80 protein-coding genes (2 of these 80 only partly in view) are annotated in these 115343 nt (G+C 68.9%); 26 read left to right on the top strand and 54 right to left on the bottom strand.

The genetic code is table 11. The features are described 5' to 3' along the window. The 3 genes from RAB70_RS14560 to RAB70_RS14550 all read right to left on the bottom strand — a co-directional run. Nucleotides 1–438, bottom strand: the 5' portion of a protein-coding gene (locus RAB70_RS14560) for a methylthioribulose 1-phosphate dehydratase (RefSeq protein ID WP_017912143.1). The gene continues 204 nt to the left of window position 1, outside the view; only the first 438 of its 642 coding nucleotides appear in the window; its start codon is at nucleotides 436–438; the stop codon falls past the left edge of the window. Between the two features lie 281 nt (nucleotides 439–719). Continuing rightward, the gene (locus RAB70_RS14555; RefSeq protein ID WP_148829665.1) at nucleotides 720–2153 is read right to left on the bottom strand and encodes an amino acid permease; all 1434 of its coding nucleotides are present in this window, start codon (nucleotides 2151–2153) and stop codon (nucleotides 720–722) included. Nucleotides 2154–2237: 84 nt separating this feature from the next. Continuing rightward, a complete protein-coding gene (locus RAB70_RS14550) occupies nucleotides 2238–3710 on the bottom strand; it encodes an amino acid permease (RefSeq protein ID WP_170268217.1) in 1473 nt (490 codons plus the stop codon). Nucleotides 3711–3879: 169 nt separating this feature from the next. Here RAB70_RS14550 and RAB70_RS14545 point away from each other — a divergent pair, with 169 nt between their 5' ends. Then, nucleotides 3880–4446: an NUDIX hydrolase gene (locus RAB70_RS14545; RefSeq protein WP_148830618.1), complete on the top strand. Its 567-nt coding sequence runs from the start codon at nucleotides 3880–3882 to the stop codon at nucleotides 4444–4446. Nucleotides 4447–4667: 221 nt separating this feature from the next. On the opposite strand, the gene serA is transcribed toward RAB70_RS14545, so the two are convergent. After that, nucleotides 4668–5909 (bottom strand): phosphoglycerate dehydrogenase, encoded by a 1242-nt coding sequence (gene serA, locus RAB70_RS14540; protein ID WP_043091919.1) that lies wholly within the window; start codon nucleotides 5907–5909, stop codon nucleotides 4668–4670. Nucleotides 5910–6170: 261 nt separating this feature from the next. Between serA and RAB70_RS14535 the strand changes: the two genes are divergently transcribed. The 3 genes from RAB70_RS14535 (at nucleotide 6171) to RAB70_RS14525 (ending at nucleotide 9914) form a co-directional block, all read left to right on the top strand. Next, entirely contained in the window at nucleotides 6171–7559 is a 1389-nt protein-coding gene (locus RAB70_RS14535; RefSeq protein ID WP_148829662.1) for an FAD-binding oxidoreductase, read from the top strand. A gap of 118 nt (nucleotides 7560–7677) precedes the next feature. Then, nucleotides 7678–7995: a DUF2388 domain-containing protein gene (locus tag RAB70_RS14530; protein ID WP_010341821.1), complete on the top strand. Its 318-nt coding sequence runs from the start codon at nucleotides 7678–7680 to the stop codon at nucleotides 7993–7995. A gap of 2 nt (nucleotides 7996–7997) precedes the next feature. Next, nucleotides 7998–9914, top strand: coding sequence for a DUF4105 domain-containing protein (locus RAB70_RS14525; protein ID WP_225851697.1), 1917 nt, complete (start codon nucleotides 7998–8000; stop codon nucleotides 9912–9914). 283 nt (nucleotides 9915–10197) lie between these two features. On the opposite strand, the gene RAB70_RS14520 is transcribed toward RAB70_RS14525, so the two are convergent. The 7 genes from RAB70_RS14520 to RAB70_RS14490 form a co-directional block, all read right to left on the bottom strand. Further along, the gene (locus RAB70_RS14520; RefSeq protein WP_148829423.1) at nucleotides 10198–11220 is read right to left on the bottom strand and encodes an IS5 family transposase; all 1023 of its coding nucleotides are present in this window, start codon (nucleotides 11218–11220) and stop codon (nucleotides 10198–10200) included. A gap of 224 nt (nucleotides 11221–11444) precedes the next feature. Continuing rightward, a complete protein-coding gene (locus tag RAB70_RS14515; protein ID WP_148828386.1) occupies nucleotides 11445–11876 on the bottom strand; it encodes a hypothetical protein in 432 nt (143 codons plus the stop codon). Nucleotides 11877–11880: 4 nt separating this feature from the next. Then, entirely contained in the window at nucleotides 11881–12447 is a 567-nt protein-coding gene (gene yeiP / locus RAB70_RS14510) for an elongation factor P-like protein YeiP (protein ID WP_017912214.1), read from the bottom strand. 116 nt (nucleotides 12448–12563) lie between these two features. Continuing rightward, nucleotides 12564–13334, bottom strand: coding sequence for an SDR family oxidoreductase (locus RAB70_RS14505; protein ID WP_148828385.1), 771 nt, complete (start codon nucleotides 13332–13334; stop codon nucleotides 12564–12566). Between the two features lie 112 nt (nucleotides 13335–13446). After that, entirely contained in the window at nucleotides 13447–14343 is an 897-nt protein-coding gene (locus tag RAB70_RS14500; protein WP_148828384.1) for a hydroxymethylglutaryl-CoA lyase, read from the bottom strand. A gap of 145 nt (nucleotides 14344–14488) precedes the next feature. After that, nucleotides 14489–14884 (bottom strand): VOC family protein, encoded by a 396-nt coding sequence (locus tag RAB70_RS14495; RefSeq protein WP_148828383.1) that lies wholly within the window; start codon nucleotides 14882–14884, stop codon nucleotides 14489–14491. Further along, nucleotides 14881–15669: an enoyl-CoA hydratase-related protein gene (locus tag RAB70_RS14490; protein WP_148828382.1), complete on the bottom strand. Its 789-nt coding sequence runs from the start codon at nucleotides 15667–15669 to the stop codon at nucleotides 14881–14883. The genes RAB70_RS14495 and RAB70_RS14490 overlap by 4 nt, the downstream gene beginning before the upstream one ends. A gap of 124 nt (nucleotides 15670–15793) precedes the next feature. Between RAB70_RS14490 and RAB70_RS14485 the strand changes: the two genes are divergently transcribed. The 18 genes from RAB70_RS14485 to RAB70_RS14400 all read left to right on the top strand — a co-directional run bounded on the left by RAB70_RS14485 (nucleotide 15794) and on the right by RAB70_RS14400 (nucleotide 40073). Beyond that, on the top strand, nucleotides 15794–16045 hold the full coding sequence (locus RAB70_RS14485; RefSeq protein WP_026144392.1) for a FeoA family protein: 252 nt from the start codon (nucleotides 15794–15796) through the stop codon (nucleotides 16043–16045). Further along, entirely contained in the window at nucleotides 16042–17901 is a 1860-nt protein-coding gene (gene feoB / locus RAB70_RS14480) for a ferrous iron transport protein B (RefSeq protein WP_148828381.1), read from the top strand. The genes RAB70_RS14485 and feoB overlap by 4 nt, the downstream gene beginning before the upstream one ends. Before the next feature lies 1 nt (nucleotide 17902). Beyond that, entirely contained in the window at nucleotides 17903–18157 is a 255-nt protein-coding gene (locus RAB70_RS14475) for a DUF6587 family protein (RefSeq protein ID WP_148828380.1), read from the top strand. Nucleotides 18158–18231: 74 nt separating this feature from the next. Further along, nucleotides 18232–19440: a PLP-dependent aminotransferase family protein gene (locus tag RAB70_RS14470; RefSeq protein ID WP_148828379.1), complete on the top strand. Its 1209-nt coding sequence runs from the start codon at nucleotides 18232–18234 to the stop codon at nucleotides 19438–19440. A 20-nt stretch (nucleotides 19441–19460) separates the two neighbouring features. Beyond that, a complete protein-coding gene (locus RAB70_RS14465) occupies nucleotides 19461–20177 on the top strand; it encodes an MOSC domain-containing protein (RefSeq protein WP_148828378.1) in 717 nt (238 codons plus the stop codon). A gap of 327 nt (nucleotides 20178–20504) precedes the next feature. Further along, the gene (gene dapB, locus RAB70_RS14460; protein ID WP_148828377.1) at nucleotides 20505–21221 is read left to right on the top strand and encodes a 4-hydroxy-tetrahydrodipicolinate reductase; all 717 of its coding nucleotides are present in this window, start codon (nucleotides 20505–20507) and stop codon (nucleotides 21219–21221) included. 162 nt (nucleotides 21222–21383) lie between these two features. Continuing rightward, entirely contained in the window at nucleotides 21384–22508 is a 1125-nt protein-coding gene (gene carA / locus RAB70_RS14455) for a glutamine-hydrolyzing carbamoyl-phosphate synthase small subunit (RefSeq protein WP_148828376.1), read from the top strand. Further along, entirely contained in the window at nucleotides 22508–22951 is a 444-nt protein-coding gene (locus RAB70_RS14450) for a DUF6973 domain-containing protein (RefSeq protein WP_043091930.1), read from the top strand. Before carA ends, RAB70_RS14450 begins: the two co-directional genes overlap by 1 nt. 9 nt (nucleotides 22952–22960) lie before the next feature. After that, entirely contained in the window at nucleotides 22961–26203 is a 3243-nt protein-coding gene (gene carB, locus RAB70_RS14445; RefSeq protein WP_148828375.1) for a carbamoyl-phosphate synthase large subunit, read from the top strand. 8 nt (nucleotides 26204–26211) lie between these two features. Further along, the gene (greA, locus tag RAB70_RS14440; RefSeq protein ID WP_026143501.1) at nucleotides 26212–26676 is read left to right on the top strand and encodes a transcription elongation factor GreA; all 465 of its coding nucleotides are present in this window, start codon (nucleotides 26212–26214) and stop codon (nucleotides 26674–26676) included. A gap of 4 nt (nucleotides 26677–26680) precedes the next feature. Beyond that, the gene (locus RAB70_RS14435) at nucleotides 26681–27601 is read left to right on the top strand and encodes a phosphoglycerate mutase (RefSeq protein ID WP_148828374.1); all 921 of its coding nucleotides are present in this window, start codon (nucleotides 26681–26683) and stop codon (nucleotides 27599–27601) included. Continuing rightward, nucleotides 27598–29331, top strand: a complete 1734-nt coding sequence (gene recJ / locus RAB70_RS14430; RefSeq protein WP_148828373.1) for a single-stranded-DNA-specific exonuclease RecJ — start codon at nucleotides 27598–27600, stop codon at nucleotides 29329–29331. Before RAB70_RS14435 ends, recJ begins: the two co-directional genes overlap by 4 nt. A 604-nt stretch (nucleotides 29332–29935) precedes the next feature. Beyond that, a complete protein-coding gene (locus RAB70_RS14425) occupies nucleotides 29936–32857 on the top strand; it encodes a VIT domain-containing protein (RefSeq protein ID WP_225851587.1) in 2922 nt (973 codons plus the stop codon). 50 nt (nucleotides 32858–32907) lie between these two features. Then, nucleotides 32908–33804, top strand: coding sequence for a LytTR family DNA-binding domain-containing protein (locus tag RAB70_RS14420; RefSeq protein ID WP_170268148.1), 897 nt, complete (start codon nucleotides 32908–32910; stop codon nucleotides 33802–33804). A 68-nt stretch (nucleotides 33805–33872) separates the two neighbouring features. After that, nucleotides 33873–34998, top strand: a protein-coding gene (gene prfB, locus RAB70_RS14415) for a peptide chain release factor 2 (RefSeq protein ID WP_100224025.1) whose coding sequence is annotated in 2 segments (ribosomal slippage) — nucleotides 33873–33947 and nucleotides 33949–34998 — 1125 coding nt in all. Because the reading frame shifts where the segments join, the coding sequence is not laid out codon by codon here. 94 nt (nucleotides 34999–35092) lie between these two features. After that, on the top strand, nucleotides 35093–36610 hold the full coding sequence (lysS, locus tag RAB70_RS14410; RefSeq protein ID WP_148828371.1) for a lysine--tRNA ligase: 1518 nt from the start codon (nucleotides 35093–35095) through the stop codon (nucleotides 36608–36610). Between the two features lie 147 nt (nucleotides 36611–36757). Continuing rightward, nucleotides 36758–37894, top strand: a complete 1137-nt coding sequence (locus RAB70_RS14405) for a two-component system response regulator (protein ID WP_043086876.1) — start codon at nucleotides 36758–36760, stop codon at nucleotides 37892–37894. Between the two features lies 1 nt (nucleotide 37895). Continuing rightward, a complete protein-coding gene (locus RAB70_RS14400; RefSeq protein ID WP_148828370.1) occupies nucleotides 37896–40073 on the top strand; it encodes an ATP-binding protein in 2178 nt (725 codons plus the stop codon). A 66-nt stretch (nucleotides 40074–40139) separates the two neighbouring features. On the opposite strand, the gene RAB70_RS14395 is transcribed toward RAB70_RS14400, so the two are convergent. From RAB70_RS14395 to betI, 5 genes are all read right to left on the bottom strand, one after another. Beyond that, complete coding sequence (locus RAB70_RS14395) at nucleotides 40140–41009, bottom strand: crotonase/enoyl-CoA hydratase family protein (protein ID WP_148828369.1); 870 nt, start codon at nucleotides 41007–41009, stop codon at nucleotides 40140–40142. Between the two features lie 149 nt (nucleotides 41010–41158). Continuing rightward, nucleotides 41159–42844, bottom strand: a complete 1686-nt coding sequence (locus tag RAB70_RS14390; protein WP_017908734.1) for a long-chain fatty acid--CoA ligase — start codon at nucleotides 42842–42844, stop codon at nucleotides 41159–41161. A gap of 230 nt (nucleotides 42845–43074) precedes the next feature. Beyond that, on the bottom strand, nucleotides 43075–44757 hold the full coding sequence (gene betA / locus RAB70_RS14385) for a choline dehydrogenase (protein WP_017908733.1): 1683 nt from the start codon (nucleotides 44755–44757) through the stop codon (nucleotides 43075–43077). A 90-nt stretch (nucleotides 44758–44847) separates the two neighbouring features. Then, on the bottom strand, nucleotides 44848–46320 hold the full coding sequence (gene betB / locus RAB70_RS14380; RefSeq protein ID WP_017913892.1) for a betaine-aldehyde dehydrogenase: 1473 nt from the start codon (nucleotides 46318–46320) through the stop codon (nucleotides 44848–44850). 39 nt (nucleotides 46321–46359) lie between these two features. Continuing rightward, the gene (gene betI / locus RAB70_RS14375) at nucleotides 46360–46950 is read right to left on the bottom strand and encodes a transcriptional regulator BetI (RefSeq protein ID WP_017913893.1); all 591 of its coding nucleotides are present in this window, start codon (nucleotides 46948–46950) and stop codon (nucleotides 46360–46362) included. A gap of 168 nt (nucleotides 46951–47118) precedes the next feature. Between betI and RAB70_RS14370 the strand changes: the two genes are divergently transcribed. After that, complete coding sequence (locus tag RAB70_RS14370) at nucleotides 47119–48663, top strand: BCCT family transporter (RefSeq protein ID WP_017908730.1); 1545 nt, start codon at nucleotides 47119–47121, stop codon at nucleotides 48661–48663. 523 nt (nucleotides 48664–49186) lie between these two features. Here the strand turns inward: RAB70_RS14370 and acnA are convergent. Next, nucleotides 49187–51946, bottom strand: coding sequence for an aconitate hydratase AcnA (acnA, locus tag RAB70_RS14365; RefSeq protein ID WP_148828368.1), 2760 nt, complete (start codon nucleotides 51944–51946; stop codon nucleotides 49187–49189). 149 nt (nucleotides 51947–52095) lie between these two features. On the opposite strand from acnA, the gene RAB70_RS14360 reads away from it, so the two are divergent. The 3 genes from RAB70_RS14360 to acnB are packed head-to-tail and all read left to right on the top strand — an operon-like array spanning nucleotide 52096 to nucleotide 55407. Then, nucleotides 52096–52359 carry an AbrB/MazE/SpoVT family DNA-binding domain-containing protein gene (locus RAB70_RS14360; protein WP_010343322.1) on the top strand — a complete coding sequence of 88 codons (264 nt, stop codon included), beginning with the start codon at nucleotides 52096–52098 and terminating at the stop codon, nucleotides 52357–52359. Further along, a complete protein-coding gene (locus tag RAB70_RS14355; RefSeq protein WP_017908728.1) occupies nucleotides 52356–52763 on the top strand; it encodes a type II toxin-antitoxin system VapC family toxin in 408 nt (135 codons plus the stop codon). Before RAB70_RS14360 ends, RAB70_RS14355 begins: the two co-directional genes overlap by 4 nt. Nucleotides 52764–52815: 52 nt before the next feature. Continuing rightward, nucleotides 52816–55407 carry a bifunctional aconitate hydratase 2/2-methylisocitrate dehydratase gene (acnB, locus tag RAB70_RS14350; RefSeq protein ID WP_148828367.1) on the top strand — a complete coding sequence of 864 codons (2592 nt, stop codon included), beginning with the start codon at nucleotides 52816–52818 and terminating at the stop codon, nucleotides 55405–55407. A 132-nt stretch (nucleotides 55408–55539) separates the two neighbouring features. Here acnB and RAB70_RS14345 read toward each other — a convergent pair whose 3' ends face one another. The 37 genes from RAB70_RS14345 to flhB all read right to left on the bottom strand — a co-directional run. Then, nucleotides 55540–58137 carry an EAL domain-containing protein gene (locus RAB70_RS14345; protein ID WP_148828366.1) on the bottom strand — a complete coding sequence of 866 codons (2598 nt, stop codon included), beginning with the start codon at nucleotides 58135–58137 and terminating at the stop codon, nucleotides 55540–55542. A 4-nt stretch (nucleotides 58138–58141) separates the two neighbouring features. After that, entirely contained in the window at nucleotides 58142–59215 is a 1074-nt protein-coding gene (locus RAB70_RS14340) for a chemotaxis response regulator protein-glutamate methylesterase (protein WP_026143996.1), read from the bottom strand. Beyond that, entirely contained in the window at nucleotides 59212–59814 is a 603-nt protein-coding gene (gene cheD, locus RAB70_RS14335) for a chemoreceptor glutamine deamidase CheD (protein ID WP_017908723.1), read from the bottom strand. The genes RAB70_RS14340 and cheD overlap by 4 nt, the downstream gene beginning before the upstream one ends. Further along, nucleotides 59811–60677 carry a CheR family methyltransferase gene (locus RAB70_RS14330; protein ID WP_017908722.1) on the bottom strand — a complete coding sequence of 289 codons (867 nt, stop codon included), beginning with the start codon at nucleotides 60675–60677 and terminating at the stop codon, nucleotides 59811–59813. The genes cheD and RAB70_RS14330 overlap by 4 nt, the downstream gene beginning before the upstream one ends. A gap of 97 nt (nucleotides 60678–60774) precedes the next feature. Then, nucleotides 60775–62991 (bottom strand): methyl-accepting chemotaxis protein, encoded by a 2217-nt coding sequence (locus tag RAB70_RS14325; RefSeq protein WP_148828365.1) that lies wholly within the window; start codon nucleotides 62989–62991, stop codon nucleotides 60775–60777. Between the two features lie 362 nt (nucleotides 62992–63353). Then, complete coding sequence (locus RAB70_RS14320) at nucleotides 63354–65579, bottom strand: methyl-accepting chemotaxis protein (RefSeq protein ID WP_148828364.1); 2226 nt, start codon at nucleotides 65577–65579, stop codon at nucleotides 63354–63356. Nucleotides 65580–65751: 172 nt separating this feature from the next. Then, a complete protein-coding gene (locus RAB70_RS14315) occupies nucleotides 65752–68136 on the bottom strand; it encodes a methyl-accepting chemotaxis protein (protein ID WP_152245890.1) in 2385 nt (794 codons plus the stop codon). A 101-nt stretch (nucleotides 68137–68237) separates the two neighbouring features. Further along, nucleotides 68238–68618 (bottom strand): hypothetical protein, encoded by a 381-nt coding sequence (locus tag RAB70_RS14310; protein WP_026143867.1) that lies wholly within the window; start codon nucleotides 68616–68618, stop codon nucleotides 68238–68240. A 182-nt stretch (nucleotides 68619–68800) separates the two neighbouring features. After that, nucleotides 68801–69295 (bottom strand): chemotaxis protein CheW, encoded by a 495-nt coding sequence (locus tag RAB70_RS14305; protein WP_017910573.1) that lies wholly within the window; start codon nucleotides 69293–69295, stop codon nucleotides 68801–68803. A 122-nt stretch (nucleotides 69296–69417) separates the two neighbouring features. After that, nucleotides 69418–70200: a flagellar brake protein gene (locus RAB70_RS14300; protein WP_026144691.1), complete on the bottom strand. Its 783-nt coding sequence runs from the start codon at nucleotides 70198–70200 to the stop codon at nucleotides 69418–69420. A 60-nt stretch (nucleotides 70201–70260) separates the two neighbouring features. Then, on the bottom strand, nucleotides 70261–72468 hold the full coding sequence (locus RAB70_RS14295; RefSeq protein WP_148827918.1) for a methyl-accepting chemotaxis protein: 2208 nt from the start codon (nucleotides 72466–72468) through the stop codon (nucleotides 70261–70263). Further along, nucleotides 72465–72899 (bottom strand): hypothetical protein, encoded by a 435-nt coding sequence (locus RAB70_RS14290; protein WP_223875754.1) that lies wholly within the window; start codon nucleotides 72897–72899, stop codon nucleotides 72465–72467. The genes RAB70_RS14295 and RAB70_RS14290 overlap by 4 nt, the downstream gene beginning before the upstream one ends. Nucleotides 72900–73247: 348 nt before the next feature. Further along, nucleotides 73248–75746: a methyl-accepting chemotaxis protein gene (locus RAB70_RS14285; protein ID WP_265529147.1), complete on the bottom strand. Its 2499-nt coding sequence runs from the start codon at nucleotides 75744–75746 to the stop codon at nucleotides 73248–73250. 687 nt (nucleotides 75747–76433) lie between these two features. Next, nucleotides 76434–78677, bottom strand: coding sequence for a methyl-accepting chemotaxis protein (locus RAB70_RS14280; protein WP_265529144.1), 2244 nt, complete (start codon nucleotides 78675–78677; stop codon nucleotides 76434–76436). Nucleotides 78678–79023: 346 nt separating this feature from the next. Beyond that, nucleotides 79024–81252, bottom strand: a complete 2229-nt coding sequence (locus RAB70_RS14275; protein ID WP_148827707.1) for a methyl-accepting chemotaxis protein — start codon at nucleotides 81250–81252, stop codon at nucleotides 79024–79026. A gap of 248 nt (nucleotides 81253–81500) precedes the next feature. After that, the gene (locus tag RAB70_RS14270; RefSeq protein ID WP_192578900.1) at nucleotides 81501–83870 is read right to left on the bottom strand and encodes a methyl-accepting chemotaxis protein; all 2370 of its coding nucleotides are present in this window, start codon (nucleotides 83868–83870) and stop codon (nucleotides 81501–81503) included. A 13-nt stretch (nucleotides 83871–83883) separates the two neighbouring features. After that, on the bottom strand, nucleotides 83884–84654 hold the full coding sequence (locus RAB70_RS14265; RefSeq protein ID WP_017913687.1) for a transporter: 771 nt from the start codon (nucleotides 84652–84654) through the stop codon (nucleotides 83884–83886). Nucleotides 84655–84891: 237 nt separating this feature from the next. Beyond that, complete coding sequence (locus RAB70_RS14260) at nucleotides 84892–87540, bottom strand: methyl-accepting chemotaxis protein (protein WP_148827706.1); 2649 nt, start codon at nucleotides 87538–87540, stop codon at nucleotides 84892–84894. A gap of 382 nt (nucleotides 87541–87922) precedes the next feature. Continuing rightward, nucleotides 87923–90166, bottom strand: a complete 2244-nt coding sequence (locus RAB70_RS14255) for a methyl-accepting chemotaxis protein (RefSeq protein ID WP_148827705.1) — start codon at nucleotides 90164–90166, stop codon at nucleotides 87923–87925. A gap of 293 nt (nucleotides 90167–90459) precedes the next feature. Then, complete coding sequence (locus RAB70_RS14250) at nucleotides 90460–93252, bottom strand: methyl-accepting chemotaxis protein (protein ID WP_225851527.1); 2793 nt, start codon at nucleotides 93250–93252, stop codon at nucleotides 90460–90462. Nucleotides 93253–93931: 679 nt separating this feature from the next. Beyond that, nucleotides 93932–96193, bottom strand: a complete 2262-nt coding sequence (locus RAB70_RS14245) for a methyl-accepting chemotaxis protein (protein ID WP_148827703.1) — start codon at nucleotides 96191–96193, stop codon at nucleotides 93932–93934. Between the two features lie 743 nt (nucleotides 96194–96936). Next, nucleotides 96937–99177: a methyl-accepting chemotaxis protein gene (locus RAB70_RS14240; protein ID WP_148827702.1), complete on the bottom strand. Its 2241-nt coding sequence runs from the start codon at nucleotides 99175–99177 to the stop codon at nucleotides 96937–96939. Between the two features lie 491 nt (nucleotides 99178–99668). Further along, complete coding sequence (locus tag RAB70_RS14235) at nucleotides 99669–101672, bottom strand: chemotaxis protein CheA (protein WP_148827701.1); 2004 nt, start codon at nucleotides 101670–101672, stop codon at nucleotides 99669–99671. 31 nt (nucleotides 101673–101703) lie between these two features. Then, entirely contained in the window at nucleotides 101704–102069 is a 366-nt protein-coding gene (locus RAB70_RS14230) for a response regulator (RefSeq protein ID WP_010341778.1), read from the bottom strand. After that, on the bottom strand, nucleotides 102066–102374 hold the full coding sequence (locus RAB70_RS14225; RefSeq protein WP_010341777.1) for a lipid asymmetry maintenance protein MlaB: 309 nt from the start codon (nucleotides 102372–102374) through the stop codon (nucleotides 102066–102068). Before RAB70_RS14225 ends, RAB70_RS14230 begins: the two co-directional genes overlap by 4 nt. A gap of 109 nt (nucleotides 102375–102483) precedes the next feature. Continuing rightward, entirely contained in the window at nucleotides 102484–103962 is a 1479-nt protein-coding gene (locus tag RAB70_RS14220) for a chemotaxis protein CheW (protein WP_148827700.1), read from the bottom strand. Continuing rightward, the gene (locus RAB70_RS14215; RefSeq protein WP_017910758.1) at nucleotides 103959–104741 is read right to left on the bottom strand and encodes a ParA family protein; all 783 of its coding nucleotides are present in this window, start codon (nucleotides 104739–104741) and stop codon (nucleotides 103959–103961) included. The genes RAB70_RS14220 and RAB70_RS14215 overlap by 4 nt, the downstream gene beginning before the upstream one ends. Next, nucleotides 104741–105688, bottom strand: coding sequence for a flagellar motor protein MotD (gene motD, locus RAB70_RS14210; protein ID WP_017917636.1), 948 nt, complete (start codon nucleotides 105686–105688; stop codon nucleotides 104741–104743). The genes RAB70_RS14215 and motD overlap by 1 nt, the downstream gene beginning before the upstream one ends. 7 nt (nucleotides 105689–105695) lie before the next feature. Further along, a complete protein-coding gene (locus RAB70_RS14205; RefSeq protein ID WP_010341770.1) occupies nucleotides 105696–106436 on the bottom strand; it encodes a flagellar motor protein in 741 nt (246 codons plus the stop codon). 336 nt (nucleotides 106437–106772) lie between these two features. Continuing rightward, nucleotides 106773–108524 (bottom strand): chemotaxis protein CheA, encoded by a 1752-nt coding sequence (locus RAB70_RS14200; protein WP_043091957.1) that lies wholly within the window; start codon nucleotides 108522–108524, stop codon nucleotides 106773–106775. A gap of 4 nt (nucleotides 108525–108528) precedes the next feature. Next, complete coding sequence (locus RAB70_RS14195; protein WP_010341543.1) at nucleotides 108529–109140, bottom strand: protein phosphatase CheZ; 612 nt, start codon at nucleotides 109138–109140, stop codon at nucleotides 108529–108531. Beyond that, nucleotides 109141–109533, bottom strand: coding sequence for a chemotaxis response regulator CheY (cheY, locus tag RAB70_RS14190; protein WP_010341542.1), 393 nt, complete (start codon nucleotides 109531–109533; stop codon nucleotides 109141–109143). Nucleotides 109534–109552: 19 nt separating this feature from the next. Continuing rightward, nucleotides 109553–110302: an RNA polymerase sigma factor FliA gene (locus RAB70_RS14185; protein ID WP_010341541.1), complete on the bottom strand. Its 750-nt coding sequence runs from the start codon at nucleotides 110300–110302 to the stop codon at nucleotides 109553–109555. Continuing rightward, entirely contained in the window at nucleotides 110299–111183 is an 885-nt protein-coding gene (locus RAB70_RS14180; protein ID WP_010341540.1) for a P-loop NTPase, read from the bottom strand. The genes RAB70_RS14185 and RAB70_RS14180 overlap by 4 nt, the downstream gene beginning before the upstream one ends. After that, the gene (gene flhF / locus RAB70_RS14175; RefSeq protein WP_265529098.1) at nucleotides 111170–112795 is read right to left on the bottom strand and encodes a flagellar biosynthesis protein FlhF; all 1626 of its coding nucleotides are present in this window, start codon (nucleotides 112793–112795) and stop codon (nucleotides 111170–111172) included. The genes RAB70_RS14180 and flhF overlap by 14 nt, the downstream gene beginning before the upstream one ends. Before the next feature lie 170 nt (nucleotides 112796–112965). Then, the gene (gene flhA, locus RAB70_RS14170) at nucleotides 112966–115026 is read right to left on the bottom strand and encodes a flagellar biosynthesis protein FlhA (RefSeq protein ID WP_026143395.1); all 2061 of its coding nucleotides are present in this window, start codon (nucleotides 115024–115026) and stop codon (nucleotides 112966–112968) included. Between the two features lie 17 nt (nucleotides 115027–115043). Next, nucleotides 115044–115343 carry the 3' portion of a flagellar biosynthesis protein FlhB gene (gene flhB / locus RAB70_RS14165; RefSeq protein WP_017909010.1) on the bottom strand. 831 nt of this gene lie beyond the right edge of the window, so the window shows 300 of its 1131 coding nt (coding positions 832–1131); its start codon lies off the right edge, out of view; it ends in the stop codon at nucleotides 115044–115046.

Here is a 115343-nt window from a genome sequence, read left to right as displayed (position 1 = left end):
CACCGGCAGGTCCACCGCGGTCTCGTGGGTCTGGTTGCCGTGCAGCGCCTTTAGCAGCTCGTAGCCTTCCAGGCGGATATGGCCCTGCGGGGCGTACAGGCGCGAGGCGATGGTCTGCACCGGCGAGTGCGTGTGCAGAATGCAGCCGACCTCGGGGAAGCGCCGGTACAGCTGGGTGTGCAGCAGGGTCTCGGCGGACGGACGCAGCGGACGGCCGACGGCCTGGCCGTCGAAGTCCACCACCATGATGTCGTCCTCCACCAGCCGGCCCTTGTCGCGACCGGAGACGGTGATCGCGGCATGGCGATCGTCCAGGCGGTGCGAGAAGTTGCTGCTGGTGGCGGGCGTCCAGCCGGCCTGCGAGAGCTCGCGGATGTTGTCGATCAGCAGGTGCGCCAGCGTGCGCAGGCGCTCGGAATCGTAGGGCAGTGCGTTCATGCGCGTAGTGTAGGGCTTGATCGCTCGATTGGGATGACAGGTGGTGGTGCACCGAGTAGCACCTCCTCACGCCGTACCCTCACCCCAACCCCTCTCCCGGAGGGAGAGGGGCTTTGGCTTCTCCCTTCTCCCGTCGGGACCATGGCCCCCTTTTGCGGGGGAAGGTGCCCCGCAGGGGCGGATGAGGGTACGGGCAAAGCCACGTGTCGCCAGCTGGGTGCAGCGCTTCGCGTCCGTACCTTCACCCCAACCCCTCTCCCGATGGGAAAGGGGCTCTGCGCTCAGCCTTGGCTGCCGCGCAGGCGGCTGTGGCGGTAGCCGTAGCCGAAGTAGATCGCCAGGCCGATCACCGTCCAGCCGGCCATCAGCATCCAATTGTGCGCGGTCATCGCCGACAGCAGTGCCAGGCAGCTGAGCACGCCGGCGATGCAGATCGGCCAGGCGAACGGGATGCGGAACGGGCGCGGCAGGTCCGGCTGGGTGCGGCGCAGGATCAGCACGCCGGCGCAGACCGCGGCGAAGGCGATCAGGGTGCCCATCGAGGTCAGTTCGCCCAGCACGTCCAGCGGGAACAGCGCCGCCAGCAGGGCGATGCCGATGCCGGTGATCACCGTGTTGACGTGCGGGGTGCGGTAGGTCGGGTGGATCTTGGTGAACACCGGCGGCAGCAGGCCGTCGCGGGCGATGATCATGAAGATGCGCGGCTGGCCGATGATCATCACCAGCACCACCGAGGACAGGCCGATCAGCGCGCCGACCTCCACCACCACGCGCAGCCAGCCCAGTTGCGGATGCGCGGCGACCGCGGTCACCACCGGCTCGTCGGTGCCCAGTTGCGCGAACGGCACCAGCCCGGTCATCACCGCGGCCATGGCGATGTACAGCACGGTGCAGATCACCAGCGACAGGATCATGCCGATCGGCAGGTCGCGCTGCGGCCGGTGCGATTCCTGCGCCGCCACCGACACCGCCTCGAAGCCGATGTAGGCGAAGAACACCATCGCCGCGCCGCGCAGCACGCCGTCCAGGCCGTACTTGCCCGGGCCTTCGTTGGCGGGGATGAACGGGTGCCAGTTGGCCGGGTCCACGTACTTCCAGCCGGCGGCGATGACCAGCACGATCAGGCCGCTCTTCAGCACCACCATCGCCATGTTCATCGCCGAGGACTTGCGGATGCCGACGTAGCACAGCCAGGTCAGCAGCAGCACGATGCCGGCGGCAGGCAGGTTGGCGATCGCGCCGGTGGGCTGCAGCTTGCCGTCCAGCGGCGCGTTGACCAGTGCCGCGGGCAGATGGATGTCGAAATGGTCGAGCAGGCTCAGGAAATAGCCGGTCCAGCTGACCGCCACCGCCGAGGCCGACACGCCGTACTCCAGCACCAGCATCCAGCCGATGAACCAGGCCGCCAGTTCGCCGAAGGTGGCGTAGGTGTAGGTGTAGGCGCTGCCGGAGACCGGCACCATCGCCGCGAACTCGGCGTAGGCCAGCGCGCAGAACGCGCAGCACACCGCGGCCAGCACGAACGAGAGCATGATCGCCGGCCCGGCATGGTTGGCCGCGGCCTGCCCGGTGATGACGAAGATGCCGCCGCCGATCACCGCGCCGATGCCCAGCGCGGTCAGGCCCCAGGGGCCGAGTGCGCGTTGCAGGCCCAGCCCGCCGGCGTCCTCGTGGCTGGCATGGGGGTGTTTGGTGGCCAAGAGTTGTTTGAGCATCGAGCGGTTCCAGCCGGGCGCGGCGTGCGAGGAAGGGGTGCGAACGCGAAGACCGGCGCGGACGCCGGTCTTCGGAGGAGCGGATCAGGCCTTGGTGGCCAGGCGGCTGTTGCGGATGCCGTAGAAGAAGTAGATGCACAGGCCGATCAGGGTCCAGCCGACGAACACCTTCCAGTGTTCCTGGAATGCCTGGAAGAACAGGCCCACGCAGAACAGCGCGCCCAGCGGGCACACCGCCCAGAACAGCGGCACCCGGAACGGACGCGGCAGATCCGGACGGGTGAAGCGCAGCACCATCACGCCGACGCAGACCGTGGCGAAGGCCAGCAGGGTGCCCATCGACACCAGTTCGCCCAGCACGTCCAGCGGAATCAGTCCGGCCAGCAGCGCAGCGAGCACGCCGACCACCACGGTGCCGACGTAGGGGGTGTGGAAACGGCGGTGCACCTTGCCGAACAGCTTCGGCAGCAGGCCGTCGCGCGCCATGGTGTAGAAGATGCGCGGCTGCGCCATCAGCATCACCAGCACCACCGAGGACAGGCCGGCGATGGCGCCGATCTCGACGAAGGTCTTCAGCCAGGCCAGCTGCGGATAGTGCTCCAGCGCAGTGGCCACCGGCTTGGCGGTGCCGAGCTGGGTGTAGGGCAGCAGGCCGGTCAGCACCGCGCAGACGATGATGTAGATGACGGTGCAGATGGCCAGCGACACCAGGATGCCGATCGGCATGTTCTTCTGCGGGTCCTTGGTTTCGCCGGCGGAGGTGGAGACCGCATCGAAGCCGATATAGGAGAAGAACACGATGGAGGCGGCGCGGAAGATGCCGCTCCAGCCGAACTCGCCCGGGCCGGTGTTTTCCGGGATGAACGGATGCCAGTTGTCCGGGTTGATGTAGAAGATGCCGACGCCGACGAACAGGCAGATCACCAGCACCTTGATCGCCACCACGATGGCGTTGACGAAGGCCGATTGAGTAACGCCGATGTAGCACAGCGTGCTGACCGCGGCCACGATCAGCACCGCCGGCAGGTTGACGATGTTGCCCGAGGCGACGAAGGCGTGGCCGGTCCAGGTCAGCGGCGCGCTGGCCAGTTCCGCGGGGAAGGGCAGGCCGAGGGTGCCGGTGACGAAGCTGATCAGATAGGCCGACCAGCCGACCGCGACGCTGGAGCCGGCGAACAGGTATTCCAGCACCAGGCACCAGCCGATGAACCAGGCCACGCCTTCGCCGAGCGTGGCGTAGGAATACGAGTAGGCGCTGCCCGAGACCGGCAGCATCGCCGCGAACTCGGCGTAGCACAGGCCGGCGAAGGCGCAGGCCAGGCCGGCGAACACGAACGAAAGCATCACCGCCGGGCCGGCATGATTGGCCGCAGCCTGGCCGGTGAGCACGAAGATGCCGGCGCCGATCACCGCGCCGATGCCGAGCAGGATCAGGTGTCTGGCGGTGAGGGTGCGTTTGAGGGTGGCTTCGCCCTCCAGACTGCCTTCGAACGGTTCGCCGGCATCGACGTGACCGGCCGGTTCGATCGGCTTGACCCTCAGCAAAGACTTGAGCATTCGGTGCATCCCCAGGTGGCGGTACGGGGCAAGCGGCCCCGGCAATGGCGAAGCGCCGGGCCCGGAGCGGGCGACGCAAGCGTCGTACCATGCCAAAGCCGGCCGGCCGCCACAAGCCGCGCTGCACCGTGGACGGCGATAATGGCCGCCCCCGAACGCGAGAACGCCGATGCCGGAGTCGTCCCTACGCCAGCAGTTGCAGGCCCATGCCGGGCAGTGCCCGGACCAGGCCGAGGTCGCCGCGCAGTTCCTGGCCTTGCTCGACGATGCCGCCGATCCGTTCGTGCGCGCCCGCCTGGACGGCCATTTCACCGGCTCGGCCTGGCTGGTCAGCGCCGACGGCACGCGCACCCTGTTGACCCATCACCGCAAGCTGCAGCGCTGGCTGCAACTGGGCGGCCACGCCGACGGCGACCGCGATCTGGCGCGGGTGGCCTTGAAGGAGGCCGAGGAAGAATCCGGGCTGCCAGGCCTGGCACTAGAGGATGGCGCGATCTTCGACCTGGACCGGCACTGGATTCCCGCCCGCGGCGAGGTGCCGGGGCACTGGCATTACGACGCACGCTACGTGGTCCGCGCCGGTGCGGACGAAGCCTTCGCGGTCAGCGAAGAATCGCTGGCGTTGGCCTGGCGCCCGATTGCCGAATTGCTGGATGAAGCGGACCTGGATCCGTCGCTGCGGCGCATGGCGCAGAAGTGGTTGCAGCGCAGCGCATCAGCCCCTCTCCCCCCGTGAGAGGGGTTGGGGTGAGGGTCGGGCGCGAAGCGCATGCGGTGTTTCAGCTGCACGAGGCTGCGCCCGTACCCTCATCCGCCCCTTCGGGGCACCTTCTCCCGAGGGGAGAAGGGAGAAGCCGGCTCCGGTCGGATGGCTGAGCCCCTCTCCCTCCGGGAGAGGGGTTGGGGTGAGGGTCCGGGCGCGCAGCGCACCCACGAATCCCCAATCCCCAATCCCCGCTAGTAAAGAATGCGCGTCCGCAACGTCCCCGCCACTTGCGCCAGCTCCTCCTTCAGCACCGCCGCTTGCTCCTCGCTGGCGCCGACGTCGATCACCACGTAGCCGACCTTGGGGTCGGTGCGCAGAAACTGGCCGTCGATGTTGACGTTGTGGCGCGAGAACAGTTCGTTGATCTGCGACAGCACGCCCGGCACGTTGCGGTGGATGTGCAGCAGGCGCAGGCTCTCGGCGTGCTCGGGCAGGGTCACCTCGGGGAAGTTCACCGCCGACAGGGTGCTGCCGTTGTCGCTGTAGCGCACCAGCTTGGCCGCCACTTCCACGCCGATGTTGTCCTGCGCTTCCAGCGTGCTGCCGCCGACGTGCGGGGTCAGGATCACGTTGTCGTGCGCGGCCAGCGGCGATTCGAACAGGTCGCCGTTGCCCTTGGGTTCGATCGGGAACACGTCCACCGCAGCGCCGCCGATGTGGCCGCTGCGCAGCGCCGCGTCCAGGGCATCGATGTCGATCACCGTGCCGCGCGAGGCGTTGATCAGGTGCGCACCCGGCTTCATCTGCGCCAGCTGCGTGGCGCCGATCATGTCGCGGGTGGCCGCGGTTTCCGGCACGTGCAGGGTGACCACATCCGAGCGGGCCAGCAGGTCGTCCAGGTCGGTGGCGGTGCGGGCGTTGCCCAGCGACAGCTTGGTCTCGATGTCGTGGAAGATCACCTGCATGCCCAGCGCCTCGGCCAGCACGCCGACCTGGGTGCCGATATGCCCGTAGCCGACGATGCCCAGCACCTTGCCGCGCGTCTCGTGGCTGCCGGCGGCCGACTTCGACCAGCCGCCGCGGTGGCATTCGGCGTTCTTCTGCGGAATGCCGCGCAACAGCAGGATGGCCTCGGCGATCACCAGCTCGGCGACGCTGCGGGTGTTGGAGTAGGGCGCATTGAACACCGGGATGCCGGCCAGTTCCGCGGCGTCCAGGTCGACCTGGTTGGTGCCGATGCAGAAGCAGCCGACCGCGATCAGGCGCTTGGCGTGGGCCAGCACCTCGGCGCTGAGCTGAGTGCGCGAGCGGATGCCGACGATGTGCGCCTCGGCGATGCGCTGCTTGAGCTCGTCTTCCGGCAGCGACTTGGCGTGCAGTTCGATCTGCGAGTAGCCGGCCGCGCGGAACACGTCGACGGCGGTCTGGCTGATGCCTTCGAGCAGCAGCACGCGGATATCCTGCTTCGGAAACGAGGTCTTCTTGGGCGACATTGCGGCGAGGGAGCGATGGCCAACGGGCCGGTCACTATGCCAGATGGCTTCGCGCTTTGGTGCGCCGCAATAGGATGCCGGGAGACCGTGGATGCAACGCCGGTGGACGGTTTCAGGTGCATCGATTGGCGGTGGCCGGCGGGGAATTCGGGAGTGGGGAGTGGGGATTCGCAAACGCCGCGACCTGCTGGCAGCGAACTGGACGCCGTTGCGCAAGGCTGGCACGCTTGAACGATTGTCTACGCTTCGACCTCTCCACTTATGACCGACCCGCGCCTGGATGCCCTGGCCCTTGCCGTTCCCGGCCTGCGCCTGAAGACCGATCCCGCCGACCTCGAGCACTACGGCCGCGACTGGACCCGGCGCTGGACCCCGGCGCCGCTGGCGATCGCGTTGCCGGCCACGGTGGAGGAGGTGCAGGCGGTGCTGCGCTGGGCCAACGACCACGCGGTGGCGGTGGTGCCCTCCGGCGGCCGCACCGGCTTGTCCGGCGGCGCGGTGGCCGCGCACGGCGAACTGGTGCTGAGCCTGGAGCGGATGAACAAGGCGCTGGCCTTCGATCCGGTCGATCGCACCCTCACCGTGCAGGCCGGCATGCCGCTGGAAGCGGTGCACAACGCCGCGCGGGAGCACGGGCTGCAATATCCGGTGGACTTCGCGGCGCGCGGGTCGTGCTCGATCGGCGGCAACATCGCCACCAATGCCGGCGGTATCCGCGTGATCCGCTACGGCAACACCCGCGAGTGGATCGCCGGGTTGAAGGTGGTCACCGGCAGCGGCGAATTGCTCGAGCTCAACCGCGGGCTGATCAAGAATTCCAGCGGCTACGATTTCCGCCAGCTGCTGATCGGCTCCGAAGGCACCCTCGGCATCGTGGTCGAAGCCACCCTGCGCCTCACCGACCCGCCGCCGCCGAGCAACGTGATGCTGCTGGCGCTGCCCTCGTTCGAGGTGCTGATGCAGGTGTTCGCCGCATTCCGCAGCCGGCTGCAGTTGGAGGCGTTCGAGTTCTTCACCGACCGTGCGCTGCAGCACGTGCTGGCGCATGGCGCGCAGGCGCCGTTCGACACCGTCTATCCGTACTACGTGGTCACCGAGTACGCCAGCGGCAACGAGGCGCAGGAGGCCGCGGCGCTGGCCGCGTTCGAGGCCTGCATGGAGCAGGGCTGGGTGCTGGACGGGGTGATCAGCCAGAGCGAGGCGCAGGCCGCGCAGCTGTGGCGCCTGCGCGAAGGCATTACCGAGGCGGTGGCGCGCTACACCCCCTACAAGAACGACGTGTCGGTGCGGATCTCGGCGATGCCGGCGTTCCTGGCGCGGACCCAGGCGCTGCTCGGCGAGGCCTACCCGCAATTCGAGGTGGTGTGGTTCGGCCACATCGGCGACGGCAACCTGCACATCAACGTGCTCAAGCCCGAGGCCACTGCGCCGGCGGAGTTCATCGCCGCCTGCGAGCACGTCACCAAGCTGCTGGCGCAGGTGCTGGCCGAGCACGGCGGCAGCATCTCCGCCGAGCACGGCATCGGCCTGGTCAAGAAACCCTACCTGGACAGCACGCGCAGCGCCGAGGAGATCGCGTTGATGCGCGCGGTCAAGCGCGTGTTCGATCCGTCCGGGCTGCTCAATCCGGGCAAGCTGTTCGACCCTTGAGTCCGGCCTAGCACCGCTGCCGCGCGGCCCGTTCAGGCGCTGCGCGGGGCGGACCGCTAGGCTATGCGGCGCGGCGCTGGCCGTCCCCTTTTTCACGATCCCGTTTGGAACGATTGCAATGACCCGAGTGACCGCGCGCTGCGCCCTGCTGTTCGCCCTGATCCTGCCCGCGTTCGCGCAGGCCTCCAGCTTCGCCGGCAGCTCCGCCGGTTCGGCCTCGGCCGGCTCGGCCGGCAGCTCGGCGTCCTCGGACAGCAGTTCCAACAACGATAAGGTGGTGCTGCAGGCGCGCGACGACGCGGCCGGCTTCGTCGCCAGCGCCGGGCGCATCCGCGGCGTGCAACTGGAAGCGGCGCTGCGCGTGTTGCGCGAGCGCAACCCGCAGGCGCAACAGGCCAGCGACCTGGAACTGGCGCAGGCGATCCTGGCGCTGTGATCCTGCGCCGGCCACGGCGCCTGCGCGCGCGGTGGCTGGCGTTGCTGGCACTGGCCGCTGCGGCGCAGGCCGCGGCCGCGCCGCTGTCTGCCGACGAGAGCGGGCTGAGCCCAGCCGAGCGCACCGCCAGCCAGGCCGTGCTGGCTGCGGCGCAGGCGCGGCTGCCGCCGGCCTGGACCGCGGCGCTGCCGGCAGGGCTGCCGCTGCAGTGGCGCGACGACCTCCCCGCACAGGTGCACGGGCGCGCGCAGGCCAAACGCCTGCTGTTGAACAAGCGCCTGCTGCGCGACTGGATGGCGGCAGAGGATCCCGACACCGATCCTGCCGTCGATCCGGCGCGGCGCCCGGCGCTGACCGCCTTGCTGCACGAACTGTCGCATTTCTACGACCGCGCCGCGGCCGGGCATCTGTCCTCCGATCCGCGCTTGCTGGATCTGGCCGGCTGGCAGGTCAGTCCGATGCGCCTGGGCCTGCGCCGCGGCCAGAACCGGTTCACCGAGCGCAGCCCGGATCGCTACGAATTGCAGTCGCCGGCCGAGTTCGTGGCGGTGAATCTCGAACATTTCCTGCTCGATCCGGACTACGCCTGCCGGCGGCCGGCGCTGGCCCGCTACTTCGCCGCGCGCCTGGCATGGACGCCGCCGGCGAGCGCATGCGCGCCCGGCCAGGTGTTCGTGCAGGACCCGCTGGCCGACGCGGCCGCCTTGCTGCAGGTGGACCCGGCGCGGATCTACGCGGTGGACTACCTGCTGGCCGAAGGCAACGCGCAGCCGATGAGCCACTGGGGCCACAGCATGTTGCGCCTGGTGATCTGCGCGCCGGGGCGGCCGCTGGGCCCGGCATGCCGGCTGGACCTGGCCGAGCACCGGGTGCTGTCGTTCCGCGCCTTCGTCGACGACGTGCAGATTTCCAACCTGCGCGGGCTCACCGGCTCCTACCCGTCGCGGCTGTTCGTGCTGCCGCTGCGCCAGGTGGTGGACGACTACACCCAGGTGCAGTTGCGCGGCCTGCAGTCGCTGCCGTTGCGGCTGTCGCGCGAAGAGATCGCCGCGCTGCTGGAGCGTGCCGCGCAACTGCACTGGAGCTACGACGGCCGCTATTACTTCCTGAGCAACAACTGCGCGGTGGAGACCTACGCCTTGTTGCACGACGGCGTGCCGCGGCTGGCGGCCGCGCACCTGTCCGGGATCAGCCCGACCGGATTGCGCCGGCGCCTGGTACGGGCCGGCATCGCCGATGCGTCGGTACTCGACAATGCCGACGCGGCGGTGCGGGAGGGCTATTACTTCCCGGCGGCGAGCGCGCACTTCGCGGAGATGTTCGCGGTGGCGCGCAGCGGGCTGGCGCTACCGGCGCGCAATGCCGACGCGTGGCTGGACCTGCCGGCCGCGCAGCGCGCGCCGTGGCTTGAGCGCGGCGACCTGCGTGCCAGCGCCGCCTTGTTGCTGCTGGAGAACGCCGCCCGCCGCCGCGCCGAACAGCGTGGGCGCGATGCATTGAAACGGCGCTATCTGGGCAAGCCGCTGCCGACCGCGGTGGCCGGTGCGGGCGGGGGCGATGCGGGTGCCGACACGCGTGACGCTGCCAGCGCGGTGCGTGCTGTGCTGGCCGAGCAGGGGCTACTGAGCCAACCGGCGAGCCTGCTGCAGGGGCAGCCGGGCTATGGCCTGCCGCAGGCGCAGGAACGTGCCTGGCTGCAGGTGCAGGGACAGGCACGGATCGCTGCGCTGCACGACGACGCCGCCGCGCTGCAGACGCGCCTGCGCGGATTGCTGCCGGCGCCGCTGCAGGCGGACCTGGCGCAGATCGATGCCAACCTGGCGACGCTGGGCGCTCGCCTGCGCACGCTCAATCGCGAAGGCGGTGGGTTGCAGTTGGATTCGCCGTCGCTGTTGCGGCAGCGTGGTGGGCAGCCGTAGCGCAGCGTGCGGGCTTGTGATGCGAGACGATCGAAGGGAACTGGATCGCGCGTGCGGTTGACGGCGGCGCGGTCGCGGCGTGAGTCCGCAGCACCTGTGCGTCGCAGGCGCAGCCGTGTTCGCATGAAGGAAGACTGATAGCTCCATGGGTCGGGACTTCAGGGCACCTCGAACAACCTGCCACGACCTGGAGCCAGGGGTAGCATCTGTCGCAACGGCACCAGAGCGGCGCCTGATCGTGGTGGTTGGGAGGCTGAGGTGGCCGCTGGGCTACCTCAGCCGATCACGCTGGCGCCATGGCCCGCTCCTGTAGCCGTGCCAGCCGCATCACGTTATGGCTGGCGACCTTCAGCCCGATCACCACCTTTGCCCGCGCCAAGCCGATGCAGCGTACGAACTTGCCGCCTTGTTGGGCCAAGCGCGCAAACGGGTGCTCGCCGAACACCCGATCCTTGGCAATTCGACGGTTCCGGCGCTTTGCTGCCTCGCTCAAGGGCTTGCGCGCATGCCCTTGATGTTGGATCGCGGGGCGGTAACCACGCCTTTTCAGGTCTGCTTCCCGCGCTGCATCGGCATACCCGCTATCGGCCCATACCGTGCGGCCGGTGTTGTCCGGGTCCAGCACCTGCTCGAAGTGACGGCTGTCGTGCACGTTGGCCGCGCTCACGTCGTAGCGGCGGATGAAGCCCCAGCGACGGTCCGTGCTGGCGTGCAGCTTGTAGCCGTAGAACGCCACCCCATGCTTCCTGGTCCAACGTGCCTGCATATCCTTCTGCGCACGCTTGGCATCGCTCCAGTCCTGGCCGACGTCATCGCCCTGCTTGATCTGCGCGTTCTCTTCGCGCGTGTTGCGCTGGATCGGAGCGCTGACGATGCTGGCGTCGATGATCTGACCGCCGCGGGCAATGAACCCGGCACGTTGCAATTGCTCACCGATCGCCGCGCTGATGTCGCCCATCAGATCCTTGGTCTTGAGCCGTTCGCGCCACACCCAGATCGTCTTGGCGTCGGGCACCTTGCCGCTGTGTTCCAGTCCGAGGAATTGCTGGAAGCTGCGCCGATCCAGCACCTGGTACTCCAGCGCATCGTCGGAGAGGTTGTACAACTGCTGCAACAGCAGCAGCTTGATCATCACCTGCGTCGGCCAAGCCGGACGGCCACCGCGCTTGCCAGTACCCAAGGACAGCTTCGCGTCTACGACGTGAGCAATCCCGGCAAAGTCGATATGCCGTGACAGCAGAGCCAGAGGATCGCCGATCTGCTGCCGCTTGGCTTCGCGTTCGTGGCCGGCAAACAGGCTGATCATCGTGGCGTCCTCGGCGTGTTCTCCAGACCAATGATGCCAAAGGCGGGGTTTTTAGAGGTGCCCTGAAGTCCCTCCTACAGAAACGCGGCGCAGCTTCCAACCCATTTATATAGGGGCGGCTTCAGCCGCGACGAGCGAAGACGCGAAGCAGGCCGATGTCGACGGCCGTCAGGGCCGACGCCGATGCCCGCAATGGCGCCACCTTGCCGGCCGGCAAGCCGTCATCACGGCAGCTCGAGACCCGCATCCTCGCCGTAGCGGCGCAGCCAGGCGTCGCGCGGCGGATCCTGGCGGTACTGCGCGCGCAGCGTCGCCCAAGTCTGTTCGTTGCCGTCGCAGTACTTGGCCATCGCCTGCTCCAGTTCGCGCCGCCGCGCCGCGTCGTAGGGCTCTTCGCCGGCGAAATGGGTGCAGGTGTCCTGGCGCGCGACGAAGGCGCGGATCGGCGCGGGCAGCGTGCAGAAACCGTCGTGGTGCTCGGGATCGACCGCGTCGGGAATCGTGCACGCGGGCTTGGGGGCGGCCGCCGTGGCCGGCGTCGCCGGCGCGGCGAGGGCCAGCACCGGCACGGCCAGCAGCAGGCCGAGGCAGGCGGGCCGCGGCGCATGCGCGGCGCTGCCTGTGCGGGAGACGTGGGTGACACGGCGCCCGCGCATGGGCTCAGTCGGCGCGACCGGCGAACTCGCCGGTGGTGGTGTTGACCAGCACGCGCTCGCCGTTGCCGATGTACTCCGGCACCATGATCTCGATCCCGGTGTTGAGCTTGGCCGGCTTCGGGCGCTTGGTGGCGGTGCCGCCCTTGAGTTCCGGCGGGGTCTCGATCACTTCCAGGGTCACGCTCTGCGGCAGCTGGATCGCCACCGGCTGGTCGTCGATGACCTGCACGTAGATGCCGCTGAGGCCGTCGGTGATGTAGCCGGCGTCGGTGCCGATCGCATCGGCGTCCAGGGTGTAGGGGGTGTAGTCCTCGTCGTCGAGGAACACGAAGGCCTCGCCGTCCTTGTACGAGAAGGTGGACTGGCGGCGCATCAGCTCGACTTCGCGCAGGTCGTCGTCGCCGTCGAAGCTGGCATCGAGCTTGTTGCCGCCCGGCACGCTGTACATCACGAAGCGGAAGCGCACGTTGCCGCCGCGGCCCTGCGGCGAGCTGCGCTCGATGTCGCGGATCTGGTACACGCCGTTGTTGTACTCGACGACGTTGCCTTTCTTGATTTCGTTGGCTTTCATGAGGGCTGGGAATCGGGAATGGGGAATAGGGAATCGAAACAGGGTCAAGCAGGCGGAGAGGATCAGCGGAAGGGAAACGCCGTTGCGATTCCCCATTCCCCATTCTCCATTCCCGGCTACTTAGGCGCCAACCGCACCGCGCCGTCGAGGCGGATGGTTTCGCCGTTGAGGTAGCGGTTGCGCAGCAGGAACATCACCGTGTCGGCGAATTCGTCCGGGCGGCCGAGACGCGAAGGATACGGGATCGAGGCGGCCAGCGACTGCTGCACGGCCTCGGGCATGCCGTCGACCATCGGGGTCCAGAAGATGCCCGGGGCGATGGTGTTGACGCGGATGCCGAAGCGCGCCAGTTCGCGCGCCATCGGCAGGGTCATCGCCACCACGCCGCCCTTGGACGCGGCGTAGGCGGCCTGGCCGATCTGGCCCTCGTAGGCGGCGACGCTGGCGGTGTTGACGATGACGCCGCGCTCGTCGTCCTCGCCCGGGGCGTTGTGCTGCATCAGGTCGGCGGCGGCCTTGGCGACGTTGAAGCTGCCGACCAGGTTGACCATCACCGTGCCCTGGAAGGTGGCCAGCGGCATCGGCGCTTCCTTGCCGAGCACGCGGCCGGCGCCGAGGATGCCGGCGCAGTTGACCGCGGCATTGAGGCCGCCGAGGAAATCGCGTGCCGCCGCCAGCTGCGCCGCCACCTGGGCCTCGTCGCTGACGTCGGTGCGCAGGTAGCAGGCCCGCTCCGCACCCAGCGCGGCGACCGCGGCCGCGCCCTTGTCGTCGTTCAGATCGAACAGCGCGACCTTGCCGCCTTCGGCGACGATGCGCTGCGCCACCGCCAGGCCGAGGCCGGACACGCCGCCGGTGACCACCGCTTTGAGATCGGCAAGCTGCATGGATGTTCCCTCCTAGGAAAACGCCCAGTTTAGAGGCTGCCGCCCCATCGCGGCGAGATCGGCGACGGGCCGCGGCGTGCAGGTCCGTCGCCGGGTAAGGAACTGCTGCGGCTCAGCCCTCGGCGGCCAGCGCCTGGCCGACCTTGCTGCCGGTCGGCCGGCCCAGTTTCTGCGCCAGCCAGCGGCCGGTCGCGGCCAGCGCGGGCAGGTCGATCCCGGTCTCCACGCCATTGCCGTGCAGCAGGTAGACCACGTCCTCGCTGGCCACGTTGCCACTGGCACCCTTGGCGTAGGGGCAGCCGCCGGCGCCGGACACCGCGGCATCGACCACGCGCACGCCTTCTTCCAGGCAGGCGGCGATGTTGGCCAGGGCCTGGCCGTAGGTGTCGTGGAAGTGCACCGCCAATGCGTCCATCGGCACCACGGCGGCGACCGCGCGCAGCATCGCCCGCGCCTTGCCCGGCGTGCCCACGCCGATGGTGTCGCCCAGCGAGATCTCGTAGCAGCCCATCGCATGCAGCCGCTGCGCCACCCGCACCACGTCGGCCAGCGGCACCGCGCCCTGGTACGGACAGCCGAGCACGGTGGACACGTAGCCGCGCACCTTGATCCCGTCCGCCGCCGCGCGCTCCAGCACCGGGGCGAAGCGCGCCAGCGATTCGTCGATGCCGGCATTGGTATTGGTGCGGTTGAAGGTCTCCGAGGCGGCGGTGAACACCGCCACCTCGCGCACCCCGACCGCGGCGGCGCGCTCGTAGCCCTGCAGGTTCGGCACCAGCACCGGATAGTCCACCCCCGGCACCTGCGCGATGCCGGCATAGACCTCGGCCGCATCGGCCAGTTGCGGCACCCATTTGGGGCTGACGAAGCTGGTCGCCTCGATGCTGTGCAGGCCGGTGCGGCCCAGCCGCGCGATCAGCTCGATCTTGTCGGCGGTGGCGACCCAGGCCTTCTCGTTCTGCAGGCCGTCGCGCGGGCCGACTTCGACGATGCGCACGCGGTCGCTCATTCGCGGGATTCCTGCGCCGTTGGCCGGGCGCTGCGCACGAAGCGGGAAGCAAAGAGGGTCATGGGATTCCTGATGAAGAGAGGCGATGAAGCGGCGGCAGGCATGGCTGGCGCCAGGTGCACAGCGCGCACTGAGGTAGCGTGGATCAGGCTGCTGCCGGGCGGTGGCAGACCGCTTCGAGGTTGTGGCCGTCCGGATCCAGCAGGAACGCGCCGTAGTAGTCGGGGTGGTAGTGCGGGCGCAGGCCCGGTGCGCCGTGGTCGCGGCCGCCGGCGGCCAGGCCGGCGCGATGGAACGCGTCCACCTGCGCGCGGCTGGCGGCGACGAAGGCCACGTGCACGCCATTGTCGCGGCCGCCATCCGCGATCCAGAAGCTGGGCTTGCCGTCGCGACCGAAGCCGACATGGCGCTGGCCGCCGCTTTCCTCGGCGCTCACCTGCATCACCACGTCCAGCTCCAGCGCGGCCAGGGCGGCACGGTAGAAGGCCAGGCTGCGGTCGAGGTCGCTGCAGCGCAGGCCGAGATGGTCGATCGGGTTCATCGGCTGGCCCTCCAGGCCGGTTCGCGTTTCTCCAGGAACGCATTCAGTCCTTCCTGGCCTTCGGCCGAGACCCGCAACTGCGCGATCAGGGCGGCGTTGGCCTGGTCTAGCGCATCGCGCTCGCCACCGGCCGCGACCCGCCGCACCAGCGCCTTGGCGCCGGCGGCGGCCAGCGGCCCGGCCTGGCCGAGCAGGGCGACCTGGCGTTGCACCGCCGCGTCCAGCGCCTCCGGCGCCACCGCCTGGTGGACCAGGCCGATCTGCGCCGCGGTGGCGGCGTCGAAGGTTTCCGCGCTGGCGAACCAGCGCCGCGCCTGGCGCGCGCCGATCGCCGCGATCACGTATGGCGAGATCACCGCCGGCAGCAGGCCCAGCCGGCTTTCGCTAAGCGCGAAGCGCGCATCGGTGGCGGCCACGGCGATGTCGCAACAGGCGACCAGGCCCACCGCGCCACCGAACGCCGCGCCTTGCACCCGCGCCACCGTGGGCTTGGGCAGTTCGTCCAGCAGGCGCATCAGCCGCGCCAGGGCCAGCGCATCGTCCAGGTTCTCCTGTTCGCCGGCGCCGGCCATCGAGCGCATCCACTGCAGGTCGGCGCCGGCCGAGAACGCCGCGCCGGCACCGGCCAGGACCAGCACCTGCACCTGCGGATCGGCGCCGATCTGCAGCAGGGCGTCGCTGAGCTGGGCGATCAGCGCGGCGTCGAAGGCGTTGCGGACCTCGGGTCGGTTCAACTGCAGGGTCAGGACCTTGCCGGATCGTTGCAACAACAGGGCATCGCTCATCGAACACGCTCGTACAAAGGGAAAACGGCAGCCATACGGCGATCATAGCCGGCCGTGCCGGTCCCGCCATGACGCGCCGCGGCGATGCTACAATTGATAACCATTCTTATCGACGGAACGTGCTGTGACGTTGTCCGACATGCCGTTGCGCAGCAGCGCCCTCGTGGAATCCGTGCACGACCGCCAGGCCAACGACGCCATCGCCCGGCGTCTGCGCGAGCTGGGCTTCGTCGCCGGCGAACAGGTGCAGGTGCTGGCCAGCGGGCCGATCGGTGGCGAACCGCTGCTGGTGCAGGTGGGCTATACGCGCTTCGCGCTGCGGCGCAGCGAGGCGGCACGGGTGCAGGTCAGCGCGCTGGACGAGGTGCGCTCGTGAGCGCGGTGGCCGCGCCGCTGCGCCTGGCCCTGGTCGGCAACCCGAACTGCGGCAAGACCGCGCTGTTCAACCAGTTGACCGGCAGCAAGCAGAAGGTCGCGAACTACGCCGGCGTCACCGTCGAGCGCAAGGAGGGCCGCTTCCGCGCGCCGTCCGGGCGCGAGTTCGCGGTGCTGGATCTGCCCGGCGCCTACAGCCTGCAGCCGGCCAGCCTGGACGAGGCGATCACCCGCGACCTGTGCCGCGGCTTCTACCCGGGCGAGCCGGCGCCGGACGTGCTGGTCTGCGTGGTCGACGCCACCAACCTGCGCCTGCACCTGCGCTTCGCGCTGGAACTGCGCGAGCTGGGCAAGCCGATGCTGGTCGCCTTGAACATGGTCGACGCGGCGCAGCGCCGCGGCATCCAGATCGACCGCCAGGCGCTGGAACAGGCGCTGGGCGTGCCGGTGATCGAGACCGTGGCGGTGCGCCGCAACGGCGCCCGCGCCCTGGTCGAGCGGCTGGACGCGCTGGCGCCGGCACTGCCGGCCGCGGTGGCGCCGAGCGAAGGGCAGGGCGACTACCACCAGCAGGTGCGCGCGATCCTGGCGGCGGCGGTGTCGATGCCGACCCGCACCTCGCGCGTCGACGACGCGCTGGACCGTTGGCTGCTGCATCCGGTCGCCGGCCTGTTGACCCTAGTGCTGGTGATGTTCCTGATCTTCCAGGCGGTTTTTGCCTGGGCGCAGCCTGTGATGGACCTGATCGACGGTGGGACCAAGGCGCTCGGTGTCTGGGTCGGCGGAACGCTGCCGCAGGGGCCGCTGAACAGCCTGCTGGTGGACGGCATCATCGCCGGCCTCGGTGGGGTGGTGGTGTTCCTGCCGCAGATCCTGATCCTGTTCGCCTTCATCCTGGCGCTGGAGGAATCCGGCTATCTGCCGCGCGCGGCGTTCCTGCTCGACCGCATGATGGCCGCGGCCGGCCTGTCCGGGCGCTCGTTCATCCCGCTGCTGTCCAGCTTCGCCTGCGCCGTGCCTGGGATCATGTCCACGCGCAGCATCCAGGACCCGCGCGATCGCCTGGCGACCATTCTGGTGGCGCCGCTGATGACCTGTTCGGCGCGGCTGCCGGTGTACACCTTGCTGATCGCCGCGTTTGTGCCGCAGAAGCAGGTGTGGGGCGTGCTCAATCAGCAGGGCCTGGTGTTGTTTGGCCTGTACGTGGCAGCGATCGTCAGTGGTTTGGCTGTGTCGTGGACGATGAAGAAGTGGCGTCGCGACAAGGGCGAGCATCCGCTGCTGCTGGAACTGCCGTCCTACCGCGTGCCGCACCTGCGCGATCTGGCGCTGGGCCTGTGGGAGCGCGCGGCGATCTTCCTCAAGCGCGTCGGCGGCATCATCCTGGCGTTGACCATCCTGCTGTGGTTCCTGCTGAACTTTCCGGCGCCGCCGGCCGACGCCACCCTGCCGGCGATCGACTACAGCTTCGCCGGCCGCATCGGCCACGCCATGACCACGGTGTTCTCGCCGCTGGGCTTCAACTGGCAGATCTGTATCGCGCTGATCCCCGGCCTGGCCGCGCGCGAGGTGGCCGTGTCGTCGCTGGCGACGGTGTACGCGCTGTCGGCGGCCGACGACGATGCCGCCGCGCAGGCGCTGTCGCCGTTGATCCACGACGGCTGGTCGCTGGCCACCGCGCTGTCGTTGCTGGTCTGGTACATCTACGCACCGATGTGCATTTCCACCCTGGCCACGATCAAGCGCGAGACCAACTCGTGGAAGCAGATGAGCTTCGCCGCGTTCTACCTGTTCGCGCTGGCGTATCTGGCCTCGCTGGTCACCTACCAGGTTGCGGTGGCGCTGGGAGCCGGCTGAGATGAGCGCCTCGCTGCTGCTGCAGTACCTGGTGATCGCGCTGGCGGTACTGGTCAGCGCCTGGGTGGTGTTGAAGAAGCAATTCCCCGGCACCGCGCGCAAGCTGCGCGGCGCGCTCGCACTACGCCTGCTCAAGCCCGGCCGGGCGGCCTGGCTGCAGGCGCTGGGGCGGCGCATCGCACCGCCGGCCAGCGCCGGTGCAGGTGCCTGTGGCGGCTGCGACAGCTGCGGGCCGACGCCGCCGCGGCGGCACTGAGTCGCGTCGCCCGTTGCTGGCCGGCGCATCGCTTGTGCGCCGCACATGCGCGTCGCGATGGCGACGACTATCCTATGCCGATGACCAGTCCATTCCAGTTTTCCCGCCGTGCGCAGGCGCTGACCAGTTCGGCGATCCGCGAAATCCTCAAGGTCACCGAACGGCCTGAAGTGATCTCCTTCGCCGGCGGCCTGCCGTCGCCGGATACCTTCCCGGTCGAGCGCATGCGCGAGGCCTGCGACAAGGTCCTGCGCGACGCGCCACAGGCGGCGCTGCAGTACGGCCCGACCGAAGGCTATCTGTTGCTGCGCGAATGGGTGGCGGCGCGGCTGAGCCGCGACGGCGCCCACATCCGTCCCAGCCAGGTGCTGATCACCACCGGTTCGCAGCAGGGCCTGGACCTGCTGGGCAAGGTGTTCATCGACGAAGGCAGCAAGGTGCTGGTGGAAACGCCCAGCTATCTCGGCGCGCTGCAGGCGTTCTCGCTGTTCCAGCCGGCGTTCGCGGCGATGCAGTCGGACGACGACGGCGTGGTGGTGGACGCGCTGGACGATGCGCAGCTGGCCGGCGCGCGCTTCATGTACGTGCTGCCGAACTTCCAGAATCCGACCGGACGGCGCCTGCCGCTGCACCGGCGCCAGGCGCTGGTAGCGCGTGCGGCGGCAGCCGGCGTGCCCATCGTCGAGGACGATCCCTACGGCGAGCTGTGCTACAGCGGCGACACGCTGCCGAGCCTGCTGTCGATGAACCCGGAGGGCGCCATCTACATGGGCTCGTTCTCCAAGGTGTTCGCGCCGGGCCTGCGCCTGGGCTATGTGGTCGCGCCGGAGCCGGTGCATGCCAAGCTGGTGCAGGCCAAGCAGGCGGCGGATCTGCACACGCCCTCGTTCAGCCAGCGCATCGTCTACGAGGCGGTGCAGGACGGGTTCCTGGATGCGCATATTCCCGGCATCCGTGCGCTGTACGCCAGCCGTTGCGAGCAGATGCTGGCCGCCCTGGCCAAGTACTTCCCGGCGCAGGTGCGCTGGAACCGCCCGGCCGGCGGCATGTTCATCTGGGTCGAACTGCCGGAGGGCATGGACGGCGGCGCGCTGCTGAGCAAGGCGATCGAGCGCAACGTGGCCTTCGTGCCGGGCGCGCCGTTCTTCGCGGTCGCGCCGCAGCGCAATACCCTGCGGCTGTCGTTCGTGACCGTGCCGGCCGAACGCATCGAGACCGGCGTGCGCATCCTCGGTGCGCTGCTGCAGGACGAGGTCGCTGCGCACCGGCGCGCGACGGCCTGAGTCCGGCGTCGCCTCCGTCGATGACGTCGTCCGATGCCGCCGTCGCGTCCTGGACCATCGACGCGGTCCTGGTCGGCCGCGCGCAGGCGTTCACCCGCCCGGGCAGCCGCAGCGCGATCGACAAGCGGCCCCAGGACGGACGCCTGCGCATCGGCCCGGAGGGGCTGGAGCTGGACGAGCAGGGCGACCGCCGCGTGCATGGCGGCCCCGACAAGGCCTTGCACCATTACCCGCGCGATCACTACCCGGCCTGGCGCGAGGAACTCGGCGCACATGCCTTGCTGGACGCGCCGGGCGCGTTCGGCGAGAACCTCAGCAGTAGCGGGGTGACCGAAGCCGACCTGTGCCTGGGCGACAGGCTGCGCCTGGGGACGGCCGTGGTCGAGGTGTCGCAGTCGCGGCAGCCGTGCTGGAAGCTGTCCGACCGGTTCGGCGTGGCCGCGCTGGCGCGGCGCGTGCAGGACAGCGGCCGCACCGGCTGGTACTACCGCGTGCTGCAGCCCGGCGAGGTCGCCGCCGGCGATCGCCTGGAGTTGCTGGAGCGTCCGTATCCGCAGTGGCCGCTGGCGCGGCTGGTCGGCCTGCTGTACCGGCGCGAGATCGACCCGGCGCAACTGCAGGAGGTGCTGGCGCTGCCGCTGGTGCCGAACTGGCGCACCCTGTTCGAGCGGCGCCTGGCGCAGCGTGCAGTGGAGGATTGGGACAAGCGCTTGCTGGGGCAGGCGGCGGCCGAGTAGGGCGGTTGATCGATCCGGCGAGCGTGCTCCCCTCTTGGCGGGAGCGGTGGCGTCGACAGGTGCATGCCCGATTGGGTGGGTGCAACGCGTCGGGGCTGAAGCCCCTCCCACAGGGGGTGTCCGATCGGCTGCGATGTCTCTTGGCAGGTGCCAGGTGCCTCGCCTGGCGGCTTTTTTGTCGCTTCCAGTGCCGCCACGCCCTTGTGGGAGGGGCTTCAGCCCCGACGAGGGAAGCATCGCCACGTCCGAGGTGGCGCGTGGGACGCTTGCGTCTCGGGCGTGCGCGCCCTCTGTCGCACCCGCGCGCAAACCGCTAGCCTTGTGCCGATGACGACTTCTCCGCTGCGTGTGTTGATCCATGGTGCGTCCGGCCGGATGGGCCAGGCGTTGTTGCGGCTGGCCGCGCAGGACCCGGCGCTGCAAGTGGTGGCCGCGGTGGTGCGGCGTGCGCCGGCGCAGCGGGTGATCGACGGCGTGCCGTACTTCGCCGCAGCCGAACTGGGCGGCGTGCCGGCCTTCGACGTGGCGATCGATTTCAGCCTGCCGCAGGGCTTCGACCTGGTGCTGGCCCTGTGCACCGCGCGCGGTGCGGCGCTGGTGTCCGGCACCACCGGGCTGGAGGACGCGCAGCGGCAGGCGCTGGCCGCTGCCGCCGAACGCATTCCCTTGATCTGGGCGTCGAACTTCAGCCTGGGCGTGGCGGTGCTGCACGATCTGGTCGAGCGCGCCGCCGCGGCGCTGCCGGGCTGGGACTGCGACATCGTCGAATCCCACCACGTGCACAAGCAGGACGCGCCCTCTGGCACCGCGCTGACCCTCGGCGACGCGGCCGCGCACGGCGGCGCGATCGCGCGCTACGCCAGCCTGCGCGCCGGCGACATCGTCGGCGAACACCTGGTGCAGTTCGCCGGACTCGGCGAGCGGGTCGAACTGGTGCACCGCGCCAGCAACCGCGACATCTTCGCCCGTGGCGCGTTGCATGCCGCCGCGCGCCTGCCGGGGCGTGCGCCCGGCGCCTATCGGCTGCGCGACCTGCTCGGCTGAACGCGGTTTTCACATAAACGGCTGGCGCGGACCGCCCCGCGCCGGTACAATTCTCGCTCGCCTGTTACCCATCGCCACGGACCCGGAGAAGCGCCGAGTTCGCGGTTTCTTGCAGCCTGCAAGTTGGTGGGGCAGGGTTCCTCTCTCCCCAAGGCGAACCCCGTGACTCAACCCGCAATCCTTGTCCTTGAAGACGGCACCGTGTTCGAGGGCGAATCCGTAGGCGCTGCCGGCCTGTCCGTCGGCGAAGTGGTGTTCAACACCGCCATGACCGGCTACCAGGAGATCCTCACCGATCCCTCCTACGCCCGCCAACTGGTCACGCTGACGTATCCGCATATCGGCAACACCGGCTGCACCGACCAGGACGACGAGGCCGCCCAGGTCTGGTCGGCCGGCCTGATCGTGCGCGACGTGCCGCGCCGCCCCAGCAACTGGCGCAACCAGGTGGCGCTGCCGGACTGGCTGATCCAGCGCGGCGTGGTCGCCATCGCCGGCATCGACACCCGCAAGCTGACCCGCATCCTGCGCGAGAAGGGCTCGCAGAACGGCGCGCTGATGGCCGGCGAGGTGAACGTGGACACCGCGCTGGACGCGGCGCGCAAGTTCCCGGGGCTGAAGGGCATGGATCTGGCCAAGGTGGTCTCCACCGACAAGTCCTATCCCTGGCGCGACGGCCAGCTCGACCTGGACAGCAACGCCTTCGTCACGGCCGAGCCCAAGTTCAAGGTCGTCGCCTACGACTACGGGGTCAAGCACAACATCCTGCGCATGCTCGCCGAGCGCGGCTGCGAGGTGACCGTGGTGCCGGCGCAGACGCCGGTCGCCGAGGTGCTGGCGATGAACCCGCACGGCGTGTTCCTGTCCAACGGCCCCGGCGACCCGGCGCCGTGCGACTACGCGATCGCCGCGATCAAGGAACTGCTGGCGCGCAAGATCCCGACCTTCGGCATCTGCCTGGGCCACCAGCTGCTGGCGCTGGCCGCCGGCGCGCAGACCCTGAAGATGGGCCACGGTCACCACGGCGCCAACCATCCGGTGCAGGACCTGGACAGCGGCCGGGTGATGATCACCTCGCAGAACCATGGTTTCGCGGTGGACGAGGCGACCTTGCCGGCCAACGTGCGCGTCACCCATCGCTCGCTGTTCGATGGCAGCAACCAGGGCATTGCGCTCACCGACGCGCCGGCCTTCAGCTTCCAGGGCCACCCCGAAGCGTCGCCGGGTCCACGCGACGTGGCGCCGCTGTTCGATCGCTTCACCGCGCTGATGGCGGCCGCCGCCTGATGGCCGCAGCGCCGGCCATGCCGTCGCCGACCCGCCGCTGGCGGTGGCCGGCCACGGCGTTGCTGGTGCTCGCCGCGTATCCGGCCTTCGTGCTGGGCGCGGTGTATCCGCAGTGGCTCAGCGCCGGCTTGCCGGGCGGACGCGACGGCCCGGCCGATGCGTACCGCCACAGCCTGGCCAGCGCCGTGGTCGCCTACACCCTGTCGCCGCGCTGCGTGGACTGGGTCACGGCGGTCATGGAGCGCGACGGCCACGGCAACGCCAGCCGGGCGATGGACGCCCACAACAACCGGATCGGCGCGCGCATCGGCGCCACCGCCAGCAGTTGGGCCGCGATGCAGCGCGAGGTTCGCGCCGCGGTCGACCATGGCGCGATCGATGCGCGTTCGCCCGATCAGATCACCTGGCGCGCCCCCGCGGCGTGGCAGGACCGCCTCTACTGAGAATCCCCCATGCCCAAGCGCACCGACCTCCAAACCATCCTCATCATCGGCGCCGGCCCGATCGTCATCGGCCAGGCCTGCGAGTTCGACTACTCCGGCGCGCAGGCGTGCAAGGCGCTGCGCGACGAGGGCTACCGCGTGGTGCTGGTCAACAGCAACCCGGCCACGATCATGACCGACCCGAACATGGCAGACGCCGTGTACATCGAGCCGATCAACTGGCAGACGGTCGAGAAGATCATCGCCAAGGAAAAGCCCGACGCGCTGCTGCCGACGATGGGCGGGCAGACCGCGCTGAACTGCGCGCTGGACCTGGCCGACCACGGCGTGCTGGAGAAGTACGGCGTCGAGCTGATCGGCGCCAAGCGCGAGGCCATCCGCATGGCCGAGGACCGCGAGCTGTTCCGCGTGGCGATGGGCGAGATCGGCCTGGAGTGCCCGAAGGCGGCAGTGGCGCACACCCTGGAAGAGGCGCTGGAGATCCAGGCCACGGTCGGCTACCCGACCATCATCCGCCCCAGCTTCACCCTCGGCGGCAGCGGCGGCGGCATCGCCTACAACCGCGAGGAACTGATCGAGATCGTCGGCCGTGGCCTGGAACTGTCGCCGACCAGCGAAGTGCTGGTCGAGGAGTCGGTGCTGGGCTGGAAGGAGTTCGAGATGGAAGTGGTCCGCGACACCGCGGACAACTGCATCATCGTCTGCTCGATCGAGAACCTGGACCCGATGGGCGTGCACACCGGCGACTCGATCACCGTGGCCCCGGCGCAGACCCTCACCGACAAGGAATACCAGCGCCTGCGCGACGCCTCGATCGCGGTGCTGCGCAAGATCGGCGTGGACACTGGCGGTTCCAACGTGCAGTTCGGCATCAACGCGCAGACCGGCCGCGTGGTGGTGATCGAGATGAACCCGCGCGTGTCGCGCTCCTCGGCGCTGGCCTCCAAGGCCACCGGCTTCCCGATCGCCAAGGTCGCGGCCAAGCTGGCGGTGGGCTACACCCTGGACGAACTGAAGAACGAGATCACCGGCGGGCTGACCCCGGCCTCGTTCGAGCCGTCGATCGACTACGTGGTCACCAAGATCCCGCGCTTCGCCTTCGAGAAGTTCCCGCAGGCCGATGCGCGCCTGACCACGCAGATGAAGTCGGTGGGCGAGGTGATGGCGATGGGCCGCACCTTCTCCGAATCGCTGCAGAAGGCGCTGCGCGGCCTGGAGACCGGCAAGATCGGGCTGGACCCGACCGGCCTGGACCTGAGCAGCGAAGACGACCTGGCCACGCTCAAGCGCGAGCTGAAGGCTCCCGGTCCGGAGCGCCTGTTCTACGTCGCCGACGCCTTTCGCGCCGGCATGAGCGTGGAGCAGGTGCACGCGCTGTCGTTCATCGATCCCTGGTTCCTGGACCAGATGGAAGACCTGATCGCGCAGGAAGCGCAGCTGGCCGCCGACGGCCTCGGCGCGCTGGACGCCAAGCGCCTGCGCACGCTCAAGCGCGCCGGTTTCTCCGATGCGCGTCTGGCCGAGCTGTGCGGCACCAACGAGGCCGCGGTGCGCGCGCTGCGCCGCGCGCACAAGGTGCGCCCGGTATACAAGCGCGTTGACTCGTGCGCGGCGGAGTTCGCAACCAGCACCGCCTACCTGTACTCGACCTACGAGGACGAGTGCGAGGCCGCGCCCAGCAATCGCGACAAGATCATGATCCTCGGCGGCGGCCCCAACCGCATCGGCCAGGGCATCGAGTTCGACTACTGCTGCGTCCACGCGGCGCTGGCGCTGCGCGAGGACGGCTACGAGACCATCATGGTCAACTGCAATCCGGAGACCGTGTCCACCGACTACGACACCTCCGATCGCCTGTACTTCGAGCCGCTGACCCTGGAAGACGTGCTGGAGATCGTCGAGCTGGAGCAGCCCAAGGGCGTGATCGTGCAGTACGGCGGGCAGACCCCGCTGAAGCTGGCGCGCGCGCTGGAAGCCAACGGCGTGCCGGTGATCGGCACCTCGCCGGACTCGATCGACCTGGCCGAGGACCGCGAGCGCTTCCAGCAGTTGGTCGACAAGCTGGGCCTGAAGCAGCCGCCGAACCGCATCGCCCGCAACGCCGACGAGGCGCTGGTGCTGGCGCGCGAGATCGGCTACCCGCTGGTGGTGCGCCCGAGCTACGTGCTGGGCGGCCGCGCCATGGAGATCGTCTACGGCGAATCCGACCTGGCGCGCTACGTGCGCGACGCGGTCAAGGTCTCCAACGATTCGCCGGTGCTGCTGGATCGCTTCCTCGACAACGCGGTGGAAGTGGACGTGGACATCATCGCCGACCACAGCGGCGAGGTGCTGATCGGCGGCGTGATGGAGCACATCGAGGAAGCCGGCGTGCATTCGGGCGATTCGTCCTGCTCGCTGCCGCCGTACTCGCTGTCGCCGGCCACCCAGACCGAGCTGCGCCGCCAGGTGGTCGAACTGGCCAAGGCGCTGAACGTGGTCGGGCTGATGAACACCCAATTCGCGGTGCAGGTCAACGATGCCGGCGACGACATCGTCTACCTGCTGGAAGTGAATCCGCGCGCCTCGCGTACCGTGCCGTTCGTGTCCAAGGCGATCGGCGTGCCGCTGGCCAAGATCGCCGCGCGCTGCATGGCCGGCAAGACCCTGGCCGAGCAGGGTGCGCTGAAGGAGATCGTGCCCGACTACTACTCGGTGAAGGAGGCGATCTTCCCGTTCGCCAAGTTCCAGGGCGTCGATCCGATCCTCGGCCCGGAGATGCGTTCCACCGGTGAGGTGATGGGCGTGGGCCGCAGCTTCGGCGCGGCGTTCGCGCGTGCGCAGGAAGCCGGCGGCATCAAGGCGCCGCCGCTGGGCAAGGCCTTCGTGTCGGTGCGCGATCCGGACAAGCAGCGCGTGCTGCCGGTGGCGCAGGCGCTGGTCGAGCGCGGCTACACCCTGGTCGCCACCCGCGGCACCTGCGCCTGGCTGCAGCAGCACGGCCTGCAGTGCGAGCAGGTGAACAAGGTCGCCGAGGGTCGCCCGCACATCGTCGATCTGATCAAGAACGGCGAAATCGTGTATATCGTCAACACCACCGAGGGCCGGGCGGCGATCTCCGACTCGTTCTCGATCCGCCGCGAAGCCCTGCAGCATCGCGTCACCTATTCGACCACGGTCGCCGGCGCGCGTGCGCTGGTGCATTCACTGGAATTCCGCGGCACCGGTCCGGTCTGGGCGCTGCAGGAACTGCACAAGGAGCTGGAAGCGTGAGAGCCCCGATCACCATGCAAGGCGCGCAGCGGTTGCGCGAGGAACTGGATCACCTGAAGTCGGTCAAGCGTCCCGAGGTCATCACCGCGATCGCCGAGGCGCGCGCGCACGGCGACCTCAAGGAGAACGCCGAGTACCACGCCGCGCGCGAGCAGCAGGGCTTCATCGAAGGCCGCATCAAGCAGCTGGAAAGCGAGCTGTCGCACGCCGAGGTCATCGACGTCAGCAAGCTGGCGGTCGGCAGCAAGGTGGTGTTCGGCGCCACCGTGACCCTGGCCGATGTGGAGACCGACGAAGAGAAGCGCTATCAGTTGGTCGGCGACCTCGAAGCGGACATCAAGCTGGGCCTGATCGCGATCTCTTCGCCGCTGGCGCGTGCGCTGATCGGCAAGATGGAAGGCGACAGCGTCAGCATCGATGCCCCGGCCGGACGCCGCGAGTACGAGATCGTCAGCGTCGCCTACGTCGGCTGATCCGATGGCGGTCGCCACCTTGCTGTTGCCGGAGCGGGTCCGCCTGGCCGGCGCCGTGCTGGCCGGCGAGGTGGCGCGCGCGTTCGGCCGCGCCGACCGCACGCAGGCCGCGCCCGGCGGCGAGGCGCAGTTGCGCCGCCATTTCGTGCTGGCGGAAGCATCGCTGCCGGCCGCGGCGCTGACCCGGCAACTGGACGCCGGCGATGCCGGCGACGGCCTGTGGCTGCGCGCCGATCCCGCCTACGTGGTGCCGGACATGCAGGGCGCACGGCTGATGGCGCATGGCGACATGCTGCCGCTCGACGCGGTGGACCTGGACGCGCTGTTGCCGGCGGTGCAGGGCGTGTTCGCCGAAAGCGGGCTGACCCTGGACGCGCCCGATCCGACCCGCTGGTATCTGCGCCTGCCGGCCGACAGCGTGCTGCCGGTGTTCGCGGCACCGGCGCAGGTGCTCGGGGCGGACCTGTTCGATCATCTGCCGCAGGGCGAGGACGCGCGCCGCTGGCGTGCCCTGCTGACCGAAGTGCAGATCGTGCTGCACCAGCATCCCTGGAACCGCGAACGCGTCGCCCGCGGCCAGCCGGCGATCAATTCGCTGTGGTTCTGGGGCGGCGGCCGCCTGCCGGCCACCGTCGGCACTACGCATGCGCAGGTGCGCAGCCGCGATCCGCTGTTGCGCGCGCTGGCCCAGGCCGCCGGCGTCGCCGATGCGCAGGCGCCGCGGGTCGATGCGCTGGTCGACCTGCGTCAGTTGCGCGCGCCCGAGCAGTTCGTCGGCGAGGTGGTGCAGCCGCTGCTGCAGGCGCTGCGCGACGGCGAGTTGCAGCAACTGCAACTGGATTTCGGGGACGGCACCTGTTTCCGCATCGCCCCCGCGCAACGCTGGCGCCTGTGGCGGCGACCGCTGTCGCGCCTGGACGCATGAGTTCCAGCGCGCGCATCGTGCGGCGGCCCGCGGCGGCCGCGGCCGGCCCGTGGCACGAGGCGACGTTGCCGCTGTTGCGGCGCATCTATGCCGCGCGCGGCGCCCACGACAGTGGCCTGGCGCAGCCCAAGCTGGCGCAGTTGCTGCCGCCGGATGCGCTGAGCGGCATCGACGCCGCCGTGGAATTGCTGGCCGAGGCGATCGCCGCGGGCAAGCGCATCCTGGTGGTCGGCGATTTCGATTGCGACGGCGCCACCGCCTGCGCAGTGGCGGTGCGCGGGCTGCGCCTGCTCGGCGCCGCGCAGGTGCTGCACGCGGTGCCCAACCGCATGGTCCATGGCTACGGTCTGTCGCCGGCGCTGGTCGCGGAACTGGCGCCGTTGCAGCCGGACCTGCTGGTCACGGTGGACCACGGCATCGCCTGCCATGCCGGCGTCGCCGCGGCCAAGGCGCTGGGCTGGCAGGTGCTGGTCACCGACCACCACCTGCCGGGTCCGGCCTTGCCGCCGGCCGACGCCATCGTCGATCCGAACCTGGCCGGCGACGCCTTCCCGAGCAAGATGCTGGCCGGGGTCGGCGTGATCTTCTACGTGCTGTTGGCGCTGCGCCGGCACCTGCGCGTGCGCGGCGCGTTCGTGGCGGCACCGCCGGACCTGAGTGTGCTGCTGGACCTGGTCGCGGTCGGCACCGTCGCCGACCTTGTGCCGCTGGATCCCAACAACCGCGCGCTGGTCTCGGCCGGTTTGCGCCGGTTGCAGCGTGGCGAAGGTTGCCTCGGCCTGCGCGCCCTGATCGAAGCCAGCGGCCGCGACCCGGCGCGGCTCAGCGCCAGCGACATCGGCTTCGCCCTGGCGCCGCGGCTCAACGCCGCCGGCCGCCTCGAGGACATGGCCCTGGGCATCGAGTTGTTGCTGTGCGAGGACCCGCAACAGGCGCGCACGATCGCCGCGACGCTGGAGGAGATCAACGCCGAGCGCCGCGCCGTGCAGCAGCAGATGACCGACGAGGCCGAAGCGGTCGTGGCGCAGGCGCTGCTGGCCGCGCCCGAGCAGCCGCCGGTGGCGGTGTGCCTGTTCGATGCGCAGTGGCATCCCGGCGTGATCGGCCTGGTCGCCTCGAAGATGAAGGACCGCCTGCATCGGCCGGTGATCGCCTTCGCCCCGGCCGAGCCGGGCAGCACCCAGTTGCGCGGCTCGGCGCGTTCGATCCCCGGCTTCCACATCCGCGACGCGATGGCGGCGGTGGAGGCGCAGCGGCCGGGCCTGATGGAGAAGTTCGGCGGCCATGCCATGGCCGCGGGCCTGAGCCTGCCGCAGGACGCGCTGGCCGAGTTCGAAGAGGTGTTCCGCGCGCATGCGCTGGCCAGCCTGGACGCGGAACTGCTGCAGGCCGAACTGCTCAGCGACGGCGCGCTGGAGCCGCACGAACTCGACCACCGCCATGCCGAGGCGCTGCGCCAGGGCGGGCCATGGGGGCAGGGCTTCCCCGAGCCGCTGTTCGATGGCGAATTCGAAGTAGTGCAGTGGCGCTTGCTGAAGGAGCGCCACGTCAAGCTGAGCCTGCGTTGCCCCGGCCGTGCCGAACCCTTGAACGCGATCCATTTCAACGGCTGGCACGGTCGTGAACCGGGCCGCCGCGTGCACGTCGCCTATCGGCTGGTCGCCGACGACTACCGCGGCGGCGATGCGGTGCAACTGGTGGTGGAGCACTGTCTGCCGTTGGATGGCTGAGCAGTTGGCGGTCTGACGCTGCGCGTGCTGCCGGACCCTCACCCCAACCCCTCTCCCGGTGGGAGAGGGGCTTTGCTGTTCCTTCTCCCTTCGGGAGAAGGTGGCCCGCAGGGCCGGATGAGGGTTGGGCGCAGCCTCGCGTCGTCTGTTGCATCACGCCTTGCGCCGCACCTTCACCCCAACCCCTCTCCCGGTGGGAGAGGGGCTTCGCTGTTCCTTCTCCCGCCGGGACCATGGCCCCCTTCTTGGGGGAAGGTGGCCCGCAGGGCCGGATGAGGGTAGGGCGCAGCCTCGCGCCGTCTGTTGCATCGCGCCTGTGCCGGACCCTCACCCCAACCCCTCTCCCGGAGGGAGAGGGGCTTTGCTTTCCCTTCTCCCACCGGGACCATGGCCCCCTTCTTGGGGGAAGGTGGCCCGCAGGGCCGGATGAGGGTAGGGCGCAGCCTCGCGCCGTCTGTTGCATCGCGCCTGTGCCGGACCCTCACCCCAACCCCTCTCCCGATGGGAGAGGGGCTTGCGCGTCGCCTGAGTCTGGACGCACACAAGCAACCCCATCGCGTCACGGCGGACGTTCAAGCCATACCGTCCCAGCAAGGAGCGATCCATGCCGTCCACCATGCGCAGAAGCGTGTACGTGTTGTTGCTTTCGTTGTCGTTACTCGCCGCGGTCCCGGCCGGGGCGCAGTCCGCGCCGCAGCGGCAATTGGTCGCGCCGTTGCTGCACACCGACGCCGGCGAACGTCCGGTCGAGCTGCGCTCGGCGACCGTGCGTGCGCATGCCGCCGCTGGCCTGGCCGAAACCACGGTGGAGCTGGAGTTCTTCAATCCCAACGCGCGCGTGCTGGAGGGGCAGCTGACGTTCCCGCTGCGCGAGGGGCAGCAACTCAGCGGTTTCGCCCTGGACGTCGACGGGCAGATGCGCGACGCGGTGCCGGTGCCCAAGGCGCGCGGGCGCCAGGTGTTCGAAGCGGTCGAGCGGCGCGGCGTGGATCCGGGCCTGCTCGAGCAGACCGCCGGCAACCAGTTCCGGCTGCGCGTCTACCCGCTGCCGGCGCATGGCAGCCGCCATGTGCGCCTGGTCTATCGCGAATCGCTACAGCGCACCGCCGCCGGCTGGCAATGGCGCTTGCCGCTGGCGTATGCGGTCGGCGCGCGGTCGCTGCAGGTCGCGCTGAGTACCCAGGCCGCGCCTGATGAACGCGCGGCGACGTCCGGCATGCGGCTGCTGCCGACGGCGGACGGTGGCTACGCCGCATCCTGGTCCGGCAGCCCGGCGCAGTTGCCGTCGGAGCTGGTGCTGTCGCTGCGCGCAAGCGCCACGCCGCGCGTGGCGACAGGTCTCCACGATGGCCAGCGCTACTTCCAGGCGCTGGTGCCGATCGCCGACCTGCATGGCCCGCGCCCGCTGCCGCAACGCATCGGCCTGCTCTGGGATGCGTCCGGTTCGGCACGGCAGCGCGACATTCCGGCCGAACTGGCCTTGCTGCAGCGCTATTTCGCCGCGGTCGGCACCGCCCAGGTCGATCTGATCGTGCTGCGCGACCGTGCCGCGGCGCCGCGCAGGTTCCAGGTGCGCAACGGCGACTGGAGCGCCCTGAAGGCGGCGTTGCAGGCCGAGCAGCCCGACGGCGCCAGTGCGCTGGGCGCCTGGCAACCGGCGGCGCACGTGCAGGAGTATCTGTTGTTCAGCGATGGCCTGGGCAACTACGGCGCGCAGACCATGCCGACGCTGGCGCCGGGGCAGCGCCTGTATGCGATCGACTCGGCCGGCGTGCACGCCGATGCCGCGCGCCTGGCGGCGATCGCGGAAGCGCGCGGCGGACGCGCGATCGCATTGCAGGGCCTGCCGGGCGTGCAACTGGCCAGCGAGCGGCTGTTGCGGCGTGGCGGCGAACTGGTCGCGCTGGACGGTAGCCACGTTGCCGATCTGGTCGCCGATTCGCGCGACGCCGACGATGGCTACCTGCGCATCGCCGGGCGCCTGCTCGGCGCCGATGCGACGCTGCACCTGGAGATCGCCACCGCCGCCAGCACCCGACGCCTGAGTCTGCCGTTGCGCGAGGCGGAGGAAGTTCCAGGCGACCTGGTGCCGGGCGCCTGGGCACGGGCCATGTTGCGCAGCCTGTCCGCCGATCCGCAGGGATCGGCCGCGCGCCGCCAGGCGCTGGCGACGCGCTTCGGGCTGGTCAGCGCCGACACCTCGTTGCTGGTGCTGGAGAATGCCGACGACTACGCCCGCTATGGCATCCCGGCGCCCCCGGCGCTGCGTGCGGCGGTGGCGGGTGCGCAGGTGCGGCAGCAGAAGCTGCAGGACGACACGCGCAAGCGACGCATCGACGCGATCGCCGACGCGTTCGCGCAGCGTGTCGCCTGGTGGCAGCGGCGCTTTCCCAAGGACGCGCCGCCAGTGGCGATCGCCGCCGCTGACACTGCCGATCAGCGCATGCAGGCCCCGTCGGGCCCGCAACGGTCCATGGCCCTCGCAGCGCCTGCGCCGATGCCCGCTGCCGCGCCTGCACTCGCGCCGCTGGAACTGGACATCGTCGGCGGTTCGTCCGGCGCGCCCAGCGACGCGGCCGCGTCGGCGACTGCGCGCGAGCGTGTGGCGGCTCCGGCCACGATCTCCCTGGCCGTGCAGCCCTGGCAGCCGGATTCGCCGTATGCGCGGCGTCTGCGGGCGGCCACGGCGGACGCGGTGTATCCGTTGTACCTGAGCGAACGCGCGGCGCACGCCGACAGCGTGGCGTTCTACCTGGATGTGGCCGATGTGCTGTTCGAGCGCGGCCAGCGCGACCTGGCCCTGCGGGTGCTCTCCAACCTGGCCGAGCTGCAACTGGAAAATCGCCACGTGCTGCGCGTGCTCGGCTACCGGCTGCTACAGGCCGGTCGCGCCGACCTGGCGGTGCCGGTGTTCGAGCAGGTGCTGCGGCTGGGCGAAGAGGAGCCGCAGAGTTTCCGCGACCTGGGCCTGGCCTATGCCGCGCGCGGCGACGCGCAGGCGGCGATCGCACAGCTGTATGAGGTGGTGGTGCGCGACTGGGACACGCGCTTCGACGGGGTGAGCATGATCGCGCTCAACGAACTGAACGCGATCGTGGCGCTGGCGCCGCGGCCGCTGGACACCGGCTTCGTCGATCCACGGCTGCTGCGCAACCTGCCGCTGGACCTGCGCGTGGTGCTGAACTGGGACAGCGACAACAGCGACATGGACCTGTGGGTGACCGACCCCAATGGCGAGCGCTGCTTTTACGGAAACCGCGCGACCTACCAGGGCGGCCAGCTGTCGCCGGACTTCACCGGCGGCTACGGGCCGGAGGAGTTCTCGCTGCGCACCGCCAAGCCCGGCAAGTACAAGGTGGAGGCGAACTTCTTCGGCGAGCGCCAGCCGCTGGTCACCGGTGCCACCACCTTGCATCTGCAACTGAGCACGGGCTGGGGTACGGCCGCGCAGCGCGACCAGCAGGTGACGCTGCGCCTGACCGAGCGCAAGGAGACGGTGCTGGTCGGCGAGTTCGACGTGCGCTGATCCGCCCATGGCGCGCCGGCGCGGTCATGCCGGCGCGCTACACTTCGACCATGTCCGATCCGTCCGGCGCCAGCGCCTATTCCCGTTTCCAGCCCTGGCGCCGCAGCTTCGAAATCGGCTTCTGGGTCGCGCTCACCCTGATCAACGCCATCGCCAACAGCGTCACGGTGTTGATCGACATCCGCAACACCGGGCTGCATTTCGCCGCATGGGAGCCGGTGGTGTGGGAGTGGTCCAGCCAACTGATGTTCCTGCTGATCGTGCCGTTGGTGGTGCTGCTGACCCGGCGCTACCCGCTGCACTGGGACACCTGGCGGCGCCGGCTGCCGGGCTACCTGCTGGGCAGCGTGGCATTGTCGGTGCTGCACGTGGTGGGAATGGTCGCCCTGCGCAGCCTGGTCTACCGCCTGCAGGGCCAGCAGTACGACTTCGGGCCGTGGCCGCAGGGGCTGGCCTACGAATACCTCAAGGACGTGCGCAGCCTGGCCTCGATCGCGCTGTGCGTGGAGATGTACCGGTTCCTGTTGCGGCGCTGGCAGGGCGAGGCGGCGCTGCTCGGCGCGCCCGACGCCGGCCCGCCGGTGGGCTCGCTGGAACGGCCGGAGCGCTTCCTGGTGCGCAAGCTGGGCCGCGATTTCCTGGTCGCCGCGGCCGACATCGAGTGGCTGCAGGCCGCCGGCAACTACGTCAACCTGCGCGTGCGCGGCCACGACTACCCGCTGCGCAGCACCATGGCCGCGATCGAGGCGCGGCTGGACCCGGCGCGGTTCGTGCGCATCCACCGCAGCTACATCGTCAACCTGGCCAGCGTGGTCTCCATCGAGCCGCTGGAGGCGGGCGAGGCGCGGGTGCATCTGCGCGACGGCAGCCAGGTGCCGTGCAGCCGCCGCTACCGCGCCGCGCTGCGCGTGGCGGCCGGGGAGGGCGAGGCGGCGACCGTCGAGTAGTCCGGCGGCGCTGTGGCGCGGCGGCCGGAATTGCTAGAATCGCGCTCTTGTCTGCCGGAAACGCCGCAATGATCGAACTCAATCCGATTCGCCACCGCATCGCCGATCTGTCCGATCGGGTGCTGTCGCTACGGGGGTTTCTTTGACTACGACGCCAAGAAGGAGCGTCTAGAGGAAGTCACCCGGGAGCTGGAAAGCCCCGACGTCTGGAACGACCCCGAGCGCGCCCAGGGCCTGGGCCGCGAACGCGCCAGCCTGGAGAAGACCGTCGGCGGCATCGCCAGCGTGCTCGATGGCCTGAACGAATCGCTGGAATTCCTGGAACTGGCCGAAAGCGAGAACGACGAGGCCACCGCGCAGGCGGTGCTGGCCGACGTCGACCGCTTCCAGGCACAGGTGGAGAAGCTGGAGTTCCAGCGCATGTTCTCCGGGCAGATGGACGCCAGCAACGCCTTCGTCGACATCCAGGCCGGCGCCGGCGGCACCGAGGCCCAGGACTGGGCCGAGATCCTGCTGCGCATGTACCTGCGCTGGTGCGAGTCGCGCGGCTGGAAGACCGAGCTGATGGAAGTCTCCGGCGGCGAAGTGGCCGGCATCAAGTCCGCCACGCTGCGCGTGGAGGGCGACTTCGCCTACGGCTGGCTGAAGACCGAAACCGGCGTGCACCGGCTGGTGCGCAAGTCGCCGTTCGACTCGGACAACCGTCGCCATACCAGCTTCACCTCGGTGTTCGTGTCGCCGGAAGTGGACGACAACATCGACATCGACATCAACCCGGCCGATCTGAAGACCGACGTGTACCGGTCCTCCGGCGCCGGCGGCCAGCACGTCAACAAGACCGAGTCGGCGGTGCGCATCACCCACGTGCCCACCGGCATCGTGGTGGCCTGCCAGACCGGGCGCAGCCAGCACCAGAACCGCGACAACGCGATGAAGATGCTCGCCGCCAAGCTGTACGAGCTGGAGATCCAGAAGCGCAACGCCGAGCGCGATGCGGTGGAGGCGACCAAGTCCGACATCGGCTGGGGCAGCCAGATCCGCAACTACGTGCTCGACCAGAGCCGGATCAAGGACCTGCGCACCGGCGTGGAGCGCTCGGACACCCAGAAGGTGCTCGACGGCGACCTGGACGAGTTCGTCGAGGCCAGCCTCAAGTCCGGCCTGGAAGCCGGCGCGAAACGCAGCGACGCCTGAACCGGCGGCCTCCGTCCTGGCGACGGAGGCCGTGCGGCGGCACACGGCCCGCCGGCTGGTGCATTCTTTCCCTTCCTCACGCATCCCCCATCCCATGACCGAGCAGACCCCCGCGCCGTCCCTTCCCGTCGACGAGAACAGCCTCATCGCCGAACGGCGCGCCAAACTCGCCGCGCTGCGCGCGCAGGGCGTGGCCTATCCGAACGATTTCCGCCGCAGCGACTTCGCCGGCGATCTGCAGGCCGAGTTCGCCGACACCGAGCGCTGGACCGCCGAGGCGCTGGAGGCCCAGGGCCGCAGCCTGCGCCTGGCCGGGCGCCTGCTGGCCAAGCGGGTGATGGGCAAGGCCAGCTTCGTGCAACTGCAGGACGAGTCCGGGCGCATCCAGCTGTTCCTGCAGGCCAACGCCCTGGGCGAGGCCTACGACGCCTTCAAGGGCTGGGACATCGGCGACATCATCGGCGTGGAAGGCGGGCTGACCCGCACCAAGACCGGCGAGCTGTCGATCAAGGCCACCGGGCTGCGGCTGCTGACCAAGGCGCTGCGGCCGCTGCCGGACAAGTGGCATGGCCTGTCCGACGTGGAGCAGCGCTACCGCCAGCGCTACGTCGACCTGATCGTGTCGCCGGAGGCGCGCGAGGTGTTCGTCAAGCGCTCCAAGATCATCCGCGCCATGCGCGCCTGGCTGGACGCGCGCCGCTTCCTGGAAGTGGAGACGCCGATGATGCATTACATCCCCGGCGGCGCCACGGCCAAGCCGTTCACCACCCACCACAACGCCCTGGACCTGGACCTGTACCTGCGGGTGGCCCCGGAGCTGTACCTGAAGCGCCTGGTGGTCGGCGGCCTGGAACGGGTCTACGAAATCAACCGCAATTTCCGCAACGAAGGCGTCAGCACCCGGCACAATCCGGAATTCACCATGATGGAGCTGTACGAGGCCTACGCCACGTACCACGAGGTGATGGACCTGACCGAGAACGTCATCCGCGACGTCGCCCGCGAGGTGCTGGGCACCACCCAGGTCCACTGGGACGGCGCCGACATCGACCTGGCGCCGGCGTTCCGCCGCTGGCGCATGGACGAGGCGGTGCGCCACCACAACCCGGAGATCAGCGCCGCCGACTGCACCGACCGCGAGGCCCTGCTGCGCCACTGCGAGCGGCTGAAGATCCGCACCAAGCCGTCCTACGGCTGGGGCAAGCTGCTGCTGGAGATCTTCGAGGCCACGGTCGAGCACACCCTGATCCAGCCGACCTTCATCACCGACCACCCGGTCGAGGTGTCGCCGCTGGCCCGCTCCAGCGACACCGAGCCGGGCTACACCGACCGCTTCGAGCTGTTCATCAACGGCAAGGAAATCGCCAACGGCTTCTCCGAGCTCAACGACCCGGAGGACCAGGCGGCGCGGTTCCAGGCACAGGTGGCGGCGAAGGACGGGGGGGACGACGAGGCCATGCACTTCGACGCCGACTACATCCGGGCGCTGGAAGTCGGGCTGCCGCCGACCGGCGGCCTGGGCATCGGCATCGACCGACTGGTAATGTTGCTCACCGGCAGCAGCTCGATCCGTGACGTACTGCTGTTTCCGTACATGCGTCCGGAGGCTTAACCTAGCCGCGGACGAGGTGGCGCGGTTCTTGCACCAGGCGTTGCACGCAAAAGGAAGTGAGGTGGACGGGCCGGGGTGAGTCAGCGTCGGCGCGTTCCCGTTGTCGTCTCAGCAGCCCGCGCAGATGCGACGGGCGGAGGATTGCAGATGCATGATGCCAGCATGAGCCTCTCCGGCGCGTCCTCGAACGGGGACCGTCTCCACTGGGCGGACGGAAGCGACAATCGTTTGAACATCGTCATCGTCGACGATCAGACCTCCGCGCGCACGATGCTGCGGCATGTCATCGAGGACATCGCCCCGGAACTGACCGTGCGCGACTTCGGCGACTCGCAGGCCGCGCTGGCCTGGTGCGAGGCCGGCAAGGTCGACCTGTTGCTGCTCGACTACCGCATGCCGGGCATGGACGGGCTGGAGTTCGCGCGGCGCCTGCGCCGGCTGCCCAAGCACCGCGACATCCCGATCATCCTGATCACCGTGGTCGGCGACGAGCCGATCCGCCAGGCGGCGCTGGAAGCGGGGGTGATCGACTTCCTGGTCAAGCCGATCCGCCCGCGCGAGCTGCGCGCGCGTTGCCACAACCTGCTGCAGCTGCGGCTGCAGAGCGAGAACATCAAGCAGCGCGCGATGTCGCTGGAGCAGCGCCTGCTGGCCAGCATGCGCGAGGTCGAGGAACGCGAGCGCGAGACCCTGTCGCGGCTGGCGCGGGCCATCGAGTACCGCGACGTCGGTACCAGCGCCTACCTGGAACGCATGGCGCACGTGGCCGGGCTGATCGCCGAGCAACTGGGCCTGTCCGAGGACGAGGTGAGGGTCATCGAGATGGCCGCGAGCCTGCACGACATGGGCAAGATCGCCATTCCCGACGCGGTGCTGCTCAAGCCGGGCAAGCTCAACGAGGACGAGATGGCGGTGATGCGCATGCACCCGCGCATCGGCTACGAACTGCTCAGCGGCAGCCAGAACCGTTTCATCCAGGTCGGCGCGCTGATCGCCCTGCGCCACCATGAGCGCTACGACGGCAGCGGCTACCCGGACGGCCTGGTCGGCGAGGCGATTCCGCTGGAAGCGCGGATCGTGGCGGTCGCCGACGTGTTCGACGCGCTGATCTCGCCGCGCCCCTACAAGGAAGCCTGGACCATGGATGCGACGCTGGCCTATCTCTACGCCCAGCGCGGCCGCCTGTTCGACCCGCGCTGCGTGGACGCGCTGTTCCGCGGCCGCGAGCAGTTGCAGGTGATCTGCGAGAAATTCTCCACCGCCTCGGCGCGACCAGGAGTCTGACATGACCTCGGCGATCACGTGGGTGCAACAACGGTTCGCGGAGCGCAAGGATACCGAGCATGCGCAGGCCCTGGTGCGGATCGTCCTGATCTCCATCATCCTGAGCTACGTGCTGCTGCCGGGCCCGCGCGCGACCTTGCCGATGCGCGAGTACCTGAACGTGGTCGCCGTGGTGTCGTCCGGTCTGGTGCTGTCGCTGGGCGTGCTGGCCTGGCTGCTGTGGCGGCCGGAGCGTTGCGACACGCGACGGATCATCGGCATGATCGCCGACTACGGCCTGATCGCCGCTGCCATGATCGGCATGGGCGAGCCGCTGGCCTGGATGTACGTCGTGGTGCTGTGGGTGACGGTCGGCAACGGTTTGCGCTACGGCAACCGATATCTGTATCTGGCGGTGGCCATGGGGGTGACCAGCTTCGGTACCACCGTGCTGGTGACACCCTACTGGCGCAACAACCTTGGGCTGGGGATCGGTCTGGTCGTAGGCCTGCTGGCGGTGCCGCTCTATCTGTCGGGGCTGCTGCGGCAGTTGACCCAGGCGACCAAGGAAGCGCAGCGCGCCAACGAGGCGAAGAGCCGCTTTCTGGCCAACATGAGCCATGAGTTCCGCACGCCGCTCAATGGCCTCTCGGGCATGACCGAGGTGCTGTCGACAACCAGGCTCGATGCCGAGCAGCGCGAGTGCGTCAGCACCATCCAGGCCTCTGCCAAGAGCCTGCTCTCGCTGGTCGAAGAGGTGCTGGATATCTCCGCCATCGAGGCCGGAAAGGTCCGCGTCGACAAGAGCGCCTTCTCGCTGCGCGAGACCGTGGAGCAGATCGGGCTGATCCTGCAGCCGCAGGCGCGGGCCAAGGCGATCGGCTATTTCGTCGACATCGCTGCCGAAGTACCGAACCATCTGCTGGGCGATGCGGGTCACCTGCGCCAGGTGCTGCTGAATCTGGCCGGGAACGCGATCAAGTTCACCGATTCCGGTCGCGTCGACGTGCGGGTCAAGCTGCTGCGCAGCGACGCGGAGCGGACGTGGCTGAGTTTCGATATTGTCGATACCGGTATCGGGGTGCCGGAATCGATGCGATCGCGGTTGTTCGATGCGTTCGAGCAGGCGGATGTGGGGCTGGCCCGGCGCTACGAGGGCACCGGGCTAGGGACCACGATCGCCAAAGGCCTGGTGGAATCGATGGGCGGCAGTATCGGTTATCAGGAGAACCTGCCGCGCGGCAGCCGGTTCTGGTTCGATCTGCCTTTCGAGATCGCCGCGAGCAGCGTCGAGGAAGCGCCGGAAACGGAAGCGGCTGCCGCCGAACATCCCGAGGAAAACGGTCAGCCCGGGAACGTCATCGCCTTTTCCGATCCCTTCCTGCGCCACCGTGCACGCATCCGCAGCATGCGCATTCTGGTGGCCGACGATCATGCCGCCAATCGCATGGTGCTGCAGCGCCTGCTGCAGAAGGCCGGTCACCGTCCGATCTGCGTCGAAGGGGCCGAATCGGTGCTGGACGCCTTGGCGGAGAGCGAGTTCGACGGGGTCATCGTCGATCTGCACATGCCGGGCATGAGCGGATTGGACATGCTGAAGCAGTTGCGGATCATGCAGGCTGGCGGCCCGCGGACGCCTGTGGTGGTGCTCAGTGCGGACGTCACGCCCGATGCGATCCAGCGTTGCGAGCAGGCCGGTGCGCACACGTTCCTGGCCAAGCCGGTGGTGGCCAGCCGTTTGCTGGATACCCTGGCCGACATCGCGGTGGAAGGACGTCTGCGCGGCTCGGGCGAGGCTCAGGTCAGGCAGTTGAGTGCCACCGCCGAAGGGGTGCTGGATTCCTCTGTGCTCGACGAACTGGCCGGGCTGGGCATGGGCGAGGGATTCGAGCGCGAGTTCATTTCGCAGTGCCTCAACGACGCCGAAGGCTGTCTGGGCGGCATGCAGATCGCAGGCGACGCGGAGCATTGGGAACGCCTGCGCGAACATGCCCACGCGATCAAGGGCGTGGCGAGCAATCTGGGCCTGATCCGGTTGGCCAGCCTCGGTGGCGAACTGATGCAGATGGCGGAATGGCAGATGCGCAGCGAATGGCGCTCCCGATTGATGGCACTCAATGCCAGTCTGACCGAGGGCAGGGAAGTACTCGAGGCGCGCGCGCGCCGCAGCGCCAGTTCCGAAGAGAACGAGCTGCGCTGACGCCCGCAGTAGGGCCCGGGCATGGCACCGGGCCGACCACTGATCGCAGACCGCTGACGTCTTCCCCTAGGCTGCGACGTCCCGCGCACGCCGGGTCTGCGCGCGTACCAGCCGATCCATCGTGCGCAGCGATTTCTCGTCCAACGCCAACGCGGAGTCGACCCAGATGTCGGTGATCGCCTGCAGTTCCTGCAGCGTCACGGGTTGCGCCAGATTGCGCACGGCGTTCATCGCCAGGTACGACTGCGGGTTGCGGCGCTGGTCGTGGATGAGTTGCTTCACGCGGTCGATGCCCTGATTCCGCGGGACCAGCACATCGACGATGCCCATCGCATGCATCTGCTCGCTGCTGTAGAGGTCGGCGCTCAGAATGATCCGTTCGGCGACATGCGGAGCGACCCGCTTGCACAGGAACGAATAAGCGCCCATGCCGGGAATCAGCCCGAAAATCGCCTCGGGCAAGCCCATGGTGACGCCTTCCTCCGCAACGATGGTGTGGCAGGCCAACGCCATCTCAAGCCCCCCGCCCAGCGTATCGCCCTGCAGCAGGGCGATGGTGCGCACATCGCCCGACAGGCCGCGATGCAGTTGGTGGACGCCGCTGACGCAGCGATAGGCGTAGTCGAGCAGTTGCGCACGGTCCTTGCGGCGGATGAGGTCGGAAAAAAGCGCGAGATCGCCGCCGAGGTTGAAGACATTGGCGTCCGAGGCGATGACCAAATGTTGCAGCGCGCTCTTCCTGGGCGCCTGCGATCGCGTCGTCATGATCTCCAGCGCTGCCAGGACGTCATCGAGCATCTGGCTATGGAAGCAGGGACGCGTTCCGAGTTGCGGATTCGCATGCATGTACAGCCAATGGCTATCGTCGTCGCCGTCCGCATCGATGCGGATGCTGGAGTAGGCGCGGGTACGGGGCAGCGTGTCGATCGTGCTCATGGCGGGCTCTCGGAAAGACGCCCGCGGAGATGGCGTGGCGCAGCGGGCGAGTGCGTTTCCACCCGGCGGATGCTACACCCGGGTGCCGCGGCCGGAACTCGCCCCGCCAGCGCCTGCACGGGCGCCGCGCGGGCGCCCGTCGGACCTGCTTATTGCGGCGGTGGCGCGTCGCGCAGTTCGCGCCGCAGGATCTTGCCGACGTTGGTCTTGGGCAGCTCCTTGCGGAACTCGACGATGCGCGGATGCTTGTAGCCGGTGAGGTTGGCGCGGGCGTGCGCCTTCACCTCGTCGGCGGTCAGGTTGGGGTCCTTCTTCACAATGACCACCTTGACCGCTTCGCCGGATTTTTCGTCCGGCACACCGACCGCGGCCACTTCCAGCACGCCGGGCATCATCGCGATGACGTCCTCGACCTCGTTCGGATACACGTTGAAGCCGGACACCAGGATCATGTCCTTCTTGCGATCCACGATGTAGAAGAAGCCCTGCGGATCCATCCGCGCCATGTCGCCGGTGTGCAGCCAGCCGTCGGCATCGATGGCGCTGGCGGTTTCCTCCGGCCGGCGCCAGTAGCCCTTCATCACTTGCGGCCCGCGGATGCACAGCTCGCCGACCTCGCCATGGGCGAGGACCTGGCCCTGGTCGTCCTTGACGCAGGCGTCGGTGGACGGGATCGGCAGGCCGATCGCGCCGTTGTATTCGGTCAGGGTCAGCGGGTTGATGCAGGCCGCCGGCGAGGTCTCGGTAAGGCCGTAGGCTTCGACCAGGGTGACCCCGGTGACCTGCTTCCAGCGCTCGGCCACCGCGCGTTGCACCGCCATGCCGCCGCCGAGGGTAAACTTCAGCGAGGAGAAATCCACCTTGTCGAAACCGGGAGTGTTGAGCAGGCCGTTGAACAGGGTGTTGACGCCGGTGAAGGCGGTGAAGCGGGTCTTCTGCAGCTCCTTGACGAAGCCCGGCATGTCGCGCGGATTGCTGATCAGGTGGTTGAGCCCGCCGAGCTTCATGAAGACCAGCCCGTTCGCGGTCAGCGCGAAGATGTGGTACAGCGGCAGCGCGGTGATGATGACTTCCTTGCCTTCCTCCAGCTTGCCGGTCGCCGAGATCCAGGCGCCGGCCTGCAGCATGTTGGCGACCAGGTTGCGGTGGGTCAGCATGGCGCCCTTGGCCACGCCGGTGGTGCCGCCGGTGTACTGCAGGAAAGCGATGTCGTCCGGTTCGATGTCGATCTGAGGCAGCGTGTGCAGGCGGCCCAGGGTCAGCGCGTCGCGGAAGCGGATCGCGTTGGGGATGTCGTAGTCCGGCACCAGCTTCTTGACGTACTTCAGCACGAAGTTGACCAGCGGGCCCTTGGGGAAGCCCAGCATGTCGCCCAGGCCGGTGGTGATGACCTGTTTGACGGGGGTATCGGCGAGCACTTCCTGCACGGTGGTACCGAAGTTGTCGATCACCACCAGGGCGCTGGCGCCGGAGTCGATCAGCTGGTGGCGCAGTTCGCGCGGGGTGTACAGCGGATTGACGTTGACCACGGTCATGCCGGCCAGCAGCACGCCGAAGGTGGCGATGGGGTACTGCAGGCAGTTGGGCATCATCAGGGCGACGCGGTCGCCTTTCTTGAGCTGCAGTTCGCCCAGCAGGTAGCCGGCGAATTGCCGGGCCAGTTCGCCGGCCTCGCGGTAGGTCAGGGTCTTGCCGAAGTTGCAGTAGGCGGGGCGGTCTCCGAACTTGGCCACGGAGCTTTCGAACACCGCGGCGACGGAGCGGTACTCGTCGACGTTGATGTCGGCGCCAACGCCGGCCGGATAACTCTGCAACCACGGACGATCCAGACTCATATTCCCCCTCCAGGAAACGTAGTGATGTGTGCGGCGCGGACAGTATCCATCAGAACCGACGACAGCAGCATACCGTTCCGTAGGGCAAAGGCGAACAGGGCAGGGCCGCAGGCTGCGGCGCCGCGTCGGCGGCGCGCGGCCACCACTGGCGCGCGCGCGTGGGCGGTGCCGGCCCGAGCAATGCTGCCACGCGCAGCCCGGCGGCAGCGCCACCGCGGGTTAGGTCCGGCTCAGCGCGTGCGGCGCACCGGTGCGCCATCGGCGACGTAGTACGGCGCGGTGCTGCGTGGCAGCGCCTGGCGGCCGCGGATGCGGTCGGCCAGCTTCTCGGCGATCATGATCGTCGGCGCGTTGAGATTGCCGGTCACCACCTGCGGCATGATCGAGGCATCGACGATGCGCAGGCCTTCGAGGCCGTGCACGCGTCCCTGGCCGTCCACCACCGCCATCGGATCGTCGGCGTGGCCCATCTTGTTCGAGCACGACGGGTGGTAGGCGGTCTCTGCGTGTTCGCGCACGAACGCGTCGATCTGCGCGTCGCTGCGCAGTTCGCTCCCCGGCGAGATCTCGCGGCCGCTGTACGCCGCCAGCGCCGGCTGCGCGAAGATCTCGCGGGTGATCCGCACCGCGGCGCGGAACTCGCGCCAGTCCTGTTCGTGCGACATGTAGTTGAACAGGATGCTCGGATGCTGACGCGGGTCCTTGGAGACGATGTGGATGCGGCCGCGGCTGGGCGAGCGCATCGACCCCACGTGCATCTGGAAGCTGTGCGTCTTGATCGGGTTGGAGCCGTTGTAATTGATCGCCACCGGCAGGAAGTGGTACTGCAGGTTCGGCCAGGCGAAGTCCTCGTGGCTGCGGATGAAGCCGCCGGCCTCGAACTGATTGCTGGCGCCGATGCCGGTGCCCAGGAACAGCCATTGCGCACCGATCGCCGGCTGGTTGTACAGCTTCAGCGCCGGTGCCAGCGACACCGGCTGCCTGCATTCGTACTGCAGGTACATTTCCAGGTGATCCTGCAGGTTGGCGCCGACGCCGGGCAGGTGGTGGACCAGCTCGATGTCCAGCCCGCGCAACAGGTCGGCCGGGCCGACGCCGGAGCGCTGCAGGATCTGCGGCGAGGCGATGGCGCCGCCGCACAGCAGCACTTCGCGGCGGGCGGTGGCGCGCTGCAGCACGTCGTTGCGCAGCCACTGCACGCCGATGGCGCGTTTGCCGGAGAACAGGATGCGGTCGGTCAGCGCGTGGGTGACGATGGTCAGGTTCGGCCGCGATCTGGCCAGATCCAGGTAGCCGCGTGCGGTGCTGGAGCGGCGCCCGTGCGGCGTCACCGTGCGGTCCATCGGGCCGAAGCCTTCCTGCTGGTAGCCGTTGAGGTCGTCGGTGCGCGGGTAGCCGGCCTGCACGCCGGCTTCGATCATCGCCGCGAACAGGGGGTTGTTGCCGGACTTGGGCGTGGTCACGCGCAGCGGACCGTCGCCGCCGTGGTAGTCGTTGGCACCGATGTCGCGGGTTTCGGCCTTGCGGAAATAGGGCAGGCAGTCCAGGTAGGTCCAGTCTTCCAGGCCCGGCATGCCGGCCCAGTTGTCGTAGTCCATCGCGTTGCCGCGGATGTAGCACATGCCGTTGATCAACGAGGAGCCGCCCAGGCCCTTGCCGCGGCCGCAGTCCATGCGGCGGTGGTTCATGAACGGCTCCGGGTCGGTCTTGTACGCCCAGTTGTAGCGCCGGCCCTGCAGCGGGAAGGCCAGCGCGGCCGGCATCTGGGTGCGGAAGTCGAGGCGGTAGTCGGGGCCGCCGGCTTCCAGCAACAGCACGCTGACATCGGCATCCTCGGTCAGCCGCGTGGCCAGCACGTTGCCGGCCGAGCCGGCGCCGATGATGATGTAGTCGTACGCTTGGGCAGTCTTCATGACGGTTCTCCAGCAGGCCGGGGCGCGCTGCGCGCAGGCGTCCCGGCGGAAGGTCGGATCGGCGCGTCGGCCGGACGATGGGGGCGCGGCTCAGAACACGCTGGCGTAGTCGCCCAGTTCGACCTGCACCGACTTGACGCGGGTGTAGTGGGCCAGGGTCGAGAGGCCGTTCTCGCGGCCGACGCCCGATTCCTTGTAGCCGCCGACCGGCATTTCGGCCGGCGATTCGCCCCAGGTGTTGATCCAGCAGATGCCGGCTTCCAGGCGGTGGATGATGCGGTGGGCGCGGCTGATGTCCTTGCTGACCACGCCGGCGGCCAGGCCGAAGCTGGTGGCGTTGGCGCGGCGGATCGCCTCTTCCTCGTCGTCGTAGGCGAGCAGGCTCATCACCGGCCCGAAGATCTCTTCCCTGACGATGCGCATGTCGTCGCGGCAGTCGGAGAACACGGTCGGCAGCACGTAGGCACCGTCGGCCAGCGCGCCTGCGCTGGCGCGACCGCCGCCGATCAGCAGGCGCGCGCCTTCGGCCTTGCCGCTGTCGATGTAGCGCAGCACATTCTCCATGTGCGCAAAGCTGGTCAGCGGGCCGAAGTTGGTGGCGGCCGCCATCGGGTCGCCGATGCGGATGCGCTGCACGCGCTCGACCAGCGCCGCCTCGAACGCGGCCAGCATGCGGCGCGGCACGAACACGCGGGTGCCGTTGGTGCAGACCTGGCCGGAGCTGAAGAAGTTGGCCATCACCGCGATGTCGGCGGCGCGGTCCAGGTCGGCGTCGTCGCAGATCAGCAACGGCGACTTGCCGCCCAGTTCCATGGTCACTTCCTTCAGCGAGGAGGCGGCCGCGGCGGCCATCACCTTCTTGCCGGTGGCCACGCCGCCGGTGAAGGAGATCTTCTCGATCGCCGGATGCTCGGTCAGCCAGTTGCCGATCTCGCGGCCCGGGCCCTGCACCACGTTGAACACGCCGTCCGGCACGCCGGCCTCGGTGTAGAGCTTGGCCAGCTCCAGCACGCTCAGCGGGGTGACTTCGGACGGCTTGAACACCATCGCGTTGCCCGCGGCCAGCGCCGGGGCCGATTTCCACAGGGCGATCTGGATCGGATAGTTCCAGGCACCGATGCCGGCGACCACGCCCAGCGGCTCGCGGCGGGTGTAGAAGAAGCTCGATGCGCGCAGCGGCAACTGGATGCCTTCGATCGCGGTGGCCAGGCCGGCGTAGTACTCCAGGACGTCGGCGCCGGTGACGATGTCCACGCTGGTGGTCTCGCTCAGCGCCTTGCCGGTGTCCAGGGTTTCCAGCCGGGCCAGGGCGTCGTTGCGCGCGCGCAGCAGATCCACGGCGCGGCGCAGGATGCGCGAGCGCTCCATCGCGGTCATCGCGGCCCAGACCTTCTGGCCTGCGGCCGCGCTCTGCACGGCGCGCTCGACGTCGGCCTGGCTGGCGATCTGCACCTCGGCCAGGACCTGGCCGTTGGCCGGATTGACGGTCTGGAAGGTCCTGCCGCTGCTGGCATCGACCAGGCGACCGTGGATGTAGAGCTGTTGGACGGGAAGGGCGGTCATGGGGGCTCCTGGAAAGGCGGTGGGCGCGGCAGGCGCGCGTCAGGGCGTGTCGGCCCGCAGTTGGAAGTCGATGTATTCGTAGGCGATGCGCTGCGCCTTGCCGGTATCGAAGGCGGCGCCGACCAGGCTGCCGCGCAACCACAGGCCGTCGATCATCGCGGCCAGCCCGCGCGCGGACTGGCGCGCCTGCGCCCGCGGCAGCGCCCGGTTGAACTGATGGCACAGGTTGGAGAACAGGCGCTGATCGTTGGCCCGCTGCAGCCGCGCCAGTTCCGGCTGGTGCATGCTCGCGGCCCAGAAGGTCAGCCAGACGCGCATGGCCGCGCCGTTGACCTGGCTGTCGTCGAAATTGCCATCGACGATGGCGCGCAGTTGCGCACGCGGGGTGTCCTCGGACGCGCCGCGGCAGCGCGACACCGCGGCGCGCAGATCGCGCAGGATCTGCCGCATCGCGGCATTGAGCAGGCCGTCCTTGTCGCCGAAGTAGTGGGCGACGATGCCGCTGGAAAGCCCGGCCTTCCTGGCGATGGTGGCGACGGTCGCATCGGCCATGCCGATCTCGTCGATGGTCTGGAAAGTGGCACGGATCAGCTGCTCGCGGCGGATCGGTTCCACGCCTTTCTTGGGCATCGCGGCTCCACGGTCTTCGATCCCACGGGATCGGCTGGCGGCCATTATGCTTTTTATTGATTGAACGTTCAATCAATAAACCATACGATGCACCCGCCCCCCACGCCATAGGCCCGGTTTCCGGTCCGGCCTTGCCCATGCGCCCATCCGGACCGATGAGACAACTGCATGTCTTTCCAGGCTCCTCCCAAGCGCTCGGCCCTGCGCCTGAATCGCTTCGTGTTCTTCAGCGCATCGCTGTCCATCGGCGTGCTCGGGCTGCTCACCGTGCTCTTCCCCGAGGCCAGCGAACACTGGCTGCAATGGGCGCAGGCCGGGGTGTCGGCCGGTTTCGGCTGGTGGTACATGGTGTTGATCGTGGCGTGCCTGGGGTTCGTGCTGTGGCTGGCGGCTTCGCCGTACGGGCGCATCCGCCTGGGCCGCAACGACGAAGTGCCGGCGTTCGGCTACGTGGCCTGGGTGTCGATGCTGTTTTCCGCCGGTATCGGCATCGCGCTGCTGTACTACGGTGCCTACGAGCCGCTGGATCATTTCCTGAGCCCGCCCGGACAGCCTGGCGGCACCGCGGCGGCCGCGCGCGAGGCGCTGGTGCTGACCTTTCTGCACTGGGGGCTGCACGGCTGGGCGCTGTACGCGCTGGTGGGCGTGGCGCTGGGGTATTTCGCCTATCGCCGCAACCTGCCGCTGGCGTTGCGCTCGGCATTGCAGCCGGTCTTCGGCGACCGCGTGCATGGCCGCATCGGCGACATGGTGGATGGCTTCGGCATCCTGGCCACGCTGATCTCCATGGTCACCAACCTGGGCATCGGCGCGCTGGTGCTGCAATCGGGCCTGGTCTACCTGTTCGGCCTGCCCAATACCCCGCAGGTGCTGGTGCTGATCGTGCTGGCGATGATGGCGGTGGCGACGCTGGGCGTGGTCGCAGGGGTGGAGAAGGGCATCGCCTGGCTGTCCAACCTCAATGTGCGCCTGCTGTGCGTGCTGCTGCTGTTCGTGCTGTGCACCGGGCCGACCCTGCACCTGCTGGACGGCCTGGTGCAGAACACCGGCGACTATCTGGCCGCGTTCGTGCGCAAGAGCTTCGAGATGTATCTCAACGATCGCAACGGGCGCACCTGGCTCGGCTCGTGGACGCTGTTCTATTGGGCGTGGTGGATCGCCTGGGCGCCGTTCGTGGGGCTGTTCGTCGCCCGGATCTCGCGCGGCCGCACCATTCGCGAGGTGATTCTGGGGGTGTTGCTGATCCCGCTGGGTTTCACCCTGGCGTGGTTGTCGATCTTCGGCAACACCGCGATCGATCTGGTGCTCAACCATGGCCAGGCGGTTCTGGGCCAGGTGGCGCAGCACGATGCGGCGATGACCCTGTTCAAGCTGCTGGAATATCTGCCCGCCGCGCCGTACGTGGCCGGCGCCGCGGTGGTGATCGGCTTCGTGCTGTTCCTGACCCCGGTGGATTCGGGCACCTTGATGATCGCCAACCTGTGTACGCGTCGGGTCGAGGGCGGCACGGAGGACGAGCACGATGCGCCGATCTGGCTGCGCGTGTTCTGGGCGGCGGGCATCACGGTGGCCAGCATCGGACTGCTGCTGGCCGGCAACTTCACCGCGATGCAGACCGCGGTGGTGCTGTGCGGCCTGCCGTTCTCGTTCATCCTGGTGCTGTACATGATCGGCTTGCTGCGCGCCTTGCGCAGCGACGAGGACGCGCCCTGAGCCACCGCGCAGCGCCCCCGCGCAGTCGCGGGGGCCGGGCTTCCGCTGTTGGAAGCCGCCGGGTCGGTCAGCGCGCAGCCAACTGCCGCAGCACGTACTGCAGCAGGCCGCCGTGGTGGGCGAGCCGGCACGCTTGCGAACCATTGGTTCGCGTGCCGGCGCAGCGCCCCCGCGCTGGCGCGGGGGCCGGGTTTCCGCTGCCGGAAACCGCAGGGTCGGTCAGCGCGCGGCCAACTGACGCAGCACGTACTGCAGCAGGCCGCCGTGGTGGGCGAGCCGGCGCGCTTGCGAACCACGGGTTCGCGCGCCGGCGCAGCGCCCCCGCGCAGTCGCGGGGGCCGGGCTTCCGCTGTCGGACACCCGCGGGCGGATCGGCGCGCAGGCCACTGACGCAGCACGTACTGCAGCAGGCCGCCGTGGTGGGCGAGCCGGCACGCTTGCGAACCACGGGTTCGCGCGCCGGCGCAGCGCCCCCGCGCAGTCGCGGGGGCCGGGCTTCCGCTGTCGGACACCCGCGGGCGGATCAGCGCGCAGCCAACTGCCGCAGCACGTACTGCAGCAGGCCGCCGTGGCGGAAGTACTCCACTTCCTTCGGGGTCAGCAGCATCACCGCCACCTCGAAGGACTGCGCACTGCCGTCGGCCTTGGCCGCGACGACCTTGGCGCGCTTGCTGGCGCCGTCCTGCAGGCCGGTGATCTCGAAGACTTCCGAGCCGTCCAGGCCCAGGCTCTGCGCGTTCTGGCCGTCGAGGAACTGCAGCGGCAGCACGCCCATGCCGACCAGGTTGGAGCGGTGGATGCGTTCGAAGCTCTCGGCGATCACGGCCTTGACCCCGAGCAGGTTGGTGCCCTTGGCCGCCCAGTCGCGCGAGGAGCCGGTGCCGTACTCCTTGCCGCCGATCACCACCAGCGGCACGCCGTCGGCCTTGTACTGCATCGCCGCGTCGTAGATCGCCAGCTTTTCCGGCTGGCCGCCGCCGGGCGGGTGGTACAGGGTGTTGCCGCCTTCTTCGCCGCCGAACATCAGGTTCTTGATGCGGATGTTGGCGAAGGTGCCGCGGACCATCACGTCGTCGTTGCCGCGGCGGCTGCCGTAGCTGTTGAAGTCGGCCGGCTGCACGCCGCGCTCCTGCAGGAAGCGGCCCGCCGGCGAGTCCTTCTTGATGTTGCCGGCCGGGGAGATGTGGTCGGTGGTGATCGAATCGCCGAACAGGCCCAGCACGCGCGCGCCGTGCACGTCCTCGATGCGGCCGACCTGCATGGTCATGCCGTCGAAGTAGGGCGGGTTCTTGATGTAGGTGGAGGCGCCGTCCCACGCGTACAGCTCGCCATCGGGCGAGGCGATGGTGTTCCAGCGGCTGTCGCCCTTGAACACGTCGGCGTAGTTCTGCTTGAACATCTCCGGGCCGACCGTGGCGGCGATGGTGTCGCCAATTTCCTTGTTGCTCGGCCAGATGTCGCGCAGGTACACCGGCTGGCCGTCGCGGCCGGTGCCGAGCGGGTCGCGGGTCAGGTCGATGTCGGTGGTGCCGGCGATGGCGTAGGCGACCACCAGCGGCGGCGAGGCCAGGTAGTTCATCTTCACTTCCGGGTGCACGCGGCCTTCGAAGTTGCGGTTACCCGACAGCACCGAGGCCACCACCAGGTCGTCCTTGGCGATCGCCGCGGAGACGTCCTCGGGCAGCGGGCCGGAGTTGCCGATGCAGGTGGTGCAGCCGTAGCCGACCACGTAGAAGCCGAGCTGTTCCAGGTCGCGCATGACCCCGGCCTTCTTCAGGTAGTCGGTGACCACCAGCGAACCCGGCCCGAGCGAGGTCTTGACCCACGGCTGCGCCTTCAGGCCCTTGGCCACGGCATTGCGCGCGAGCAGGCCGGCGCCGAGCATCACCGCCGGGTTGGAGGTGTTGGTGCAGGAGGTGATCGCCGCGATCACCACCGCGCCGTCGCGCAGCTGCCAGCCGGCGCCGCTGGCCTCGGCGTCCTGCGCATGCGCCGCCTGGGCGCCGACCGCAGTGCCGCCGCCGCCTTCGTTCTTGAGCCGGTCTTCCTGCACGGCATCGCTGCGGCGCTTGGCGCGCGCGTCGGCGAACGGCACCAGGCTGTCGCGGTAGTTGCGCTGCATGTCTTCCAGCAGCACACGGTCCTGCGGGCGCTTGGGACCGGCCAGCGACGGCTTGACGTCGCCCATGTCCAGTTCCAGGACGGCGCTGTATTCGGCATGCGCGCTGTCGGCGTCGTGCCACAGGCCCTGCGCCTTGGCGTAGGCCTCGACCAGCGCGATCTGCTCCTCGCTGCGCCCGGACAGGCGCAGATAGGTCAGCGATTCGGCGTCGATCGGGAAGATGCCGCAGGTGGCGCCGTACTCGGGCGCCATGTTGCCGATGGTGGCGCGGTCGGCCAGCGGCAGGTGCTGCAGGCCGTCGCCGAAGAACTCGACGAACTTGCCGACCACGCCGTGCTTGCGCAGCATCTGCGTCACCGTCAGCACCAGGTCGGTGGCGGTGGCGCCTTCGGGCAGCTTGCCGGTGAGCTTGAAGCCCACCACCTGCGGGATCAGCATCGACGAGGGCTGGCCGAGCATCGCCGCTTCCGCCTCGATGCCGCCCACGCCCCAGCCGAGCACGCCGATGCCGTTGATCATGGTGGTGTGGCTGTCGGTGCCGAACACGGTGTCCGGGTAGGCGATCGCCTCGCCGTCGCGCTCGCCGGTCATCACTACCCGCGCCAGGTGTTCCAGGTTGACCTGGTGCACGATGCCGGTGTTCGGCGGCACCACCTTGAAGTTGTCGAATGCCTTCTGGCCCCAGCGCAGGAAGCCGTAGCGTTCCTTGTTGCGCTGGAATTCAATCTTGCCGTTGAGATCCAGCGCGTCGGGCTTGCCGAACACGTCCACCTGCACCGAATGGTCGATCACCAGTTCCGAGGGGATCAGCGGGTTGATCTGCTCCGGGCGTCCGCCGAGCTTGACCACCGCATCGCGCATCGCCGCCAGGTCGACCACGCAGGGCACGCCGGTGAAGTCCTGCAGCACCACGCGCGCCGGCATGAAGGCGATCTCGGTGTCGGGTTCGGCCTTGGGATCCCACTTGGCCACTGCCTCGATGTGGTCCTTGCCCACGGTCACGCCGCCGTCTTCGTGGCGCAACAGGTTTTCCAGCAGGATCTTCAGCGAGTAGGGCAGGCGGGCGATATCGAAGCGCTCGGCGAGCTTGGGCAGGCTGTAGTAGGCGTAGCGTTGGCCGTTGACCTCGAGCGAGGCGCGGGTGGAAAAGGAATCGCTCATCACGGAACTCCTATGGCGTCGCGGCTGTAGGGACTGCGGTCATTCTGACCGATTCAGTGTGTATGGCAGGTGTGACCGGCGCTGTATGCGGGCTTGAGTATGACGCTTCAAGTATGTAAAATTCGTACATACCTTGTGGAGCCCGCCCGATGGAAGCCACTGTCGCCGAACGCGGTCAGATCACCCTGCCGAAGGCCGTGCGCGATGCGCTGGGCCTGAGCAAGGGCACCATCCTGAAGGTGGAACTGGATGGCGGCCGGATCATCCTGCGCAAGAGCGTGGACGATGCCATCTCGCGCGCCCGCGGCCGCTTCAAGCTCGACGGCTTCGCCAGCACCGACGAGGCGATGCGCGCCATCCGCGGCCGTGCCCCGGGCGATCCGTTCGAACCCGAGCCCGACGCCGGCGCATGATCGCCATCGACTCGTCCGTGCTGGTGGACCTGCTGGCCGACGGCCCGCAGGCCGACGCCACCGAAGCCTGCCTGCGCCAGTGCCTGAGCACCGGCCCGGTGGTGGTCTGCGACATCGTCCTGGCCGAAGTCTGCAGCGCGCTGCGCGACGGCGCCGAGGCCTTGTCGGTGCTGGAGGACATGAGCATCCGCTTCAGCGCGCTGGAGGCCAAGTCGGCCTTGCGCGCCGGCGAGATGCAGCGCCGCTTCCGCGCCCGTGGCGGCAAGCGCGAGCGGGTGGTGGCCGATTTCCTGATCGGTGCGCATGCGCTGCTGCAATGCGATGGCCTGATCACCCACGACGACCGCTTTTTTCGCGATTACTTCAAAGGCCTGAAGATCATCGTCCCCAAGCCTGCCGGCTGACGCCGCGCCGCCGCTGCCGCACATCCCCACCGTATTTTTCCGGAGAACCCGCATGTTGGAAGCCTATCGCCACCACGTTGCAGAGCGCGCCGCGCTCGGAATCCCGCCGCTGCCGCTGAGCGCGCAGCAGACCGCGCAGGTCATCGAGCTGCTGAAGAACCCGCCGGCCGGCGAGGAGCAGTTCCTGGTCGAACTGCTGAGCCACCGCGTGCCCGCCGGCGTCGACGACGCCGCCAAGGTCAAGGCCTCGTACCTGGCCGCGGTCGCCTTCGGCAGCGAGAAGACCCCGCTGATCACGCCCACCCGCGCCACCGAACTGCTGGGCACCATGCTCGGCGGCTACAACATCCATCCGCTGGTCGAACTGCTGGACAACCCGGAACTGGGCGCGGTCGCCGCCGAGGGTCTCAAGCACACCCTGCTGATCTTCGACGCCTTCCACGACGTGCAGGAGAAGGCCGAGGCCGGCAACGCGCACGCCAAGGCGGTGCTGCAGAGCTGGGCCGAGGCCGAGTGGTTCACCAGCAAGCCGGAAGTGCCGCAGAGCCTGACCATCACCGTGTTCAAGGTGCCGGGCGAGACCAACACCGACGACCTGTCGCCGGCGCCGGACGCCACCACCCGCCCGGACATCCCGCTGCACGCGCTGGCGATGCTCAAGAACAAGCGCGACGGCGCCCCGTTCGAGCCGGAAGAAGACGGCAAGCGCGGCCCGATCCAGGCCATCGCCGACCTCAAGGGCAAGGGCCACCTGGTCGCCTACGTCGGCGACGTGGTCGGTACCGGTTCTTCGCGCAAGTCGGCGACCAACTCGGTGCTGTGGTGGACCGGCGAGGACATCCCGTACATCCCCAACAAGCGTTTCGGCGGCGTGTGCCTGGGTTCGAAGATCGCGCCGATCTTCTACAACACCATGGAAGACGCCGGCGCGCTGCCGATCGAGCTGGACGTGTCGCAGATGGAGCACGGCGATGTGGTCGAACTGCGTCCGTACGAGGGCAAGGCGCTGAAGAACGGGCAGGTGATCGCCGAGTTCGCGATGAAGTCGGACGTGCTGTTCGACGAAGTGCGCGCCGGCGGCCGCATCCCGCTGATCGTCGGCCGTGGCCTCACCGCCAAGGCGCGCGAGTTCCTGGGCCTGCCGGCCTCGACCCTGTTCCGCCTGCCGATGGACCCGCCGGACACCGGCAAGGGCTTCTCGCTGGCGCAGAAGATGGTCGGCCGCGCCTGTGGGCTGCCGGAAGGCCAGGGCATGCGCCCGGGCACCTACTGCGAACCGAAGATGACCTCGGTCGGCTCGCAGGACACCACCGGCCCGATGACCCGCGACGAGCTGAAGGATCTGGCCTGCCTGGGCTTCTCCGCCGACCTGGTGATGCAGTCGTTCTGCCACACCGCGGCGTATCCGAAGCCGGTGGACGTCAAGACCCACCACACCCTGCCGGAGTTCATCTCCACCCGCGGCGGCGTGTCGCTGCGTCCGGGCGACGGCGTGATCCACAGCTGGCTCAACCGCATGCTGCTGCCCGACACCGTCGGCACCGGCGGTGACTCGCACACCCGCTTCCCGATCGGCATCTCGTTCCCGGCCGGTTCCGGCCTGGTCGCCTTCGCCGCCGCCACCGGCGTCATGCCGCTGGACATGCCCGAGAGCGTGCTGGTGCGCTTCAAGGGGCAGATGCAGCCGGGCGTGACCCTGCGCGATCTGGTCAACGCGATCCCGCTGTATGCGATCAAGCAGGGCCTGCTGACCGTGGCCAAGCAGGGCAAGAAGAACATCTTCTCCGGCCGCATCCTGGAGATCGAAGGCCTGCCGGAGCTGAAGGTGGAGCAGGCGTTCGAACTGTCCGACGCCTCCGCCGAGCGGTCGGCCGCCGGCTGCACGGTGCGCCTGAACAAGGAGCCGATCGTCGAGTACCTGACCAGCAACATCACCCTGCTGAAGTGGATGATCGCCGAAGGCTATGCCGACGCGCGTTCGCTGGCGCGGCGGATCAAGAAGATGGAGGAGTGGCTGGCCGACCCGCAACTGCTCGAGCCCGATGCCGACGCCGAGTACGCGGCGGTGATCGAGATCGACCTGGCCGACATCCACGAGCCGATCGTGGCCTGCCCGAACGACCCGGACGACGTGAAGACCCTGTCCGACGTCGCCGGTGCGGCGATCGACGAAGTGTTCATCGGCTCGTGCATGACCAACATCGGCCACTTCCGTGCCGCGGCCAAGCTGCTGGAAGGCAAGCGCGACATCCCGACCCGCCTGTGGGTCGCGCCGCCGACCAAGATGGACGCCTCGGAGCTGACCAAGGAAGGCCACTACGGCACCTTCGGCGCCGCCGGCGCGCGCATGGAAATGCCGGGCTGCTCGCTGTGCATGGGCAACCAGGCGCAGGCGCGCGAGGGCGCCACGGTGTTCTCGACCTCCACCCGCAACTTCCCCAACCGCCTGGGCCGCAACACCAACGTGTACCTGGGCTCGGCGGAACTGGCGGCGATCTGCTCGCGCCTGGGCCGCATCCCGACCAAGGACGAGTACATGGCCGACGTGGGCGTGATCAAGACCAGTGGCGAACAGATCTATCGCTACATGAACTTCGATCAGATCCAGGACTACCAGGACGTGGCCGCGACGGTCGCGGCCTGATCGCCCCGGCGATGCGCTGACGCGACGTGCCGCCGATGCGGCACGGTCGCAACGAAGAAGCCCGGCACTGCCGGGCTTTTTCGTTGGTGGTGCCTGCGCTGCGTACGACGGTGGGTTCGCCGCCTGCTTGCGCTAGGCCTGTGGTGCGAGCGCTCGCCCTTGCAGCCAGTGTTCCAGCGCCGCCGCCGGCAGCGCCGGCGCGAACAGGAAGCCCTGCAGCACGCGGCAGCCCAGCCGCGCCAGGAACGCGCGTTGCGCTTCGGTTTCCACGCCCTCGGCGACCGTGTGCATGCCCAGGGTCTCGCCGATCCGCAGCACCGAGGTGGTCAGTGCCCGCGAAGTCTGGCAGTGCTCCAGGTCGCTGACGAAGCTCATGTCCAGCTTGAGCTCGTTGACCGGCAATTGGTGCAGATGGCTGAGGCTGGAATAGCCGGTGCCGAAGTCGTCCAGCGACAACAGCACGCCGCTGGCCTGCAATTGGCGCAGGTTGGCCAGCACCGCGTTGGTGTTGGAGAGCATGACGCTCTCGGTCATTTCCAGTGCCAGGTCGGCCGGTTGCAGGCCGGACGCGGCGAGCAGGGCTTCCACCCGCATGGGCAATTCGGGGTCGGCGAAGTTGTTCGCCGACAGGTTCACCGCCACGCGCGGCACCGCGATGCCGCGCAGACGCCAGTCGGCCATCTGCCGGCAGGCTTCGCGCAAGACCCACTGCCCGAGTTCGTCGATCAACCCGCATTCTTCGGCCATCGGCACGAACCGCGCCGGCGAGATCGCGCCGAGATTGGGATGTTCCCAGCGCAGCAGCGCCTCCACGCCGTACAGCGCGTGCGGTGCCTGGCTGTCCAGTTGCGGCTGGTAGTGCAGTTGCAGTTTGTCGCGATGCAGGGCGTCGCGCAGCGCGGTCTCCATCGCCACGCGTTCCTGCGCCATGCGGTTCATGTCGGAACTGAAGTAGCACACGCTGTCGCCGCCCTCGCGCTTGGCCCGGAACATGGCCAGGTCGGCATGGCGCAGCAAGGTCTCGATGTCGCGGCCGTCGTCGGGGAACATGGCCACGCCGATGCTGGCGCTGGGGTGCAGGGTCACCTGGCCGACCACCAGCGGCTCGGCCAGCGCCAGCAGCAGGCGTTCGGCGACGCCGGCGGCCTGCTCGACGCTGCAGTTCGGCAGCATCAGGACGAACTCGTCTCCGGCCTGGCGACCGACCAAATCGGTCAGGCCCAGGGTGTCGCCGATGCGCCGGGCGATGTCGCGCAGCAGGCCGTCGCCGGCGGCATGGCCCTGGGTCTCGTTGATGCGCTTGAAGCGGTCGAGGTCCACGAACAGGATCGCCACCGGTGCGCCCTGATGCTCGGCGGCGGCCAGCGCCTGCTCGGCGCGGGCGCTGAACATCACCCGGTTGGGCAGGCCGGTGAGCGAGTCGTAGAAGGCGAGCTGGTGCACGCGTGCCCTGGTCTGCTCGCGTTCCAGCGCCAAGGCGCACAGATGCACGCAGAGCTCGATCAGACGCAGGTGCCAGGCCAATGGCTCGCGCACCTGCCGATAGCACAGCGCGAAGCTGCCGAGGACGCGACCGCTGCTGGACTTGATCGGGGTGGCCACGCAGGTGCCCAACTGCACATGCTGCACCAGCCCCAGGTAGTCGGCGAACAGCGGGTCGGTGTGCGGGTCGAGGACCAGTACCTGCTTGCCGCGCCAGATCGAGGTGGCAAGGGCGCCGGCACGCGGTCCGGCGCGCATGTTGTTCATGGTCTCGCCGAACCGCGCCGGCATGCTCGGCGCCGCCAGCGGCTGCAGGCAGCCGCTGCCGTCCACACTCACGATCGCGGCCATCAGTTCCGGCGCGATGCGCTCGACCTCCTTGCAGATCAGCGTGGCGACCTCGATCAGCGGCTGTTCGCGGACCAGCGCATCCAGCACGTTCTTGTGCAGCACCTCGTGCATCTTGCTCTGGGTGATGTCGGTGAACGAGAGGATGTAGTGCTGTTGGCTGCCATCCTCGCTGGCGATGGGGGTGGCCACCAGGGTGGCCCACAGCGGCGTGCCATCCTTGCGATAGGCCAGGATGTCGGCCTGGTGGCCGAGACCGGCGCGCACGCGCTCGCGGGTCTGCTGCACGGTCTGCAGGTCGGTGCCGGGGCCGGTCAGCACGGTGCTGGGCAGGCGTCCCAGCACTTCGCTCTCGGCGTAGCCGAACACCTGGCTGAAGCCGGCGTTGACATAGAGGGTGTTCAATTCCGGATCGCAGACGACGATGGCGTTGTCGCTGGAGTCCAACGCCAGCGACAGCAGCCGCATCCTGGCGTCGCGGGCGCGCTCGGCGCTGATGTCGCGCACGAACAGCACCTGCAATTGGCTGTAGTGCTGCGGTGCCCGCGCCGCGCTCACCGCCAGCCAGCGCGCTGCGCCATCGTAGTCGCGCAACAGCAGCTCGTAGCTGCCGCTGCCGCCGTCGCGCAGACACTGCGCGAGGAAGTCTTCGCGCACGTCGGCATCGGCCAACTCGCCGAGCGGACGCCCCAGCACCTGCGCGCGGGGACGGTTCCACAGCGCCTCGGCGGTGTGGTTGAAGGCAACCACACGCGCCTGCGGATCGACGATCAGCACGCCTTCCGGTGCGTATTGCAGGCAGAGCAGCAGGTCCAGTTCGGAACGCGCCGATGCCACCCGCGCCGCCTCCACGCTGACGTCGCTGGGCACGCTCGACGTTGTGACGCGGCGGCCCGGCATGGTGTCAGCGCGCCTGCACGGACAAGGCGATCAGGCGCTCGGCGATCTTGTCCAGCGGCAAGACCTCCTGCGCCGCGCCCAGGCGGAAGGCGGTGCCGGGCATGCCCCAGACCACGCTGGTGGCCTCGTCCTGGACCAGGGTGCTGGCCCCGGCCTGCAGCATTTCCAACAGGCCGCGCGCGCCGTCGTCGCCCATGCCGGTGAGGATCGCGCCGATGGCGTTGGCGCCGGCATTGCGTGCCACCGACTGGAACAGCACGTCCACCGCCGGCTTGTGCCGGTTGACCGGCGGACCGTCGTCGATCTTGCAGCGCCAGCGCGCACCGTCGCGGATCACCTGCAGGTGTTTGCCGCCGGGCGGCAGGTAGGCGTGGCCGGGCAGGATCGCTTCGCCTTCGGTCGCTTCGCGCACGGCCATGGCCGAGTGCCGGTTGAGGCGGTCGGCGAAGGCGGTGCTGAAGCCGGCCGGCAGGTGCTGGGTCATGACCACCGCAGGCGCATCGGCCGGCATGCCTTCCAGCACCACGCGCAGCGCTTCGGTGCCGCCGGCGGAGGCGCCGATGGCGATCAGCCGGTCGGTGGTGCGGAACTTCAGCGAGGACACCGCGGCGGGCGTGGCGGTGGCGCCGGCCGGTTTCGGCGCGGCCGGCCGGTCCAGGGCGCGGACCTTGGCCTTGGACGCGTTCTTGACCTTGGCGATGATCTCTTCGGCGTACTCCTCCAGCCCGCGGGCCACGTCGAGCTTGGGCTTGGAGACGAAGTCGACCGCGCCCAGCGACAGCGCCTGCAGGGTGGTGTCGGCGCCGCGCTCGGTCAGCGAGGAGATCATCACCACCGGCGTGGGCCGCAGCCGCATCAGGTTTTCCAGGAACGCCAGCCCGTCCATGCGCGGCATTTCCACGTCCAGGGTGATCACGTCCGGATTCAGACGCTTGATCTTCTCGCGCGCCAGCAGCGGGTCGGCGGCCGAGCCGACCACTTCCACGCCGGGCGCGCCCGACAGGATTTCGGTAAGGATCTGTCGCACGACCGCCGAGTCGTCGACGATCAGCACGCGGCAAGGGGCTTCCAGGCTCATTCGAACAACTCCACGGCACCGGTGACGGGGGCTTTGGCGAGACGGGCGCGCACCGCCGACTCGGCCGCGGCGATTTCGGCTTCCTCGTGCGCGTGCGGCAGGCGCTGCACGACCACGCGGCCGGTAGCGGGGAAGAACCAGATCTTGCGCGGATGGATGCCGCGCAGATCCTCGGCCACCACCGGGATATGTTCGGCCTTGAGGTAGTTCAGCACGAAGTCGGCGTTGCGCGTGCCGACCGGATTGTTGGTGAAGCCCTTGAGCACGTTGCCGCCGCCGAACACCTTGGCTTCCAGGCGGTTGCGGGCGGCGCCGCGCTTGAGCAGGTCGTTGATCAGCACTTCCATCGCGTAGCTGCCGTAGCGGGCCGGCGCGCCGTCGCCGCTCTGGCCGTCGGGCAGCATGAAGTGGTTCATGCCGCCGATCTTCAGCAGCGGGTCGCGGATGCAGGCGGCCACGCACGAGCCCAGGATGGTGGTCAGCGCGGTGTCGTCGTCCACCACCAGGTACTGGGTCGGCAACAGCTTGGCCGCCATCGTCTGGAAGCGCGTGTCGTGATAGCGCATCACCTGGTCCAGGGCCATGGCCGCGGCGCTCATGCGCGATCCTTCTGCGCCCGGCGATACAGCGTGCGGCCGCAGGGCTGGATCAGGTCGGCCGCATGCAGATAGTTCTCCGAATGGCCGGTGTAGAGCATGCCGTCGTCGTCCAGGTGCGGAATCAGCCGCGACAGGATGCCGCGCTGGGTGGGTTTGTCGAAATAGATCATCACGTTGCGGCAGAACAGCGCCAGGTACGGGCCGGCGACGTCGTAGCGCGGTTCCAGCAGGTTGAGCTGGCGGAACTCGAGCAGGTCGCGCAGCGCCGGCAGCACCCGGCAGTGGCCTTCGTTGGCGCCGCTGCCGCGCTGGAAATACTTGCGCTTGAGGGCGGGATCGAGGCTGGCGACGCGTTCCAGCGCGTAGACGCCGCGCGAGGCGGTGGCCAGCACCTGGGTGTCGACGTCGGTGGCCAGGATCCGCACCGGCGGGGTCAGCGTGCCGAACGCTTCGCAGGCGGTGATCGCCAGCGAGTAGGGCTCCTCGCCGGTGGACGAGGCGCAGGACCAGATCTTCAGCGGCGCCGCGCCGGAGTGCTTCTGCAACTCTTCGCGCAGCCGCTCGAAATGGTGCGGCTCGCGGAAGAACGAGGTCAGGTTGGTGGTCAGCGCATTGGTGAACGCCTCCCATTCGTCGCCGCCTTCGCGCTCCAGCCAGTCCAGGTAGTCGCGGAACGAGCGCAGGCCCAGCACGCGCAGGCGTCGCGACAGCCGGCCGTAGACCATGTCGCGCTTGGCCGGGGCCAGGGCGATGCCGGCCTTCTGGTAGATCAGGTCGCAGACCCGCTTGAAATCGCGGTCGCTGAAGTCGAAGTCGCGATTGTCGGAACCGGAGGAGGGCGAAGCGGGAGTCTGGATGGCCATGGTGCGCAGCGATGGTCGGTCAATCGGGTTATCGGCCGGGAACGGACGAAATTGACAGCCGGCAGTCAGGAAAGAGCGCCGGCGGTGGCGTGCGGGCTCAGAATTCCTGCCACTGGGCCTCGCTGGCGGGGCGCGGGCGCGCCGCCGCCGCACGGGGCCTGGCGCGGGCCGGGGTCGGCGCGGCTTGCGCAGTCGGCGCGTTGGCGGCCACGCCGTGGTAGGTGTCCAGCTTGAAAGCGGCGATGGCCGCGCCCAACTGGCCGGCCTGTTCCTCCATCGAGCGCGCCGCGGCGGTGGCTTCTTCCACCAGCGCGGCGTTCTGCTGGGTGGTCTCGTCCATCTGCACCACGGTCTGATTGACCTGCTCGATGCCGGCGGACTGCTCCTGCGAGGCGGCGGCGATCTCGCCCATGATGTCGGTGACGCGGCGCACCGAGGTCACGATCTCGCTCATGGTGCGGCCCGCCTGGTCGACCAGGGCCGAGCCTTCGGCGACGCGGCCCACCGACTCGTCGATCAGCGTCTTGATCTCCTTGGCGGCATTGGCCGAACGCTGGGCGAGGGTGCGCACCTCGGTGGCGACCACGGCGAAGCCGCGGCCCTGATCGCCGGCGCGCGCGGCCTCGACGGCCGCGTTCAGTGCCAGGATGTTGGTCTGGAAGGCGATGCCGTCGATCACGCCGATGATGTCGGCGATCTTCTTCGACGAGGCCTCGATCCCGTTCATGGTGGTGACCACGTGGCCGACCACGTCGCCGCCCTGCGAGGCCACCGCGGCCGCCCCGGCCGCAAGCTGGTTGGCCTGGCGTGCGTACTCGGCATTCTGCTTGACCGTGGAGGTCAGCTCTTCCATCGAGGCGGCGGTGCGCTCCAGGCTGGCCGCCTGCTGTTCGGTGCGGCGCGACAGGTCGCCGTTGCCGCTGGCGATCTCGGTGGAGGCGACATTGATGTTGGCGGCCGCGGCATGGATGCGGCCGACGATCGCCGCCAGCTGTGCGGCGGTGGCGTTGGCGTCGTCGCGCATGCGACCGAACACGCCATGGAACTCGCCGTGCATGCGCGCGGTCAGGTCGCCGGCGGCGATGGCCCGCAGCAGCGTGGACAGCTCGCCCAGGTTGCGGTCGCTGACCTCCATCATCGCGTTGAGATCCTGCACCATCACCCGGAACCCGTACTGGAAGCGTTCCGGGTCGCCGCGCGTGCCGAAGGCGCCGGCCGCGGCCGCCTCCGCCAGCTGCTTGATCTGCTCGCTCATCGCGGTCAGGTTCTGCTTGGCCATGTCCATGGTTTCGGTGAGCACGGCTTTTTCGCCGGGCAGGCGGTCCATGTCCTCGGACAGGTCGCCGATCGCATAGCGCTGGATGATCTGCAGCAGGCGCATCTTCACCGCGATGTGCGAGGCCACCAGTTCGTTGGTGCCCTTGACCATCTGCCCGTACTCGCCGGGGAAGGCGTTCTCGTCCATGCGGTAGCTGATGGTGCCGCACGCGTGCTGCCGGGCCATCTCCTCCTGGGCGCGGATCACGCTGTGGATGCGCGAGCGCATGATCAGCATGTCGTCCATCAGCTCGCCGATCTCGTCCTTGCCGTGCGGATAGGTGGCGCCCTCCAGTTCGCCGCGTGCCACCGCCTGCGACAGGCGCTTGGCCGCGTGCAGTTGGCGCGCCATCCCGCGCGCGATCAGCCAGGCGGTGACGCTGGCGAACAGCACGGCCAGCCCGAGCAGCGTCACGATCAGGGTCTTGGTGTTGGCCAACTGGCTGTCGGCGCGCTCCATCTCCCGGTTCAGTTCGGCGACGTTGTACTGGGTCAGCGCCACGATGCGCTCGAACAGGGTCCGGCGCAGCGTCCGCGACTGGGTGTCGGAGATCTTCTGTGCGCCGGCCACGTCGCCGGCGCGCAGCGCCGCGCCCATCTCGGTGTTGGCCTGCAGGTAGGCCTTCAGCGTCTCCTGCACGCCGGCGTACATCTGCACCTGCTTCTGGTCGCGCATCATCGCGGCGATGACCTGCTGGTTCTTCGCCACCTCCGTGCGCACCTTCTGCATGCGCTTGAAGTAGTCGGCCTGGGCCTGGGGATCGCCGGCGCGCGACAGTTGCGCCAGTTCGTAGGTACGGAATTCGCCCAGTTGCGCGCGCACCTCGGCCAGTGCCTGGGTCGCCGGCACCCAATCGTGCTGGATGTGCGTGAGCTCGGCGATGGACAGGTTGGTCCGGGAGTAGGTAAAGCCTCCCAGCACGACCGTCAGCAGCGTGGTCACGGCGAAGGCGAAGATCAGCTTGTCGCGGATTTTCAGGTGCGCGAGTACGTTCATGGGCATTCCATGTGCAGCAGTGGGTTGAAAAAAGGCAGGGCGGCCGGCAGTCAGCCGGCGGAGACCAAGCGGGGCGAGGGCAGCGCCGCGCCAGTGGAGGCGCGCGCAGGCGGGCGGGAACCCATGCCGAACAGGGGCGCGCGTGCGGCGCCGCGGCGCCGCGTCGGGAGGGTGGACGATGGCGGATGTCGGCGGCTGGGCATCACGTGCTCCCTGAACGGTCGCGGTGGTGATCCGGCGATGACGGGCGCGGACCACGAAGCGTGATCCTGATATCGACTAGCGCGGCGATAGCTTGAACCGCGCCGTGGTGCGAATCGGCGTGTGGTGCGTGATTGTGTCTATCGCAACGGTATGGCCGCTCAATCGGCCTCGATGGTCGGGACTGCCGTGCGCACCAGCCGCAGCGGCGCCTGCCGCGCCGCACCGCGTGCGGGGGCCGCGGGCGTGGGGCCTGCGCCGCCGTTCGCGCCGGCCTGCGCCGGGTCCAGCCGGAACACCGCCGCCGCCTCGCCGAGCCGGCGGCCCTGGTCTTCCAGCGCCCGCGCCGAGGCGCTGGCTTCCTCGACCACGGCGACGTTCTGCTGGATCGCCTGGTCCATCTGCGCCACGGTGCGGCTGACCTGCTCGATGCCCATCGACTGTTCCTGCGAGGCGGCGGCGATCTCGCCGATGATGTCGGTCACCCGCTGCACCGAGGCGACGATCTCCTGCATGGTGCGACCGGCCTGGTCGACCAGGGCCGAACCCTCGCTCACACGGCCGACCGAGTCGTCGATCAGCGCCTTGATCTCCTTGGCGGCGTTGGCCGAGCGCTGGGCGAGGGTGCGCACCTCGGTGGCGACCACGGCGAAGCCGCGGCCCTGTTCGCCGGCGCGGGCGGCTTCCACCGCGGCATTGAGTGCCAGGATGTTGGTCTGGAAGGCGATGCCGTCGATCACGCCGATGATGTCGGCGATCTTCTTCGACGAGGCCTCGATGCCGTTCATGGTGGTGACCACCTGGCCGACCACCTGGCCGCCCTGCGAGGCCACCGCGGCCGCGCCGGTGGCGAGCTGGTTGGCCTGGCGGGCGTGCTCGGCGTTCTGCTTGACCGTGGAGGTCAGCTCCTCCATCGAGGCCGCTGTCTCTTCCAGGTTGGCCGCCTGTTGTTCGGTGCGGCGCGACAGGTCGTCGTTGCCGGCGGCCAGTTCGGTGGTGGCGCCGTGGATGCTGCGCGCCGCGGTCTGGATGCGGCCGACGATGTCGGCGAGCTGGTCGGCGGTGGTATTGGCATCTTCGCGCATCCGCGCGAACACGCCGTGGAAGTCGCCGTGCATGCGCGCGCTCAGGTCGCCGGCGGCGATGGCCTGCAGCAGCGTCGACAGCTTGCCCAGGTTGCGGTCGCTGACCTCCATCATCGCGTTGAGGTCCTGCACCATCAGCCGGAAGTCGTGCTGGAACCGCCCGGCGTCGCCGCGCACGCTGAAGTCGCCGGCGGCGGCGGCTGCGGCCAGGCGCTTGATCTCGGTGTTGATCGCCAGCAGGCTGGCCTTGGCCGCGTCCATCGACTCGTGCAGGACCGCGCGGCTACCGGGCAGGCGGCGGGCGTCGCGGCGCAGGTCGCCGTTGGCGTACTCGTTGAGCACCGCGATGGCGTCGACGATCGCGTCCAGGTGCTCGAACATCATGCGGTTGATGCTCGCAGCCAGGTCGCCGTACACGCCGGGGAAATCCTCCGGCATGCGGTGGGACATGTCCTTGTCGGCGTGCAGCACGGCCATCCGTGCGGTCTCGCTGGAGAAGCGTTCCAGCATCCGGATCATCTCGCCGGTGGCGCGCAGCATCTCGCCGGTCTCGTCGCGGCCGGGATTGTCGATGCGCACGCTGAGGTCGCCGCGCGACACCGCGCGGATCGCCTCGAGGCTGCGCGATACCGGTCGCAGCACCGAACTGCCGATCAGCCAGTTGATGCCGAAGGTGAGCAGCACCAGGATGCCGCCGGCCAGGGTCATCACCCCGGTGAAGACCAGCGCCTGCGCCTGCACGTCGTCCATATACACGCCGGTGCCGATCACCCAGTGCCAGGGCGCGAACGCGGCGTTGTAGGAGATTTTTTCGACCGGCTTGTCGCTGCCGGGCTTGGGCCACAGGTAGTCGACATAGCCGCCGCCGGCCTCGGCCACCTTCACGAACTCGCGGAAGATCGGCTTGCCGTCGGCACTGAGCACCTGGCCGATGTCCTTGCCGACCAGGTCGTGGCGGGTGGGGTGCATCAGCATGGTCGGGTGCAGGTCGTGCACGTAGAAGTAGTCCACGCCGTCGCGGGCGCGCATCGATTCCAGGGTGCGCAGGGCGGTGCGCTGCGCCTCGGCCAGCGGCATGCTGCCCTTGTCCACCTCGGCCGCATAGGCGCGCACCACGCCCAGCGCCAGCTCGATCTGGCTCTTCAGTGCCTGCTCGCGCGTGTTGCGGATGTCCAGGTACTGCATGCGCGCGGCAATCACCGCCAGCAGGACGATGCCGGCACCCAGCAACAAGGTCTGCCAGAGGAACTTGCGGCGCAGCGGCAGATCCGAGAGGCGGGTGAGCAACGAGCGAGACGACATCGACCTGATCCTTGGAAAGGTTCCCAAAGGTTTTAACGGCTCCGGGAACGGGGAAATTGAGCGCGCGGCGCGACCGATCCGTAGACAATCCTCGCGCTGGCGCGGCGGTCAAAAAAATCCCCGGCGCGAAGGCCGGGGATGGGGGGGGGGGCAGCGACAGGCCGGGCCTGTCTCAGAACTCCTGCCAGTCCGAATCGGCCAGGGCCGGCTCGACCTTGCGGGCACGCACCGCCGCCGGCTTGGCGGCGGCGACGGCCGCAGGCTTCTTCGCCGGCGCTGCCGCCCGCGGCGCGGACACGGCCTGCGGCGCGTGGACCGCGCTGGCCTGCGCCGACTGCTCGACGCGGAAGATCGACACGGCCTCGATCAGCTGGCCGGCCTGTTCTTCCATCGAACGCGCGGCGGCGGTGGCTTCTTCGACCAGCGCGGCGTTCTGCTGGGTGGTCTCGTCCATCTGGGTGACGGTCTGGTTGACCTGCTCGATGCCGGCCGACTGTTCCTGCGAGGCGGCGGCGATCTCGCCCATGATGTCGGTGACGCGCTGCACCGAGGCGACGATTTCGGTCATGGTCTGGCCGGCCTGACGCACCAGGGTCGAGCCGTTGGCCACCTGGCTTACCGACGCATCGATCAGGCCCTTGATCTCCTTGGCGGCGTTGGCCGAGCGCTGAGCGAGGGTGCGCACTTCGCTGGCGACCACCGCGAAGCCGCGGCCCTGTTCGCCGGCACGTGCGGCTTCCACCGCCGCGTTGAGCGCCAGGATGTTGGTCTGGAAGGCGATGCCGTCGATGACGCTGATGATGTCGGCGATCTTCTTCGAGGACGCCTCGATCCCGCTCATGGTCTGCACCACCTGGCCGACCACACTGCCGCCCTGCGAGGCGACCGTGGCGGCGCCGCCGGCCAACTGGTTGGCCTGGCGCGCGTGCTCGGCGTTCTGGCGCACGGTGGAGGTCAGTTCCTCCATCGAGGCGGCGGTCTCTTCCAGATTCGCCGCCTGCTGCTCGGTGCGGCGCGACAGGTCGTCGTTGCCGGCCGCGATCTCGCCGGCGGCGGCATTGATCGCGTTCGCCGCCTGCTGGATGCGGCCGACGATGGCCGCCAGCTGCTCGGCGGTGGCGTTGGCGTCGTCGCGCATGGTCGCGAACACGCCCTGGAAATCGCCATGCATGCGCGCGGTGAGGTCGCCCTGCGACAGCGCGGTCAGCAGCCTGGACACTTGGCCGATGCTGTCGCCGTTGGCCTGCAGCAGGCCATTGAGCTGCTGCGCCAGCTGCAGGAAGAAGCCGTGCTTGCCTTCGATGCCGACGCGCCCGCTGAGGTCGCCCGCGGCGGCCTCGCGCACGATCTTGGCCACTTCCTGCTCGACCTGCGCTTCCAGGGTGCGGTCGCGCGATTCGCAGACAAAGCCGATGTGCGTGCCGTGCTGGTCGCGGATGGCGGTGATGGTCTGGGCGACGCGCGCGTCGACGTAGGCCATCTCGCGTTCCATCACCCCCTTCTTTTCCAGTTCCGCCAGGGTCTTGGGATCGTGCTGGTTGCCGTACTCCAGCACCGTCACCGGCGAGCCGACCAGCGGCAGGCTCGAATCGAAGGCCGGCGCCACCGAGTGGATCTGCTCGGCGTACTTGTCGGTGAGGCCCTGCATCGACGGGTTGGCGTAGACGATGTTGTAGTCCAGGTCGACGATGAACATGCCGGTCGAGGAGTTGTCCAGCGCGGTGCGGATGCGCAGGTTCTCGGCGGCGACCGCGGCGTCGCGCTCGATGCGCCCGCGCAGGTCCTGCTGCATGCGCTTGAGCGCCTGCATCAGCTCGCCGATCTCGTCCTTGCTGTTGGCGTCGATATGTCCGTCGAGCTTGCCGGCGGCGACGTCGCTGGCCACCTTGACCGCATCGCGCACGCTGTTGGCGAGCATCCGCCCGAACAGGAAGGCCAGACCGACCGCTGCGCCAAGGCCGATCAGCAGGCAGATCAGCAGGGTTGCCGAGGCGTTGCGATAGGTGCCGCTGGCGGCGTCGGCCGCGGCCTTGGCCTGGCGATCGTTCTCGGCGATCAGGGCGACGACGTCGTCCACCACCTTGTTGTGCAGGGTGCGGGTCTCGCCGGTGAAGGTATCGATGGCGTCGTCGTGCAGGTCGAGCTGCAGCATTTCGTCGACGGACTGGTAGGAGGCGCTGGCCTTCTTCCAGTCGGCGACCAGACGGTCGTAGATGGTCTTTTCCTGCGGGCTGCCGATCTTGGGCGGATATTGGGCCAGGATCTGGTCCATCTGCTTCTTCAGCGCAACCTTGCGCGCGGCCGATTCCTTCTTCAGCGCATCGCTGCTGCGGATCAGACTCTGGTAGGCGGAATTGCGATATTCGCCGAGGATGCCGCGCATTTCGCCGCCGGTGCGCACGCTCGGCACCACCTGCGACGACACATTCGTGGTCACGCCATCGAGCGAGTTAAGACCGCGGTAGGCGGCCACGCCCTGGATCAGCATCAACGCCAGCACGACGCCGAACGCCAGCATCAGTTTGGGCATCACCTTCAGATCTTTAATCCACTGCATGAGCGCGTTTCCCATAATTCGGAGGGGGACGACAAGGGGCAAAAAAGCAAACGCCGCCGCGCCGGACCGTGTGCACGGGTCCAGCACGGCGGCGCAATGGCTTACTTGATGGTGGCCAGCTTCAGGCTGGACGGCGCGCTGACCTGGATTTCGGCACGCGAGCTGTCCCGCTCGATCTTGCCGATCACGCACACGTCCTTGCCTTCCAGGGTTTCCGGGGCGAAGCCGAACTTGCTGCGGTCGGCGCCGGCGATGCGGGCGGAGAAGGTGTGGCGCGGGAACATGCCGCCCATGTACAGGAAGGTCGGCTCGCCTTCGGAATTCTGCGCGTACTTGGCTTTCTCGACCTTACCGCAGACCATGCCGTCCTTGCCGACGAAACGGGTGGCCATCTCCGGCGGGATCATCTGCTGGGACTGGGCGAAGGTGCTGGGGCTGGCGGCGAGCAGCAGGACCAGCAGCATGGGAAAGCTCGGTTTCATGGAACGACTCCTTGGGGACGGGGGCTGAAGTGAGGGCCGTGTGATGCCGGCCACTCTTCAGCTATCGGCGTGAAACCGGTTAACTTGATTCGCCCAAGTGATAAACAGTTCGCATTTCAAATAAAAACCCGCCTTGCGGCGGGTTTCGTCTACAGCCGGGCGGCCGCCGCAGCGGCCGGGGGTCAGGCGGCTTCGTCGACGTGGGCGTGCTGTTGGCCGAACTCGGCGCTGTCGAGCAGGGTCTCGATATCCAGCAGGATCAACATCTTGTCGTCCTGGGTGCCGATGCCCGAGATGAAGCGGGTGTCGACCGCGGCGCCGAACTCGGGGGTCGGGCGGATCTGCTCTTCGTTCAGCGGGATCACGTCGGAGACGCTGTCCACCACGATGCCGACCACGCGGTTCTCGACGTTGAGCACGATCATCACGGTGAAGGCGTCGTAGCGCGCTTCCTTCAGGCGCAGCTTCAGGCGCAGGTCGATCACCGGGACGATGGTGCCGCGTAGGTTGATCACGCCCTTGATGTACTCGGGGGCGTCCGGGACCCGGGTGACCGAGTCGTAGCCGCGGATTTCCTGCACCTTGAGGATATCCACGCCGTAGTGTTCTTCGCCGAGGGTGAAGCTGAGGAATTCGCCGCCGGTGGCGTCGGAGTTGGAGGTGGTCTTGTCGTTCATCGTGTGCTCCTGGTGCGCACGGGATTGCGGGTGGTGGCGTGGGTGGGAAAGCGCGACTCTGATGCTAGATCGGCGCGGCCACGGCGAACTTTAGACCTGGATCGGCCGGCCGCTTGCGGCGTTCAGGAAAGCACGCCGCTCTTGCGGGCGCTGCGCTGGCGCTCGATGCGGAACACGTAGCGCTGGATCGCCGCGTCGGCACCGCGCGGCAGGTCCTGGAAGCGCATGCCCACGCGCAGGGTGTCCTGGCCGTTGGCGAGCTTGGAGACATACATGTTGCAGACCTGCAGGGTCAGCCGGATGGCGTCGGCATCGGGCAGCTGCAGCACGCAGTTCGGATAGCTCTGCTGCAGCTGCGGCATCGGCTGGCCCTGTACCAGCGCCACCGCCAGGCCGCCGCCGCTGATGTCCACCACGCGCAGTTTCAGTTCGACCTGGCCGGCATCGTCGTCGATGCGCAGCACGCACAACGGCGAATCGGTGATCGGGGTCTCCAGGCGGAAATGCTCGCGCCGCTGCAGGTAGTAGAGCGATTCCGGCAGCGGCGCGCGCAGGCCCGGCTGGCCGTTGTCGTCGGTGCGCTGCGGGCTTTCGATGCGGAAACGCACCCGCACCTTGTCCAGCTGGGCGAAGCACAGCAGGTACTCGGCCTGCTCGGCGGCGCGGTTGGAGGCCTCGTTGACGCTCAGGTCCAGCAGCACGCTGTCCTCGTCCAGGTCCAGCAACGCGGTCGAGAAGGCCTGGTCGCGACCGCCCACGTGCGCGCTGACCTGCGAACGCTGCTGGATCAGCGACTGCAGCAACTGGCGGATCTGACGGGGCTTGGTCAGCAGGAAACGGTCGTCCTCCACTTCTTCTTCCGGCGAAGTCGGGACAGGGGAGTCGCTGGGAGTGCCTTCGGCCATGGTGGAGAGTGGGTACTGGAGGTGGGTGGGGCGGCACCGCGTCGGGCCGCCCCACGCATGCTATCGGCTGAGCTGGACTTTTTTGTAGACCGGCTGCACGTTGCCGCCAGTGGCGACCGCGTTCGACGGCGGGCGCTGCTCCAGGGTGAAGGATGCCACGGCCCGTGCCAGTTCGCCCGCCTCGTGTTCCATCGACCGGGCGCTGGCGCTGGCTTCCTCGACCAGGGCGGCATTCTGCTGGGTGGCCTCGTCCATCTGCACGACGGTCTGGTTGACCTGCTCGATGCCGGCCGACTGTTCCTGCGAGGCCGAGGCGATGTCGCGCATGATGTCGGTGACGCGCTGGACCGAGGACACGATGTCCTGCATGGTGCGGCCGGCCTGGTCGACCAGGGCCGAGCCTTCGGCCACACGGGTCACCGAATCGTCGATCAGGTCCTTGATCTCCTTGGCGGCGTTGGACGAACGCTGCGCCAGCACGCGCACCTCGCTGGCGACCACGGCGAAGCCACGGCCCTGCTCGCCGGCACGCGCGGCCTCGACCGCGGCGTTGAGCGCCAGGATGTTGGTCTGGAAGGCGATGCCGTCGATCACGCCGATGATGTCGGCGATCTTCTTCGACGAGGCTTCGATGCCGCTCATCGTGGTGACCACCTTGCCGACCACGCTGCCGCCCTGCGAGGCGACCGCCGCGGCGCCGACCGCCAACTGGTTGGCCTGGTGCGCATGCTCGGCGTTCTGCTTCACGGTGGAGGTCAGCTCCTCCATCGAGGCGGCGGTTTCCTCCAGGCTGGCGGCCTGCTGTTCGGTGCGGCGCGACAGGTCGTCGTTGCCGGCGGCGATCTCGCCGGCGGCGGTGTTGATCGCGTCCGAGGCGCCCTGGATCTGCCGCACGATCGCCGACAGCTGCTCGGCGGTGGCGTTGGCATCGTCCTTCATGTTCGCGTACACGCCCTGCAGGTCGGCGTCGATGCGCCGCGACAGGTCGCCCTCGGCCAGCGCGCGCAGCATCTGCTGGATGTGGCCCAGGCCGGAGGCGCTGGCGGCGAGCATGGCGTTGATCTGCTCGCCCAACTGCAGCAGGAAGCCGTGCTTGTCGTCCAGGCGGATGCGGCCGCCGAGGTCGCCGGCGACCGCACCACGCACGATGCCGGCGATCTCCTCTTCCACCGCCACTTCGTCGGTGCGGTCGGCCCATTCCACCACGAAGCCGAGGCGGTTGCCGGTCGCGTCGGTGACCGGATTGACGATCAGGCGCATGGTGTGGCCGCCGACGCGGATCTGCGCGCGGTGCGTGCCGGTCAGCTCGGCGAGCATGCGCGCCTGGTGTTCGGGATGGCGGTGGAACACGTCGATGGTCTTGCCCAGCAATGCGCTGGCATCGAACTGCGGCAGGTCGCGGCGCAGGTCTTCCTGCACCTCGCTGAGCATCTGCAGCAGCGGGCGGTTGACGTAGACGATGCGGCGGTCGGCATCGGCGATCATGACGTTGGTGGTGACATCGTCCAGCGCGCTGCGGATGCGCTGGGTCTCGCGCTGCGCCTCGCTGTCCTGCTCGCGGCTGCGCAGCAACTGCGCGTTGGCGGCCACCAGGGTGTGGGCGATGGAGCCTTCCGGCAGGTCCAGCTCGCGGATCGCGGCCGACAGCGGCTGTTGCTGGGCGATGGCGCGCGCGGCCTGGGCCAGGGCGTGCGGGTCGTGGCCCACGTCCAGCAGTTGCCGGCGCATCTGCACCGCCATCGGCACCAGGATCGCCGCTTCCACCGCCACGTACAACGCATGGATCGCCAGGATGCCGATCCCGGCCTCGGCGGTGAACACCCGCACCGGCAGGCCGCGGTGCTGCAGCCAGAAGAACAGCACGTGATGCACGGCGATCGCGGCGGCCGCGACCATGATCGGCCGCCAGTCGCGGTAGTACAGCAGCAGCGCGATCAGCAGGATGACGCCGAAGTGCACTTCGATCATGCCCCCGGCCTGCTGGATCAGCGCCGCGGCCAGCACCATCAGGCCCAAGGCCACGGTGCAGCGGCTCAGCAGGCTGCCCGGATGCAGCTTCACCTGCAGGGCAATGACGGCCAGGGTCGGCAGGCTGACCGCCAGCCACGGCGTCCACGCGCCCTGATGCCAGGCGGCGGCCAGGCTGGCGAGGGTGGCCAGGACCGCGACGACCACGAACAGCCGGTCGGCCTGCGCCGCCAGTTTCTGCAGGTAGACGTAGCGCTCGTTGCCGACGAGAAAGCTGCCTTGGGTAGGCGAGGCGCTCATGAGAGGGATTCCTTGGAGTCGGTGGGACATCCGCACTGGGCGGGAGAGATCAGCGGCGAAGCGCCGCCGGTGGCGAGCAGCCGCGGCAGCAGCGACGCGGCGGCGATGGACGTGCCGCATCCGGCCAGCTGTGCCGGGCCGGCATAGATCAGGCGGGACTGCGCATCGAGGACGATCAGCGCATAGGGCAGGGACGGCGGCGCCAGCCGGGCGCGCAGGTCCACGCTGCGCATCCCTGGCAGTGCGAGCGCCGCAGGCGCGGCGCACTCGCAGCCGGCCACGCGCAGGCGGAACGCCACGGGCTGCCCGTCGGCAGCGTCGATGGCGGGCGCAAAGGCCAGCAGGCGCGCGCGAATGGCCTCGGCGCTGTCGGCCGGCGGCGGGCTGGCGAGCGCTACCAGTTGGCTTGCCGCCCAGATGCTCCAGAGCACCAGCAACAACAGCCCCCATGGCAGGCGAGTGAAACCTCCCCAACGGGGCGTCGTGGTGGATAGTGCCTGCATTGGAAACCGGCCAGCGCGACGCCGGTACTCACCGGCTGTTCACGTTATCGACAGCACCTGTCGATCCTTAAGGTCGTATTCATCACATTTCACGCCGTGGTAACGATGCTGCTGTGGGGTTTGCGAAAAAAGGCTGCCGCGCAGGCCTGGAAACGCAATCGGCCGCGGAGGCGTTCCGCGGCCGATCGGCAATTGGGTCGTTGTTCCGGCGGCGCGGTGTGCGCCGGCCGGGGCGTGACAGGCCAAGCCTGGGTGGCGCGATCCGCGCGCCTGGACTCAGGCGGCCGCGTGTGTCGGCGTGCGCGCGGCCGGTACCGCCGGCGCACGCACCGAGGATGCCGCCGCCTGCACCTTGAACACCGCCACGGCCTGCCGCAGGTGGCCGGCCTGCTCCTCCATCGAACGCGCGGCGGCCGTGGCTTCCTCCACCAGCGCAGCGTTCTGCTGGGTGCTCTCGTCCATCTGGGTGACGGTGCGGTTGACCTGCTCGATGCCGGACGACTGCTCCTGCGAGGCGACCGCGATCTCGCCCATGATGTCGGTGACGTGCTGCACCGAGGTCACGATCTCCTGCATGGTGGTGCCTGCACGCTCGACCAGGGCCGAGCCTTCGGCGACGCGGCCGACCGACTCGTCGATCAGCGTCTTGATCTCCTTGGCGGCGTTGGCCGAGCGCTGGGCGAGGGTGCGCACTTCGGTGGCGACCACGGCGAAGCCGCGGCCCTGCTCGCCGGCACGCGCCGCTTCCACCGCGGCGTTGAGCGCCAGGATGTTGGTCTGGAAGGCGATGCCGTCGATCACCGAAATGATGTCGCCGATCTTCTTCGACGAGGCTTCGATGCCGCTCATGGTCTGCACGACCTGGCCGACCACGTCGCCGCCCTGCGAGGCGACCGAGGCCGCGCCGGCGGCCAGTTGGTTGGCCTGGCGCGCACGTTCGGCGTTCTGCTTGACGGTGGAGGTCAGCTCCTCCATCGACGCAGCGGTTTCCTCCAGGCTGGCGGCCTGCTGCTCGGTGCGGCGCGACAGGTCGTCGTTGCCGGTGGCGATCTCGCTGGCCGCGGCATTGATGCTGACCGCGGCAGTCTGGATGCGCGCGACGATGGCCGCCAACTGCTCGGTGGTGGCGTTGGCGTCGTCGCGCATGGTCGCGAACACGCCCTGGAAGTCGCCGTGCATGCGCGCGGTCAGGTCGCCGGCGGCGATCGACTGCAGCAGGGACGACAGCGCCTGCAGGTTGCCGTCGGCGGTGGCCATCAGTTGGTTGAGGCTCTCGACCATCAGGCGGAAGTCGTACTGGAAGCGCGCGGCGTCGCCACGCACGCTGAAGTCGCCGGCGGCCGCCGCACCGGCCAGGTGCTTGATCTCGCTGTTCATCGCGGTCAGGTTGTGCTTGACCGTGTCCATCGTCTCGCTGAGGCGGGCTTTCTCGCCGGGCAGGCGGTCCATGTCCTCGGACAGGTCGCCGATGGCATAGCGGCCCATGATCTGCGCCAGGCGCTCGGTCACCGCGATGTGCGCGGCGGCCAGGTCATTGCTGTCGCGGACCATGCGCCCGTAGTCGCCGGGGAAGCTGCTCTCGTCCATGCGATAGCTGGTCTGGCCCCCATCGTGGCGCCGCGCCATCTCGGTCTGGGCGGCCAGCACCTCGCGCAGCTGCTGCTGCATGCGTTGCATGTCGGCCAGCAGCCGACCGCTTTCGTCGCGGCTGGGCACCACGATGCGGGCGTCGAGGCGGCCCTCGGCGATGTCGGCGGCAACGCCGGCGGCGCGGCGCACGTTGCGGGTCAGGGTGATCAGGGTGTGCGCGCAGATCGCCGCGATCAGCAGCGTCAGCACGCCGAGCCCGGCCACCGCGGTCCACATCGCCTGCAGCGAGGCGTCCAGATGACGCTGCGACTGGCGCTGCAGCGCCTGCAACGCGGTGGCGCTCAGCCCGTGCAAGGCCGCGTCCCAGCCATGCAGGGCCGCGTTCCAGCGCTGATCGGCATCGGCGCTGCGGCCGTCCAGGGCCTGCGCCAGTTGCGGCAGGGCGCGATCGGCGACGGCGGCTTCGGCGGCGACGGATTGGGACAGGGCCGGATCCGGCTGTTCGAGCAGGCCCAACGCCTTCTTCAGCTCATGCCGCAGGCGGCCCTGATCGCGGGCCAGTTCGGCGATCTGCGCGCGCAGGACCGGGGTGTCGGCGCCGGCCTGCGAGGGGTCGCGCATCGCGTCCAGCCGGGTCAGGGTCTGGCTGGTCACCGGGGCGTAGATCAGGCTGCTGACCACCAGGTGGTAGCTTTCCACGTAGGGCGTATAGACCAGCTGGCTGTCGTCGCGCAGGGCGTCCAGCGCGTCGTCGGCCTGGTCGGCGACCGCCGCGAAGTCGCTGCGCCTGGTCTGCAGGGTCTGCTGCAATTGCGCCAGCGCCGCCGTGCTGCGCTCGAAGCCGGGCAGGGCCGGGACGGTCCGCTGCAGTTCGCGCAGCGCCCGGTCCGCGGTGTCGCGCGCCTGCGCCGTGTCGGCGACGGCGCCGACCTGTTCTTCCTGCAGGGCCGCCAGCAGCCGCAGCATCTCGCGCAATGGCGCGTAGCTGCGTAGCTCGGCGCGGCTGACCTCCACGCCGTCGCTGAGGGTGCGGGTGTACAGCAGCAGGGGAATGGCCAGCCCGATCAAGGCCAGCACGCCGATCAGGCTGAGCTTGCGCGCAATGGGGAGGTCGTGCCAGACCCGCAAACGCGAGCGGCGGTCGGAGGCGGGCGGAGCGGCGTGGTTCGCGGAGTGCGACGTCATTGCGCGGGTCTCTGGGGGAAAGCGAAAGAAGGCATGCGCTCGCGAGCAAGCGCATGCGATGGGAATGCAAGGGGGGCGGACAGCGATCGAACTTCGCCGGGCGAAGACGCGCGCATGCGAGGGGATCGCCAGCACTCGGCCGAGTCGGGCAGATCTTTAGCGGCGGCTTGAGACAAAGATTGAATCTGTGATCTTGGCGGAGTTACGCGGCCATCAGGGTTGTGGCGCCTATGTGAGGAAAGGAGTGGGCAGGACATACGCGCTGCGGCGCGCTGCGGATGCAGCGCCGATGCAGGAGCTGCGCGATCTGCAAACGGCCGCACGATTCCGGGATGTGCAGGCCTGTCGAGAAGGCTGCGGGAACCGCGGTGACCGGCGGGTGTTGGCATGTCCTCGCTCGGTCCATTCGCCGATGGACGTGCCGCGCCGCCGTCGCTGGTGTCGCATGCAGTGGGCGTGATCCGGCCGTGCCGGGCTGGCATCGAGGTCGGGCGAGGCAGGGGCAGTCGGGCGCTGGCGCGCCGTGGCAGGCACGCGATGATGGCGAGGAGGCGCGGGGCGATGGCCGATGGCGGCGCGTGTCGAGCGCGCGTCGGGACAGCCGGCGTTCGATCAGGCAGGGAATGGCGGAATGTGCCGCTGGTGCAGGCGAGGTGGCCAGGCCGTGTGCGCCTGGCCACCGCGGCCTCAGAACTCCCGCCAGGCGTCGCCGTTGCTGGCGGCGGCCACGACCGGACGGCGTGCCGCCGGTTGCGGCGCCGCGCCGGCCTTGCTCGCAACCCGCGCCGCCGGCTTCGCCGGTGCCGCGCGGACCGCGGCCGGCGGCGCGATCGTGGCGACACGGTCGATCTTGAACAGCGCGACTGCATCGCTGAGCTGCACCGCCTGTTCTTCCATCGAACGCGCGGCGGCGGTGGCTTCTTCGACCAGCGCGGCATTCTGCTGGGTGGTCTCGTCCATCTGGGTGACGGTCTGGTTGACCTGCTCGATGCCGGCGGACTGCTCCTGCGAGGCGGCCGAGATCTCGCCCATGATGTCGGTGACACGCTGCACCGAGGCCACGATCTCGCTCATGGTGCGGCCCGCCTGGTCGACCAGCGCCGAGCCGGTGGCGACACGGCCGACCGAGTCGTCGATCAAGGTCTTGATCTCCTTGGCGGCGTTGGCCGAGCGCTGGGCGAGGGTGCGCACCTCGCTGGCGACCACGGCGAAACCGCGGCCCTGTTCGCCGGCACGGGCGGCTTCCACGGCGGCGTTGAGCGCCAGGATGTTGGTCTGGAAGGCGATGCCGTCGATGACCGAGATGATGTCGGCGATCCTCTTCGACGAGGCCTCGATGCCGCTCATGGTCTCGACCACCTGGCCGACCACGCTGCCGCCCTGCGAGGCGACCGCCGCCGCACCCACTGCCAACTGGTTGGCCTGGCGGGCGTGTTCGGCGTTCTGCTTCACCGTGGAGGTCAGCTCCTCCATCGACGCGGCGGTTTCTTCCAGGCTGGCCGCCTGCTGCTCGGTGCGGCGCGACAGGTCGTCGTTGCCGGCGGCGATTTCGGTGGCAGCGGCATTGATGCTGACCGCCGCGGTCTGGATGCGGCCGACGATGCCGGTCAACTGGTCGGCGGTGGCGTTGGCGTCGTCGCGCATGGTGGCGAATACGCCGTGGAACTCGCCGTCCATGCGCGCGGTGAGGTCGCCTGCGGCGATGGCCTGCAGCAACGCCGACAGCTTGCCGAGGTTGCGGTCGCTGACCTCCATCATCGCGTTGAGATCCTGCACCATCAGCCGGAAGTCGTGCTGGAAGTGCGCGGCATCGCCGCGGGCGCTGAAGTCGCCGGCCGCCGCCGCGGCGGCCAGACGCTTGATCTCGGTATTGATCGCCAGCAGGCTGTCCTTGGCCGCATCCATCGATTCGTGCAGCACCGCACGACTGCCGGGCAGGCGGCGCGCGTCGCGGCGCAGGTCGCCGTTGGCGTATTCGTTGAGCACGCCAATGGCATCGACGATGGCGTCCAGGTGCTCGAACATCATGGTGTTGATGCCCTTGCTCAGCTCGCCGTAGACGCCCGGGAAGTCCTGCGGCATGCGGTGGGACATGTCCTTGTCGGCATGCAGCTCGATCATCAACGCGGTTTCGCTGGAGAAGCGCTGCAATTGGGTCTGCATCCGGCCCATCGCGACCAGCAGGCGGCCGGGTTCGTCGCGCGCGTCAGTGCTCACGTCGTTGTCCAGGCGGCCATCGGCGATGGCTTCGGCGGCGCGGGTGGCGCGGCCGAGCGGCCCGGTCAGGCTACGGGTGATCGTCCAGCCCAGCAGGCCGCTGACCAGCAGGACCGCAAGGCCGCCGGAGATGAGGATGACGCGGCCCCGCGCCATCGCTGCCGAGGAGATCGCATAGGCCTCCCGGCTCAAGCGCCGCTGCAGATCGGCATTGGCGCGGATCGCCGCCTGCTGCTTCTCCATCGCCACCGCGGCATCGCCCAGCAGCAATGCCTGCGCCTGGGCGTTCTGGTCCTTCTCGCCGAGCGCCAGCACCTGGTTGTTGAGTTGCACCGACTGCGCCCGCGTGCGCTCGATCGTGGCCATGGCCTGGCGTTCGGCCGGGGTCGCCGGCATCGCCGACAATGCATCCTGCGCGGCCTTGTAGCGCGCCCGGTTGCGCTGCACGATGTCGATCATCTTCTGGTTGGCCGCATCGCCATCCACGATGGTGATGGACAGCAGCCCGATCTGCACATTGGTGTTGGCGTCCAGCATCTCGTTGGAGAGGCGGACCTTTTCCATGTTGCCGTTGACGATGCTGTCCAGTTCGCGATGCGCCCTGGCCATGGTCAGCAGCCCCATGGCGACCAGTACACCGGACAACAGGATGAGGATGCCGAACGCCATGCCCAGGCGCCGACCGACGTTGTAGCGTTGCAGAAGTGCGTTCATAGCCGACCTTTGGGGGACAGAAGGAGTCGGGTCGCACGCGCTGGCAGGCCAGCGTTGCGGCGCCTCGTGGCGATGCGCTGCCACCCCATGGATATCGACATGGCGGCCAGGAATTGAGCGGTGTGCGGATCCTTGTTGGCGGGCGGTTAGGAAGCTGTCTGCCTTCCGACGCGTGTTGGTCGGCGAAGGCAAAATCCGACGTGGTTCCGACATGCGCCGGCGTGTAATGCACCGAGCTATGGTTCGCGTATTGCAGGAATGCGCAGCTGCGTAAGGGCTGCGCTGCGAACGCCGGGCGTCACCGCCGGGACCGGTCGCCATGCCGGCGGCATGGCGACCGTACGACTCAGAACTCCTGCCAGTCGCCGCCGGCCGCGACCGCGGTGCGCTTGGCGGGCTGCCGCTGCGGACGCGCCGTCGCCTTGGTTACCCGCGGCGCGTTGACCGTGGCATGCGGCGCCATCGCCGCACGCACGCCGACGTTGTCGATCTTGAACAACGCCACGGTGTCGCTGAGCTGGCCGGCTTGTTCCTCCATCGAGCGTGCGGCGGCGGTGGCTTCTTCCACCAATGCGGCGTTCTGCTGAGTGGCCTCGTCCATCTGGGTGACGGTCTGGTTGACCTGCTCGATCCCCGATGCCTGCTCCTGCGAGGCCGCCGAGATCTCGCCCATGATGTCGGTGACGCGTTGCACCGAGGCCACGATCTCGCTCATGGTGCGGCCGGCCTGATCGACCAGCGCCGAGCCCTCGGCCACGCGCGTGACCGAGTCGTCGATCAGCGACTTGATCTCCTTGGCGGCGCCGGCCGAGCGCTGTGCCAGGGTACGCACTTCGCTCGCGACCACGGCGAAGCCGCGGCCCTGGTCGCCGGCACGGGCGGCTTCCACCGCCGCGTTGAGTGCCAGGATGTTGGTCTGGAAGGCGATGCCGTCGATGACGCTGATGATGTCGGCGATCTTCTTCGAGGACGCCTCGATGCCGCTCATGGTCTCGACCACCTGGCCGACCACGTTGCCGCCCTGCGAGGCCACCGAGGCCGCGCCCACCGCCAACTGGTTGGCTTGGCGCGCGTGCTCGGCGTTCTGCTTGACGGTGGAGGTGAGCTCCTCCATCGACGCGGCGGTTTCTTCCAGGCTGGCGGCCTGCTGCTCGGTGCGGCGCGACAGGTCGTCGTTGCCGGCGGCGATCTCGGTCGAGGCGGCGTTGATGCTGACCGCCGCGGTCTGGATGCGACCGACGATGCCGGTCAGCTGTTCGACGGTGGCGTTGGCGTCGTCGCGCATCGTGGCGAACACGCCGTGGAACTCGCCGTCCATGCGCGCGGTGAGGTCGCCGGCGGCGATGGATTGCAGCAGCGCCGACAGCTTGCCCAGGTTGTGGTCGCTGACCTCCATCATCGCGTTGAGGTCCTGCACCATCAGCCGGAAGTCGTGCTGGAAGCGTGCCGCGTCGCCGCGGGCGCTGAAGTCGCCGGCCGCAGCCGCCGCCGCCAGGCGCTTGATCTCGGTATTGATCGCCAGCAGGCTGGCCTTGGCCGCATCCATCGACTCGTGCAGCACCGCGCGGCTGCCGGGCAGGCGCCGGGCGTCGCGGCGCAGGTCGCCGTTGGCGTATTCGTTGAGCACGCCGATGGCGTCGACGATGGCATCCAGGTGCTCGAACATCATGGTGTTGATGCCCTTGCTCAGCTCGCCGTACACGCCGGGGAAATCCTGCGGCATGCGGTGACTGATGTCCTTGTCGGCGTGCAGTTCGATCATCAACGCGGTCTCGCCGGAGAAGCGTTGCAACTGTCGCTGCATCGCGTCCATCGCCAGCAGCAGGCGGCCCGGCTCGTCGCGGGCGTCGGTAGTGACGTCGTTGTCCAGGCGGCCACTGGCGATGGCCTCGGCGGCACGCGTGGCGCGGCTCAGCGGCATGGTCAGGCTGCGGGTGATCGCCCAGGCCAGCAAGACGCTGACGACCAGGACGGCCACTCCACCTGCGATGAGCATGTTGCGGCCGTGCGCCATGGCGCGCGTTGCCGTGGCATAGGCGTCGTGCGTCTCCTGTTCCTGCAAGGCGACGTTCTGGCGGATTTTTGCTTGCCACGCCAGCGTGACCGGGCGCGAACGCTCGCTCAGCAGTGTCTGCGCCTCGGCATTGCGCCCGGCGTTCGCCAACTCGATCACCTGATTGTTGAGAGTGCGCGCGATATCGCGCGCGGCATCGATGTCGGCGCGCAATTTGACCACGCTGGCACTGGTTGCGGGAAACTTTTCCAGTTCGTTGCGCAGGTCGCTATAGCGTTGACGCTTATCCTTGATCTCGGCGAGCGCCTCTTTGTTGAGATCCTCGCTGGTCACCATGGACAGCGTGCCGAGTGCGACCAGGATGCTTGAGTTGGCATCGAGCATGCCGTTGCTGATCCGCATCTTCTCGACATTGACCTTGACGATGCTGTCCAGTTCATGGCGCGCGCCTGCCATGGATAAAAGGCCGGCCGCGACCAGCAGGCAGGACAGCAGGATCAGCAGGCCGAAGGCACCGCCGAGACGGCGTCCGACGTTGTAGCGTTGCAGAAAGGAATTCATGTCGACCTCTTCGTTGACGGTGTCCCTGGGATGTCCAGGTTCTTGTCCCTGCGGGCTCCGGCGGCATTTGCGCGATCGGAGGGTGGGCGTGGCGGTCAGAAAAGTGAAGAAAGGAAACCCAATGTCTTGCCGTACAACATGTCCGCCGCCGCTTGAATGTGATATCGGCGTGACGGCGTAGTTCTCGATGCGTCGTTGGTCGTAAGACGATTCCCGACGCTGTCTGATTCATTTCCCTACACGGCTCCTCAAGCGGTGAGCGGCTGCCACTGGGTGCCGATCGCGTCGGCGATGGCCTGCGCGTTCGGCTGGGGCGCCTGCGTGGCATGCGACGTTGCAGCGGTGGCCGAATGGCCGGCCACCACCGCGGCGACGAAGGCCGGGGCAGGGGTGGCACGCGCGGCGTGCTGTTCCAATCGGAACACCGCCACCGCATCGCTCAGCTGCGCCGCCTGGTCCTCCATCGACCGCGCCGCCGCCGTGGCTTCTTCGACAAGTGCAGCGTTCTGCTGGGTGCTCTCGTCCATCTGCGTGACGGTGCGGTTGACCTGCTCGATGCCGGCGGACTGCTCCTGCGAGGCCGCGGAAATCTCGCCCATGATGTCGGTGACGCGGCCGACCGAGGCCACGATCTCCTGCATGGTCTGGCCGGCGCGCTGTACCAGTTCCGCGCCGGTGGCGACGCGGCCGACCGAGTCGTCGATCAGACCCTTGATCTCCTTGGCGGCGTTGGCCGAGCGTTGCGCCAGCACCCGCACCTCGCTGGCCACGACCGCGAAACCGCGGCCCTGTTCGCCGGCGCGTGCGGCTTCCACCGCGGCGTTGAGCGCCAGGATGTTGGTCTGGAAGGCGATGCCGTCGATGACCGAGATGATGTCGGCGATCTTCTTCGACGCGGTCTCGATGCCGCTCATGGTGTCCACCACCTGGCCGACCACCGCGCCGCCTTGCGAGGCGACGGCGGCGGCGCCGGCGGCGAGCTGGTTGGCCTGGCGCGCGTGCTCGGCGTTCTGCTTGACCGTGGCGGTCAGCTCTTCCATCGAGGCGGCGGTTTCCTCCAGGCTGGCGGCCTGCTGTTCGGTGCGCTGCGACAGGTCGCTGTTGCCCTGGGCGATTTCGGTGGCGGCGCTGTGGATGTCGCCGGCGGCGCGCTGGATGCGGCCGACGATGTCGGCCAGGCGCTCGGCGGTGCCGTTGGCGTCGTCGCGCATGGTGGCGAAGATGCCGTGGAACTCGCCGTGCATGCGCGCGCCGAGATCGCCGTCGGCCAGCGCGCTGAGCAGGCGCGAGACCTCGGCGATGCTGATCGCGTTGGCGTCGAGCAGGCCGTTGAGTTGCTGCGCCAGCATCAGGAAGAAGCCCTGCTTGCCGGTGCGGTCGATGCGCTGCGACAGGTCGCCGGCGGCGGCGCTGCGCACCACCGCGGCCACTTCCGCTTCGACACGGGTCTCGGCGGTGCGGTCGCGCCATTCGCAGACGAAGCCCAGGTGCGCGCCCTCGGCATTGCGGATGGCGGAAATCTCCTGGGCGATGCAGACCTCGCGGTAGCGCACCTCGCGCTGCGCCGCGCCTTGCCGATCCAGCCGCTGGTAGATCTCCGCGTCCTGCGAATTGCCGACTTCCAGCAGCGCCACCGATTGGCCCAGCAGGGGCGCAGAGCGGTCGAACGCCGGCGCGCAGGCGCGGATGTCCTCGGCGTGGGTCTGCAACAGGGTCTGCAGCGCGGTGTTGGCGTAGATGATGGTCAGGTCGGGATCGGCGATGTACATGCCCGTGGACGCGTTGTCCAGGGCGGTGCGGATGCGCAGGTTTTCGGCGGCGACGCTGCGTTCGCGTTCGATGCGCTCGCGCAGTTCGCGCTGCATCCGCGCCAGCGCCGCCATCAGGCTGCGCCCGTGCCTGGCCGCGACCGGGATCGGCTGGTCCAGGCGGCCCTCGGCGATGTGCTGGGCCGCGTCCATCGCCACCCGCGGCTCGCCGCCGAGCAATTGCGCGACCGAGCGCAGGATCCAGGCTGCGGCGGCGGCCAGGCACAGCACGGCCACCAGCACCGCGCCGGCCTGCTGCCAGGTGGCGCGCTGGCTCTGCTGTTCGGCGGCTTTGCGGCTCTGCTCGTTCAGCGCCAGGATGCTGTCGCTGATCGTGTCCATCTCGGCTTCCAGCCGCGTGAACTGCGCGGTGAAGTCGGCATAGGCCGCACTGCTGTCGCCCTGCGACTCGGCCAGCGTCACCACCTTGTCGGCGGCGGCGATGTAGCGCTGCAGCGCCGGTCCCGCCGCATCCAGTTGCGCGCGCAGTGTGCCGTCCAGCGGCAGCTTCTGGTTGTCGTCCAGCGCCTTGCGGAACTCGCCGGCGTGTTCGCCCAGCGCCGCGCGCGCCGCCTTGACCCCGTCCGCATCCTGGTGCGCCGCCGCCAGCAGCGCCGCGGTGACGTCGCCACGCAGCGCGTCGTGCATCATGTCGGCCTGCATGTGGTTGCGCAGCGCGTCCGAGGACACGACCTGCGCGGCGACCGAGCGCAGCAGCCCCTGCTGCGCGCCGTAGCCGACCCCGCCCAGCGCGAGCAGGGCGAGCACCGCCACCAGCACCAGGATCCCGAGCATATGCATGATTTTCATCGGTGTGGCCCGATCAGAAACGGAAGGACAGGCCCGCGCCGAGCGCGTGGTCCGGCGAACGGTCGTTGAGGCCGCGGCTGTACACCACGTCCAGCTGCACGTCCTGGGTGAGCAGCCAGGCCGAGCCGATGTCGAGCAGGGCGATGGTGCCGCCGTCGTCGGCATGCGCGATCTGCGGCAGGGCCAGCTCCACGAACGAGCGGGTGCGGTCGTTCCAGGCCTTGCCCAGCACCACGCCGAAGATGCCGGCGGTGTAGCGATGTCCGCCGTCGCCTTCGTCGCGGATCACGCCCGGCATCATGCCCAGGGACACGCTGTCGCTGAGTTCCCATTCGGCCACCAGGCGGAACGAGGGGCGTGCACCGCTGCCGCGCACGTTGCGCGCGCCGCTGGGCAGGTCCACGTGCAGCAGCCAGGCCAGCGAGGCGCCGCCGATCTCGCTGGCCAGGTGGTGCTTGAGGCCCAGCGAGATGTCGGAGAAGCCGGAGACGTCGCCGCCGACGGGGACGTCGATGGTCTGCCAGCCGTCGGTCTCCAGGCGCAGTTCCCAGGTCGGGCCGATGCCGTAGCGGAACAGGGTGGGCGTGGCATAGCCGTCGACATCGCCGTCGCGTTCCCAGGCCACGCTGGTTTCCACCTGCAGGCGACGGTCGCCGACGGTGAGGCTGGATTCGACGAAGTCCGGTCGATCGGTGGCGATCGGCTCGGCCTCGGCATGGACATGGCCTGCGAGGCTGGCGAGGCCGCACAAGGTCAGACAGGTGGCGATAACGCGTCGCTTCATGGCGGCTCCCGTGGCGGTTCGGTCGGAACCGTGGATCCGGGCGCAGTGCGGCCGGCGCCGGGGCGCGCGTCGCGGCGCCCATGGCATGGCAGTTCCGCTTTCTATATCGACCCTGAATACACTTTCTTTACGAGCGTGACGCGCTAAGCGTTCTGTGGACGTCGTCACCCGGTGCCCGGCAGCCGCACCGCGAGACGCACAGCGCGCCTCGCGGTGGCAGCGGGGCGCTGCAGCGGCTCAGAACTCCTGCCACTGCCCGTCGTCGGTCGACGTGGTCGCGCGCGGGACCGCCCGCAACGGCGCCGCTGCCGGTCGCCTTGGTTTTGCCGCCGGGGCAGCAGGGGCTGGCGGAGCGGGGCGGCGCACAGGCGCCGGCGCGGCGCTCGTCACCGTGGCGCTGGTGTCCAGCTTGAACAGGGCCACGGCCTGGTTGAGCTGGCCGGCCTGGTCTTCCATCGAACGCGCGGCGGCCGTGGCTTCCTCGACCAGCGCGGCGTTCTGCTGGGTGGCCTCGTCCATCTGGGTGATGGTCTGGTTGACCTGCTCGATGCCGGCGGACTGCTCCTGCGAGGCGGCGGAGATCTCGCCCATGATGTCGGTGACGCGCTGCACCGAGGCGACGATCTCCTGCATGGTAGTGCCGGCCTGTTCGACCAGGGCGGAACCTTGTGCGACACGGCCGACCGAGTCGTCGATCAGGCCCTTGATCTCCTTGGCGGCATTGGCAGAGCGCTGGGCGAGGGTTCGCACTTCGCTGGCGACCACGGCGAAGCCGCGGCCCTGTTCGCCGGCACGCGCCGCCTCCACGGCCGCGTTCAAGGCGAGGATGTTGGTCTGGAAGGCGATGCCGTCGATCACGCTGATGATGTCGGCGATCTTCTTCGACGAGGCCTCGATCCCACTCATGGTCTCGACCACCTGGCCGACCACCGCGCCGCCCTGCGAGGCGACCGTGGCTGCACCGGTGGCGAGCTGGTTGGCCTGGCGGGCGTGCTCGGCGTTCTGCTTGACCGTGGAGGTCAGCTCTTCCATCGACGCAGCGGTCTCTTCCAGGCTGGCGGCCTGCTGCTCGGTCCGGCGCGACAGATCGTCGTTGCCGGCGGCGATCTCGGCCGCGGCGCCGTTGATGCTGACCGCGGCGGTCTGGATCCGCGCGACGATGGCGGCCAGCTGTTCGGTGGTGGCATTGGCGTCGTCGCGCATGGTCGCGAACACGCCCTGGAACTGGCCGTGCATGCGCGCGGTCAGGTCGCCGGCGGCGATCGCTTTCAACAGCGTGGACAGCGCCTGCAGGTTGCCATCGGCGGTGGCCATCAACTGGTTGAGGCTCTCGACCATCAGGCGGAAGTCGTACTGGAAGCGCTCGGCGTCGCCACGCACGCTGAAGTCGCCCGCCGCGGCGGCGACGGCCAGGTGCTTGATCTCGGTGTTCATCGCGGTGAGGTTGCGCTTGACCGTGTCCATGGTTTCGGTCAGCACCGCTTTTTCGCCGGGCAGCCGATCCATGTCCTCGGACAGGTCGCCGATGGCGTAGCGGCCCATGATCTGCGCCAGGCGCATCTTGACCGCGATATGCGAGGCGGCCAGGGCGTTGCTGTCGTGGACCATGCGCCCGTAGTCGCCGGGGAAGGCCGCTTCGTCCATGCGGTAGCTGATCTCGCCGGCGTCGTGGCGCTGGGCCATCTCCTTCTGTGCGTCGAGTACCGCGCGCAGTTGCTGCTGCATGCGTTGCAGCGATCCCAGCAACTGCCCCAGCTCGTCGTTGCGCGTGTATTGGATGCGGCTGTCCAGGCGGCCGCCAGCGACCGCGCTGGAGACTTCCACCGCACTGGCCAGCGGCTTGACCACCAGCCGGCGCAGCAGCAGGTAGAGGCCACCGCTGAGCAGCAGCGCCGCGCACAGGCCGACCGCGGCGATGGTCCACAGCAGGTTGCGCGCCTGCGCCATCAGCACCGCCTTGGGCACCGCCACGCCCAGCGCGAAGCGCTCCTGGGCCTGGCCGATCTGCAGCGGCACATACACTTCCACGTCGGTGGCGCCGGTCTGCGGATCGACGCTGTCGCGGCCGACGGTCTTGCCCTGGGCGATCTCGGCCAGCAAGGCGCGGGTGGCCGGATCCTGCAGCTTCTTGCCGACCAGTGCGGGATCGCGGTCGGCGACGACGGCGCCGCCCGGCGAGAGCAGGCGCACGCGGCCGGCACCGAGCGGACGCAGCTTGGCGACGCGCTGCTGCAGCGTGGCCAGGCCGAAATCGGTGGTGACCACGCCCAGGAACTTGCCGTCTTCCAGGATCGGCGTGCTGACCGTGGTCATCAGCACCTTCTTGCCGGCGATCTCGTAATCGTAGGGTTCGGCGACGGTCGGCCGCAGCAGCTTGCGCGGATTCAGATACCAGTCGCCGGCGCCGGCCACGTCGTAGTCGCGCAGCGGATCGCGCACGAGTTTCCCGTTCTGCCAGGACCAGTACACCATGTAGCGGCCGCTGGCGTCATGGCCCGCGCTGTTGACGTAGTCCGCGTCCTTGCCGTCCAGCGCCTGCGGTTCCCATAGCGTGCCCATGCCGGTCCAGTCCGGATGCTGCTGCAGTTCGCGGCGCAGGCTGTCGCTAAACAGCTCGCGCGCCTTGTCGTGGCCGCGCTGGGCGAGCAGGGCATTGGCCAGTGCCTGGTTGGAGACCGCGGAGGCGCCGATGGTGTTGCCGATGCGCTCCGATTCCAGGCGCGCGGTGTCGGTCATGCCGACCTTGGCGGAGGCGAGCAGGGCGGAACTGCTGCGGGCGTAGATGATGGCGGCGGTAATGCCGAAGCACAGCAGGGCGATCGCGGCCACGCCGAGCATCAGGCGGGTGGCGACACTGCTCGGGCGAGTGGAGGACGTCGTGGACATCGCGGTCGTCTCGATGGCGAGGAGGGAAAGATCGCGCTGTCGTGGACCGGAGCCTGTTGCCTGCGGGCACAGCAGACCGGAGCGGAGACGTGCGCGACCTTCCGGTTATCGGCACGGCGTCCCAGAAATGTAGGGCGTGTTTGTGGTGCAACGCCACACGCGCCCGGCACCGGCCCTGCGGCCGGAACCGGATGCTCTGTCGGTCGCGGTGGACGCCACCGCATCGCGATCGGTCCCCGATCACGGCATGTCGAGCGTCGGGCGCGGCGCCGAGCCGCACGACCAAGGCGGCTCGGCGGCCGACAGGACGATGACAACGAAAAAGCCCCGGGAGCGATCGCTCCCGGGGCCGTCGACGCGGACCGGCGGCGACGGCGCGTGCTCAGAACTCCTGCCAGCTGTCGTCGCCTGCCGCGACCGCGACCGGCCGGGCCGATTGCCGGACCGGACGGGCGGCGGGCTTGGCCACCGGCTTGGCCGCCGACCGGGCGGCCGGGCGGCTCGGTGCGCTGGGGACAGCCGGATGGCCGAGCGGGGCGCTGCTCGCCTCGATCTTGAACACCGCCACGGCCTGGCTCAGCTGGCCGGCCTGTTCTTCCATCGAACGTGCGGCGGCGGTGGCTTCCTCCACCAGCGCGGCGTTCTGCTGGGTGGTCTCGTCCATCTGGGTGACGGTCTGGTTGACCTGCTCGATACCGGCCGACTGCTCCTGCGAGGCGGCGGCGATCTCGCCCATGATGTCGGTCACGCGCTGCACCGAGGTCACGATCTCCTGCATGGTCTTGCCCGCCTGGTCGACCAGCGCCGAACCCTGGGCGACACGGCCGACCGAGTCGTCGATCAGGCCCTTGATCTCCTTGGCGGCGTTGGCCGAGCGCTGGGCGAGGGTACGCACCTCGCTGGCGACCACGGCGAAGCCACGGCCCTGTTCGCCGGCACGCGCCGCTTCCACCGCCGCATTCAAGGCAAGAATGTTGGTCTGGAAGGCGATGCCGTCGATGACGCTGATGATGTCGGCGATCTTCTTCGAGGACGCCTCGATCCCGCTCATGGTCTCGACCACCTGGCCGACCACCGCGCCGCCCTGCGAGGCAACCGTGGCTGCACCGGTGGCGAGCTGGTTGGCCTGGCGGGCGTGCTCGGCGTTCTGCTTGACGGTGGAGGTCAGTTCCTCCATCGACGCGGCGGTTTCTTCGAGGCTGGCGGCCTGTTGTTCGGTCCGGCGCGACAGATCGTCGTTGCCGGCGGCGATCTCGCTGGCGGCGCCGTTGATGCTGACCGCCGCGGTCTGGATCCGCGCGACGATCGCCGCGAGCTGTTCGGCGGTGGCGTTGGCATCGTCGCGCATGGTCGCGAACACGCCCTGGAACTGGCCGTGCATGCGCGCGGTCAGGTCGCCGGCGGCGATGGACTGCAGCAGTGCCGACAACGCCTGCAGGTTGCCGTCGGCGGTGGCCATCAACTGGTTGAGGCTCTCGACCATCAGGCGGAAGTCGTACTGGAAGCGCTCGGTATCGCCACGCACGCTGAAGTCGCCGGCGGCCGCCGCACCGGCCAGGTGCTTGATCTCGCTGTTCATCGCGGTCAGGTTGTGCTTGACCGTGTCCATGGTTTCGGTGAGCACGGCCTTTTCGCCGGGCAGGCGGTCCATGTCCTCGGACAGGTCGCCGATCGCGTAACGGCCCATGATCTGCGCCAGGCGCATCTTGACCGCGATATGCGAGGCGGCCAGCGCGTTGCTGTCGCGGACCATGCGCCCGTAGTCGCCCGGGAACACGGTTTCGTCCATGCGGTAGCTGATCTGGCCGGCGTCATGGCGCTGGGCCATCTCCGCCTGCGCGGCGAGCACCGCCTGCAACTGGCTCTGCATCTTGTCCATGCTCAGCAGCAGCACGCCGGCCTCGTCCTTGCTGCGCAGGTCGATCGCATTGTCGAGCTTGCCGCGGGCGATGGCGTCGGCCACGCCGATCGCGGTGCCGAGGCGCTTGAGCAACTGGCGGCGGATCACGATCGCCATGCCGACCGCGGCCACGATCACCAGCAGGTTGCCCAGCAGGACCGCCCACTTGTTCTGCGCGCGCACGGCGGTCAGGGTCTCGGTGCGCTTGGCCAGCAGGCCGCGCTCCTCGTTGCTGAAGTCGCCGAGCAGGCCGCGGATCTCCTGCATCGCCTTGCGATCGCGGGCCTGGCTGAACGCCGCGGTGATCTTTGCCGGGTCGTCGGATTGGGCGCGCAGCGCGATGATCTGCTTCTCGATGCCGACCAGGTCATCGAACGCCGCGTGCACCTTCTCCAGCCGCGCCTGCTGGCGTGGATTGTCCGCGGTCAGGCGCTTGGCCTCGGCGAAGTTCTTTTCGAATTCGGCGACGCCCGTGGTGAACGGTTGCAGATGCTGCTGCTCGCCCGCCAGCAGATAGCCACGCGAGCCGGTCTCGACGTTGAGGGCATCGATTTCCATCATGTCGCCGGTGGCCATCACCTTGTAGGTATGGTCGTTCATGTCGGCGGCGCTGTTGAGCGAAGACAGGCTGCTCAGGCTGATCGAGCCGATGACCACCGTGATCAGCACGATTACGGCAAAGCTGAGCGCGAGCCTGGCGGAGAGACTGAGATTCTTGAGCGTCATCGTCGGAGTCCTGGTGGAAAGGTGAAGCGTTGGGGATGGCGTACCCCCTTGCCTGAGTCGATGTCCGCGGAGGCGCTGGGCGGTGCCCTATCTGTTTCTGTTGCAAGTCGAAAAGCTCAGTTGATAGTTCTTGTCTTTTCAATAGGCATTGACGATTTAGACTTCCTTTACGATTTGGCTTGTCTTGCTTTGGTTGTTTTGTGGCAACTCTTGTTCAAATTTGTAGACAATTTGTGTGCGCTACCCCCGTATCGGCGTGCGCACTCTGTTCTTTAAGGCGGGATGGTGCGGATTTAGATTCGCTTCACGTTGGCTTCACTCCGACAGGGATAGGCGTCGCGCTTTTCCGGGCGCCACGCCCGTCGATTCGCCTCCAGCCGTGTGGAATGACTCAAAAAAAGAGCCCGGGAGCTGGCGCCCCCGGGCTTCGTTACCCGTGTCAGTGGGATGCGCGGTGAAGCGCGATCAGAACTCCTGCCAGTCGCCACCGCCCGCAACCAAGTCTGTGGTCTTGGCTGCAGCAACGGCCACCGGCCGGCGTGCGACCGCTGGTGGTGCAGGCATCTTGGCCGGTCGCTTGGCGCCGACGCTGGCGAGCGCGGCTGGCGGCGCGGCGCGGCGCGGCGCGGTGCCGTCGGTGCCTGCTGGTCGATCTTGAACAGGGCCACGGCCTGGCTCAGCTGGCCGGCCTGGTCTTCCATCGAACGCGCGGCGGCGGTGGCTTCTTCCACCAGGGCAGCGTTCTGCTGGGTGGCCTCGTCCATCTGCATCACGGTCTGGTTGACCTGCTCGATGCCGGCCGACTGTTCCTGCGAGGCGGCGGAGATCTCGCCCATGATGTCGGTGACGCGCTGCACCGAGGCGACGATCTCGTGCATGGTCTTGCCGGCCTGATCGACCAGCGCCGACCCGGTGGCGACGCGGCCGACCGAGTCGTCGATCAGGTCCTTGATCTCCTTGGCCGCATTCGACGAGCGTTGGGCGAGGGTGCGCACTTCGCTGGCCACCACGGCGAAGCCGCGGCCCTGCTCGCCGGCACGCGCCGCTTCCACCGCCGCGTTGAGCGCCAGGATGTTGGTCTGGAACGCGATGCCGTCGATGACGCTGATGATGTCGGCGATCTTGCGCGAGGAGGCCTCGATGCCGCTCATGGTCTCGACCACCTGGCCGACCACCGTGCCACCCTGCGAGGCGACCGACGCGGCGCCGGTGGCGAGTTGGTTGGCCTGGCGGGCGTGTTCGGCGTTCTGCTTGACCGTGGAGGTCAGCTCTTCCATCGACGCGGCGGTTTCTTCCAGGCTGGCCGCCTGCTGCTCGGTGCGGCGCGACAGATCGTCGTTGCCGGTGGCGATCTCGCTGGCGGCGGCGTTGATGCTGACCGCGGCAGTCTGGATGCGCGCGACGATGGCCGCCAGTTGTTCGGTGGTGGCGTTGGCATCGTCGCGCATGGTCGCGAACACGCCATGGAAGTCGCCTTGCATGCGCACGGTCAGGTCGCCGGCGGCGATCGACTGCAGCAGGGACGACAGCGCCTGCAGGTTGCCGTCGGCGGTGGCCATCAGCTGGTTGAGGCTCTCGACCATCAGGCGGAAGTCGTACTGGAAGCGTTCGGCGTCGCCACGCACGCTGAAGTCGCCCGCCGCGGCGGCGACGGCCAGGTGCTTGATCTCGCTGTTCATCGCGGTCAGGTTGCGCTTGACCGTGTCCATGGTTTCGGTGAGCACCGCCTTTTCGCCGGGCAGCCGATCCATATCCTCGGACAGGTCGCCGATGGCATAGCGGCCCATGATCTGCGCCAGACGCTCGGTCACCGCGATATGCGAGGCGACCAGCGCGTTGCTGTCGTGGACCATGCGCCCGTAGTCGCCGGGGAAGCTGCTCTCGTCCATGCGGTAGCTGATCTCGCCGGCATCGTGGCGCTGGGCCATCTCCTTCTGTGCGTCGAGCACCGCGCGCAGCTGCTGCTGCATGCGCTGCAGCGATCCCAGCAATTGCCCCAGCTCGTCGTTGCGCGCGTATTGGATGCGGCTGTCCAGGCGGCCGGCGGCCACTGCGCTGGAGACCTCCACCGCGCTGGCCAACGGCTTGACCACCAGCCGGCGCAGCAGCAGATAAAGGCCGCCGCTGAGCAGCAGCGCCGCGCACAGGCCGACCGCGGCGATGGTCCACAGCAGGTTGCGCGCCTGCGCCATCAACACCGCCTTCGGCACCGCGACACCCAGTGCGAAATGCTCCTGCGCCTGGCCGATCTGCAAGGGCACGTAAATCTCGACATCGGTATCGCCGGTCTTCGCATCGACGGTCTCGCGGTCGACGGTCTCGCCCTTGGCGATCTGGGCGAGCAAGGCATGGCTCGCGGCGTCATCGAGCCTCTTGCCGACCAGTGCAGGGTCGCGGTCGGCGATGATCGCGCCGCCAGGCGAAAGTAGCCGTACGTGTCCGACGCCGAGCGGGTGCAATTTCGACAGGCGTTCCTGCAACTTGGCGAGGCCGATGTCGGTATTCATCACCGCAAGCAGCTTGCCGTTCTCGATCACCGGGGTGCTCAATGTCGTAATGAGGACCTTGCTGCCGCCGATATCGTAGTAATACGGCTCGATCAGCGCCTGCCTGCGCTCCTTGCTCGGACGCAGGTACCAGTCGCCAGCGCCCGGCGTGGCGTAGTCGAGCTGTGGCTGGCGGATCAGCTTGTCGCCTTGCCAGGCCCAATAGACCATGTAACGGCCGCTGGCGTCATGCCCCTCGCTGCCCGCGTACTGCGTGTCCTTTCCATCGAATGCCTGCGGTTCCCACATGGTTCCCATGGCGGTCCAATCGGGATGTTGCTGCAGTTCCCTGCGCATGATCTCGCTGGCGTTCGCGCGCGCATTGCCGTCCTGGGTGCGCTGTACCAGCATGGCGTTCGCCAATGCCTGATTGGCGGAAAACGCGGTGTTCATGTCGCCTGCGATGCGCTTGGCTTCCAGGTAGGCGGCGTTGGTCATGCCGGCCTTGGCCGAGGTCAACAACGCCTGGCTGCTTTTTGCATAGATCAGGAGCGCGGTAATGCCGAAGCACAGGGCCGCGATTGCAGACACACCAATCATCAGGCGCGTGACGACACTGCTGGTGCGATGGGGGCGGGGCATAGTCATGTCTTTCCTCAGGTCAGGTGAGATGGGGAGGGGCATGTATTGGCGGGTGGTCATGTGCCATACGTAACGTGAATGCGACTTTGGTTTGCGTTTATCGGCAACGAATCACAAAACTTGATCTTTTTGGCGCGCAGATTGAGCGGCGCACACCGAGATCGGCTGGCATGCCAGGCAGAGGTGGATTGCGCGAGCCGCATGTCCCGGTCCAGGACGGGCAGGCGTACAGCGCCCGGGCCGTCGATTCGGTCGGCAGCCGGGGTGCGGAACGCGGATGCTCGGAACAGGCTGGTGGGGACATCGGCGGGACGAGGAAGCGCTTGCCACTGGCGGAGAAGCGCCGGAAGCGTCTTCCCCGAAGCAGTTGGCGGGTTCTTTGCGGGACGCTGCGGGTGTTTGACGCATTGCGGCCGATGCGCCATGCCGGTGCAAGGATCGCTTGCCGTTGAGTGATGACGCTTGGGCGCTTTTCAGCATGATCCAGGCTTGAACACTGGAGTGCAGGGCATGTGCCTGCGACGTCGGCAGACATCGGGACGTTCTGCGAAGAAGAACGCCGAGCTGCAAAAGCGCAAAGAAGGTGCGACGAGACGATACGGTGGCCACGCCGCTGTCGGCGTGGCCACCCGGCCGATCAGAACTCTTGCCAGTCGGTATTGGCGGCGACGGCGACAACGGCACGCTTGGGTGCGGTGCGCGCGCCCTGTGCGAGGGGTTTGACCGGTGCCTTGGCCGGTCGCTTGACGCTGGCGGTGGCGAGCGCGGCCGGCGGTGCGGCGCTGCGCGGTGCCGTCGGCGCCTGCTGGTCGATCTTGAACAGGGCCACGGCCTGGCTCAGCTGGCCGGCCTGATCCTCCATCGACCGCGCGGCGGCGGTGGCTTCTTCCACCAGGGCGGCGTTCTGCTGGGTGGCTTCGTCCATCTGCATGACGGTCTGGTTGACCTGCTCGATGCCGGCCGACTGTTCCTGCGAGGCGGCGGAGATCTCGCCCATGATGTCGGTGACACGCTGCACCGAGGCCACGATCTCGTGCATGGTCTTGCCGGCCTGGTCGACCAGTGCCGACCCGGTGGCGACGCGGCCGACCGAGTCGTCGATCAGGTCCTTGATCTCCTTGGCCGCATTCGACGAGCGCTGGGCGAGGGTACGCACTTCGCTGGCGACCACGGCGAAGCCACGGCCCTGCTCGCCGGCACGCGCCGCTTCCACTGCCGCGTTCAAGGCCAGGATGTTGGTCTGGAAGGCGATGCCGTCGATCACCGAGATGATGTCGGCGATCTTGCGCGAGGAGGCCTCGATGCCACTCATGGTCTCGACCACCTGGCCGACCACAGTGCCACCCTGCGAGGCGACCGAGGCGGCGCCGGTCGCAAGCTGGTTGGCCTGGCGGGCGTGTTCGGCGTTCTGCTTGACCGTGGAGGTCAGCTCTTCCATCGACGCAGCGGTTTCTTCGAGGCTGGCGGCTTGCTGCTCGGTGCGGCGCGACAGATCGTCGTTGCCGGTGGCGATCTCGCTGGCGGCGGCATTGATGCTGACCGCGGCGGTCTGGATGCGCGCGACGATGGCGGCCAACTGCTCGGTGGTGGCATTGGCATCGTCGCGCATGGTCGCGAACACGCCCTGGAAGTCGCCGTGCATGCGCACGGTCAGGTCGCCGGCAGCGATCGACTGCAGCAGGGACGACAGCGCCTGCAGGTTGCCGTCGGCGGTGGCCATCAACTGGTTGAGGCTGTCGACCATCAGGCGGAAGTCGTACTGGAAGCGCTCGGTATCGCCACGCACGCTGAAGTCGCCCGCGGCAGCGGCGCCAGCCAGATGGTTGATCTCGCTGTTCATCGCGGTCAGGTTGTGCTTGACCGTGTCCATCGTCTCGGTGAGGCGGGCTTTCTCGCCTGGCAGACGGTCCATGTTCTCGGACAGGTCGCCGATGGCATAGCGGCCCATGATCTGCGCCAGGCGCTCGGTCACCGCGATGTGCGCGGCGGCCAGCGCATTGCTGTCGCGGACCATGCGGCCGTAGTCGCCCGGGAACACGGTTTCGTCCATGCGGTAGCTGATCTGGCCGGCGTCGTGGCGCTGGGCCATGTCGGCCTGTGCGGCCAGCACGGCCTGCAACTGCTGCTGCATGCGGCCCATGGCGTTCAATAGGCGGCCGGTTTCGTCGCGGGCCTCGGTGCGCACGGCATTGTGCATGTCGCCATTGGCGATGGCCTCGGCGGTGCGGGTGGCCAGGCCCAGCGGTGTGGTCAGGCTGCGGGTGATGGTCAGCGCCAGCAAGGCGCTGAGCACCAGGGCCAGCACGGTACCGCCGATCAGCAGCATGCGGCCACGGTGCATCGCGTCCAGCGCCGCTTGATAGCCTTCGGCAGCCTGCGACTTCTGCCGATCGGCGAACTCGCGGATCTTGCTCTGCCACGCCAGGGTTGCCGGCAGCGCTTCGCGATTGAGCATCTCCAGCGCCTGGGCATTCTCGCCCTTTTCGCCCAGCGCGACGATGGCGTCGTTGATCTGTTTCGCAGCGGCGCGCTTGGCGTCCATGTCGGCGCGGATGACGCGGCCGCCGGCGGTGCTGGACAGCTTGTCGATCTTGGCGCGGGCCTCGGCGTAGCGCTCGCGCTGCCGATTGAAGGTCTCCAGCGCCTCTTGCCGCATCGTCGCGTTGGTGGAGGTGGTATAGGTGCTCAGCGCAACCAGCACGGAGGAGTTGGCGTCGAGCATCTGGTTGCTGAATTCGATCTTCGCCATGCGGTCCAGCACGATCATGTCCAGGTGCTTGCGCGCCTCGGCCATGCCGGACAGCCCGATGATCACCAGGACCACCGAAAGAAGAATCAGCACGCCGAAGGCCGCCGACAGGCGGACACCGACGTTGTAGCGTTGCAGAAGGCGGGTCATTTCACATCTCCAAGGGGCGAAAAGGCTGCTCGGCGCGCAGGAATGCGACGTCGGCGGTTGACACGGGCAGTCGCGGACGGCCTGCGCTGGGGGCGGCGACAGTCACATGGCGTGATGACTGGCGACGCGACAGGCGGGTCGTGCGAAAGCGCCGCACTCGCGACGGTGACCATGGCGTTGGCATGCCCGAGTTCCGCCTGCAATCGCCGATGCTGTCGGTCGATCACTCGGTGGATGCGTCTTCGGTGTCGCAAGACCGCGTGCATGATGGGCCCCCGTGTACGAATGAAGGAACGACGCGTGTTGTGGCGCGCCGGAGATCCCGGGTGTAGGCAAGCTGACGAAACGGACCAAGGAACGGCAAGTCGAAGCTGCGCGCGTGCCGAAGGCAGGCGCGAAAAGGAACAGTCGTCAGGGCTGCGGTTTCCCCGTTCGGTTTTGCGACTTCAGCGATCGGCGCATGCACCGAGCGATCCCTCTGAAGCGCCGACGGACCTCCCCAGGCCCTGTCGGCACGCACCGGTGTAGACAAAAAGCGTGCGCTCGATTTGGTATCGACAGGCGCAGGAGATTCTTGAGCGCCTCAGTGCGGTCGTGCCGGCAGTGGTTGCCGTACGCCGCGTCGATGGAGACGATGCGGGCGCCAGCCAGCCAGCCTGGCTGCCGCGCACCGACATCGCGGCATCGCCTATCGAGCGGCCGTGCAGTGCACGGCCGCGCATCGACGCGACTGGGGCGAGGACTCAGAACTCCTGCCAGTCGCTGCTGGCCGCCTGGGCAAGCGCAACGGACTGCGGCGCCGGCCGCGGCTTGCGTGGCGGCGCAGACGGCACGCTGCGTGGGGCGGGGCGGGCCGTCGACGCGACCGCGATCGATGCGATCGCCGGCAGGGTATCCAACTTGAACACGGCCACCGCGTCCTGCAACTGCGTGGCCTGTTCCTCCATCGAGCGCGCGGCGGCGGTGGCCTCTTCCACCAGGGCGGCATTCTGCTGGGTGGTCTCGTCCATCTGGGTGACGGTCTGGTTGACCTGCTCGATCCCCGACGCCTGCTCCTGCGAGGCCGCCGAGATCTCGCCCATGATGTCGGTGACGCGCTGTACCGAGGCCACGATCTCGGCCATGGTCTCGCCGGCCTGGCGTACCAGGGTCGAGCCATTGGCCACCTGGTCCACCGAGTCGTCGATCAGGCTCTTGATCTCCCTGGCCGCATTCGAGGAACGCTGGGCCAGGGTCCGCACCTCGCTGGCGACCACCGCGAAGCCGCGACCCTGGTCGCCGGCGCGCGCCGCTTCCACCGCCGCGTTGAGTGCCAGGATGTTGGTCTGGAAGGCGATGCCGTCGATCACGCCGATGATGTCGGCGATCTTCTTCGACGAGGCCTCGATGCCGCTCATGGTTTCGACCACCTGGCCGACCACGCTGCCGCCTTGCGAGGCCACCGAGGCGGCACCTGCTGCCAACTGGTTGGCCTGGCGCGCGTGCTCGGCATTCTGCTTCACGGTGGAGGTCAGCTCCTCCATCGACGCAGCGGTCTCTTCCAGGCTCGCCGCCTGCTGCTCGGTGCGGCGCGACAGGTCGTCGTTGCCGGCGGCGATCTCGGTCGAGGCCGCGTTGATGCTGACCGCCGCGGTCTGGATGCGACCGACGATGCCGGTCAGTTGTTCGACGGTGGCGTTGGCGTCGTCGCGCATGGTGGCGAACACGCCGTGGAACTCGCCTTCCATGCGCGCGGTGAGGTCGCCGGCGGCGATGGACTGCAGCAAGGCCGACAGCTTGCCCAGGTTGTGGTCGCTGACCTCCATCATCGCGTTGAGGTCCTGCACCATCAGCCGGAAATCGTGCTGGAAGTGCGCAGCATCGCCGCGGGCGCTGAAGTCGCCGGCGGCGGCGGCCGCGGCCAGACGCTTGATCTCGGTGTTGATCGCCAACAGGCTGGCCTTGGCCGCATCCATCGACTCGTGCAGCACCGCGCGGCTACCGGGCAGGCGCCGGGCGTCGCGGCGCAGGTCGCCGTTGGCGTATTCGTTGAGCACGCCGATGGCGTCGACGATGGCGTCCAGATGCTCGAACATCATGGTGTTGATGCCCTTGCTCAGCTCGCCGTACACGCCGGGGAAGTCCTGCGGCATGCGGTGGGTCACGTCCTTGTCGGCATGCAGTTCGATCATCAGCGCGGTTTCGCTGGAGAAGCGCTGCAACTGGGTCTGCATGCGGTCCATGGCCAGCAGCAGGCGGCCGGGTTCGTCGCGTGCCTCGGTGGCCACGTCGTTGTCCAGGCGTCCATCGGCAATGGCTTCGGCGGCGCGGGTGGCCTGGTTCAGCGGTCCGGTCAGGCTGCGGGTGATGGTCCAGGCCAGCAGGCCACTGACGATCAGCACGGCCAGGCCGCCGCCGAGCAGCATGTTGCGGCCATCGGTCATCGCCTCGGTGGCCGTGGCATAGGCCTTCTTCATCTGCGCGTCCTGGATATCGGCGTTTTCCCGAATCTTGGCCTGCCAGGCGGCGGTGGCCGGTCGCGCCTTTTCGTTCAATAGGGCTTGCGCTTCGTCGTTGCGATTGGCCGTGCCTAGCGCAATCACCTGATCGTTGAGCTTGCCTGCGACCGCCCGTTGCGCATCGATCTGCGCGCGCAGCGTGCGGATGCGTTCGCTGGTGGCCGGAAACGCATCGAGTTGCCTGCGCATCTCCATGTAGTGCGCGCGATGTTGCTTGATTTCTTCCAGTGCTTCCCGGTTGAGCTGTTCGCTGCTCACCGTTGCCAAGGTGCCGAGCGCGACCAGGATGTTGGCGTTGTCGTCCAGCATGCCGTTGCTGATGCGGATCTTCTCGACGTTGATCTTGACGATGCGGTCCAGCTCGTTCCGCGCCCGCGACATGGACAGCAGGCCGGCCGCGACCAGCAGGCAGGACAGCAGGATCAATAGGCCGAACGCGCCGCCGAGGCGGCGGCCCACGTTGTAGCGTTGCAAGAGCGACGTCATGTTGGAACCCCCTGAAAATGGACGAGTCACGGCGTGGTCGGTACCAGGGAAAACCGGTCGTAATGCTGGTTTCATCTGTGATGAAGTGCGTAAAACAGGCGAGAGGCATGCGAAAACTTGCGCTCAAGCCACGCAAACACGACACACGACCCGTTTTCCCCGTTGCTGCGGCACGGCTTCAGCGACCGGCAGCTCCTCCGATCGCTCCCCTGAAGCGCCGGTTCCACCTCCCCAGGTGTGACCGGCACGCACATGTAGACAAAAACTGTGCGCTCAATGTGCATCGGCAATCATGGCGTTTTCTTTAGGGCCGCGTTGCAGTGTGCAGGTCGGATGGCGGGCCGCTTGGAGGCATCTGCGTGCAGCGCGCGTCGCCCCGTTTTTGGCGGCGATGTACGCAGAGACGCCGATCTGCAGCGCGCACCGCAAACAAAAAGCCCCGGCATCGCTGCCGGGGCTCATGTGTGGTGTGACGCCGGAGGACGGGGCGGTCAGGCCGCCTGCTGCACCCGCAGCGAGCGGACCAGGCCACCGATGTCCACGATCAGGGCGACGCGGCCGTCGCCGAGGATGGTGGCGCCGGAGATGCCGCTGATGCGCCGGTAGTTGTTCTCGATGTTCTTGACCACCACCTGCTGCTGGCCGATCAGTTCGTCCACTTCCAGCGCCAGCTTCTGCCCGTCGGCCTCGACCACGACCACCAGCGGTTCTTCGCTCTGCTCGATGCGGCCGAAGCCGTAGGAGTCGCTGAGCGAGAGGATCGGCAGGTACTCGCCACGGACCCGCAGCACGCGGCCTTCGCCGGCCATGGTGCGGATGTCGTCGGCCTTGGGCTGCAGCGCCTCGATGACGTAGGCCAGCGGCAGGATCAGGGTTTCGCCCGACACCGCCACGGTCATGCCGTCGAGGATCGCCAGGGTCAGCGGCAGGCGGATCAGCACGCGGGTGCCACGGCCGGATTCGCTTTCCAGCTGCACTTCGCCGCCCAGGCCCTGGATGTTGCGGCGGACCACGTCCATGCCGACGCCACGGCCGGACAGATCGGTGACCGCGTCGGCGGTGGAGAAGCCCGGGGCGAAGATCAGGTCCCAGACCTGCGCATCGCTCGGGTTGTCCGGCACGGCGATGCCGCGTTCGGCGGCCTTGGCCAGGATGCGGTTGCGGTTGAGGCCGGCGCCGTCGTCGCTGACTTCGATGACGATGTGGCCGCCCTGGTGCGAGGCCGCCAGGGTGATGGTGCCGGTCTCGTCCTTGCCGGCGGCGCGGCGCGCCTCCGGCAGTTCCAGGCCGTGGTCGATCGAGTTGCGTACCAGGTGCACCAGCGGATCGGCGATCTTCTCGATCAGGCCCTTGTCCAGCTCGGTGCCCTCGCCGATCGTGCGCAGGCGCACCTGCTTGCCGAGGCGGGTGGAGAGGTCGCGGACCAGGCGCGGGAAGCGGCGGAACACCGCGTCCACCGGCAGCATGCGCACGCCGATCACCGCTTCCTGCAGGTCGCGGGTGTTGCGTTCGAGCAGGTCCAGGCCGGCGAACAGGCGCTCGGCCACGGCCTGGTCCAGGCCGGTGGAGACCTGCTTGAGCATGGCCTGGGTGATGACCAGTTCGCCGACCAGGTTGATCAGCGCGTCGACCTTGTCGACGCTGACGCGGATCGAGCTTTCCGCTTCGTGCGCGGCCGCGGCATTGCCCGCCGGCGCATTCGCGGCCACGGCAGCGGCCGGCGCCGCGGTGGCGGCGGTCGGCGGCGCGGTCAGCACCGGCGCCGGCGCGGTGGCCAGGCTCGGCGGAGGCACCGGACGGATCTCCAGTTCGCAATCGTCGATGACCCAGGCGAAGGTGTCTTCGATCGCGCTGCGCGGGATCTTGCCGACCAGGCCCAGGTCCCAGGCCAGGTAGGCCTCGAGCGGATCGAGTTCGGCGAAGCCGGGCAGGCGCGTGCTGCGGCAGGCGACCTGCAGCGGACCGAGGTGTTCGAGTTCGCGGATGATGCGCAGCGGGTCGTTGCCGCTCATGAACAGCGACGGCGCCGGAGTGAAGCCGATCTGCCAGGCTTCCGGCTCGGCCGGCTGGTTCGCCGCCGGGGTGGCGACGGTGGGCGCGGCCGGGCCGCCGTTCAACGCGTGCTGCAGGCGCTCGTGCACGGCCTTGACCGCGGCCGGATCGGCCGGGACGCCGTGTTCGGCTTCGCGCAGCAGGGCGCGCAGCACGTCCACCGAGCCGAGGATGGCGTCGATCGCGTGCGCTTCGACTTCGCGCTTGCCGGCGCGCAGCTCGTCGAGCAGCGTCTCCAGCACGTGGGTGAGGCCGGCCATCGCCTCGAAACCGAAGGTGGCGGCGCCGCCCTTGATCGAGTGCGCGGCGCGGAACACCGAGTTGATGGTCTCGGGGTCGCGATTGCCTTCTTCCAGCGACAGCAATCCGGCTTCCATCGCGTCCAGCCCTTCGCGGCTTTCCTCGAAGAAGGTGGCGTGGAAACGTTGCAGGTCCATGCTCATGGGGCGGGAATCCGGAAAAGGAGGGAAGGGATCAGCCCAGGACTTTCTGGACGGTGGCGATCAGCTGTTCGGGATTGAACGGCTTGACCAGCCAGCCGGTCGCACCGGCCGCCTTGCCCTCGGACTTCTTCTCCGCCGCCGACTCGGTGGTCAGCATCAGCATCGGGGTGAACTTGTAGTCCGGCAGCTGCCGCAGTTCGCGGATCAGGGTGATGCCGTCCATGTTCGGCATGTTGACGTCGGTGACCACCGCGTTGAAGCGCTGGCCCTTGGCGCGGCCCAGCGCGACCGCGCCGTCTTCGGCTTCTTCGACGGCAAAGCCGGCCGAGGTGAGGGCGAAGGAGACCATCTGGCGCATCGACGCCGAATCGTCCACTACCAAGATACGTGCGCTCATGCCGCGTTCTCCACAGATTTCAGATTGTCAGGGGTTGCAGGAAGGCCCAGCGATTCGCTGACCCCTAGCAGGCGTGCCGCGTCGCGAAAGGTGGCGTTGCAGGCCTCGAATTCGGTGCGCTTGCCGTCCTTGCGACGGGCATCGACGAATGCGCACAGCACCTGTACGGATGCGGTATGGATGCGGCGGACTTCGCCGGCGTCCAGCCGCAGCACGTCGTCCGACGCAAGGAACGCGGTCAGGCGTTGTTTCAGGTCGGCGCTGGTCTCGATACCGAGATCTTCGCCAAGGGGGACTGTGCTCATCATTGCTCCGCACCAATGGTTCTATGGCAGATAACGGCCGTGGCCTGAAAAGCTTTAGCGGCGGTTGGAAAGTGCGGCACCGTTCCCAGTTGCCGCCCGCCGGCCCGGGTCAGTGCAGCAGTTGCTCGGCGTCGAGCAGGATCATCGGCTGCTGCGCCAGCCGCGCCACGCCGCGGAACAGATGGTTGGAAATGCGGCAGATGCGGGCGTTATCCGGCGGCTCGATCTGCTGGTCGCTGAGGCTGGCCACGTCTTCCACCGCGGACACGCGCAGGCCCAGGGTCTCGCCATTCTCTTCCAGCACCACCACCCGGGTCTGCATGTCCATCTCGATCGGCGCCGCGCCCAGGTGCACGCCGAGGTCGAGCACCGGCACCACCTGGCCGCGCAGGTTCATGATGCCGAGCATGGCCGGCGGCGTGCCGCGCAGCGCCAGCAGCGGCACCGGCAGCACCACTTCCTGCACCTTCAGCAGTTCCAGGGCGTAGGCCTGCTCGCCGCAGCGCAGGCGCAGCCAGCGGGTGCGGCGCTCGGCCAGGCGTTCGGGGGCGATGGCCGAGCCATGCGGCACGGCCGGTGCCATGAAGGCCTGCAGGTTCGGCGGCAGCTTCGCGCCGGCGGCCTGGGCGCGGCTGGCTTCGGCGCGGCGTTCCGGCGGCACCGCCATCGGCGGACGCTTGACCGCGCGCGCGGCAGCGGCATCGTCTTCGGCGGCCAGATCGCGCGGCACGGCGGCACGCTGCCGCTCCATCGCCGCGACCGCGTCCAGGTCGGCCTGGCGCTCGGCCTGCTGGGCCGGCGTCAGCGCGGCGGGCGCCGGTGCTGCTTGCGACATGATGCCGGCCAGGGCCGGATCGGAATCGGCTTCGGCCAGCACCGCGGCAGCGATTTGCTCGGGCGTCGGGCCGGCCGGCGCAGGTGCGAGCGCCTGCTGCGACATGATGCCGGCCAGGGCCGGATCGGAATCGGCTTCGGCCAGGACCGCGGCGGCGATCTGTTCGGGCGTCGGACCGGCCGGCGCAGGTGCGAGCGCCTGCTGCGACATGATGCCGGCCAGGGCCGGATCGGAATCGGCTTCGGCCAGGACCGCGGCGGCGATCTGTTCGGGCGTCGGACCGGCCGGCGCGGGCGCCAGCGCCTGCTGCGACATGATGCCGGCCAGGGCCGGATCGGAATCGGCTTCGGCCAGGACCGCGGCGGCGATCTGTTCGGGCGTCGGAACGGCCGGCGCGGGCGCCAGCGCCTGCTGCGACATGATGCCGGCCAGGGCCGGATCGGAGTCGGCTTCGGCCAGGACCGCGGCGGCGATCTGTTCGGGCGTCGGACCGGCCGGTGCGGGCGCCAGCGCCTGCTGCGACATGATGCCGGCCAGGGCCGGATCGGAGTCGGCTTCGGCCAGGACCGCGGCAGCGATCTGCTCCGGGGTCGGTCCGGTTGCGGCCGGGGCGGGCGCCGTCGTCGCGGCGTCCGCTTGCACGTCGGCGACCGCGACCGGCGCGGGGCTCGGCGGCACGGCCTTCTGCTCCTCGGCGATCACGTCGTGGAGCAGGCCTTCCAGATAATCGTCGATGATCCCGGGGGTGCTCATGCGGCTTGCTCCATCGGCGTGGCGTCGCTGGCGATCAGCCATTCCAGCGCGCGGCGGTAGGCGGCCAGGCCGCGGCCCGGGTAGTCGCCCGGCACGCCGGCCACCGTCAGCGCCTTGACGTTGCAGATCTTGGTGTCGACCGGGATGGCGTCTTCCCACACCCGCTCGCCGTAGCTGTCCTGCATCTGCCGCAGGGTCTCGTTGCCGGCGCGGGTGCGCTTGTCGAACAGGGTCGGCAGGATCGAGGCGGGCAGCGGCCGGCGCCGCGAGCGCTCGACCATGTCCACGGTGCGGACCATGCTGGCCAGGCCGTGCAGGGCCAGCGGCTCGGCCTGGGTCGGGATGATCACGCGGTCGGCCGCCGCCAGCGCGTTGATCATCAGCAGACCCAGGGTCGGCGGGCAGTCGAGCAGGATGTAGTCGTGCTGGCCGGCGTGGCGGGCCATGGCCTGCTGCAGCGCCAGGCCCAGGCCGGGCTGGTTGGCGCTGCGCCGTTCCAGCGTGGCCAGCGCGGTCTGCCCGCAGACGAAGCTCAGACGCTCGACCGCGGTGTCGCGGGCCAGCGCGGCGAGTTCGCCCGGCGGGGTCGCGAACAGGTCGAGCACGCCCGGCGGCTGCGGTTCCTGCGGCACGTCGAAGGCCCGGGTCAGCGAGGCGTGCGGATCGAGATCGAGCATCAGCACGCGGTGCCCGAGCATGGCCAGCCCACGGCCCAGGGCCAGCGTGGTGGTGGTCTTGCCCACGCCACCTTTCTGGTTGGCGATCGCCCAGATGCGCATCAGTTGACTCCTTCAATGGCAGGTACTGCGCGGGGGCCGCCGGCGTTGCCGGGGGCCGCCGCGGCGGGGGGTGTCGGGGTGGCCGGCGCGGCGCCGGCGCTCAAACGATCGGAGGCCGACGGCGTCGCATCGCCGCTGTCGCCGGAGTCGGCCAGGATCACCAGCACCACGCGGCGGTTGGCGTTGCGGCCGGCCGGCGTGTCGTTGCTGGCGCGCGGGCGGAACTGGCCGTAGCCGATCATCGACAGCCGCGAGGGCTGCAGGCCCTGGTCGGCGAACAGGTGGACCACGCTGGCCGCGCGCGCCGCCGACAGTTCCCAGTTCGAGGGGAACTGCGCGGTGGCGATGGGGGTGTTGTCGGTGTAGCCCTCCACGCGCACCCCGTTGGGCACGCCGGACAGCACCTGCGCCAGTTCGGACAGGGTGGCGCGCGCGCTTTGGTCGAGCGCGGCCGAGCCGGAGCCGAACAGGATGTCGCTGTTGATCTCCACTTCGATCCACAGCCCGGCGCGGCGCACGGTGATCAGCTTCTTCTGGATCAGCGGCGCCAGCGCGGCGCCGAGGCGATCGGCGATGCTGTCGAGCTGGCGCTGCGCGCGTCGCAGCTGCTGCGCGTCGCGCAGGTCGTCGCCGCGCTGCGCGTTGCCCGAGGGCAGGCGGTTGGGATCGGGCAGGGTCAGCGCCGGGCTGGACTTGATCGGGGTCGGCCGCTCGCCGCCCTGGCCCTGCAGCGCGTGGTCGCCGACCTGCACCGGACGCAGGGTCGTCGGGGTGCCGCCGAACGCGGCGCTCATCGCGTCTGCCATGACCCGGTACTTGGCTTCGTTGATCGTGGACAGCGCGTACATCACCACGAAGAAGGCGAGCAGCAACGTCATCAGGTCGGCATAGGGGATGGCCCATGCCTCGTGGTTGGCGTGCTCGTCGTGGGAGTGCTTGCGGGCCATTCGGAACTCAATGCAAGAATCCGGCCAGTTTCGATTCGATGTTGCGCGGGTTCTCGCCCTGGGCGATGGCGATCAACCCTTCGATGATCATTTCGCGCTCGCCGCAGCTGTGCTTGATCACGCTCTTGAGCTTGGCGGCCATCGGCAGGAACAGCAGGTTGGCCGAGGCGATGCCGTAGATGGTGGCGGTGAACGCGGCGGCGATGCCGTGGCCGAGCTTGCTCGGGTCGGCCAGGTTCTTCATCACCGCGATCAGGCCCAGCACCGCGCCGATGATGCCCAGGGTGGGCGCGTAGATGCCCATGCCCTCGAACACCTTGGCCGCGGCCAGGTCGCAATGTTCCTGGCCTTCCAGGTCGATCTCCAGCATGTGCCGGATCGCTTCCGGCTCCACGCCGTCCACCAGCATCTGCAGGCCCTTGCGCACGAACGGATCCTGCTGCTGCGGCACCTGGTTCTCCAGCCCGAGCAGGCCCTGGCGGCGCGCGATGTTGCTCCATTCCACGATCTGCTTGAGCAACGCCTGGCGATCGCTCGGCGGCGGCCACAGGATCCACTTGGCGATCTGGAACGCACGGCGGAACACGGACGGCGGGGTATGCACCAGGATCGCGGCGACGGTGCCGACGATCACGATCACGAACGCAGCCGGCGACCACAGCGCCGAAATGCCGGCGCCCTTGAGGATGCTGCCGCCGATGAGCGACAGAATCGCCAACAGCAGGCCGATGAGACTGAGCTTGTCCATGCAGGAGGTATCGGCCAGGGGGCGGGGGACTTGATGGGTTGGCGGCCGGGAATGGGGAATGGGGAATGGGGAATCGATGAAGCCGGGATTCGGGAATGGCGATTCGGGAATCGCAAAAGCGCGCGCACGCCAACCGCTCATCCCGGCTCTATCGCGTCGCGGCTGAAGCCGCTCCCACATTGGGGGTGAGGTACACGGGAGCTGCTGTTGCGATTCCCGAATCCCAGCCTCACCGCGTCGCGGCTGAAGCCGCTTCTACGGCGGAATCAGGGGAAAACGAAGCGCCAGGGAACCCGCTCCTGCGATTCCCCATTCCCCATTCCCCAATCCCGGCCCTCAAGCCTTCAAGCCATCCACATCCAGGATCAGCGCCAGGCGGCCATCGCCGATGAGGGTGGCGCCGGCGTAGCCGGGCAGGCCGCGCAGCGAGCGCGGCAGCGGCTTGATCACCACTTCCTCGCGGCCGCGGACCTGGTCCACGACCAGGCCCATGCGCGATTCGCCGGCCTGCAGCACCACCACGGTGAGCAGCGGCAGTTGCGGGGCGTCGATGTTGAGCCACTGGCGCAGGTCCACCAGCGGCAGGGTGTGCGACTGCCGGTCGAGCACGGCGCGGCCGTCGAACCAGCCCAGCGAGCGGCGCGGGGCGTGCAGCACTTCCACCACGCGCGCCAGCGGCAGCGCGTAGACGGTATCGCCGGCCTGCACCAGCAGGGTCGGCAGGATCGCCAGGGTCAGCGGCACACGGATCAGGAAGCGGCTGCCGCGGCCCAGTTCCGACTGGATCTGGATCTGCCCGCTGAGTTCGCGGATGCGCGACTGCACCACGTCCATGCCGACGCCGCGGCCGGAGATGTCGGTGACTTCGGATTTGGTCGAGAAGCCGGGCAGGAACACCAGGTGCAGGCATTCCTCGGTGGTCAGGCGGGCGGCGGCCTCGGGGTCGATCAGGCCCTTCTCGCGGGCCTTGGCGCGCAGCCGTTCCGGGTCGATGCCGGCGCCGTCGTCCTGCACCTCGATGCTGACGTAGTCGCCTTCCTGCTGCGCCGACAGGCGCACGTGGCCGCCGCGCGGCTTGCCGGTGGCTTCGCGCAGCGCCGGGGCTTCGATGCCGTGGTCGATCGCGTTGCGCACCAGGTGCACCAGCGGATCGGCCAGCGCCTCGACCAGGTTGCGATCGAGCTCGGTGTCGGCGCCGATCAGTTCCAGCTCCACTTCCTTGTTGAGCGAGCGGGCGACGTCGCGCGCCACCTTGGGGAAGCGCGAGAACACCTTGCCCACCGGCTGCATGCGCGTGCGCATCACCGCCGACTGCAGGCGCGCGGTGGCGATGTCCAGGCTGCTGACCGCGCGGTCCAGCTCCTCGTCGCGCAGGCGCACGCGCAGGGTCTTGAGGCGGTTGCGCGAGAGCACCAGTTCGCCGATCAGGTTGACGATCGCGTCCAGGCGCTTGGTGTCCACGCGCACGGTGTGTTCGGGCTCGGCGGCCTTGGCCGGGGCGGCCGCGGCCTTGGGCGCGGCGCTGGGCGCGCGCGGCGCCGGCTGCAGCGCCTGCGGCGTGGCCGTCGGCGGCGCATCGCCGTGCAACTGGTCCAGCAGCGCTTCGAATTCGTCGTCGCTGATCAGGTCTCCCGCGGCCGCGGCGGTGGCCGGGACGGCGGCGGGCGCGGGCGCGGCGCTCTTCGCGGGTGCCGGCGCCGGTGCGTCGTCGCCGTGCGCGTCGAACTGCGCGATCAGCTCCGGCGGCGCGCGCGGCGGCTCCTGGCCGCTGCCGAAGGCATCGAGCATCGACTGCAGGTAGTCCAGCGACTGCTGCGCGGCGTCGAAGTGCCGCGCCTGCAGGGTGGCCTGGCCGGCACGGGCCATGCCCAGGGTTTCCTCCGCGGCGTGGCACAGCTCGACCATGGCGTTGATCGCCAGGAAGCCGGCACCGCCCTTGAGCGTGTGGAAGCCGCGGAACACGGCGTTGAGCTGGCCGCTGTCCTCGGGCGCCTGCTCCAGCGACACCAGCTGCTCGCCGAGCCGGTCCAGGATCTCCTGGGCCTCGATGATGAAGTCGGCAGCGATGTCGTCGGGTACGGCGCTCATGGCATTACAGTCCCAATCCGGACAGCAGGTCGTCGGCGTCGTGCTGCGATACGCCGTGGCGGTCCAGGCCGGGCAGGGCCGGGCCGGCCAGGCTGCCGTCGGCCTTCTTGTTTTCTTCCTTCGGCGGCAGACCCAGCGCGCCGAAGCCTTCGTGCACGCGGCGCACGATGCCGGCGACGCGACGGATGATCTGCCCGGTCAGATCCTGGAAGCTCTGCGCCAGGGCCATTTCGGTGAGGTTGTGGCGGATCTTGTCGAGGATCTCGCTCTGGTCGCCGCTGAGGCCGCCGGCGGCGAGCTGGTCGGCCAGCGCACGGCATTCCTCGGCCAGGTCCAGGGTGCGGTGGCTGGCCTGTTCGGTCATCTCCACCACGTGGTCCAGGCGCGAGCAGGCGTCGTCCAGCTCGCCGGCCTCGCTGGGCACCACCGGCAGTTCGCCGAGCGCCTGCCCCAGATCGCGCGCGAGCCGGCTCAGGCCCTGCATCATCGGCCGCGTGCGCCAGGCGGCGAGGGTGTCGATCTCCCTGCGCCAGCCGGCCTCGTCGCCGTTCTCCAGCGCGTCCAGCGCGCCTTGCAGGCGTTCGATCAGGGCGGTACGTTCGGCGGTGGCTTCCATTTAGGCGGTCGCTCCCAGGCGTTCGAAGATCTTGCCCAGCTTCTCCTGCAGCGTCTGCGCGGTGAACGGCTTGATGATGTAGCCGTTCACGCCGCACTGCGCGGCCTCGATGATCTGCTCGCGCTTGGCCTCGGCGGTGACCATCAGCACCGGCAGGTGCTTGAGCTTGTCGTCGGCGCGGATGTTGCGCAGCAGATCGATGCCGGTCATGCCCGGCATGTTCCAGTCGGTGACCACGAACTCGAACGGCGCCGAGCGCAGCGCGGCCAGGGCGCTGTTGCCGTCTTCGGCCTCGGCGGTGTTGGTGAAGCCCAGATCGCCGAGCAGATTCTTGACGATGCGTCGCATCGTCGAGAAATCGTCCACGATCAAAATCCGCATGTTCTTGTTCACCACTGACTCCTAAGGGTTCCTATTCTTCGTCTTCCAGACCGGCATCGGCGACCTCGAACGCCTTCAGGCGTCCGCGCAACCGTACCGTGGCCTGGCCATGGATCTGACACACGCGCGACTCGCTGACCCCGAGCACCGCGCCGATTTCCTTGAGGTTCAATTCCTGCTCGTAGTACAGCGACAGCACCAACTGCTCGCGTTCGGGCAACTGCGCGATGGCCTTGCCCAGCTCGCGGCCGAATTCGCTGCGCTCGAGCATCTGCTGCGGATTGGGTCCGCCCTTGGCGATGGTATCCAGCTCGCCATGGTCCTCGATGCGCGACTCCAGGCTCAGCACCTGGCCGCGGGCGGCATCTTCCATCAAACGCAGGTATTCGGGAAGCGGCATGTCCATCGCCGCGGCCACTTCGTTGGCGGCGGCGGCGCGGCCGGTGCTCTGTTCGATCTTGCGGATCGCCGAGGCGGCGTCGCGGGCGCGGCGGTGCACCGAGCGCGGCACCCAGTCGCCGCGGCGGATCTCGTCGATCATCGCGCCGCGGATGCGGATCGAGGCGTAGGTTTCGAACGAGGCGCCCTGTTCGGCGTCGTAGCTGCGCGAGGCCTCGATCAGGCCGATCATGCCGGCCTGGATCAGGTCGTCGATCTCGACGCTTGCCGGCAGCCGCGCGGCCAGGTGGTGGGCGATGCGCCGGACCAGGTCCGAGTGCTGGGTGATGTAGTCGTTGGCGCTGTTGCGCTGGACGGCGCGGTAGTGGGCGGCGGCGTTCATGCGGCCACCCCGCGCTGGATGATGCGTTCGACGAAGAACTCGACGTTGCCGCGCGGGGCGGTCGGCGCCTGCCAGCGTGCGGTGCGCCGGGCGATCTCGGAGATCGCCTGCGCCGACGGGCTGGACGGGTAGGCCTTGACCACCGGCTGCTGGCGCTGCACCGACAGGCGCAGCCAGTCGTCCTGCGGCACGCAGCCCAGGTAGTTCAGCGACACGTCGCCGAGGAACTTCTCGCAGACCCGGCTGAGCTTGTCGTACAGCAGGCGGCCTTCGTTGAGGTCGCGGACCATGTTGGCGACGATCTGCACCCGGTCCACGCCGCGCTCGCGCGAGAGGACCTTGATCAGGGCGTAGGCGTCGGTGATCGAGGCCGGCTCGTCGCAGACCACCACCACCGCGTCCTGCGCGGCCTGGCAGAAGGTCAGCACGCTGTCGGTGATGCCGGCGGCGGTGTCGACGATCATCACGTCCAGCTCGCGCTGCAGCTCGGAGAACACGTTGACCAGGCCGACGTGCTGGGCCGGCGGCAGCTCGGCCATGTAGCGGCGGCCGGAGGCGGCGGGCACCACCATCAGCCCGTTGGGCATGTCGATCAGCACCTCTTCCAGGGTGCAGCGCCCGGCGACCAGGTCGGCCACGGTGAACTTGGGGGTCAGCCCGAGCAACACGTCGACGTTGGCCAGGCCCAGGTCGGCGTCCAGCAGCAGGGTGCGCTTGCCCATGTCGGCCAGCGCCATGGACAGGTTGACCGAGATGTTGGTCTTGCCCACGCCGCCCTTGCCGCCGGTCACGGCGATGGTGCGCACCGGACCCAGCGGTTCGCTGCGCGTCGCCGACAGGGGGAAGGCATTGGTCAGATTGACGTAGTCACGCGACGGCATGGGTCTGCTCCGGAGTACAGGGCTTATCGGCAGCGCGCCGCAAATCTTCAAGGCGCAATACCAGGCTGGCGGCGTTGGCGCGGTGCAGGTCGTCCGGCACGCGCTGTCCATCGGTCACCCAGGTGATGGGGAGGCGGTGGTCCACGACCACCGACAAGGCACTGCCGAACCGCCCGGTCTCGTCCAACTTGGTCAGGATGACCCCCTGTGGGTCGGCGCCGGCGAACCGGCGCACCACCTCGTCCAGGTCGGAGAAATGGGCGTTGGCGGGGAGGACCAGCAAGGATCGGACCACCCGCGAGGCGCGCAGCCAGTGCAGCTGGGCGGCCAGGGCGCGGTCGCGCTGGCCCATGCCGGCGGTGTCGATCAGTACCAGCTTGTAGTCGGCCAGGCGCTCCAGCAGCTGCTGCAGCGCGGCGTCGCTGTCGGCCTCGTGCACGGCGATGCCGAGCTGGCGGCCGTAGCTGTGCAGCTGTTCGCGGCCGCCGACGCGGATGGTGTCGGTGGTGACCAGGGCCACGTCGCGGGCGGCATGGCGCTCCAGGAAGCGCGAGGCCAGCTTGGCGATGGTGGTGGTCTTGCCGGCGCCGGTCGGGCCGATCAGGGCGATCACGCCGCCTTCCTCGAGCGGGTCCAGCGCGGCGATCGGCAGGCGCTTGGACAGCAGGCCCAGCATCAGCCCGCGGCCGCGGTGCAGCTCCAGGTCGGCGGGGATCTGCATGACCACGTCGCGGGTGATGCCGCTGTCGAAGCCGTAGTCGTCCATCAGCTCCAGCGCCTGGGCGCGGACCGGCGAGCCGCGCAGGCGCTCGTCGGTGAGGCGGTTCATCTCGCGCTCGATCATCTGCCGCATCAGCGACAGTTCGTCGCGCAGCTGCGTCAATTGTTCGTCGTTCTGCGGGGCGGGGAAGGTCGGCACCGCCGCCAGCGCCGCGGCCGCCGGGATCCCGGCAGCGGCCGGCGCATCGGCGGTCGCGACGGGCGCGGCCGGGGCCGGGCTCGCCACCGGGGTCAGCGCCACCGCGGGCACGTCGTCGCGCCAGGCCGGCACGGCCTCGGCGGCCGGCGCCGCGGCGGCGGCGGCGAACGGACTGGGCATGGGCACGCTGATCGGGGCGTTGCGGAACACGTCCTCGGGGATGCTGAACTCGGCGCGGCCGGTGACCGGCGCTGCGGCCTTGGCCGGGGCGGCCTGGCGTGCGGCGGCAGCCGGGGCGGCCGCGGCGGGCATCGCCGAGGCGGCCAGCGCTGCCGGCTGGGTCAGCGGCCGTGCCGGGGAAGCGGCCGGGGCGGCCGGCGCGGCACCGCCGCGGCGCTCGCTGATCGCGGCCATCATCGCCATCGCCGGGCTGGCGGCGGCGTCGCCGCGTGCGGCACGCGGGGCCGCAGCGGCCGGCGCCTGGCTCGCCGCGGCGGCGCGCGGCGCCTCGTCCGGGCGCACCGCATCCAGCGCCCGCTGCACCAGGGCCTCGTCGTAGTTGCTGGCGGCCACGATCTCGATGCCCTCGTCGGTGCGCCGGTTGGACAGGATCACCGCATCCGGCCCGTGCTCGTCGCGCACCATCCGGAAGGCGGTGCGCATGTCGGGGGCGACAAAGCGTTTGATCTTCATGGGTGGGAGCCGGGAATGGGGAGTGGGGAATGGGGAATGGATGCGTGATCGGTGCCGATACGTGGCGGGCCGCGGTGTCGTGTCCGGTTTTTCGTGATCGTGTTCATTGCTCTCTCCGCTGCCGGGGCAAGGGTGCGATTCCCCATTCCCTGTTCCCGTTTCCCGTCATCTCAACTGATCGTGCCCACCAGCTTCAGCCGCTTGTCCTCCGGCACTTCGCTGTAGGACAGGACCGACAGCGCGGGGACGCTGTGGCGGACCAGGCGGGCGAGGGCGGCGCGGACCTGCGCCGGCACCAGCACCACCGCCGGTTCGTTGCGCGCCTCTTGCTTGCTCACGCAGTCCGCCAGACTTTGGTGCAAGCGTTCGGCCAGTCCGGGTTCCAGCGCCGCGCCATTGCCCTGGGTAGAGTCCTGCAAGACGCGTTCCAATTGCGGGGCCAGGGTGAACACCGGCAGTTCCGGGGCCATGCCGGCGATTTCCTGGACGATGAACCGGCCCAGGGCGTTGCGCACGGCGGCGGTGAGCGCGCCGGGTTCCTGACTCTGCGGGGCGTGCTCGACCAGGGCCTCGACGATCTTGCGCAGCTGCCGCACCGGGATCTTCTCGATGAGCAGGTTCTGCAGCACCCGCACCACCACCGACAGCGGCAGCGCCTTGGGGGTGAGGTCCTCGACCAGCTTGGGCGCGCTCTTGGCCAGGGTCGCCAGCAACTGCTGCACTTCCTCGTGGCCGAGCAGTTCCGGGGCGTGCTCGCGGATCAGGTGCGAGAGGTGGGTGGCGATCACCGTGGCCGGGTCGACCACGGTATAGCCCATGGTCTCGGCCTGGGCGCGCAGGTGCGGCTGGATCCAGATCGCATCCAGGCCGAACGCCGGGTCCTTGCCGGGAATGCCGTCGATCTTGCCGAGCGCGCCGCCCGGGTCCAGCGCCAGCTCGCGGTCCGGGTGGATGTCGGCGGTGGCCACCGGCACGCCGTGCACCAGCAGGCGGTAGGCGTTGGCCGGCAGTTCCAGGTTGTCGCGGATGTGCACCGGCGGCACCAGGAAACCGATGTCCTGGGTCAGCTTGCGGCGCACGCCCTTGATCCGCGCCATCAACTCGCCGCCCTGGGTCTTGTCCACCAGCGGGATCAGCCGGTAGCCGACCTCCAGGCCCAGCGGGTCGATCGGGCGCAGTTCGTCCCAGCCCAGTTCGGCATTGGCCTGAGCGGCGGCCGCGGCCTGCGGCGCCGCCTCGGCCGCGGCCGGCGGCGGCAGCAGGCTGCGCTTCCACATCTTCCAGGCCAGCAGGCCCAGGATCAGCGCCAGCGTCAAGAAAGCGACGTTGGGCATGCCCGGGATCAGGCCGACCAGGCCCAGGATCGCCGCGGCCACCGCCAGCGCCTTATGCTGGCCGAACACCTGGCCCATCATCGAGGCGCCCATGTCCTGCGAGCGCGAGGCGCGGGTGACCAGCATCGCCACCGCCGAGGACACCAGCAGCGCCGGCAGCTGCGCGACCAGGCCGTCGCCGATCGACAGCAGGGTGTAGGTGGAGGCGGCCTGCGCCACCGGCATGCCGTGCTGCAGCACGCCGACCGCCATGCCGCCGATCAGGTTGATGAACAGAATGAGGATGCCGGCGATGGCGTCGCCGCGGATGAACTTGCTGGCGCCGTCCATCGAGCCGTAGAAGTCCGCTTCCTCGCGCACTTCCTCGCGGCGGGCCTTGGCTTCCTCGCGGGTCAGCAGGCCGGCGTTGAGGTCGGCGTCGATCGCCATCTGCTTGCCGGGCATGGCGTCGAGGATGAAGCGTGCGGTCACTTCCGACACGCGCCCGGCGCCCTTGGTGATGACCACGAAGTTGATGATGGTCAGGATCGCGAACACCACGATGCCGACCGCATAGTTGCCGCCGATCACGAATTCGCCGAAGGCCTCGATCACCTTGCCGGCGGCGCCGTGGCCGCCCTGGCCATTGATCAGGATGACGCGGGTGGAGGCCACGTTCAGCGCCAGGCGCAGCATCGTGGTCATCAGCAGCACGATCGGGAAGATGCTGAACTCCAGCGGCCGCTTCACGTACACCACGGCCAGCAGCACCATCAGCGAGATGGCGATGTTGAAGGTGAACAGGGCGTCCAGCACCGGTGCGGCCAGCGGCACCACCACCATCGCCAGCATCAGCAACACGATCACCGGGGCGCCGAGCCCGTGCTTGATCATGTCCATGACTTTGCGCGTGTTCATCTGCGCGGCAGGCTGACTCATGGCTGGCTCCCCGGGGCGAATTCATCCACTTCCAGCGGCGGCAACGGCGGCATCGGCCCGCTGCGCCAGGCGCGCAGCGTGTAGACGTACGAGAGGACCTGCGCCACCGCGGAATACAGTCTCACGGGAATTTCCTTGCCGAGTTGGCCTTCCCTATACAAGGCGCGTGCCAAAGGCGGCGCCGAGATCACCGCCACGCGGTGCTGCTCGCCGACCTCGCGGATGCGGAAGGCGATCTCGTCCACGCCCTTGGCGACCACGGTGGGGGCGCGCATGCGCCCGCTCTCGTACTTCAG

Source organism: Xanthomonas sontii (genome assembly GCF_040529055.1).
Lineage (GTDB): Bacteria > Pseudomonadota > Gammaproteobacteria > Xanthomonadales > Xanthomonadaceae > Xanthomonas_A > Xanthomonas_A sontii.
The sequence above is the reverse complement of the archived record's forward strand: the minus strand, read 5'-3'. Positions and strand labels throughout refer to the sequence as shown.

Excerpts from the sequence above, each read along its gene's own strand:
- RAB70_RS14555 (WP_148829665.1), bottom strand. The coding sequence starts at position 2,153 with ATGCTCAAACAACTCTTGGCCACCAAACACCCCCATGCCAGCCACGAG.
- RAB70_RS14550 (WP_170268217.1), bottom strand. The coding sequence starts at position 3,710 with ATGCTCAAGTCTTTGCTGAGGGTCAAGCCGATCGAACCGGCCGGTCAC.
- RAB70_RS14545 (WP_148830618.1), top strand. The coding sequence starts at position 3,880 with ATGCCGGAGTCGTCCCTACGCCAGCAGTTGCAGGCCCATGCCGGGCAG.
- serA (WP_043091919.1), bottom strand. The coding sequence starts at position 5,909 with ATGTCGCCCAAGAAGACCTCGTTTCCGAAGCAGGATATCCGCGTGCTG.
- RAB70_RS14535 (WP_148829662.1), top strand. The coding sequence starts at position 6,171 with ATGACCGACCCGCGCCTGGATGCCCTGGCCCTTGCCGTTCCCGGCCTG.
- RAB70_RS14530 (WP_010341821.1), top strand. The coding sequence starts at position 7,678 with ATGACCCGAGTGACCGCGCGCTGCGCCCTGCTGTTCGCCCTGATCCTG.
- RAB70_RS14520 (WP_148829423.1), bottom strand. The coding sequence starts at position 11,220 with ATGATCAGCCTGTTTGCCGGCCACGAACGCGAAGCCAAGCGGCAGCAG.
- RAB70_RS14515 (WP_148828386.1), bottom strand. The coding sequence starts at position 11,876 with ATGCGCGGGCGCCGTGTCACCCACGTCTCCCGCACAGGCAGCGCCGCG.
- yeiP (WP_017912214.1), bottom strand. The coding sequence starts at position 12,447 with ATGAAAGCCAACGAAATCAAGAAAGGCAACGTCGTCGAGTACAACAAC.
- RAB70_RS14505 (WP_148828385.1), bottom strand. The coding sequence starts at position 13,334 with ATGCAGCTTGCCGATCTCAAAGCGGTGGTCACCGGCGGCGTGTCCGGC.
- RAB70_RS14500 (WP_148828384.1), bottom strand. The coding sequence starts at position 14,343 with ATGAGCGACCGCGTGCGCATCGTCGAAGTCGGCCCGCGCGACGGCCTG.
- RAB70_RS14495 (WP_148828383.1), bottom strand. The coding sequence starts at position 14,884 with ATGAACCCGATCGACCATCTCGGCCTGCGCTGCAGCGACCTCGACCGC.
- RAB70_RS14490 (WP_148828382.1), bottom strand. The coding sequence starts at position 15,669 with ATGAGCGATGCCCTGTTGTTGCAACGATCCGGCAAGGTCCTGACCCTG.
- RAB70_RS14475 (WP_148828380.1), top strand. The coding sequence starts at position 17,903 with ATGAGCGCCTCGCTGCTGCTGCAGTACCTGGTGATCGCGCTGGCGGTA.
- RAB70_RS14470 (WP_148828379.1), top strand. The coding sequence starts at position 18,232 with ATGCCGATGACCAGTCCATTCCAGTTTTCCCGCCGTGCGCAGGCGCTG.
- RAB70_RS14465 (WP_148828378.1), top strand. The coding sequence starts at position 19,461 with ATGACGTCGTCCGATGCCGCCGTCGCGTCCTGGACCATCGACGCGGTC.
- dapB (WP_148828377.1), top strand. The coding sequence starts at position 20,505 with ATGACGACTTCTCCGCTGCGTGTGTTGATCCATGGTGCGTCCGGCCGG.
- RAB70_RS14450 (WP_043091930.1), top strand. The coding sequence starts at position 22,508 with ATGGCCGCAGCGCCGGCCATGCCGTCGCCGACCCGCCGCTGGCGGTGG.
- carB (WP_148828375.1), top strand. The coding sequence starts at position 22,961 with ATGCCCAAGCGCACCGACCTCCAAACCATCCTCATCATCGGCGCCGGC.
- RAB70_RS14435 (WP_148828374.1), top strand. The coding sequence starts at position 26,681 with ATGGCGGTCGCCACCTTGCTGTTGCCGGAGCGGGTCCGCCTGGCCGGC.
- recJ (WP_148828373.1), top strand. The coding sequence starts at position 27,598 with ATGAGTTCCAGCGCGCGCATCGTGCGGCGGCCCGCGGCGGCCGCGGCC.
- RAB70_RS14425 (WP_225851587.1), top strand. The coding sequence starts at position 29,936 with ATGCCGTCCACCATGCGCAGAAGCGTGTACGTGTTGTTGCTTTCGTTG.
- RAB70_RS14420 (WP_170268148.1), top strand. The coding sequence starts at position 32,908 with ATGTCCGATCCGTCCGGCGCCAGCGCCTATTCCCGTTTCCAGCCCTGG.
- lysS (WP_148828371.1), top strand. The coding sequence starts at position 35,093 with ATGACCGAGCAGACCCCCGCGCCGTCCCTTCCCGTCGACGAGAACAGC.
- RAB70_RS14405 (WP_043086876.1), top strand. The coding sequence starts at position 36,758 with ATGCATGATGCCAGCATGAGCCTCTCCGGCGCGTCCTCGAACGGGGAC.
- RAB70_RS14400 (WP_148828370.1), top strand. The coding sequence starts at position 37,896 with ATGACCTCGGCGATCACGTGGGTGCAACAACGGTTCGCGGAGCGCAAG.
- RAB70_RS14395 (WP_148828369.1), bottom strand. The coding sequence starts at position 41,009 with ATGAGCACGATCGACACGCTGCCCCGTACCCGCGCCTACTCCAGCATC.
- RAB70_RS14390 (WP_017908734.1), bottom strand. The coding sequence starts at position 42,844 with ATGAGTCTGGATCGTCCGTGGTTGCAGAGTTATCCGGCCGGCGTTGGC.
- betA (WP_017908733.1), bottom strand. The coding sequence starts at position 44,757 with ATGAAGACTGCCCAAGCGTACGACTACATCATCATCGGCGCCGGCTCG.
- betB (WP_017913892.1), bottom strand. The coding sequence starts at position 46,320 with ATGACCGCCCTTCCCGTCCAACAGCTCTACATCCACGGTCGCCTGGTC.
- betI (WP_017913893.1), bottom strand. The coding sequence starts at position 46,950 with ATGCCCAAGAAAGGCGTGGAACCGATCCGCCGCGAGCAGCTGATCCGT.
- RAB70_RS14370 (WP_017908730.1), top strand. The coding sequence starts at position 47,119 with ATGTCTTTCCAGGCTCCTCCCAAGCGCTCGGCCCTGCGCCTGAATCGC.
- acnA (WP_148828368.1), bottom strand. The coding sequence starts at position 51,946 with ATGAGCGATTCCTTTTCCACCCGCGCCTCGCTCGAGGTCAACGGCCAA.
- RAB70_RS14360 (WP_010343322.1), top strand. The coding sequence starts at position 52,096 with ATGGAAGCCACTGTCGCCGAACGCGGTCAGATCACCCTGCCGAAGGCC.
- RAB70_RS14355 (WP_017908728.1), top strand. The coding sequence starts at position 52,356 with ATGATCGCCATCGACTCGTCCGTGCTGGTGGACCTGCTGGCCGACGGC.
- acnB (WP_148828367.1), top strand. The coding sequence starts at position 52,816 with ATGTTGGAAGCCTATCGCCACCACGTTGCAGAGCGCGCCGCGCTCGGA.
- RAB70_RS14345 (WP_148828366.1), bottom strand. The coding sequence starts at position 58,137 with ATGCCGGGCCGCCGCGTCACAACGTCGAGCGTGCCCAGCGACGTCAGC.
- RAB70_RS14340 (WP_026143996.1), bottom strand. The coding sequence starts at position 59,215 with ATGAGCCTGGAAGCCCCTTGCCGCGTGCTGATCGTCGACGACTCGGCG.
- cheD (WP_017908723.1), bottom strand. The coding sequence starts at position 59,814 with ATGAGCGCCGCGGCCATGGCCCTGGACCAGGTGATGCGCTATCACGAC.
- RAB70_RS14330 (WP_017908722.1), bottom strand. The coding sequence starts at position 60,677 with ATGGCCATCCAGACTCCCGCTTCGCCCTCCTCCGGTTCCGACAATCGC.
- RAB70_RS14325 (WP_148828365.1), bottom strand. The coding sequence starts at position 62,991 with ATGAACGTACTCGCGCACCTGAAAATCCGCGACAAGCTGATCTTCGCC.
- RAB70_RS14320 (WP_148828364.1), bottom strand. The coding sequence starts at position 65,579 with ATGTCGTCTCGCTCGTTGCTCACCCGCCTCTCGGATCTGCCGCTGCGC.
- RAB70_RS14315 (WP_152245890.1), bottom strand. The coding sequence starts at position 68,136 with ATGCAGTGGATTAAAGATCTGAAGGTGATGCCCAAACTGATGCTGGCG.
- RAB70_RS14310 (WP_026143867.1), bottom strand. The coding sequence starts at position 68,618 with ATGAAACCGAGCTTTCCCATGCTGCTGGTCCTGCTGCTCGCCGCCAGC.
- RAB70_RS14305 (WP_017910573.1), bottom strand. The coding sequence starts at position 69,295 with ATGAACGACAAGACCACCTCCAACTCCGACGCCACCGGCGGCGAATTC.
- RAB70_RS14300 (WP_026144691.1), bottom strand. The coding sequence starts at position 70,200 with ATGGCCGAAGGCACTCCCAGCGACTCCCCTGTCCCGACTTCGCCGGAA.
- RAB70_RS14295 (WP_148827918.1), bottom strand. The coding sequence starts at position 72,468 with ATGAGCGCCTCGCCTACCCAAGGCAGCTTTCTCGTCGGCAACGAGCGC.
- RAB70_RS14285 (WP_265529147.1), bottom strand. The coding sequence starts at position 75,746 with ATGACGTCGCACTCCGCGAACCACGCCGCTCCGCCCGCCTCCGACCGC.
- RAB70_RS14280 (WP_265529144.1), bottom strand. The coding sequence starts at position 78,677 with ATGAACGCACTTCTGCAACGCTACAACGTCGGTCGGCGCCTGGGCATG.
- RAB70_RS14275 (WP_148827707.1), bottom strand. The coding sequence starts at position 81,252 with ATGAATTCCTTTCTGCAACGCTACAACGTCGGACGCCGTCTCGGCGGT.
- RAB70_RS14270 (WP_192578900.1), bottom strand. The coding sequence starts at position 83,870 with ATGAAAATCATGCATATGCTCGGGATCCTGGTGCTGGTGGCGGTGCTC.
- RAB70_RS14265 (WP_017913687.1), bottom strand. The coding sequence starts at position 84,654 with ATGAAGCGACGCGTTATCGCCACCTGTCTGACCTTGTGCGGCCTCGCC.
- RAB70_RS14260 (WP_148827706.1), bottom strand. The coding sequence starts at position 87,540 with ATGTCCACGACGTCCTCCACTCGCCCGAGCAGTGTCGCCACCCGCCTG.
- RAB70_RS14255 (WP_148827705.1), bottom strand. The coding sequence starts at position 90,166 with ATGACGCTCAAGAATCTCAGTCTCTCCGCCAGGCTCGCGCTCAGCTTT.
- RAB70_RS14250 (WP_225851527.1), bottom strand. The coding sequence starts at position 93,252 with ATGATTGGTGTGTCTGCAATCGCGGCCCTGTGCTTCGGCATTACCGCG.
- RAB70_RS14245 (WP_148827703.1), bottom strand. The coding sequence starts at position 96,193 with ATGACCCGCCTTCTGCAACGCTACAACGTCGGTGTCCGCCTGTCGGCG.
- RAB70_RS14240 (WP_148827702.1), bottom strand. The coding sequence starts at position 99,177 with ATGACGTCGCTCTTGCAACGCTACAACGTGGGCCGCCGCCTCGGCGGC.
- RAB70_RS14235 (WP_148827701.1), bottom strand. The coding sequence starts at position 101,672 with ATGAGCATGGACCTGCAACGTTTCCACGCCACCTTCTTCGAGGAAAGC.
- RAB70_RS14230 (WP_010341778.1), bottom strand. The coding sequence starts at position 102,069 with ATGAGCGCACGTATCTTGGTAGTGGACGATTCGGCGTCGATGCGCCAG.
- RAB70_RS14225 (WP_010341777.1), bottom strand. The coding sequence starts at position 102,374 with ATGAGCACAGTCCCCCTTGGCGAAGATCTCGGTATCGAGACCAGCGCC.
- RAB70_RS14220 (WP_148827700.1), bottom strand. The coding sequence starts at position 103,962 with ATGAGCACCCCCGGGATCATCGACGATTATCTGGAAGGCCTGCTCCAC.
- RAB70_RS14215 (WP_017910758.1), bottom strand. The coding sequence starts at position 104,741 with ATGCGCATCTGGGCGATCGCCAACCAGAAAGGTGGCGTGGGCAAGACC.
- motD (WP_017917636.1), bottom strand. The coding sequence starts at position 105,688 with ATGGCCCGCAAGCACTCCCACGACGAGCACGCCAACCACGAGGCATGG.
- RAB70_RS14205 (WP_010341770.1), bottom strand. The coding sequence starts at position 106,436 with ATGGACAAGCTCAGTCTCATCGGCCTGCTGTTGGCGATTCTGTCGCTC.
- RAB70_RS14200 (WP_043091957.1), bottom strand. The coding sequence starts at position 108,524 with ATGAGCGCCGTACCCGACGACATCGCTGCCGACTTCATCATCGAGGCC.
- RAB70_RS14195 (WP_010341543.1), bottom strand. The coding sequence starts at position 109,140 with ATGGAAGCCACCGCCGAACGTACCGCCCTGATCGAACGCCTGCAAGGC.
- RAB70_RS14185 (WP_010341541.1), bottom strand. The coding sequence starts at position 110,302 with ATGAACGCCGCCGCCCACTACCGCGCCGTCCAGCGCAACAGCGCCAAC.
- RAB70_RS14180 (WP_010341540.1), bottom strand. The coding sequence starts at position 111,183 with ATGCCGTCGCGTGACTACGTCAATCTGACCAATGCCTTCCCCCTGTCG.
- flhF (WP_265529098.1), bottom strand. The coding sequence starts at position 112,795 with ATGAAGATCAAACGCTTTGTCGCCCCCGACATGCGCACCGCCTTCCGG.
- flhA (WP_026143395.1), bottom strand. The coding sequence starts at position 115,026 with ATGAACACGCGCAAAGTCATGGACATGATCAAGCACGGGCTCGGCGCC.